Source organism: Thermobaculum sp. T2p (assembly GCF_059335935.1).
This window is the reverse complement of record NZ_JANZYQ010000010.1, coordinates 1-115,343: the sequence shown is the minus strand read 5'-3', so window position 1 is coordinate 115,343 and position 115,343 is coordinate 1. Positions and strand designations below refer to the sequence as shown.

Here is a 115,343-nt window from a genome sequence, read left to right as displayed (position 1 = left end):
AAGCCAAGGAAGATATTAGGGTAGCTATTCGTTGGGCAAGAGAGCTAGGCGCAAGTATTATACTTGTGCCTTTCTTCGGTAAAGGGGAAATTATAACTCAGGAAGACTTTGAGAGAGCAGTAGAAGCCTTTCGGGAACTATGTCCTAAGGCTGAAGCTTTCGGGATAAAGTTGTGCTATGAGGGTACGCTCCCAGCCCAGAGAATAAAGGAGATGGCTTCGGCCGTAGGTTCGCCCGCCGGCTTTGGTTGTTACTTTGATCTGGCCAACGTAGTCTGGAGAGGACTCGATACTGCTACTGAGATACGAACTCTGGGCTCCTTGGTAGCTCAGGTGCATATAAAGGACTGCCTTGCTGGTACTGGCGATTGCCATCTTGGACATGGTTTCGTAGATTTCGCAGAATCATCAAAGGCCTTGCGAGAGATAGGCTTCGACGGATGGCTAGTGCTTGAAACTCCAGCTTCACCTCCTCCAATAGTTCAGAGAGATGCGACTTTCGCTCGTAAGTGGTTTCCAGAGGTAGGGCTGCCTGAGTGGCCTCACTTTGGAGCCTTCACTTGGGACTATCAACCTGATGACTGGAATAAGTTGGTAGAGGACTTTGGCAATTACGGACTCAAATATGTACAGTTATCAGGGCCTTTACTTACAAACGCTTTAGCCAGCGACTCCGGTTATACTTCAGCTCTGAACTATTTGAAGAACTCGGGACTGTCGGTTGCTGCTATCGGGGCCTATCGCAACCTTGTAGCTCCAGATGATGTGAGAAGGAGAGATAACATCGATTTCCTAAAGAGGTGTATCGAAGCTGCTCCTGGTCTTGGTACTTATGTAGTTGCTACAGAGACCGGTAGTTGTAATCCAGAGAGCGATTGGTTGCCTACTCAATTCAATAGGACAGAACAAGCTTGGAGTATGCTGTTGAATGCTTTGGATGAGCTTGTGCCTGTGGCTAAAGAAAATAATGTAGTGTTGGCGCTCGAGGGCTATGTGAATAATGTGCTATATAACTTTTGCCAGATAGAGGCCCTAAACAGACATTACAATAGCGATAACCTTCAATTGGTGCTAGACCCTTACAACTATATCTCGAGCTATCTACTACCGGCACATGAAAGGCTTACGCAGGGATTCCTCTTCAGGTTCGAAAGTAGTTTTGTAATTGCTCACCTGAAGGATGTGTCGGCTGAGGGCGCTGAGGTAGAAACGCCCGAATTTGGTGCTGGAGTTTTCAGGCAGCAACCCTACTTAGAGTTCTTGAGAAGACAGAGGTTTGATCTTCCTCTGATACTTGAACATCTACCTATGGATCATATTCCAAGTGTCATAAAGCAAGTGCTTAGTATCAAAGATCAAAATTAGCTTAAAGGGTGGTTTATGGAGAAGGTCAAGAAAGTAGTACTGGCATATTCTGGTGGACTGGATACTTCCGTCATACTTGCGTGGATAAAAGAGAACTATGGGGCAGAAGTAATTGCTTTTACCGCTGATGTTGGGCAGGGAGAAGAGGTGGAGGAAGCCAAACATAAGGCTCTGGCCACCGGCGCTTCCAAGGCATATGCGCTAGATCTACGCGAAGAATTCGTCAGAGATTTTGTTTTCCCTGTTATAAGAGCTGCGGCTGTCTACGAGAACCAATATCTAATGGGTACATCGATAGCCAGACCCCTTATAGCTAGAGAACTAGTAAGAATTGCTCGAGAAGAAGGGGCCGATGCAATAGCCCATGGTGCAACTGGTAAGGGTAATGATCAGGTAAGGTTCGAGCTTACGGCATACGCCCTGCAGCCCGATATAAAAGTCATTGCTCCATGGAGGGAGTGGAGCTTTAAGGGTAGGACCGATCTAATCAATTACGCCAAGGAAAAGGGTATTCCGGTTCCGGTTACTCCAGAGAGGCCATACTCCATAGATGCTAATCTATTTCACATAAGCTATGAGGGTGGTGTACTGGAGGATCCATGGGTAGCACCGCCAAAGGGTATGTGGCGACTTACACGTGATCCAGAAGAAGCCCCAGATGTTTCCGAGGAGATAGAGATTGAATTTGAGGCAGGTAATCCCATAGCAGTGAATGGTCAGAGGATGGGGCCTCTAGAGTTACTACAATGTCTGAATCAGGTGGCTGGTAAGCATGGCGTGGGCAGGGTGGATATCGTCGAGAACAGATTCGTTGGTATGAAGTCTAGAGGATGTTATGAGACTCCTGGAGGTACATTGCTACATATAGCTCATCGAGCTGTCGAGTCTATAACTCTTGATAGGGAGGTAATGCACCTCAGGGATCAACTCATACCTCAGTACGCTGAGATGGTGTATAACGGCTTCTGGTATGCTCCGGAAAGGATCGCCCTGCAGAAGTTCATGGATGATATCCAGCAGCGAGTTAGTGGTGTTGCCAGACTTAAGCTATACAAGGGTAATGCTTACGTGACGGGCAGAAAGTCCGATACTTCTCTATATGATCACAAGACTGTTACTTTCGAAGAGGATGAGGTGTATAACCAAGCCGATGCTGGAGGCTTTATACGACTTCAGGCTTTGAGGCTGAGAACACACGCAGCTAAGAGACTAGGCCCAGGCGAATAACAGTATACTTATATAGATGCAGGACAACTTCTCTTAAGGATTAGCATTGGCTACTGGTATATATAAGCACTTAGTACTACCCTTGCTAGATAGACTGGACTCCGAAACTTGGCACGAAAGGGTAAGGCACGGTCTACATACCGTGGAACAAGTGCCTTTGGGTCCCGAGTTCCTTGAGATCTTGGCCTGGAAAGGTAGACGTGTAGTAGATCCAAGGCTAAAAGTTAGCCTGGCCGGTGTGCAACTCGAAAACCCCTTAATAGTGGGGGCAGGCTGGGATAAATCTGGCATATCAGTGAGAGCTCTGTATGCGCTCGGTTTCGCAAGCGTTGAGGTGGGTACCGTAACTCCTAGACCGCAGCCGGGCAATCCTAGGCCCAGGCAGTTCGTACTTAACTCTGGTGTGGTGATAAACAGACTAGGATTCAATAACCCTGGAGCTAATGCGGTTGCGGCTAACTTGGAGTCATATAAATCCGACAACATACCAGTGGGCATAAGTATAGGGAAGAATAAAGATGATCCCGAGGACAGGGCTCCATTAGCTTACGCTGAAGTTGTTAGAAAGCTGTATCCTTACGGCTCCTACTTCGTGATTAATGTCTCATCCCCTAATACTCCTGGTCTCCGGTCGCTCCAGCAAAAAGGAGCGCTGCTATCTATAGCTCAGGCAGTGCTAGATGTCATGGACAGTTATGGAGCTAGAAAGCCTTTATTTATCAAAATAGCGCCAGAACTCTCTTACCAAGAAGTGGATGAAATCCTGGATGTAGTATTGCAGTTAGGGCTCGCTGGGGTGGTAGCAACCAATACCGTGGCGTTGGGAGATGTCAAGGCTAGATATGGAGAGGGGTGGAGATTACAGCCAGGCGGGCTCAGTGGAGATGACGAAGTGTTCAGGCGTATGTCCACATCCAAGGTGGCATATATATATTCCCAGACTAAAGGGAGTATAGACATAATTGGCGTGGGGGGAGTCAAGGATGCTCACACTGCGTTAGAGAAGATCCTTGCCGGAGCCACGGCTGTGCAGGTAGTGACTGCTATTCGCAGTGAGGGTCTTGCAGTAGCGGCGAGGACTAACCTAGGGCTTCTAGAATGGTTGGATAAGAACGGTGTAAAGTCGATAAGTGACGCGGTTGGAGCTAGATACGCAGATTTTCTAGATACCAAGTAAGGTGGCTGTAGCCTTAGCATGATCATTGGTACCTATAGCAACCCTGGTCCTAGTGGCAAGGTACAACAAGTCGACTTTTAAGCCCGATTCTATTAGCTCTCTTAACACTTCCCCAAGGGCCCCTGGGCGATCCTCTATGTCTATCAGCAGTACATCTCTTTCCTCCTGAATCTTAAATCCGGCTTCTTTTATCACCCTCTTAAAACCTTCTATATCTTCTACAAGGGCATGAAATACACCTTGTCCCTCACAGAAGAAGCAGCATCCGCCTTCGAGATTTATACCTGCCCGCCCTGCCGCCTCACATATTTGGGTTAGCGCTTCTGAGCTGTCATCGATCGCTAGGACTATGTCCTTAGCCATAGTTCGACTCCTCCAATTACATGGGCTTAAAGAATACTGCTCCCAATGGTGGGAGTGTTATAGCTACGGAATAAGGGTGCCCATTGTGCATGACTACCTCTGAGCTTACTTCCCCCATATTCCCTATCCCACTACCACCGTAAATTTGGGCATCTGTATTCAGGACTTCTCGGTACTTGCCTAGATGAGGTGCTGGTATCCTGTAGTTATATCTAGGCACGGGTGTAAAGTTGAATGCGCACACTATGTGATCGTTACCATCTCCAGACCATCGTGCAAAAGATATCACCGAGTTCTCCCAATCAGAATAATCGAGCCATGTGAAGCCTTTGGGATCATGGTCGAGTCTGTATAAAGCTGGTTCGTGCAAATATAACCTGTTCAAGTCCTGCAGCAATCTTTGCACTCCCTGATGATAGCCGAACTGCAGTACCCACCAGTCCAGCTGCCAATCATGATTCCACTCAGATCTTTGTCCGAACTCATCTCCCATGAATATGAGCTTCTTCCCGGGATGAGCCCACTGGTAAGCGAAAAGTAGTCTAAGATTAGCGAACTGTTGCCACTCATCACCGGGCATCTTATTGACTAAGGACCCCTTGCCATGAACGACCTCGTCGTGACTAAGGGAGAGAATAAAGTTCTCGTTGTATGCGTACACCATAGAGAAAGTCAAATCGTTCTGATGATATTTACGATATATGGGATCCTTACGAAAGTACTCTAGAGTATCGTGCATCCATCCCATATTCCACTTGAAGCCAAAACCAAGTCCCCCGAGGTAAACAGGTCTAGACACACCTGGCCAAGCTGTGGATTCTTCTGCTATGGTGATGGCTCCTTCGCCTTCCGCATATACAAGAGAGTTCATTTCACGTAAGAAATCTATGGCTTCTAAATTCTCCCTACCGCCATACTTATTGGGTGCCCATTCCCCAGGGCCTCTGCTGTAATCAAGGTAAAGCATAGAGCTTACGCCATCAACTCGCAGGCCATCAACGTGAAATTCCTTGACCCAGAACAGAGCGCTAGCCGTTAGGAAGTTGCGAACTTCGTTTCTCCCGTAGTTGAAAGAAAAAGTTCCCCAGTCAGGCTGGAACCTCCGCCTGATATCTTCATGTTCGTATAGATAGGTCCCATCGAATCTACAAAGGCCATGTTCATCTACTGCAAAGTGCGCAGGCACCCAATCTATGATCACACCTATGCCTGCCTGATGGCATCTATCAATTAGATATCTGAGATCATCAGGTGTACCAAACCTGCTGGTTGCCGAATAGAATCCAGTTACCTGGTAACCCCATGAGCCATCGTAGGGATGTTCTAGTATGGGCATAAACTCCACGTAGTTGAATCCCATTCTTTTGACATAGGGTACTAGTTCGTCTGCAAGCTCTCTATAAGAGAGCCATGAGCCATCTGGATGACGCTTCCATGAACCAAGGTGAACCTCATAGATGTTCATGGGCTTTTGATAGGGGTTGTTTTCAAGGCGTCTTAGCATCCATTCTCTGTCTTTCCATTTGTAACCGCCCAAGTCATATATGATGGATGCTGTTCTCGGCCTTAACTCGCTGTAGAATGCCACTGGATCAGCCTTTTCCCTCTCTATGCCGTCTGCACCATTTACAGCGTACTTATATTTCTCGCCAACCCGGACTCCTGGGAGGAAGATCTCCCAGACGCCCGATGAACCAAGCACTCTCATCGGGTATCTGCGTTTGTCCCAACCGTTGAAATCCCCGATGACACTGACACCACGAGCGTTTGGTGCCCAAACTGTAAAAGAGACACCCTTGACTCCATCGATCTCTCTTGGATGTGCTCCCAGTACCTCGTACAGCTTTCTATGTGTACCTTCTCCTATGTAGTACAGATCGAGCTCTCCTATAGTCGGCAGAAAGCGGTATGGGTCCTCTTGCACCCAAGTATGATGTGCCGTTGAGATGCGTAGTCTATAGGGGAAGATCTCTGTCCTAGTAGGAAAAGCACCGATGAAGAAGCCAGCTTCATGTACCCTTTCAAGGGGTAGTATCTCTTCGTTTGTTTTGTAATCAAGGGCTGATACTTTTATTGCTCCCGGTACCCAGACTCTTAGCTCTATGCATCTCCTACCGTTCCTCTCGACCGGGTGCATTCCGAGTATGGAGTGTGGATCATAACATGTGCCATTTATGAGATCCTCTATCCTGCATGCGCCTTCTATTTGCATATTGCGCACCTCCGTTCTATCGAACCCTCACCTATGATTCTGTCCTCGGGGTTTGAATAGGATACTTAAAAATTGCCATCGACATGGGAGCCAACCTATAGCTCTTAGCAACTCTGCGATTTAGAGGCTCCTGATATCTAGGGTTGCTAGTATCCAAAATCAAGTGCCACCTAAGTCCTGATGGGGGTTGTGGTAGGTAAAAGGAGATATTCCTCTTGCTTGCGTTGAATATCACCAGGATGTTATCATCCACACATTCTATCACTGACGCTCCTGATAGGAGCATACCAAAGGCTCTTATCTCTTGGTTCAACCAGTCCTCTTCGGTCATTTCCTTGCCATCTGGTCTTAGCCATGTAAGGTCCTTGGTGTCATAGCCTTCTATCATCTCGCCTTTGTAGTATTCACCTCTGCGTAATACAGGGTGAGCTTTTCTAAACGCTATGACCTGTTTGGTCCATTCCAGAAGCTGCTCCTGCCATTCCTCTAGATCCCAAGGTTGCCAGGTGGTTTCATTATCCTGGCAGTAAGCATTGTTGTTTCCTCTCTGAGTTCTGCCAATCTCGTCCCCGTGGAGAATCATTGGTGTACCTTGAGACACAAGCAGGGTAGTCAGGAAATTACGAATCTGCCTTCTTCGAAGTGATAATACTGCCTGATTGTCTGTTTCTCCCTCGAATCCACAGTTCCAGCTTAGATTGTTATCGGTACCGTCCCTATTACCTTCACCGTTGGGCTCGTTATGTTTGGAGTTATAGCTGACCAGGTCCCGCATGGTGAAGCCGTCATGACAAGTAACATAGTTTATGCTGGCGTTAGGCCCCCTACCACCCGCAGCAAATACATCGCTACTTCCAGATAGTCGCCAGCCTAGCTCCCTGACCTGTCCAGGATCTCCTCTCCAGAAACGTCGAATGTTATCTCTGTATCTATCGTTCCACTCAGCCCATCCTTCTGGGAAATTGCCTAGCTGGTATCCTCCCTCTCCCAAGTCCCAAGGCTCCGCTATGAGCTTCACCTGAGATATTATGGGATCTTGGCTAATGATGTCGAAGAACGAACCGTATCTGTCGAAGTAGTGAGATTCTCTACCTAGAGTTGCTGCGAGGTCAAATCTGAAGCCATCGACATGCATCTCCTGAATCCAGTATCTAAGACTGTCCATTATCAGCCTTAGAACGTATGGTTCCATTGTATCTATGGTGTTACCTGTGCCAGTGTAGTCCATATAGAAGCGTGGAGAGTCATGCGATAACCTGTAGTAGTGGCCGTTAGCGATGCCCCTGAAGGACAGAGTGGGGCCTAGGTGATTACCCTCTCCAGTATGGTTGTAAACCACATCTAGTATCACCTCTATGCCTGCCTGATGGAGTTTCCGGACCATAGTTTTGAACTCATGCACTTGTTGCCCCATGAAGCCTGATGAGCTATATGCTGAATCTGGGGCGAAGAAACCGATTGTGTTGTAACCCCAGTAATTGGTTAGCCCTTTTTCAACAAGGTTCCTGTCGCGCACGAAGTGATGTACTGGAAGTAGCTCCACTGCGGTTACACCAAGATCTTTCAGGTACTTTATAACCTCGTGGTGAGCCAGCCCAGCATACGTACCTCTAAGATTTTCTGGCAGGCTAGGGTGTAGCTGTGTGAAGCCTTTCACGTGGAGCTCATAGATGATCGTATCTTTCCACGGAATGTTAGGCCTTTGATCATCCCCCCAAGTGAAGCTTGTATCTACAACTACTGACTTTGGTATGTAAGGTGAGCTATCTGTTTCGGAGGCTATCAAGTCCTGGTCGTCATGACCTGTAATTCTATATCCAAAGACTTCATCGGACCACTTTATATCTCCTGCTATAGCCTTGGCATAGGGATCTATGAGTAACTTGTTATGGTTGAATCTTAATCCTCTAGCAGGGTCGTAGGGCCCATAAACCCTGTAACCGTATAAAAGTCCAGGTTTTGCTTCTGGCAGATATATATGCCATGTATAGTTGGTTTTGTTGGTTACTGGTATCCTAGCGCTCTCTTTCTCCTCGAAAGGATTGTTGAAAATGCATAGGTCTACTTTCTCAGCGCCAGGAGAGAAGAGAGCAAAGTTCACCCCGCTTCCGTCCCATGTTGCTCCTAATGGATATGGCTTTCCAGGACAGAATGTAAACTTCACCTCAGACTATTCTCCAGCAAGTTCTTGATAGCTACTGCAGGTATGTCTACCCAGTCTGGTCTGTAGTCAAGTTCATACCTGAGCTCGTATAGAGCTTTACGGAGTTTGAATAAATCCAGTATTTGTTTGGTACTTTGTTCATCTTCTGGGAGGAACTTGGTGTCAGATGAGCCAGCAGCATCAATGTAAGATCTCAAAAATTGGTTGCTTACTAGATTCTCCCAGGCGGAAAGAAGTGCTTTTTTCTCAGGATATTGTTTGGACAACGACATAGCTACGTAGTTCCAGGATCTGAGCATGCCGGCCACATCCACAAGGGGGCTCTCAAGCGAATTCCTCTCAAATAGCGGCTTTGCTGGTTCACCTTCCAGATCTATGATCAGAAATCTGTCTTTACCGACTAGGATTTGTCCTAGGTGTAAATCTCCATGAATCCTTGTCTTTAATCCGAGTTGACTTGGAGGATCTGGCTGCAGAGAGGTTGCCTCTGTAACTAGGTTCTTGAGTGATTCGTCTGGGTATTGAACGCGGTTGAGCGCTTCCAGGGCATTGTTAGCCTCTTTGCGTATAGAATCTACCCAAGCTTCAAAATCCTGCTGAGATGCTTGTTCAGGTCTCATACCTTCAGTATCTGCCTTAGCAAGTAGAGAGTGGAACTCGGCTATGGTTCTTCCTATACTGCTGGCACCCTGAAGGGTTTCTGCTTCTTGCTCAAGCCATGGATAGACTTCAGAATCTTGATTTACGCTTTCTATAAAGCTTGTAGCTTTTTGTAGCGCCCAGGGCCAGCAGTCACCCTGGTTAGGGACATATTCATGAAGTACTATTCCATCTACATCGTAGCCATCGGGTGAGGATAATCTGAGAAACGCCAACAATGTAGGTGTCTTGTCGAATCGCACACTACTTGTAAGGTATTTACCAAGCTCTATCTCTGGATTTCTTCCCTGCTCTAATTTGCGGTACAGCTTCATTATGCAGGATTGGTTGACTATGACCGAGGTGTTGCTTTGTTCTCCCTGTAAGGTTCTGCTTTCGCCATCACATCTAGGTGAAGTTACAACTTCTACCACGGTATCTAACCTGAATCCCGAGAGTTCTTGGTTCCCAGCAAGCACCCTAAGCAGCGCCTGTCTTGAATCCTCGAACTGCAGAGCATCTGCTACCTCAGTCTGTTCTTCTTCTGGCTCAGCAGGCCGCAGGTACAGTAGATAATCGGTAAGGTTATTACTTGCATCTATTGCAGTGACAACGCACAGGCATGCTCCGCCTGAATTTGGTACCTCTACCCAACGCTCGAATCTAGCAGACTGAAGGTGCCTTGTATGGGCACCAAACCATCTATTGGATTCAAGATAGGCAGGTAGTTGCAAGTCGAGCGATGCTCTTTCAAGTGCATCATGTAAGGCTTCAACAAGATTACTGTACTTGTTGCTTATATATAGCTTGTTGTTCACGGTAACTGCTCCTGTGGTTTAAGCTCGAACCAGTAGAACACATGTGGTCCGAATGTAAGCAGGTATGGCAGCTCTCCGATCTGGGGAAATACCGTCTTGCCATACAGCTCAACGGGGTAAAGCCCTTTGAAGTCGCTTAGGTCAAGTTCTGCTGCCTGACAGAACCTTGAAAGGTTACAAGCACACAGTATAGTAGTATCCTGGTACTGCCTGATATAAGCTAGTACTGCTCTATTAGAAGGTTGCAGGAAGCGTATAGATCCTCTTCCAAATACAGGGTATTTCTTCCTTATCTGTATGGTTCTCTTCATCCAGTTCAGAAGTGATGTTGGCACTTGCTCCTGAGCTTCTACATTGACCGCTTCGTAAGTGAATACTGGGTCTCTTATAGGCGGTAGGTACAGTGCTTGTGGGTTAGCTCTTGAGAAGCCAGCGTTGCGATCCCCGCTCCACTGCATGGGAGTACGTACCCCATCCCTATCTCCTAGGTATACATTGTCTCCCATGCCTATCTCGTCACCATAGTAGATAATGGGTGTTCCAGGCAGGGTAAAGAGAAGCAGGTGCATCAGTTGTATTCTTCTCTCGCTGTTATCCAGCAGAGGTGCCAGCCTACGTCTTATCCCAAGGTTAAGACGCATTCTAGGATCTTTTGCATATTCGTGATACATGTAATCCCGTTCTTCATCGGTAACCATTTCAAGAGTCAACTCATCATGGTTACGCAAGAATAGTGCCCACTGGCATGTCTCGGGTATTGGGGGGGTACGTCGCAGGATCTCAGTGATAGGATGTCTATCCTCCCGACGCAATGCCATATACATTCTAGGCATTATGGGGAAGTGGTAGGCCATGTGGCATTCATCACCATTTCCGAAGTAGGCTACTACGTCCTCTGGCCATTGGTTGGCCTCAGCGAGGAGCATCCTGTTGGGCCAGTTATCATCTACGAATTTACGCAGTTTCTTGAGAAATTCATGTGTCTCTGGCAGATTCTCGCAGTTGGTGCCCTCTCTCTCGTACAGGTAGGGAACTGCGTCCAGTCTTAGTCCGTCTACCCCCATGTCGAGCCAATAGCCTACTACATCAAGGATCTCTTGCTGTACTTTTGGATTGTCGTAATTGAGGTCAGGCTGATGGCTGAAGAACCTATGCCAGTAGTATTTGCCTGCTTCCTGGTCCCAAGTCCAGTTAGATCGCTCGGTATCTATAAATATTATGCGAGCGTCTTTATATTTGTCGTCCGTATCGCTCCATACGTAGTAGTCCCTATAAGGGGAGTTGGGGTTACTACGGGCCTCCCTAAACCATTGGTGTTGGTCTGAGGTATGGTTCAGTACAAGCTCAGTAATCACTCTAATACCACGCCTATGGGCTTCGTCTAAGAAGACCTTAAAATCTTCGATCGTCCCGAAGTCTGGGTGAAGAGACCTGTAGTCGGAAATGTCATAGCCTCCATCCTTGAGGGGAGAGGCGTAAAAGGGAAGTAGCCATATAGCTGTAACCCCTAGAGACTCAATGTAGTCGAGCTTGGCAGTCAGTCCTGGTATATCTCCACTGCCATCGTTGTTTGAATCAAAAAAGCATCGGACACCTACTTCATAGATAATGGCATCTTTGTACCAGGTTGGATCATCATTCAAGTTGCTCATAGCTCATCACTCTATCCTAAAGAGATGTACTGGTTCATAGTTTGGATCTAGACGAACGTAATTAGCTGTACCGTGCCACTGGTAGTAGGCATCAGTGATTAGATCGTGCACAGTATAAGTATCCCAAGGTGCGATGTGAAGAGCTTCACCATTGAGATGTACTGTGCATTCATGCCAGTTAAACGGATCAAGGTTAGCTATCACCAGGATACGGTTGCTGCCGTCCTCGCTTATCTTGCTGTAGGCGATGATATTGGGGTTATCTGGATAGTGAAACGTTAGATTAGTGTATAGCTGTAGTGCTCGGTTCTGTTTTCTAGCCTGGTTTATCGTCTTTATGTAGGGGATTATATTCCCTGGAGCGTTCCAGTCCCTGACCCTGATCTCGTATTTCTCAGAGTTTAGGTACTCTTCACTGCCCGGATGTAAAGGCACGTTCTCTATAAGCTCGAAGCCGCTGTAGATACCATATGTAGGAGACAGCGTTGCAGCCAGTGCTAGTCTTATCTTGAATGCCGGTCTGCCTCCCTTCTGCAGGTATTCTGTAAGTATGTCAGGGGTGTTAGCAAAGAAGTTAGGCCTTAGGAACTCTACCTGTTCGGTATGTAGCAGCTCGTGCATGAACTGTTCTATCTCCCACCTGCTGTTGCGCCATGTGAAATAGGTGTATGACTGGGAGAACCCTACCTTAGCTAGTAGCTGAAGCTTTTTAGGTCTGGTAAATGCCTCCGAGAGGAATATCACTTCCGGATGTTCCCTCTTTATCTCAGATATAAGCCATTCCCAGAAGGCTACTGGCTTAGTATGGGGATTGTCTACCCTGAAGATGCGTATGCCATGCTCGATCCAGAAAAGTACTACACGCTTGAGCTCGTTCCATAGACTACGGAAATCTTCGCACCACATATCGAGAGCAACGATATCTTCGTACTTCTTGGGAGGGTTTTCGGCGTACTTTATGGTGCCATCCGGCCTCTTGCGAAACCATTCCGGATGCTCCCTCACGTAAGGATGATCTGGCGAACACTGTATAGCTAGATCAAGCGCTACCTCTATCCCTAGATTTTGGGCTTCTCTTACAAAAGCATCAAAGTCTTCGATTGTGCCGAGTTCGGGGTTTACAGCATCATGCCCCCCGTACTGATTTCCTATAGCCCAGGGGCTACCAGGGTCCCCTGGTTGGGCCACTAGAGCGTTATTACGCCCTTTACGGTTTGTGAAACCTATGGGATGTATGGGAGGAAGGTAGAGCACATCGAAGCCCATGTCTTTGATGGCTTCTAGCCTCTTCATGGCCGTTCTGAAGGTTCCATGCTTGTGGGGATCATCAGTTTGAGATCTGGGAAACATCTCGTACCATGCTCCGAACCTTGCCTTTTCTCTGTCGACTATAACCCTGAGCCACTTACTGTACAGAGTGAGATCTTCTCTAGCTTCGTGTGCTGATACAAGCTGGGCGAGCTCCGGCGTAAGAGCTATATCTACCTTCTCCCTCTGAGTTGAAGCTTCCTGCAACCTATTGATATATCCCGCCAGCAGTACCTTAGGTTCTCCTACAGCTCTAGCCTCTGCTTGGCGTATTAGCTCGAGTCCTTCAAGGAGCTCCGAGCTAACATCCCTACCGGCCGCAACTTTTCGGCTCAGCTCATGAGTCCAACTTATGAAGACTTCTGTCCATGCTGCCACCGTATATTCTAAAGTGCCTATGAACTCGATAGGGATATCCGCTGACCACTCATCATCATCGTAGGAGTACGACATGGGGGTGGACTCCCATTCTTCTGATCCTTGTCGCCGGTATCTAACTTCGGCTCCAAGCGTATCATGACCCTCTTTTATGATGTCAGCAGTTACCCTCAGTCTGTCGCCAACTATGCGTTTTATAGGGAATCTGCCGCAATCTATCTGTGGTCTTACAGATACTATGCTTATTCGATAGAAGGGATCTGGTTGTTGATCTGCCATGATGTCGGCGATCACCTCCTGTAGGCGGTGTGTACTAAGTTTCAGGATATCATAGCTTGAGTTGGCAGTAGCGCATATTCTAGAGCCACATTGGTTTCGCGTGCAAGTGGCTGGCCTTTAAACGTAAAAACAAAAAGCTTATAGCTAGCTTATATAAGCTACCTGACCATAAGTCTGAAGTATTTGCCCGGAGATATAATTACCCCATAGACTTATTATCTTAGCTCTCGAGCATGAGAGAAGCAGGGTCTTCTATTAGCTCCTTGATACGCACTAGGAAGCGCACCGCATCGCTTCCATCTACTATCCTGTGATCATAAGTAAGGGCTAGGTACATCATGGGGCGAACCACTACTTGTCCTTCCACTACAACCGGTCTTTCCTTGATTGCATGCATTCCCAGGATACCCACTTGTGGAGGATTTAGTATGGGGGTTGATAGCAAGGAACCGTAAACACCTCCGTTGGTTATGGTAAATGTTCCCCCACGCACTTCCTCCAAAGATATAGTGTTATTTCTTACCTTGGTAGCAAGCTCATCTATCTCTTTTTCTATCTCTGCGAAGCTCTTGCGGTCTGCGTTTCTGATAACAGGTACCACTAATCCTTCTTTGGCGCCAACAGCTATACCTATATCGTAGTGATATTTCAGGATTATGTCTTCGCCATCTATCTCAGCGTTGAGATAAGGGAACTCCTTGAGGGCAGCAACTACCGCTTTTGTGAAGAACGACATGAAGCCAAGCTTGATGCCATACTTTTCCTGAAACCTGGGTCCCAGCCTTCGGCGTATCTCGATAACGTTGCTCATATCACATTCGTTGAAGGTAGTGAGCATGGCGGCGGTATGCTGAGCTTCTACCAAGCGACGGGCTATAACTCTACGACGAGTAGACATACGCTCTCGTCTCTCCAGCTCTGATAGCTCCCTGATAGGTGCTTCTGAGGGAGCAGGGGTAGTTTCCCTGATGGGCTGAGCCTCTAATGTTTTACGTGATTCCGTCTGTTGAGCTCCAGGCGGGGCTTGCCTCGTAGCTAGCACATCTTCCCGTGTGATTCTACCGCCGGCTCCAGATCCCTCTATCTTTGAGATGTCTATACCTAACTCTTCAGCCAGTCTACGTACCGAAGGCGTTGCCTTGGGTTGCATCTCTGTATGATGTGCAGCCTGAGGTCTGACTTCTTCCCTCTCTTGAGGCTCCTCAGGTTGTGACGTTTCCCTAGCTTGTGAAGGGGTTTCCGTAATCGTTCCAAGCAGATCGCCTACGGAGGCAGATTCTCCTTCCTGTATAGAGATACTCTCCAGGAATCCGCTCGAAGGGGCCGGAACCTCTACGTTGGCCTTGTCTGTTTCAAGCTCAACGACTACATCCCCTTCTTCTACGCTGTCCCCTGGTTGTTTATGCCACTTTAGAACTGTAACATCGACTACGGATTCTCCAAGATCAGGCACTCTGATCTCAACTGCCATGTCTTACGGTCTCCCTTATTCCACTAATAGATATATCTGGAGCTTCTCCGAAAGCCGCTTTAATAATTCTGCTTTGCTGTACGTTGTGCAAAGTTACAGATCCCTCTGCAGGGCTAGCCCTGTCAGGTCTACCTATGTACCCCAAGTTGATGTCGGGATCAAGTATCTTTCTAAGTCTCAAGGCTATGTAGTTCCATGCGCCCATGTTGCGCGGTTCCTCTTGGACCCATACTACTTCCTTGGCTGCCGAGTATCTAGATACTACCTGCAAGATCTCCCTTGCAGGAAAAGGATATAGCTCCTCAACTCTTGCTATAGCTACGTGATTGGCCTCTCTGTATTCTTTGCTCGATACTAGATCGACGTAGATCTTTCCACTACATAGGATTATGCGATTAACCCTTGGTGCTATATCACTTGAACGCGGGTCATCTATAACTTTTTGGAACTTGCCCTCTACAAGATCCTCAACGGACGCCATAGCGAGTGGATGCCTAAGCAGGCTCTTGGGCGTGAATATCACGAGAGGCTTTGGGGATGACTTGAGGCTGGCTGCCTGGCGCCTCAGTAGATGAAAATACTGGGATGCGTTACTTGGATACACAATCCTAATGTTGTCGTTAGCTGCAAGCTGCAAGAACCTTTCGATCCTAGCACTAGAGTGCTCTGGACCTTGCCCTTCGTAACCATGTGGCAATAGCAACACTAGCCCGGATTTCTGCCTCCATTTGGCTTGCCCAGACACAATAAACTGATCGATCATCACTTGGGCACCGTTCACAAAGTCTCCGTATTGGGCTTCCCACAAAACTAAAGCTTCAGGTGCGTGTGTAGAGTATCCGTACTCAAAACCTAGTACAGCGTTTTCAGATAGAGGACTATTGTAGATGGCAAAAGATGCTCTAGCTTGAGGTATTGCTTGCAGCGGGATGTATCTTTGCCCGGTTTTTATGTCATGTAACACCATGTGTCGTTGGCTAAATGTACCCCTCTCTGTATCTTGTCCGCTGATACGAATTGGGGTACCGTTCATAAGTATCGTTGCGAATGCTAAGGTCTCTGCGTGTCCCCAGTCTATCTCACCTCTCTCAAGAGCATCTCTTCTTCTGGCGAGGGTGCGCCAGAGTTTGGGATGTACCTCAAAACCTTCGGGTAAGCTTAGCAGAGATTCATTTATCTCGGAGATCAATTCTCTAGATACTTTTGTCTCCTGCAGGAAATGGTCCTTCTCCGGCTCTAAGAGCTCCATCTCCGACTCAGGGCCCCTGCTACCTTCGATCTCAGCCTGCATGGCTCTACGTAGCTTTTCTTCGACCCTAGTCACGAAGGACTGTGCTTCCTCAGCAGATACTACTCCCCTCTGTATAAGCTTCTGTGCGAAGATCTCCCTAACTGTAGGGTGTTTCCGTATTTTCTCGTACATCAAGGGTTGAGTGAAACTGGGCTCATCACTTTCGTTGTGTCCGTAACGCCGGTATCCTATCAGGTCTATCATGAAGTCTTTGCGAAAGGTCTCCCTATATGTTTCTGCGAGCCTGGCAGTTAGGATGCAAGCATGAGGGTCATCTGCGTTGACGTGTACAGTAGGGATCTCAAACCCCTTGGCAAGGTCTCCCGCATAAGTTGTAGATCTACCTTCTGAAGGCTCTGTGGTAAAACCCAGCTGATTATTGGCTATGATGTGGATAGTGCCTCCAGTTCGATAGCCGGGAAGACGTGACAAATTGAGAGTTTCCGCAACTATGCCTTGTCCAGGAAAGGCCGCATCTCCGTGGATGAGTATAGCTAGCGATGCGCGCTCATCTTGACGAGGTGGTCCAGGCAGGCTCCTGTCTTCCTGGGCGGCGCGTGCCCTACCCTCGACCACCGGATTTACATGTTCTAGGTGGCTAGGGTTGGGAACCAAAGTTATAGGTATGGTACGACCCTTGTTGGTCTTCATATTGAATGTTGCGCCCAGATGATATTTCACGTCGCCCGTCCAGCTATCGACCCCTACATCCGTATTAGAAGTCCCCTTCGTATGTTCGAGGCCATGCTTGAACTCGGCGAGTATCTTTTCATAGGGCTGCTCCAGGATATGAGCCATGACGTTTAGCCTACCTCTGTGGGCTATTCCGATTACGACTTCTCTGACGCCCGATTCTGCCGCTCTGGATATGATCTCGTCCAACATCGGTATGAGCATATCCAGACCCTCTATGGAGAACCACTTCTGCCCTGGGAAATACCTGTGGAGGAACCTTTCGAAGGTTTCTACCTCTGATAATCTCTCCAATAGTTTGCGATCGAACTCCGGGTCGTCACCAACCGCAAACCTGCGGCTTTCAACCATATCACGCAGCCAGTCACGCTCTTTTGAGTCTTGTACCTGGTCGAAGTCATAACCTATGGATCCGCAGTATATATCCCTGAGCTTCCTATAAGCCTCGAGGGCATTCTTACTTATCTGAGCAAGCGGTCCCCCGACTACCGATGCTAGTAGCTTCTCTAGATCAGCCTCAGTCAAACCATGGGTCTCAAGTTCGAGTTCAGGGTCCCCTGGGGGTGGAGTGCCCAGCGGGTCCAAGTGTGCAGCCATGTGACCGTACTCTCTGGTTAGCCTAGCTAACCTGGCTGCGCCTACTATCTTGAGTATGTCTATCTCAGTGGGTAGCTCTGTTTGGAATACTAACTCCCCAAGCTCTTCTGGGAACGGATTACCTACCCTATCAAAGTATGCTCTAGTCGAAGGATCTACAGATGATGGATCGGCTAAGTATCTGAGATATAGCTCGGCTACTAACCCAGCATTCAAACCATACAGTTTATCGTTCTTCCCCCACATATCACCCTACCTAAGTGCAAGCCGGCTTGCAGGATAGCGCTATAGGCATTCTGTGTCAATACCTGATTACAGCAAAAAGCTAGCCATATAAGATATATTGCAAATCATACCCTTTACAGGACGTCAATGAGTGGTACTATAAGCCTAGAGATCTTCATATAATAGCAGCCTAATAAACATAATAAAATTATACAGGCTGTTGGTACGAGGGGAATATCAAGCGAGAGGGTGTGTCATGAGCCTGGCTGAAGACGTACAAGCTGTGTCTATAAATAATACGCCTGAGGTGATCAATGACTTCTCCATAGTGGCAGCGACGGTCAACGGATCCGGAAGTCAGACATCTAACCTAACACTGATCAGAGCCCTGTTTCGGATGGGTATTCCGGTCAATGGAAAGAATCTTTTTCCTTCAAATATATCCGGGTTACCTACCTGGTACACCATTCGGGTCAATAAAGATGGTTATATAGCTAGGAGGGAACGGGCAGAGATACTTGTAGCTTTTAATCCCCAGACCTTTGCAGAGGATATACAGACTCTGCCGCCAGGAGGGGTCTGTATATATCCTGCAGAGTCCAAGCTGCCTTTAGTTCGGGAGGACATAGTATATTACTCTATTCCGGTCAAGCCGTTCGTGGAAGCTACAGGAGCCGACCCGAAGCTGAGGGAGAAATTTGCAAGTATGGTGTATGTAGGGGCCTTAGCAGAGCTCCTAGGTATTGATAGGCAAGAGATTAGAGCAGCTCTCTCTCAGCAATTTCGTGGCAAAGAGAAAGTTGTTGATCAGAACTTTCAGGTGATAGTCTCCGCCGCTGATTGGGTCAAGGAGAACATAATCAAGAAAGACCCTTACAGAGTGGAGAGGATGGATGCTACACGGGGCAAGATACTTATAGATGGTAACAGTGCTGCTGCTCTAGGAGCTATATTCGGGGGAGTGACCGTAGCTGCTTGGTATCCTATAACTCCTTCTACTAGCTTGATAGAAGCACTACAGTCTTATCTCCCTAAGTTACGCACAGATAAAGATGGTAACCATACTTATGCTGTCGTACAGGCTGAAGATGAGATGGCGGCTCTGGGGATAGTTCTAGGAGCTGGTTGGGCCGGCGCCAGGGCTATGACATCTACCTCCGGACCTGGGATCTCGCTGATGACTGAGTTTGCGGGCTTGGGTTTCTTCGCTGAGATTCCAGGAGTAATCTGGGATATACAGAGAATAGGGCCTAGCACCGGCTTGCCGACGCGAGTTTCTCAGGGGGATGTGCTCAAAGTTTACTTCCTGGGGCATGGAGATACTAGACATGTCTGCCTGATCCCGGGAACTGTAGCCGAGTGCTTTGAGTTTGGCTACAAGGCTTTTGATTTGGCCGAACGTTTGCAGACGCCAGTGTTCGTGCTAAGTGATCTCGACCTTGGAATGAACCTTTGGATGAGTGATCCTTTTGAATATCCATCCGAACCTATGGATAGAGGTAAGGTGCTCTCTGCAGAGGACCTGCAACGCATAGGAGAATTCGCGCGCTACAGAGACGTAGATGGAGATGGTATTCCCTATAGAACTTTGCCAGGGACGGATCATCCACTTGCTGCCTACTTTACTAGAGGTTCTGGTCATAATGAATACGCCCAGTATAGCGAGAGACCAGATGACTGGCGAAAGAATATGGAGAGGTTGAGACGTAAACATGAGACGGCTCGCAAGTTAGTCCCTAAACCAGTAATAGAGTCATGGGCTGATTCGAGTGTGGGCATAGTCAGCTTTGGATCCGTACACCATCCTGTAATGGAGGCTATCGATCTGCTTGCAGAGAAAGGATTGAATACTGATTACCTGCGCATAAGAGCCTTGCCATTAGAGGAGACTCTTCGCGAATTCATAAAGAAACATGATAGAACATACGTTATCGAGCTTAACCACGATGGCCAGATGGCTAACCTCATACGTATGGAATTCCCAGAAGTCGCTGGTAAGGTAATCTCTATAGCTTACTGCGATGGTCTGCCTATGACTGCTAACTATATAGTGAATGCTCTATTGGAAAAGGAGTGCTAGAACATGGAAACCATAACTAAGCCTGGGAGCTCTCCTGGAAGAAAAGTAAACAGGATAGGCTTGGAAAGGACTGATTACAGGGGGGGAGTCTCTACGCTTTGCGCAGGCTGTGGGCATGATTCGATATCCAGCCAGATCATGACAGCAGCTTTTGAGCTCTCGCTGAAGCCTGAGCAGATAATCAAGTTGAGTGGTATAGGTTGCTCGAGCAAATCACCAGCCTACTTCTTAGGTAGATCTCATGGTTTCAATGCCATTCACGGGCGCATGCCCGCGGTGGCTACTGGCGCTACATTAGCTAACAGAAAGTTGCTAGCTATAGGAGTGAGCGGTGATGGTGATACCGGTAGCATAGGTATAGGGCATTTCAAGCACATGGTTCGTCGTAATATCCCTCTGGTCTACATAATAGAAAACAACGGCGTCTATGGTCTAACCAAGGGGCAGTTCTCGGCGACCGCGGATATGGGACAGAAACTAAAGCACGCAGGTATTAATGAGCTTCCACCTATGGATCTATGTATGGAGGCGATAATAGCTGGATGTGGCTTTGTGGCAAGATCCTTTGCCGGTGACGCTAAGCAGGTTCGTCAACTGTTAAAGGCTGCTATGAGCTTCAAGGGTACCGCTGTGATAGATATTATAAGCCCCTGCGTGACCTTTAACAACGCCGAGGATAGCACTAAGAGCTACCCATATGGTAAAGCCAATGAGGAGCCCCTGCATGAGATAGGGTTTGTGCCGAAGTATGAAGAGATAGTTGTGGACTATGACCCTGGCACGGTGAGAGAGGTCGAGTTGCATGACGGCTCTGTGATCCAGCTACGTAAGCTGGATAGAGATTATGATCCTACTAACAAAGTTGAAGCTTTGAGGCTATTGGAAGAAGCTCAGACAAACAGGGAATTTATAACGGGGCTGATATATCTCAACGAAGACAGACCTTCTTTCCCAGAAGTTATGCGCCTGCCCGAGAAGCCCTTAGCTGAGCTTCAAGAGGAAGATCTGCGCCCACCTAAGGAAGCGCTTGAGGCTATTATGTCAGGCTTGATGTAGTTGGCCTGTAATTGAGCTTGCTATTTCTCTGACTTTTTCTTGCAGCGGCCACTCATAGCCGACGTTTATAAACAGTCGGTCTATACCTATTTGTTTCCATCTAGCTATCTCTTGGGAGATATCTTGGGGCCATTTATCCCAATCAAGGTGGAGGTAGACGGAAAGACCTATTGGTTTGCTCGAGTCGGATATTATTCGCTTTGTATATTTCACAAGCTCTTGATCTGCATAGATATTGATTTCGTCTGCGTACTCCAAGGCTGAGTGTATCAGCTTCTTGGATTTACCAGCACCTACTATGATCTTGGGTGGCTTTGAGGGGGATGGGGTACAGGTAGCATCCTGCAGCTTCACTTTTTGTCCATTAAACGTAACTTGCTTACCCTTCCAAACCTCCTTTAGAGCAAGCATGTTCTCCTTTAGGAATGTAATGCGAGAATCTGCATCCGGATAAGGAAGATTCCAGGCAGCGTATTCCTCAGGGTAATCCCCTGCTCCTATACCAAGCTCGAACCTACCATTGCTAATCAAGGCTAACATAGAGGTCTCTTTGGCCATTACACCCAGTGCATAGTTGAGATTACAGATGACCATAGGTACCAGTTTGATCCTTTCGGTAGCACAGGCTAGGGCTCCATAGGAAGCCCATCCACAGACGTATCCCCATTCAGGTTTCAGGGAGTGATAATGGTCCCAGAAGCCCACTGAATCCAGCCCTAACTTGTCTGCTAAGAGCGCTGCCTGGAAGATCTCCTGCCAGTTACTGGCAGGACTAAATACTATTCCTAGCTTCATGATTTCCGCCTCACTAAATAAAACTAGCTATCCCGGTTCAAGCACTCGAGCTTGAAGCTTAGCCACTCGTCCACTAACTCTTGTGGAGGGAACCATTGATACTTCTGAAGATCAACTGTGAAGTCCTCTCTAACTTCTACACCATCGTTCTCCAGATCTCTCTTATGGCTATACACTCCTCCCCACCCGTAGCCTGATGCCAGTCCTCCGAATCTGTTGACCACCCGCTGGCAAGGGATTCTTAGCTCAGGGGGGGTATAGTGGAGTATCCATCCTACAACCTGAGCTGATCCTGGGTATCCTGCTAGCGTTGCTATCTGTCCATAGGTCATTACCTTACCTTTGGGAATCGAGGATACAATCCTCCAAACGATCTCCTTGAAAGACTTGGCTTCCTTGGGTGTGCTCATCTTTACCTGCTTATCCGTACTATCTGTTCTGCAAGGTCTATTAGCTCTTGCGCTGGTTGCAGCCTTTCTAGCCACCTTTGGGGTATGGATTCTATTCCATAGTGAGCGCCAGCAAGCGCTCCTGTAACGGCTGCTCTGGTATCCGCATCTCCTCCCAAATTGGCTGCCTTTATGATAGCAGCTTCTAAGCTGCTGGTATTTCCGAATGCCCAGATAGCGCTTTCGAGAGTTGCCAGCACGTCTCCGGAGTTGTCTAGATCGTCTTCGCCCTTCTTCTCTATACTGCGCAACATCTCACTGATCTCAGGCTGTGGAACTTTGTCAGCTATTCGAACAACTACTTGCTCAAATTTTCCTCTAAGTAATTCGGATATCATCATATTCAGCGCTATAGCTGACCATTGGCATACTAGGTTAGCGTGGGTAATGGAAGCTACGCTACGTGTTTGCTTTACGAGCGCTTGCTCTCGTTTGTAAAGGAGCAGAGCTATAGGCACACACGGTACAAGGCATCCGTTTCCTCTGCTGCCATTTGTAAAGCCCTCTCGTTCGATTACCAGCTTACTAGCTTCGTAGATAGGTGTGCCATCTCGGATTAAGTTGAGTGATTCAAAAACGGTGTTGTCAATATCTTTTGGATTGGAGTTCATCCATTCGACCAAGCGTGTTGCGATGTCCTGTGGGTCTACCCTTCCTAACGTGGCTATGCTGCGGGCAATCTCTATCATCATCTGGGTATCGTCGGTAACCTCTCCTGGGCTAAGCGAGAGCCACCCTCCACCTATGAAGTCTTTTACTTGCCCTAAGTTTCTACGGATCTCATTTTTACCCATTAACTCCAGCGGTCCCCCCAGAGCGTCCCCGCAGGCTGCGGCTATCAAAGTACCACGGGCCTTAGATAATAGCTTCAGATCTCCTTGGTCTGCTCTCATACTTTTTCCTCTTGGATCTGAAGTATCTCTATGCGATTTCCAAATGGATCTTCCGTATAGAAGCGAGTGAACCCAGGCAGTAGATGGTCATCTATAACCCTTACTCCGTACTGTAACAGTCTATGTTTGATGCCATCAAGGTCGTCTACCAAAAACGCCACATGTGCCTTCGTAGATGGTGAGAAGTTGGGATCTATTCCCAGATGCAGTTCTAGGTTTCCTGTGGAGAACCATGCTCCACCTCTGGATGCCAGCGTTGGAGGCTTAGGGACCTCTGTAAGAAGGAGAATCTGGCTGTAGAACTCTCTAGCTTTATCCTCACCCCCTTCTGGAATAGCTATCTGCACGTGATGGATGGCGATGCTCATGAATTCCCTCCTCCCCTGGAGTGAGAAAATACGGGCTTTCTGCTTACCTGAAGATTAGGACATAAATAAAAACTATAGATAGGATCCACACGATCCTATCTATAGTTTGCTGGTTGATGCTGAGGATTTACTTGCTAGCCTGCTCGAAGCGGCGGTTGATCTCGTCCCAATTGACGACGTTCCACCAAGCCTCCAGATACTCAGCTCTGCGGTTTTGATACTTGAGGTAGTAAGCGTGCTCCCAAACGTCGTTGCCCATTATGGGATAAAGACCTTCCATAAGTGGGCTATCCTGGTTGGCAGTGCTGATTACCTGTAGCTGACCGTCTGGAGTGCGTACTAGCCACACCCAACCGCTGCCAAATCTCTTTGCTCCAGCATCGTTGAACTGCCTCTTGAACTCCTCGAAGCTCCCAAATGTCTGCTTGATAGCATCTGCTATTGGGCCATAAGGCTCCCCGCCACCATTAGGCTTCATGATTACCCAGAACATGCTATGGTTGACGTGACCGCCACCATTATTGCGCACAGCTGTACGTATATCCTCGGGTACGCTATTTATATCTCTAAGCAAGTCCTCGGCACTCTTGTTCTGGAGCTCTGGATATTTCTCTAATGCTTGGTTGAGGTTATTCAGGTAGGTCCCATGGTGCTTATCATGGTGAAGCCTCATAGTCTGCTCGTCTATATAGGGTTCAAGGGCGTTGTAATCATATGGGAGTGGTGGTAACTCATGCATGGTGATAAGACCTCCTGAAAGTTTTTAGTTTTGGCAGTTGGGGCATTTATCCCAACGTGACCTACCCAGCAAAATATGTGCCCTTCAAGGGCAATGATAGCTTTAACCGCCTCTATTTTGCTAGGGATGGACTAATCCTTGAGAGTGCTGACAATGATTGGGTTAGACGTAGGTTGAGGACTACCCCCTTTGGGCTCGCGAGTTATCCCCATTGCTGAGTACTGACCAATTGGCTCCGGAGCTGAAAGCACGATAGCCAGCGTGCCGTTAGGGTGTACGACTGCTGCGCTCTGTTTATGCCCATCTTTTATCAACCATATCTGGTAATCCTTATCCTCAGGTATAGGAGGAAGTCCTTGTATAACCAAGTAGGCTTTATTATTATTAGGGTTCATGATCATCCTACCGTGGATGGAGTTTTGCTGCATCTCGGCTACCTGCGTGCTTGGAGAAGTCAGTAGGGCAACTATGGTTCTTTGTTCTTCTACGTCTGCCTTGAGTTGGTTTATTTGATCCCTTTGCAGAATAGCTATTACGCCTAGAGCCAAGATAACTACCGCTAGTGCTACTGGAGCTACGAACTTCAAAGTGTTGCTTCCTAGGAAGAATCTCGACCAGAAACTGCCAGTAGATGCTGTCCTTGGTACAATCACTTGTTCGTGAGATGTATGCTCTTCGCTACGGATACGATCTAGCAAGCGCTGTTTTACAGAAGGGGGGGGTGAATGTTGCTCGCTAGCCATACCAAGTATTGAAGCTACAGGTAGTAGCTCATCCAGCACAGACATGCAATCCATGCATGACTGCAGATGACACTCCATGAGCTTCATGTCCTCGGACTCAAGTGCTCCGAGCACATAAGCGGTGATTACCTCATATAACTGCTCGTGATTGTTATGCTCTATCTTCACGTCGTTCTATAGCTGTTCAGGTTTGATTCCCTTTTCTATTAGGTTTCTGCGAAGATGCTGCAAGGCCAAGCGCATTCTAGTCTTGATTGTGCCCAAGGGCTCACCTACTTTATCAGCTATCTCGGATTGAGTAAGCCCCCCGAAATATGACATCTCAAGCACTTTGCGCTGGTTTTCAGGAAGCTCTCTCAGAGCTTCTAAGACTATACTTCGCCTCACACCACCCATTATTATCTCATCTGGATCCTCTAAGCTGCTATCTGGCAGGTTCATTAGGTAGTTAGAGGAGTCTTCAGATCGAATTGATTTGGGACGGGCCTTGCGTCTCCTGATCTCATCTATGGCTATGTTATGAGCTATGCTCATTAACCAACTGACGCACTTGCCTCGGTCGTTACTGAAGCTTTTGGCTTGCTTCCAAGCTCTGAAAAAGGTCTCTTGCGTCAGCTCCTCAGCCACCTGTTGATCTTGAACGATTCTTAATATCATGGAGTAGACAGCTTTTGAGTAACAGTCATACAATGCCTCCATGGCGGATAAATCGCCACGAGATAGTCGCTCCATGATCACCTGGTCGTCTAGGGGCTGATTTGACATAGCCTATAGTTCCGTCATTTTCTGCCCGACAGCACCTCCTATAATCTTCTCTATAACTATACGTAAGGAAAGGCTGTCGGGATTAATTTGAGAGATCCGGAAGCAATTGTAGGGGCATATCTCCTGGTTTGCAATATGCGCAGCAGCATCTATCATATCGATGGACCTTTCGCTGGTGATCGAGCGAGCTTGTACAAGTTTTGTACATATTATGCTCAACTTGTGCCAAATTACCAGCAATTTTAGTTCCACCAAAGAAACGCTTGGAGGCCAAACCTTGCAAGAAAACACAGATTTGAATCAAGACCGAGAGCATCAGGAGCAAATAGAGCGAATACGAGATTGGTATAAGCAGGCCAAGAATATGGGAATAAGCAAGGAGGCATTCTATAGAGAGATGATACCGATTGTGGGTATAGAGGCCTTGGATAAGGCGCTGGAAGGCTACGATGAATAGTAGGCTATAATCTGTAGTTGTAAAAGCAAAACATTAGGTAGGAGTATTATGCCTGAAACAAAGGTTTTGTTGGTCCGTCATGCTGATGTGCATAACCCCGATCAAATAGTATATGGCAGACTTCCAAGGTTCAGGCTAAGCAAGTTAGGGGAGGCACAAGCTGAAGCTACTGCTGAATTTCTCTCCAAGGAAAACGTCAAGTACATATATACCAGCCCGATGCTAAGAGCCAGGCAGACAGCCAAAGCTATAGCTAAGTATCATCCTGATGCCAAATTGAGGATTTCAAAACTTCTTGCCGAGATCAATACTAGCTGGCAGGGGACACCTTGGTCACAGATAGGTGCGAATGCTAACCTATATGAGCCTATCAAAGACCCGGAAAACGAGACCATAGAAGATGTAGCCAAAAGGATGCTTAGGATCATTAGAACTCTGGTGCGAAGGCATCGGGGCGAAACGGTGATCTGTGTTAGCCACGCGGATCCTATAAAGATAGCCTGGGTGGCACTTGAAGGTAAAGAGCTTACTTTTGAGAACATTCGTAAGCCGCCTTATCCAGATAGAGCGTCAGTTACTACGATCATTTTCAAGGATGATCAGGTGGTTAGTATTAAATATGAGAATCCGGCTGTTGGCGTTAGAATAACCCCAGAGCAAGCGAGTAAGAAGAAATCCGATAGAAAAAAGGTGCCAGTGGGTGTGTAAGTAAGAGGGCAGATGCCCTCTTACTTACTATTATCTTTTATCTTTGCTCTGTTTTCTTGTCGAATCTTTAGTGTTACTTGAGCCTTTCTTTTGTTGGTTGTCTTTGGTTTCTGACTCTTTGTTCTTGGTCTCCTTCTTCGGTGGCTCCTTCTTCGGTGGTCCTACTCTGTATATATTGCCCCAGGGCTTATAGCGACTAAAGAATGAGTCTTGCAGTATGACCTTACCATTCTTAGTAACTGTTCTGGTTATGGTCACGTCCATGCCTTCATGTGCCCAGTCTACCTGCTCTTTGGTACCAGGGGGTAACGTCGGATCGTATATGGTCTTGTCAGGGAGAGGTGGAACTATGTTTGTTATTACTGGTTTCCCTCGTGTTACCTCGTACCCTGGGTCGGTGCCATATAGAGTTATAGTCAACTTTGTATCTGTCCATGTGGCTTCGATTAGTATATAGTGCCCTGTGTTGTTCTTCCACTTGAGGTCCTTATATGGGAAGTAGACTGCTGCATCAAATCCTGGAGGATCACCATCTAACTGATAGTAAGGTACTAGATAAGAATGCTGGTGCCTTTCAACTATCGGCAATCCAGCCCAGAAAGCTGCGCGGAACATGGTAGTGCTTACCTGGCATACACCACCACCTATCCCTGGCACGGTCTGATCTGCAACTATTGTTAGTCCTTCTTGGTAGCCTCTCTCGACACTAATTTCTCCTATAGCCTTCTCGAAGCTGAAGGTTTCTCCAGGGGCCACAACAGTATTGTTTAGATATCCCGCAGCTGTCTGTATGTTATGGATCCTTTCTGGAGGTGAACCCGTGAACTCACTGCTGCCCCAACCAATGGGTTCCTTAATGCCGAGGGCTGCCAAATTGTCCGTAGGTATTTTAGGCTTGGTTACTTTGACAGGTAGATCAATATCTCTGTCATCACTAAAGGCAGCCTGTGCTATTAGGTCTCTAGTCTTTTCCGTATCCAGATCCTGACCATCTTGACTCTCTCTTAGCACTACTAGCTTCCCGCGCCAGGTTAGTTCGCCATTTATGGGCTTCTGGTTAATTTCGCTTGCCAAGTTATCTACAAACTCGGTTACTTTGTTAGGATCTAGCTTCACAGAAGAAGTTCGATTTGCCTTATCGATATCTATAGATGCCCAATCAGCCAATGTGCTCGTTGGAATCTCCCAGCTCTGATCTTTAAAGTGAAGTTTTAGCGGTGATGCTAATAGTTTCTCTAGTTGTGACCTAGCGTTTTCTAGTACGCTCGTTGTAACTACCGGTTCTATTTCTTTTGTTACTAAGTTGGTCTCACGATTGGACTGTAAAGCTGCATATATAGCACTGAGGGTAGCGCTATAATTCACCCTCCTTCCTGGCTGCTCGGGTGTTAGTGCTACCTGATTGTCCTTTATCTCTAGTTTTGCTGGCACCGGAGGTAGGGCTATATCTTTGTTGATATCAGCCAATATGGGAGTCAGCTTGGAAGATTCAATTTTGCCTACAACGCCTCCAGTCCCTGACTCTGATACTATAGCTTGCTCTATTTCATCAGATGTTATGGTCCAGCTACGGTTCTCAAATCTTAGTGTTATAGGTTTGGACAGCTTTAGTACTAGGTTCTGACGATCTCGCCATGTTGATTGAGTGACTTTGGCTTTGACCGTTACTACTGGCAAGGCTATATCGTCCTGCCTCAGGCTTACTAAAGCGTTGTATATCTGCTGAATAGCCATGCCAGTATTGAGCCTTTGTCCATCGACTTCTTTAGAAGCTAAGATGGTACCATCGCTACTGATCGTTAGCTTGGAGTCAGTGGCTGGCTGGGCTATTTGTGGGGCCAGCTCGTTGTTTACATAGTTATCGATTTTGCTCTTGTCGAGCACATACTGGATCCTGACAGTACGTTTGCCTAGGGGGATTCTTTCAGCAAATTGATGGAAAATATTACCATCACGGCCGTACTTGTATGCCTGCTGTACTGCAGGGTCTACGTTTGGTTGCAAACCAAGCTCTGCAGGGGTGATCTTCCATGTGCGCTCCCCTTGGGTTAGGGTAAGTGGAGTTCTAACATACTCCATTGCCTTAGTGTTCAAAACATCTCGAGCCTGCTCAGGGGTCATACCACCAAGGTTTACGCCAAGAGAATATACGTTTGGGTAAATCTTGCTACGGTAGTAGTAGGAATACCCCACGGATACTGCTAGAAGCAGGAAAGCACACAGAAATAAGGATAGTCCTATTCCTGGTAGGTAGGTTTTCAGAAACGAGCCATTGCGAGGCTGTCGCCTTCGTGAGCTGGCCTTTGATTTTATAGTTGGTATAGTTTCGGTCGGTTGCGACCAAGGTTCTGTACTACTCATATCTCTCCATAATGCTAATGATTATTATGATCAGATACCAGTTAACCTCATCTTTATATAAATGTCTAATTTGAGTTCAAGGTTTCACCCGAACGTAATTGAATCTGGGCATATTTCATGCTCTTAATGCAGAAAATTATACAAAGGTTCTGCATTTTTCGTGGGGAGAATAGCGATGCGTCAGATAGATGATGAAAACGCTAGGAATTTGAATGAAGATAGGATATACGAGGAAAGATACGTTGAGGTGGATAGGAGAAACTTGTTAGCCGATCGATGGGCTAGGGTTGTGTACTTCGTCTTTGGGGTAATAGAGGGGTTGATAGCCATTAGGTTTGTACTAAGGTTGTTGGGTGCAAATTCCAATAGTCAATTTGCAGCTCTAATCTACAACCTAACATTTCCTCTATTAGCACCCTTCAGAGGATTGTTTTCTGAGCCTAGCTTTGGAACAGCTGTAATAGAGTGGCGCTCTCTTGTGGCTATAGTCGTATATATGCTATTGTCCTACGCTTTGGTAAGGCTAGGATACCTACTATTTTCGTAAATCTTGCTGTTAGCACCCTCTAATCACTCTTCAGGATGAATCCTTAGAGGTTGTATTTAGACGCCCTAAATGTCATAATATAATCAAGGTAAAAAACTATAGTAACTAGGAACAGTTCTAAATATGACCATACAGGACAAGCGGACATCCGAGCTGGTTGACTTGCTTAGAAATGCTGGTATGAGGGTTACTCCTCAGAGGCTGGAGATTGTGAGTGCTTTGGTGCATGGTAGTCATCCTAGCGCTGAAGAGATATACGAGCAGGTCAGCACTAAACTACCCACTACAAGCTTAGCAACGGTGTACAACACCTTGGAGGCTCTTAAGTCTTTGGGGCAGGTGTTGGAGGTAAGGCCTCCTCAGGGGGGTATTAGATACGACGTGCTTCGTCCATATGGACATTCACACCTGGTGTGTAAGCGCTGTGGCAGGGTGGAGGATGCTCCGCAGGAGATAGTAGAGAATGGTGAAGTGTCGCTCAAGGTGCCAGATATTGGCTGGTCAGATCTAGAAATCAGGCTTGACCTGGAGGGTATATGTCCATATTGCAGGGAGGTGGGCGCCGATGTCTAGTTCCCAAGCGACAGAAACAACTCATGTAACTGCCAGCATGGAACAATACCTCTTGGCTATGTACTGTCTCCGCAGGGAGAATCAACCACTCATCGGCGCTCGTCTTGCTGAATGGTTGGATGTGTCTCCAGCATCAGTGACCGGTATGATCCATAGGATGAGCCAGGAAGGTTTGGTACAGGTAGGCAGGGGAAAGCAGATTACCCTAACGACTAAAGGTTGGCAGATAGCACTCACAACTGCACGTAGGCACTATCTGGCCGAAAGGCTACTAACTGATATGCTGGGGGTAGATTGGTACAGAGCGCATGTGGAAGCCGAGAGGTGGCAGCATGCGATAACCGACGAGACAGAAGAGAAGCTCTGGATAGCACTTGGGAGACCAACTACGTGTCCCCATGGTAGTCCCATACCAGGTACGGGGGCATGCTTTTCTCCCCATTCCCGCAAATTAACGGATGTTGAAGTAGGTCGAGAGCTAATAGTTGAGCGTATTTCAGACAGTGCTACTGAAAACATCGACTTGCTCAAGTTTTTTCAGGATCATCTCATAATGCCTGGCAAGAAGCTGAGCGTGAGGGAGATTAACTCTATTACTCAGGCTGTAACGGTAGAAACAGAGAATGGTCCTGTTGCCTTGGGCATCGAGGCTGCTAGGCAAGTTATAGTCGTACCTGCCCATCTATTCCAGCAGCGAAGGCCACCTGAAAGACTGAGAAAGGACTCTACTTTTTAACCCCAGGTAGCTTATGACTTTCCATATAACAGAACCTGTCCCATATGCTCATGCCGCCTCCACCGGTAAGCGGTAGACCTTGGGGTACTAGGTTTCTGCTTGCTGCGGCCTCCACTTCCGGGGCCTCTTTATTTGCCGAAGTTTCGTTGATTTCTAATGTGGTGTTCTTATTGACTTCTACGATTCCCATATCTTGCAGGACTAATTGGGGATCTCCAGGTTCAGCACCAGTACCGGTTGTTTTTACTCCTGTACCGCGAACTATCTTTACTATCAGTAATGATTTACCTACAATCTCATCTGTAAACGTATAAATTAGGTCTCCATCTGGATCTGTAAGTCTGTGAGCTACTTGCGAGGAATTGGGTGGTCCATAAACTGCCCAGAAAGTATAGTTTTTGTTTGCCTCTTCCTTTGGTACTTTGAACTTGATGCTGAATTCAAAAAACTTTACTGTAGCTAGTACGCTGGGGTCATCACTGCCAAGATAGTTAAACTGGACTTCGTTTGATTGCTTGCCTGATACTGGTTCCACCGCAAAGATTTTAAGATTATTATCTTCTAGATTAGGAATCTTTTCTTGGGGAGGTATGAGTAAAGATAGGTGTATGTTGCCTTTGGGGTCAGACTCCCCCTTGCTGATGATTATTCCTTCCGGGTTGGCTGCAATTATTACCTGTACATTAGGCGTGAAGCCCTTACCATCTAAGGTAACTTTTGTACCAGTTTTGCCTTTGTTAGGGGAGATGCTGATAAAAGGTCTTGAGTTAGCGCTAGCATCCCCAATAAAACCTAGGCATAACAGAAGGGCTATAACGCACGCTATAAAGCTACCCCTCAAGAGTCTTATCCTCCAGTGTTTGTATACTGTTGTCCATAATACTAATAACTGTGACATTAGTATAAAAGTTACTGCTATGAAATTAAATCATTGACTTGATTTGGAGCCCGTTTTCCGCTCAGCACCGCTATCACATTGCGCGCTACTATCTCAGACATCAGGTCCCGTGTTTTCTGTGATGCACTACCTATATGAGGCACAACTATACAGTTAGGCATGTGAACTAATGGATGATTGCTTGGCAAAGGCTCGGGATCCGTGACATCTAGTCCAGCTCCAGCAATCTGCCCTTCTCGAAGTGCTTCTGTCAAGGCTTCTGTATCCACTAAAGGTCCTCTAGCAGTGTTGACCAAGATCGCTGTTGGCTTCATTTTCCTAAGGGTTGATTTATTGATCAGATGCATAGTCTCTTTAGTAAGAGGAGCGTGTAGACTTATGAAGTCGGATTGTGCTAATAGTTCGTCTAAGCTTACCTTTTGAGCATCTATGCCTGTTTTTTCGGATCTTGAGGTGTAAAGAACTTTCATCTGAAAACCTATTGCTCGTCTAGCTACAGCTTGCCCTATTCTCCCCATGCCCACTATTCCGAGGGTGGCTCCGTAGACGTCCTGTCCAAGCAGCAGCTGAGGTTCCCAGGTACGCCACTTGCCTTCTTTGACATAAGAGATTCCCTCTATAAGCCTACGGGCCACGGATAGCATCAATGCCCATGCAAGATCTGCTGTGGTCTCAGTCAGTACATCGGGTGTATTGGTGACTACGACCCCTGCTCTAGTTGCAGCTTCTAGGTCTATATTGTCGTACCCTACTGCATAGTTTGCTATTACCTTGAGGTTGCGTGCGTTAGATATTACTTCTTCATCTATCTTGTCGGTCAGCAGAGATATCATAGCATCAGCCTGAGAAATCCCTCTCTTCAACTCTTCTTTGCTCGGTGGCAGATCCCCTGACCATACGTCTAATTCGAATCCATGATCTTTAAGTAACCTCAGCCCTGTTTCGGGAATCTTCCTCGTAATGTATACTCTGTACAACTTTGACCTCCAATACATGCTTTGGAAACAGTTTACGCTGAGATATCATAAAGTGCATCATAGCATCAACGATTCTACGAGAATCTGCTTCTTATGTGTTCTAGATTTTGGGGGTAAGGAATGCGAGTTTACATTTCTGCAGACATGGAGGGCATCTCAGGAGTCGTACATCCCTCACAGATAGATCCAAATGGTAGCGACTATCTACGAGGTCGTCGTTTGCAAACAGGTGATGTGAACGCTGCTATAGAGGGGGCTTTACAGGCAGGAGCTTCTGAGGTGATAGTCAACGACTCTCATTGGGTTCAGCGTAATATTCTTCTGGAAGATTTACATCCATGCGCTAGACTGGTCTCTGGGAGCACTAAGAGATTAGGCATGGTACACGGGGTGGAGGGAGCAGACTTAGCATTGTTCGTCGGATATCATGCTAAGCACGGTACTCCGCATGCTATTGCAGACCATACCTGGAGCTCAAGCTGTGTCGATGACCTGAAGCTCAACGGCCGGTCCATAGGGGAGTTCGCTCTCAATGCTTATATTTGTGGCTACTTTGGCGTTCCTGTGGTTATGGCCAGCGGAGATCAGGCACTAGAGAATGAAGCTAGGAGCCTTATTCCGGAGATCCAAGTAGCGGTAGTCAAAGTAGCTACTGGTAGATGGGCGGCAGAGTGCTTACCTTTGTCGGAGTCACGCAAGCTTATAAGGAGCTGTGCCAAGAAGGCAGTATCCGAGCACAATGTACAGCCGCTGTCTCCCCCAAGCCCCTGTGAGATAGAGCTTGATCTCATGCTGACAGAGATGGCCGACAGGGCTGAGTACGTACCTGGTGTACATAGGATAGGCGGTAGAAGGATTGCCTTTGAGTGCGAAGATATCATAAAGGCTTTTGAGATGTTTCGTACTGTGGTGAACGCAGCGTCCTTGTTTACGCCTTTCTAGGAAGAAAAAGCATTTTATAGTCTATGGCCAGCTATTTGCTGTCGATTGTTGTACCATAAGCTAATAGATAACCTTCTTGGAGACGGAGAAATGACGGGGCATCTAACACGGGAGCTAAGTGCGGTAGTAGACAAGTATATCCAGCAGAGGCCTAGATCGGCAGAGATATACCAGCGTGCCGTAGAAGATCTTCCCGATGGTGTTACTCATGATAAGCGGTTTATGACCCCATTCCCAACATATATCCAAAGGGCTAAGGGTAGCAGAAAGTGGGATGTGGATGGTAATGAATACATAGACTATGTCATGGGACACGGGGCTCTACTGCTTGGCCATTGTCACCCTCAGGTAACTCGGGCCGTCGTGGAGCAGGTTCAAAAGTTCACCCATCCGGGAGGATCCCATGAGCTAGAGGTAGAGTGGGCAGAGTTAGTCAAATCACTGATTCCTTCTGCTGAGAAGGTAAGATTTACGAGCTCGGGGACGGAGGCAACTCATATGGCTATCCGTCTGGCCAGAGCCTACACAGGCAGGAAGAAGATCGTGAAGCTCGAAGGACACTTTCACGGCTGGCACGATGGTGTAGCCAAAGCCCAAACTCCTCCATACGATAAGAAGACCCCGGGCATTCCAGACGAGATATCTGATCTCACACTGGTATCGCCAGCCAAGCTGGAATCTATAGAAAAGATGTTTAGCTCGGATAAAGATATAGCGGCGATAATATTTGAACCCTCTGGAGCCAGCTATGGTGCCGTGCCTCTGCCCGATGGGTTTGTACAAGGTCTGAAAGACTTATGTGATCGCTACGGTGTGCTGCTTATATGTGACGAGGTAGTTACGGGCTTTAGATGGTCTCCTGGTGGAGTGCAGGCACTAGCAGGAATAAAGCCTGATCTTACTACACTGGCCAAAATCCTTGCGGGAGGTTTTCCTGGAGGGGCTGTCGCCGGCAGGGCCGATATTCTGGATCTGATCTCGCATGCCAGCGATCCTTCCAAGCGGATAGTACATCAGGGTACCTTTAATGCGAATCCCGTGTCTGCAGCTGCTGGCGTTGAGTGTTTGAAGATAGTGGGCTCAAGCGATGTTTGCCAACAGGCAGCAAACAAGGCAGCTGTGCTCCGCTCTAGACTCAACGAGAAGTTCGAGGATCTGCAAGTGCCGGGATGTGCATACGGAGAGAGCTCTATCTGTCACATCATAATTGGCGAAGATGTGCCTAATAGAGTTCGGGGGGACTTGCAAAGGCCTGATCTGCCCGAGGAGGTGCTCCGTACCAAGGGTACTAACCAGCAATTGATGTGGCTATTTGATCTTGCGATGATGAATGAAGGTGTAGATTTGTTCTCTGGCAGTGCTTTCGTCAGTAGTTATCATACGGATGAGGATATAGATCTAACAATAGACGCCTTTGTTAGAGTTGTTTCAGAGCTTAAGAAGGAAGGTTATCTATAGTTGAGGTGATGGTTTTGGGCAGGTTCGTGGTGGTTGCTAGTGCCAATGGAAGAGTTGGCATTGAAGAAGCTGCCAAGGTTTTGGCAAATGGGGGTAGTGCTCTCGATGCAGTAGAGGTTGGCTGCAGGTTAGTAGAGAGTAACCCCCAGGATCATTCCGTAGGGCTTGGGGGACTCCCCAACTTGATCGGCGAGGTGGAGCTTGATGCCTCAATAATGGATGGGACAACACTTCGGGCCGGGGCAGTAGCTGCAGTCAAGGGGTACGAACATCCTATATCTATAGCTCGCAAAGTCATGGAGCTCACGCCCCATGTCTGCTTGGTAGGTAGCGGTGCTGAAAGGTTTGCCAAAGAAATGGGGTTTGAGTCAAAAGAGCTGCTTACCCCAGAAGCCAAGTGGCTGTGGGAGGAGCGTATACGAGAGGGGGCTTCTGATGTAGACCCTGGAATGATCCGCTACCATGAGCAGATCGTACAGTGGCTATCGCTTATAACCGATCCAGAGAAGCCTGCAGGTGGCACAGTCAATTTCCTAGCACTTGATAGGGAAGGTAACCTTGCTTGTGGAGTAAGTACCAGCGGTTGGTATTGCAAATATCCAGGCAGAATAGGCGATTCACCCATTATAGGCGCAGGCAATTATGCAGATAGTCGTTTCGCTGCGGTGGGATGTACTGGTAGGGGCGAGCTTGCCATGAGGATTCCCGCAGCTTATACCGTGGTGGTCAGGGTACAAAGTGGGGAATCGCTAATCGACGCTTTATGTCAGACGATGCAGGATATAAACAAACTGGAAGATCCTTATGCAACTGGACTAAGTATAGTAGCCCTTGACAAAGATGGCAATCATGCAGCTGTATCTAATAGACCTGACACCACATACGTATGGGTCGAGGAGGGGATGGATAGCTATCGAGAGTCGCCCAGGATATATGTTGCACAGTAAAGAGCTAAGTACTTCCAATTCTTACGCCTTTTACAATATCATCAAACTAGAAATAACTTGTATTTTGGATAGAAATGATAGCTAGAGTAGTGGTTGTTGGCAGCAGCAATACTGATATGGTGGTGCCTGTTCCCCATATCCCTGGAGTAGGGGAGACGGTGCTAGGTGAGGATCTGATTATTGCGCCTGGCGGGAAAGGAGCCAACCAAGCTGTGGCTGCTGCTAGGCTGGGCGCAGAGGTGGTTTTTATTGGTGCTGTGGGGAGTGATGATTTTGGTCAAAAAGCCATCAAAGGGCTTAAAGCAGATGGTATAGATACTAGCTACATTAAGATCGTTGATGGAACTCCTAGTGGTGTTGCGCTGATAATGGTGGATCCTTCGGGGAATAACTCCATAGCGGTCTCCCCGGGGGCAAACTCTCGTCTGTTCCCAGAAGATATCGAGCTCAGCTCAACAGCTCTGCAAAATGCTAGGATTATGCTAACTCAGCTTGAGGTTCCCTTGGATACAGTAGCAACAGCCTTGGAATTAGGCAGGAAAATGGGTTGTGTAACTATGCTCAATCCAGCTCCGGCTCCAGCCACGGGTCTTCCAAGCGACATTATCTCCCAAGTAGATATGATTACCCCCAACGAAGTAGAGGCTAGAGCATTGGTAGGACGTGATATGCCAGCTGAAGATCTGGCCAAGGCGCTGTTGGATCTAGGGGTGAAAACAGTCATACTAACCTTGGGAGAGAGAGGGGCACTGGTGGCTCAGCAAGATAAGTTGGTAGCGATGGAACCTTTTGTGGTCAGTCCGGTGGATACCACGGCTGCTGGTGATGCTTTTAGTGGGGCATTGGCAGTGGCAATAGCTGAGGGGCTTGAGTTAATAGATGCAGTCCGCTTTGCTAACGCAGCAGCAGCTTTATCTGTTACTAAGATGGGTGCTCAGCCGTCCATGCCTACTAGAGCAGAGCTTGAAACCTTCCTCTCTAGATATCAAATTTCTGGGTAAGTGACGTTGAGTTCTTCAAATAAGATCTTCTTCGGAGATAATCTAAGGGTTCTCGAAAGCCTACCTTCTAGTTCTGTCAATCTTATATATATTGATCCCCCATTCAACACAGGCCGTCGTCAGGTACGCATATCCATGAGCGTTGATAGGGATGACCAAGGTGATAGGAAGGGCTTTGGTGGTTATAAGTACTTGACTAAGGTATTAGGTAGGTTGTCTTTTGACGACATCTACGATGACTATCTAGCTTTTTTAGAGCCTAGATTGAGAGAGGCCTATAGGGTGCTGGCCGCAAACGGTGCCTTATATTTTCATATAGATTATCGCGAGGTTCACTATTGCAAGATCCTTCTTGATTCTATCTTTGGGAGAGACAATTTCCTTAATGAGATAATATGGGCTTATGACTATGGTGGTAGGAGCAAGAGAAAGTGGCCTACCAAACACGACAACATTCTTTATTACGTCAAAGACAGAAACAACTACATATTCAACGCTGATGAGATAGATAGATTGCCCTATATGGCGCCCTCCTTAGTGGGCAGTGATAAGGCCAAACTGGGTAAGTTGCCAACCGACGTTTGGTGGCAGACCATAGTTAGCCCGACCGGGAGGGAGAAGACGGGATATCCAACCCAGAAGCCCTTGGCAATACTCGAGAGAATTATAAGAGCCTCTTCGCGTCCAGGTGACATAGTGCTGGATTTCTTTGCTGGTAGTGGTACAACTGGTATAGCGGCTCACAAGCTAGGCAGAAGGTTTATCCTCGTTGATAACAACCAGGAAGCCATAAGAGTAATGCGAGCAAGGTTCCAAGATGTACCTGTGGAGTTTATCACCCTTGAGGACTATAAATACCACGATGAGGCCGTCTAAGGTAGCTCCAGGTGAGAGGTGTCGTTCAGGCATAGCAGATGGTACCTACCATCGGTGATCTGGAGCTCGGTGATAGAACAGTTGCTGATTTTAGGATCTAGGTCGGTGTTCATATGTTTGTACATGATCTGCTTGATAAGAGCCCTCATTAATCCCGCATGAGATACAACCACAGCGATCCCGCTATCTTGTATGCTAAGTATTTTTTCTAAAGCTTTGTAAGCTCTTTGTTGTAGCTCTACTCTGGTTTCGCCCTGAGGCCATGATCCTGTAGGTCTGCCGATCTTGATATGCCAAGCGTTTTCTGGCCATAGTGAGCTGGCCTGTTCCCAGGTCATTCCGGTAGCCAAGCCCAAATCTCTCTCCTGAAGTTCTGATATTACTATTGGCTCAAGATTAAACTTTGTTGCAATTATATAGGCCGTCTCAAGTGCCCTGCTCAGAGGGCTGGAGAATACGTTGTCCGGGACTACCAGTCTTGAGAGTTTATCGGCCACGGCTTTGGCCTGCTTACGACCCTTGTCCGTAAGAGGGGAGTCCATTCTTCCCTGCATTATGCTCATGGCGTTAGCTTCAGATTCTCCATGCCTGACTAAAATAAGTCTTACTGTCAATATAACCTCCTATTTTTAGTTCTATTATGTACTAATTATGGGAAAAAAGTACCGTAGCTTTCTGCGTTGTGATAATAGTAAACTTATAAGTCAGTTGATAAGCTTTGCAATGTTACCTGGAGGTTAGTTTTGGTTCTATCCAGCAGTATCCGTAGACTGGTCGTTGTAGTCACGACTTCCCTTGCGTTGTTCTTCGTAATTATTTCCCAAAGCTCTGGTTATGCTTACTCTGCATCTCGTAATAGTGATCCTGAACCTAGGGTGCTAACCACTGGCAGGATTCTAGTGAAATTCAAATCAGGTGCAGATGCCTTCAAAGTTTTGAAGGCATCTTCGATTCAAAGTGGGATTATTGTGGATCGGGTCAATCCGCTTGGGGTGAAGGTTGTAAGGCCAAGAACAGTTTTTGCTCAGTCTCTGGGAGCTTTGGAGCGATTAGCCAATCATATAGAACAGAACCCTAGCGTGATATATGCTCAACCTGAAGTTCTGCTACAGCCGCAGGATGTAATCCCCAATGATCCTGATTATTCCAGGCAGTGGGGGTTGCAAAAGATCAGGGCTCCTAAGGCTTGGGAGATAAGCAAAGGTAGCTCCACGGTCAAGGTAGGTATAGTTGATTCAGGCATTGCCATGAATCACCCTGACTTGAAGGATAGATATGCTGGTGGTTACGATTTCGTACAACATGATACTTACCCGCAGGATACGGATGGTCATGGAACCCATGTGGCTGGTATAGCTGCAGCTACAGGTAACAATGGTATAGGGATAGCCGGCGTTGGTTGGCGTACTAAGTTGTTGATAGCCAGGGTCTTAACGGCTGAAGGTGCTACGGATACGGACGTTGCCAAGGGCATAATATGGGTAACTGATCATGGGGCTTCAGTGATCAATATAAGCCTTGGAACCTACTATAACTCCGACACTCTGCATCAGGCTATAGAATACGCCCAGGAGAAGGGGGCATTAGTAGTTGCTGCGGCGGGTAACGAATCAACTAATATACCGTTGTATCCGGCTGCGTATCCTGGAGTTATAGGTGTAGCAGCTACTGATCCAAACGACGGATATGCAAGCTTTTCTAACTATGGTTCATATGTGGACATCAGTGCTCCTGGAGTGGATATATACTCCACCTATCCAGGAGGTTATGCCTACATGAGTGGAACGTCTATGGCAGCTCCGTTCGTCGCTGGAGCAGCAGCGGTGATCAAAGCTGAGTTCCCAGAATACTCAGCTGGTCAGATATGGCAGAGACTAAGAGCTGGAGCGGATGATCTAGGGCCTAAGGGATTAGATGTTCATTACGGATATGGCAGATTAAATCTATACAGATCCTTGGCTGTTCCTGGGACCTTGATTGGAAGGGTTAGAAATGCTATGAACAGCAAAGTTCTCCCTGGAGTTAAGGTGCAACTATATGGAACTTCTAGGTATACCTATACTGATAGTCAGGGAAGATTTGTTTTTCAAAATATAAGATATGGGGCTGGTAAGCTAATATTCAGCAAGCAGGGCTATGCTCAAGGAGCAAGGAACATTTTTATAGAACCTGCCGCTACTGAATATACAGGTATCAGGTTAGCACCTCTGGCCAGACTTTCCGGATACGTTAAGTCTTCTAGTGGCACTCCTCTCTCCGGTGCAACAGTCAAGGTGACATCCCAGAGTGGCGACAGCCTGCAAGGAACTACCGATTCTTATGGCAGGTATTTCATCAAAAATGTACCGATAGGTGCCGTAAGGGTAACTGCTAGCTATGATAGTTATATGCCCGTGACCAAAGATGTATCGACTAAGATGGGCACTACCACGAGCGTTAGCTTCACTCTTAGTCCTTTAATTAATGGCAATAAATAACTAGCAGGGTAACTATATCGTAAAGACCAGAACGCAGGGGGCTCTGCTGGCTAAGCCCCATAATTTTTCCAGCATCGCTGTTTGCAAGTCTGTGTGCATAACACCTAACATTATCTCCAAGCTTGTGTAATTGCTCTATTTTAGCTTCGGGCTATTTTGCATCTATGCTAATAATGCTAGTCTCATGCCAGCCCGATAATTGCATAGAAGCGATAATAAAGGATTCTCCTCCGAATAGCCAACCCGTTATTGACAGATAATTCCTGAGTTTGTACAATATAGAGCGCAAAGTATTTTGCATTAATGCTAAAAGTCTGCGAATGCTAGATTAGCGTAGAGGCGACGAAGTCCGCTTGCCGAGATGGGCACCATGGGAGCGGATGGAGCCACTGGTGCAACCGGCTACTGAGGATCTTCTCAGTAGCCGGTTTGTTTTTAGGTCCATTCGTCAACGTAAAGGAGGGAAACATGACAATGAAAATAAGGCCATCATTCTTAGTAACCTACCTAATTGTTTCTGCATTGATCTTATCTGTGGTTGCTCCTACACTCTTTGGAGGTACCACTAGTGCTCATGGTAATAATCCACCAGGAAACAACGGTACGATCAAAGTTGATGGAAAGGAATTTGATGATCATCCGAACAACGAGCCGCATCCGGTTTGTGTGTTCCAGATAGACTTCTATGGCTTTGATAAAGGAGATTATTACGCTACAGTCACCTTCGAGACTCAGGCGCCTACGCAACCTAAAGATCAGGTAATACTTAAAAATAAAGTGTTCATAGGAGAAGATGATGCTTTGGGAGGGGGATCGGAGTCCGGTCTGGATGCTTCGGTTACATATGACCTCTCACAATACCTTTCAAAATATGAACCACATTCCAATCAGGGCTACCACATCAAGCTAACTATTCATGCTCCAGGATCTAAGGGTAGCGATGTAAAACATAAGGTTTTTTGGGTGAAGTGTGAGGTAACTACACCCCCAACTCCCACTCCTACGGAGACGCCTGTACCTTCACCATCGGAGAGTCCAACTCCAGTGCCTAGCCCTTCTATTAGTCCAAGTCCTTCGCCATCTATATCACCTTCGCCATCACCAAGTGAGAGTCCATCGCCGACTCCTTCTCCAACTCCATCTCCAAGTGTGAGCCCTACACCTTTACCTTCGGCTAGCCCGTCGCCTAGTCCATCGGTCTCTCCGGCACCAAGTCCATCCGAGACTCCTAGCCCGACGCCGGTACCAAGTCCGTCACCGAGTGAGTCTCCGATGCCAACACCAAATCCATCTGTATCTCCCACACCAAGTCCATCGGAGAGCCCAAAGCCTTCGCCTACGCCGTCGCCTAGTCCGTCGATCAGCCCAACACCATCACCTAGCGAATCGCCTGTACCAACACCCGTACCATCCGCGTCGCCTACGCCGTCACCATCTCCGAGTAATAGCCCGAGTCCGAGCCCATCGCCATCGGTGGTGCCAACACCTATACCCAGTCCATCTCCAAGCTCCAGTCCAATACCTTCTCCGTCGGTATCGCCAACACCCTCTGCTACGCCGATGCCAAGTCCGTCGGAGAGCCCACTGCCTAGTCCGGTACCTTCCGAATCACCCATGCCAACACCTGTTCCATCACCTAGCCCATCGGCTACACCTGTACCTACTCCGCAACCGAGTCCGAGTCCATCTGAGTTACCTGCTCCATCGGTATCGCCAACACCTATTCCATCTTCTATGCCTTCACCACTACCATCACCAAGCCCATCAGGTTCACCTACTCCAGTCCCGACGCCTGCTGCAAGCGTGAGTCCTTCGCCCAGTCCTAGCGGCGTACCTATCCCAGAGGCATCACCGAGTCCATCTCCAAGCCATATGCCCACTATGCCCCGGACCGGTGATGGGGGGATGGTGAGTACTGGCTCTGGTGCCTCGCTGCCGGTAGCAGGATACTATCTAGGCCTGGCAATAATGGCAACTTACATGCTACTAAGGCGCAAGTGGTAGTAAATAAGCTTTGAATAGGGGGAGATCGGAAGATCTCCCCCTAATTTTCTTTATCTCTTCTTCTATCTTTACTTGACGTAGGGATACTATCCCTGTATCTTGCTCTTGTTACCAGCTTGATTTGTGAGGGATCTTTGTTAATGGCAGAGATAGCAGGCAAAGAACTTGTTGAGAAGAAGGAGTGGAGCTCTCTAGCCATAAGAGCTATCCCATTTTTGCTAATAGTGGCTTCCTTTGCTTTTTACTTATACAGGCTTAGTGTGCCTCCTCAGTATATATATGACGAGGTATATCATGCCTACACTGCTGCCCAATATGCATCAGGTAATACGGATGCATATCTATGGTACAAGAGAGCTCCAAGAGAGGGTGTTGCCTACGAGTGGACTCATCCCCCACTAGGGAAGCTTCTAATTGCTGATTCTATACTCATCTTTGGTGACAATTCGTTTGGTTGGCGTTTTGCTTCTGCTGTTTTTGGTGCCATTGGTATTGGTGTAGCATATTGGTTGGGGTATGCTCTTACCGGCTACATGGTTGTTGGACTGCTCACCTCCTTCTTGCTGCTGTTTGATGGTATGTACTACGTTCAATCGCGTACGGGGATGGTAGATATTTTCCTTGTAGTATTTCTGATGCTTGCTCTTTTGATGGCTTATAAGTATTTAAGCGCTACTAACGGTAGAACTAAGTACCTGTTCCTGACTGGAGTATTTATAGGTCTGGCAGTATCTACCAAGTGGAATGCTGTCTATGTATATGCGTTCCTGGGATTATCGCTAGTGGTTTGTTCGGCATATAGTTTGTACAAAAGTAGAGCCCCTATAAGTAAGTGGCTGTTTGAAGCAGGGCTGCTGTTTGCTTTTATGTTGTTAGTGCCTGCTGTGTTATACTTGCTTTCCTACACTCAGTTCTTCCTTAGTGGGAACGGTATAAAGGACTTCTTTAAGCTCCAATATCAGATGTACTATTATCATTCGCACCTGAAAGCTACACATAACTATCAATCCAAGTGGTGGGAGTGGCCGCTGACCCTCAGACCTGTTTGGTACTATGTCAAATACTATCCAGATGGTCGTATAGCCAACATATATACTAACGGCAATCCTGTGATCTATCTTGCTCTTATCCCTGCTGTACTTTGGGCTGCTTCTGACTGGATTGATGAGAACTGGAAGGCTCTGCTTATAGTAGCTCTTGGTTTCTTTGGAGCCTGGCTGCCTTGGGCGCTTGTTCCAAGGATAGCTTTTGCGTATCACTTCCTGCCATCAGTACCCTTTGGATGTGTAGCTCTTGCTTATACTATTAGGCAATTCTTCTCAAGAGGGGGTACCTGGAGAACAGCGGCTATATGTTATTGTGTAGCTGTGGCGGCTATGTTTGTGTTCCTGTTTCCGATATATTCAGCTATCCCCCTGACTAGAGCACAATTCGATATGCGCATACTTATTCCTAGCTGGAGATAAGGATATTGCTGGGAGTACTCTTGCTGGTTTCTTGCTTGATCTTGGGAATACTAGTACTTTACCTGCTGGTTCCAGGTCTAACCGTTGAAGAACGGATATTTTATGGTTTCGATCTCGGTGTCATATTGACCTCTATAGCATGCTTTGTATCAGCAATAGTCTTCGGCTTCAATATGTTACAGGTTTGTCTAACCTCTCTATGTTTGTTGATGGTTTCTTTTGTATTGACTTTTGGGCTTAGATCCCGAGTTACTGCAAGGATCAAAAATGAGCTGCGGGATTTTAGATCTAGGTTGAAGCTTAGAGAGACTATATGGTTTGCCGAGATGATCCTGGTAGTAGGGGCTTTCTTCTTTCATCTGTATTACAATTCCTGGAGACTATATCCGGATGGATGGTATGCAGGTCACTCATTTATATGGGGTGATCTACCTATACACACAGGACTTATCGAGAGTTTCATCGAGATACGTAAGTTCCCCCCTCCAAACATATACTTTAGTGGTACCTTGCTTTCTTATCCCTTCATGGCCGATTTCTTTAGCTCGATCCTTATGATCCTAGGCTGGTCATTGGGACCCGCATTTGTAATCCCAGGGTTTCTGCTGGGAGTATGTACGGTTGCGGGTGTATATTTGCTAGCTTTGCGGATTTCGAGATCTGTTTTTGCCAGCGTGTTGACCGTGATTCTGGTCTTACTAAGCGGTGGTATGGGGTTCATAGTCTTCTTGATAGAGGCTAATAGATCAGGAAATCTCATCCGTACGTTTCTTAACCTGCCTTCATACTACACAGGTTTGCGTGATTACGCCATGACTTATCCTAACATAGTTCTAGGTTTTTTCCTTCCCCAGAGGCCATTCCTGTTGGCACTTCCTCTGGGTATGCTGATGTTGAGTCTGCTGTACAGGTTCAGGCTCTCTAGAAGGCCTTACGACATGTTGTTAGTAGGTTTGGCGTCAGCCCTTCTCCCGCTTGTGCATCCCCACACGCTTGTAACGATTGGTATAGTGTCGGGTTACCTTGTTGTGGAGTATCTTGTGCTCTCATTCTCGCGTAATGATAAACAAGGATGCTATAGGGCGTTGTTATCTGGAGTCTTATTCTCTCTTCCTGTCATGATAGGGATGTTGCAAGTTCTGTGGCAGCTTGGGAACATTGGGGCTACCGGCAATGGCGGTCTAAGCGTACAGATAACTACTAGAGCTATAGCAACTGAAAACTATATATGGTACTGGCTCAAAAATATAGGGCTTTTCCTGCCACTTGCAGGGTTGATCTTTGTGGTGCGGGGCGCTTTGCCAAATAGGGTAAGGAGTTTCTATGCTTCGTTTGTCCTTATATGGTTTATAGCTACTTTGGTAGTAATGCAGCCTTTCGACTGTTGCAATCGAAAGCTGTTGGTGTACTGGTACATAGTTTCTGCTGTGGTTATATCTCTGGTGCTAGTAAGGTTGATCCTTACAGGGGATATAATCTCCAAGGCTCTGGTTGGCTTTCTGATATTCTTACTTGTGTTCACAGGGGCTCTGGACCTATTCAGGGCGTCTATACCCTCTCAATCGCGCTATCTTGAATTCAGTAATGAGGACATAGCTTTTGCCGAGCAGGTTAAGGATAGGTTACCTGCTGATGCTGTGTACATCACTGCTACTCAAGTGCATCATCCAATAACTGATCTTGCTGGGAGGCAAGTGGTACTTGGTCCTCCTTATCTGGCAAATGACTGGGGGTTGCCCTGGAGACCCAGGATGCAGGATCTCCAGCTGATATATACAGGATCATCTCAAGCCCAAGACTTGATCAAAAAATACGGAGCCAGGTACCTAGTTATAGGTCCCACCGAGAGGCAACTTTTTAGAGTAAATGAACAGTACTACCAGGAAAGATTCCCGGTAGTACTGCGCTATGGACAGTATATGGTATTTGATGTCAGTTCTGTTTACGGTAGCAGGTAGCTACCTTATGTATCTATAGGCCATCAATTTGTATCCTGGATAAGCTCCAGAGTCGTCTCGTACTGACGCGAGCACACGATAGTTGTTATTATCGGCTCTTGGTTCAAAAACTATGCTCCACCTAATAGTCAGCTGGTTGCCGGATAGGCTAACTGTAGTGTACCCGGAGTTAATTTGTAGGAGATTTCCCCTTAGCACTACATCTTTGCCAGGCACTGCACTATATAGCACTCCGTTGGAAAGGTCCTTCATGTAGATCTTGTTCTTGTCTTGGTTGTACCAGATCTTGACGGATCTATTGTAATAGGAGCTCTCGAACTTGATGTAAGCCTTGTTGATATTCTTGGCTCCATCAGGGTCGTAGTACGTTGCCGTGAATAGGTAGCTTCTCCCCACATAACTCGTACCTGTTCCGGGGGTTAGAGAAGTTACACGAGGCAAGTAGTTAGTAGATTGGGCTGTGTATAGATACCTTGGGCTGGAAGAAGCCCAGATGCTAGGCTTGACCCCTATGTAGGTGGACCCATAAGGAACCCTGCCGCTAAGTACGTCTGAGAGGAAGACTTGTCCAGCCTCCTCTCGACTATAACCATAGTCTGAAGCTCGATCTATGTTGGGCATTCTATATCCTAGCTGTTCGTAGAAACCAGTTACCTGGTGAGTCCACTCGTGAAGAAATATCTGCTCTGGATAGCGACCAAGCCAGTCTCCGTGCTGTTGAGGAATGTTCACAGTTGTGTAGCCTGCTCCATTCGCCCAAGGGCCTGGTCTGACAGTCCATCCCCAACCCAGGCTAGGTACTCGCTTGCCGCTATCAGTGTCCAACCTCCATATGACGAAGATGCTGTCGTACTTACCAGGAGGAGCGTACTTGTTGATATCTGCCTTTATATTCAGGGGTGAAACCCAGAAACCGTTTGCACCAAGGGAGGTAACTGATGATATGGGGTGATCTGGATAGACTATGGTCTGGCTAAGGTATGTGTTGCCTCTAGACCAATTGTAAACCGTAGATGGCACTCTCCTTATAACATACAGTGCTTTCTGCAAGTCTGAAGAGGACATAGAAGTCCTCACTCTCTGTGTCTGTCCGTTCCAGGTGAAGGTAACATCTGTGCTGCGATATACCAAGAAAAGTGCCCTCCAAGTGGTGACAGCTGCCGAGGCTCGATTGATGGCAAGTAGCGGAGATAATGTTGTTACCATAAGGCACAAAATCAGGAATACTAGGAGCCTAGGTCTCAGTTTTGTCATATCTTGTTTGTCCTCCCATAGGGTGATTAGGGAGGCGCTTGTCAGCCTCCCAGGCAGCCCGGCTGACTCTTAGAGTCCCGCGGCTTTGCGTCCCCATCTCGCGATGGGTTTGCCCTTTTCTGGGTCATCGCTAGCCATCAGTATATTTGCTGCTGTGCAACTACAACAATAGCCAATTAGTACTAATGCAATTGGGAGTTAGGCTATTCCACTTTTCTGTACGGTGCTATAATGAGCCGCCTAAACCGGCTGATTTGGAGGTGAATATGGATTTTGGCCTAAGTGAAGAGCATGTAATGGTTCAGGATCTGGTAAGTGACTTTGCTCAACGAGAGATAGTTCCAAGAGCGAGAGAGAATGACGTAAATGAATATTGGGATAAGGACATAGTTAAGCGCATGGGCGAACTGGGGCTGCTTGGTGCTCCTATCCCTGAGGAGTACGGCGGGAGTGGGATGGACTATCACAGCCTGGCGATCATCTGTGAAGAACTCGAGAGAGCTGAGACGGCTTTCCGGGTAGTTATGAGTGTGCATGCTGCTCTGAACAGCTTGACCCTATTACAGTGGGGTAACGAAGACCAGAAGTATAGGTACTTAGTGCCTCAGGCAAAAGGTGAGAAGCTTGCTACTTTTGCATTGACTGAGCCAGGACATGGATCTGATGCAGCTAATATTGAAACTACTGCGAGGCGAGAAGGAGATTACTACGTACTTAATGGCCAGAAAACGTGGATAAGTCTTGCAGATAAGGCTGACCATTTCTTGCTCTTTGCAACCGTTGATCGTTCTAAGGGATATAGAGGAATCACGGCATTTATCTTAGAGAGAGGGTTTGAGGGGCTCTCGACCTCGACGATTCATGGCAAGCTCGGGGTCAGGGCTGGCAATACGGGACAGATATTCTTGGACAACGTTAAAGTACCCGTAGAAAACAGGCTGGGAGAGGAAGGTGAAGGCTTCAAGATAGCTATGAGCGCTATCGATCAGGGCAGGTTGACTGTAGCTGCTGGAGCTGTGGGGCTTGCAAGGGCCTGTCTGGAGGCGAGCCTAAAGTACTGTCACGAGAGGGAAGCCTTTGGGCAGGAGATAGGTAAGTTTCAGCTAGTGCAACAGATGATTGCCAATATGCAGCTTGGGATAGATACTGCTAGGTTGCTAGTGCATAGGGCAGCTTGGTTGAAGAATCATGGAGTTAGATCCACTCGTGAGACTTCGATGGCAAAGTGGTATGCATGTAATGTGGCTCTAAAGGCTGCTGAAGATGCAATAGAGATACATGGTGCTAACGGATACTCTAATGAGTTTCCAGTCGAGAGGTACTGGCGCAACGCTCGTGGAGCTGTGATATATGAAGGGACCAGAGAGATCCATACCATAATTCAGGCTGAATATGCGTTGGGCTATAGAAAAGATCACCCTCTAAGATGTCCACAGCCGCCAGCGAAGGGTTATGAACCCTCTTCTTTCCCTTCGAGGCATTTGTAATCTCGGAGATTTGCTATGGCTAGGACAGCGATACTAAGCGCAGTTAGAACTCCTATAGGTAAACTCGGCGGTGCCTTGGCTTCCCTAAGTGCCGTAGATCTAGGTGCTATCGTTATCAGATCTGCTATAGGGAGGGCGGGGATCCCCTCATCAGAAGTACAGCACGTGATCATGGGAAACGTGATAGGTGCAGGGCTTGGCATGACACCAGCCAGACAGGCAGCTTTTAGTGCTGGCCTAGGTAGAGAGGTTACTGCTGATACCATCAATAGAGTATGCGGCAGTGGAATGAGAGCTATAGCCTTGGCGGACGCTCTTATCAAGCTTGGTGAACACAGCGTAGTAGTTGCTGGGGGCATGGAGAGCATGAGTAATGCACCATATCTTATCCCGAATGCTCGGTGGGGCTACAGGATGGGCAATGGCGAGCTGCTGGATGCTATGATCCACGATGGTTTGTGGGATCCCATCTTGCACGTACACATGGGCAACCATGGTAGCTCTGTTGCTAGCAAGGAAGGAGTTACTAGGCAGCAGCAGGACGAATGGGCTCTTAGGAGCCACAAACGTGCTATCGCAGCGATGGATGCTGGTAGATTCGACGATGAAATAATCCCTGTAGAGGTTAGACCTACTAAGGGGGGCAAAAGCCTAGTAGATCAAGATGAAGCCCCAAGAAGAGATACCTCCATGGAGGCGCTTTCTAGGCTAAAGCCGGTATTTGACCCTAATGGCACCGTCACAGCTGGAAATGCTCCAGGTGTAAACGATGGAGCATCAGCACTCGTGCTTGCTAGCGAGGATTATGTGCGTGCGCACGGACTAAGGCCATTAGCGTTTATTTTGGCTCAAGGCGCAGCTGCATGGGATCCACCCTACTTGGCATATACCCCTGCTATGGCAGCTGAGCAGGCTCTAGATAAAGCGGCAATGTGCATAGGTGATGTGGATCTTATAGAGATAAATGAGGCTTTTGCTAGCGTGGCCATCATCTCCACCAGGAAGCTAAATGCAGATCCAGAGAAGGTCAATGTTAATGGGGGAGCTATAGCGTTGGGACACCCAATTGGGGCTAGTGGAGCCAGGATCGTAACCACCCTGCTTCATGAGTTACATAGGCGTGGTGGAGGGTATGGTCTGGCGGCCATCTGCAGTGGCACAGCTCAAGGTGATGCTTTGGTCTTACAAGTGGAGGGATAGATCGATGGGGCTTTCCAACTGTTTGGACCTACCTGAAGACTATCAAGTCCTTAGATCGATAGTAAGGAAGTTTGCTGAGGAGCGCATTAGGCCCCATGTGCTGCAAAACGACAGAGAGGCTAGATTTCCCACAGATATTATAGAAGAACTGGGACAATTAGGATTCATGGGGGCCCCCATATCCCCGCAGTATGGAGGGGCTGGGTCGGATTTTTTGTCCTATGCTATCCTGATTGAGGAGCTTTCCAGAGTAGATCCTTCCATAGGCACTATAGTATCCGCTCACACCTCTCTGACCGCGGTGCCACTTCAGCGCTGGGGAACAGAGGAGCAAAAGAGTAAGTATTTGGAGTTGCTTGCTTCCGGTAAGACCGTGGGGGCGTTTGCTTTAACCGAACCCGAATCTGGCACTGATGCAGCATCCATACGAACGAGAGCTTCAAGAGACGGAGATCATTACTTCTTGACGGGCACTAAGGTTTGGATAACTAATGCCAGCCACGCAGGGGTATTCATAGTATTTGCCCGTACCGGGAATAGAGGCGACTATAAAGATATATCTGCCTTCATAGTAAAGCGTGATTCCCCAGGGTTGGTCGTGGGACCCTCTGAGAGTAAGCTAGGTATCAGGGCTGCTCATTCGTGCACTGTGCATCTTGACGGTGTAAAGGTCTCTATGCATGACCTACTTGGAGAGGAGGGGCAGGGCTTCAAAATAGCCATGCAAGCTCTCGATGGTGGCAGGGTGGGGATAGCCGCCCAGGCAGTGGGGATAGGTCAGGCCTGTTTGGAAATGTCAATGCAATACGCTATTCAAAGGCACCAGTTTGGTAGGCCCATAGCGGAATTTCAGGCCATTCAGTGGAAGATGGCCGATATGGCCACTCAAGTTGAGGCTGCAAGGTTACTGACGTATAAGGCAGCTATACTTGAAGATAAAGGAAAAAATATAACTTTGGCAGCTTCGATGGCTAAGCTGTTTGCTTCTGAGATGTGCGTCAGCGCCGCCAGAGAAGCAATACAGATACATGGCTCCTTGGGATATAGCGCTGAATATCCTATGGAAAAGTTTTATAGAGATTCTAAGGTAACGGAGATTTACGAGGGCACCAGCGAAGCGCAGAGAATGGTTATAGCCAGCAGGCTACTGAAGGAATTACAGTAGGTAAGGAAAGATTATATAGGATATACCCTACTCAAATCCTTCGTAGTGTGCTATATTCAAAGTCAAAAGTTTGCTTTAACTATTTGCTGATAGCAAACTTTCTGCAAAAGCCAGGTGCGTGGAGGAGCCAGTGTTATCTGAGATCCATGATGTCCCCTTTCAAGACCCCCATTTTTCTCATCAATACGAAGATCTACCCGAGGAAGCAGAATACGATAAGCAGGAGGAGGTTCTTAGCGAAGACTTAGATGATTCCGTACGTATGTATCTTAGGGAGATAGGCCTTGTGCCTCTGCTCACCGCCGAACAGGAGGTAGAGCTAGCTAAAAAGATGGAAAGGGGCAAGAAGGCCCAGAGTGTTCTTGACAGTGGCAAATATGATCCTGAGCAACGCGATAAACTACTTGCGGAAGTGGACGAAGGTGAGAGGGCGAGAAGGCATCTTATAGAAGCAAACCTCAGACTAGTCGTAAGTGTTGCCAAAAAACACATGAATAGGGGCCTCAGTCTCCTCGATCTGATAGAGGAAGGTAATATAGGCCTCATGCGGGCTACGGACAAATTTGACTATCGTAAGGGATTCAAGTTCTCGACCTATGCTACTTGGTGGATACGGCAGGCCGTTACCAGGGCGATAGCTGATCAAGCCAGGACCATAAGGCTCCCAGTACATATTACGGAAACTATGAACCATCTATACAAGGCTTCACGTAAGCTATCACAAGAACTCGGTCGAGAGCCTACCTGTGAGGAGCTCGCCGAGTATATGGGGATGAACCCCGAGAAGGTAAGACTTATAATGCGAGCATCTCGCCATCCGCTCTCTCTTGAAGGCCCTGTGGGAACGGATGGCGATTCTTCTTTGGGGCAGTTTATCCCTGACTCAGCTACAGAGACCCCAGTAGATCTAGCTATAGGAGAGGTGCTTAAGCGGGAGTTATCCAAGGTTCTGAACTCCCTCACGGAGAAAGAGCGCAAAGTAATGGTGCTGAGATATGGACTAGAGGGCTCTTCACCACATACACTAGAAGAGGTTGGCCATAGGCTTGGCGTTACTCGCGAAAGGGTACGCCAGATAGAGGCGAAGGCTCTTGAGAAGCTTCGCAAGCCTGGAAAGCTCAACCATCTAAGGGATTTCCTCGACTAGATATTCGAGGGGAAAATACTTGTGGATGTGGGAGAGCCTATTGTGTCTGAGATAAGAGTAATTTCTTTCGGTCTTGGCCCCATAGGGTCCGAGGTGGCAAGAGTCGCCGCTTCCAAAGGCAATATGCGTCTGGTTGGTGCTGTGGATATAGACCCGTCTAAAGTCGGTCGTACAGTTGAGGAGGTAACTGGTGCTCCTTCTGACGTCATAGTTAGCTCCTCTCTGGAGGAAGCACTACAGAATACCGAAGCAGATCTTGTCCTTCACACGACTTCATCGTTCCTGGAAGTAGTCAAGCCTCAGATAGAGTCCGCCATAGAAAAAGGACTAAGCGTTGTTTCCACCTGCGAGGAACTTTCTTATCCTTGGCGTACCTACCCTGGTCTTGCAACTGAACTCGATATGAAGGCCAAGGAAGCAAACGCTAGGATATTGGGGACTGGAGTGAATCCTGGCTTCGTCATGGATGCATTCCCCCTAACAGTTACTACGGTTTGCCAGAAGGTGGATCGCATACATGTAGAGAGGGTTGTGGATGCCGGAGGTAGAAGGCTGCAGCTACAGCGCAAGGTGGGTGCGGGGCTGACAGTAGAGGAGTTTAGGCAGCTTGTGGCTACAGGAAATGTGAGACATGTAGGGTTGCCTGAGTCCGCCTGGATGATCATCGATGCTATGGGTTGGGAATGCAAAGATTTTGAGGAAAGCATAGAGCCCATAATAGCAGAGCGTGAGATCGTGGCAGCTATTGGGAATATACAGCCAGGTCAAGTGGCTGGAGTTAGGCAGACGATCAGGGTTTATGGTCGAGATATAGAGAAGTTAGTGCTGGACCTAAAGATGTACGTAGGAGCCGACGAACCAGTGGATCGTATCCAAGTATGGGGTGTCCCAGATCTAGACCTAAGGTTCGATGGTGGTGTGCATGGTGATCGTGCTACTGCCTCTATAGTAGTTAATTCTGCAAATGTCCTTATGAGTCTCCCCCCTGGATTACGAACAATGCTTGATGTGATGCCTTTAAGGTTCCGCAGCTAGCGATCATGAGGCACTTTCTATGTGGGCTGCTTGCCATATTGGCTGTTATATGCTGGGCATGCAGCCCACTTGGATTTCTGGCTCAGAAGGATAGATCCACAAATGTACAGCTACCCACTCCGACTAGCTTCGGTTCCCCTGCAGCTGTTATTACTCCTACAACAAATGGACCAGCTTTGACTCCTTTTGTTATCCCAGTTGCGACACCATCAAAGGTTATATCGTCTAGCACAGCTTTTGAATCTAAGATCTATAACTACACTCTAAAGCTACCTGTGAGTTGGTACGGAGTAAGTGGCGGAATAATCTCTGCCGGAGTAAGGGGTGATGTGTTTTATCCGAGAAAGCCTGGAGTTGAGGCTTATATTACGGTGTTTGCCGAAGACTTAAATCTCAGTGTTAACCTCGATAGCTACGTAGATGCTAGCGTGAACAATATTAGTAGGATAGCCGGAGTTAGAGTTCAAAAACTGGAAGATTATAGGGGTGGGCTTATATCAGGACAGTGGCTGGCATGGACCGATTTTAGTAAGTCACCAGAAGTGTTCTACATTAGACAACTTGTATGGATTTATGGCGGTAAGGCTTGGGTAATGACCCTGAGAAGTAAGCGTAAGAACCTATCGAGCTACGGTTCTGTGCTGGAATTTATGGCTGCCACGTGGAGGGCCGAGTGATTCCACGTGGCCAGGTGATTAAGTCAGACTACCAGTCAGCCACAGAATTAGTATGATCAAGATAATTAGAGCGACCGGACCAATGCTCACGTAAGGACCGTATCTACCGTACCCCCATCCACCAAATAGTATAGCTATGATAAGTAATATAATGAGCAACCACAGTAAAGACATTTACACCCCTCCCTACAATGATTACTCGGCCCCGACTGCAATCGGCGTACTAATAGCATCTATCGTGCCGCTGTAAAGACGAGAGCAGATCTGGTGTTCACCTAGAAACCCTCTCTTGTTAATTGCAAAATGTGGTAGTAAAATCACCACGCTTGATGTTGCTGGAGTTCTGTATGCAAGAAGATAAACCTGTTCGGATAGATTCTTTTACCTGGAGATACCGTGGCCGAAAAGAGCCAGCTATTCAATCTCTCAGCCTAGAGATTAGCCAAGGCGATTTTGTAGTAATAATGGGCCCATCTGGTGCTGGTAAGAGTACCCTTGCGATCTCTCTGAACGGTCTTATTCCACACTTCTATAGGGGAAAGATGGAGGGAAATATCTTCATATTTGGTAAGTCCACTCGTGACAGTCGGGTGGGCGAGCTGGCTCGTTATGTGGGGCTAGTTTTCCAGGATTTTGAAGCCCAGCTGTTCTCTACCAACGTAGCTCTTGAGGTGGCTTTTGGACCTGAGAATTTCTGCGTGCCTCCGGACGAAATAGGATTACGAGTAAGAGAGTCTTTGGCCAAAGTGGGTTTGCAGGGTTTTGAGGAGAGGCGTCCTGCTACCTTGTCCGGTGGGCAGAAACAGCGTTTAGCTATTGCTTCTGTCCTTGCTCTCCAGCCCAAGATTCTGTGCATGGATGAACCGACTACAGATCTTGATCCCATTGGCAAGGAAGGTGTATTCAAAATTGCGCGGAGCCTTGAGCAGGAAGAAGACGTGACTCTCATAGTTATTGAGCACGAAACCGAGGAAGCGCTCAATGCGGACAGAATAGTGCTCATGAGAGATGGGCAGGTAGTGGCTGATCATCCTGCTAAGGACATGCTGCGCAAGGTCGCTCTTATGGAGGAGTGCGGGGTTATGCCCCTGCAGGTGCCTCAGTTTTTCAGTGTGATGGGCGTACCAGAAATGGAGTTGCCTCTTACCCCTGAAGAGGGGGTGCAGGAGTTTCGACGCCGGGGATATAAAGTGGACGAAGTTTCCTATACAAAGCTTGTGGAAGAAGAAAAGTCCAGGATGGAATCTAACCATGAAGTTATTATCGAGGTTCGAAACCTGAGCCACATGTATCCGGGTAGAGTGCTGGCACTTGAGGATATAAGCCTAAATGTTCGTAAAGGAGAATTCTTGGCGATTCTTGGTCAGAACGGCTCTGGGAAGACGACTCTGGTCAAGCATTTCAACGGCCTGTTATATCCGACCTCCGGTAGTGTCAGGGTAAATGGTGAGGAGACACGTAAGCTAGGTATCAGGACGTTGGGACAGCATATAGGCTATGTCTTTCAGAACCCGGATCACCAGATATTTTCTGATAAGGTCTATGATGAGGTCGCTTTTGGGTTGAGGCTACGCCATACACCTGAAGGCGAGATCAAGCAGAGAGTTGCCGATGCCTTGAAGGCGGTCGACTTGGAAGGGTATGAAGATGCTGATCCATTCTCCCTTACCAAAGGTGAGCGGCAGAGAGTAGCTGTGGCATCTGTTCTTGCAGGCAATCCTGAGGTTCTGATCCTAGATGAGCCCACCACTGGCTTGGACTATTCCCAGCAGCGTAGCATGATGGAGCTAGTAAAGAGGTTGAACGAATCCGGCTCGACCATCATCGTGGTCACACATAGCATGTGGTTGGTTGCTGAATATGCGGACCGAGTTGTAGTTATGAAGGATGGTAGAGTTTACCTGTCTGGGACTGTGCGAGAGGTGTTCTCCAGGGAGGAGGAGCTGCGAGATGCCGCGCTAAAGCCACCTCAAATAGTGTCAATGAGCAATCTACTAGGCTATACTGTGCGTTCGGTTGAGGAGCTAGTACATGTCACTAAGGAGAATATATAGATGGATCCCTATTATCTGTATATAGATCGGGATTCAATATTCCATAGGCTTGATCCTCGTACCAAGATGCTACTGCTCCTGGTAACCTTTGTGTTAGTTTTCATCTCTCTGAACCCTCTTTATTTGTTAGCCATATTATTGTTGGTTTTACTAGCTGGTTATGTAGCTGGGGTGTTGGTCAACCTTCGGAGGATTAGGTTTGTGTTGTTCATGATAACTCTGGTGACCATAGTCCTTTGGTCTTTGTTCCAGCAGGGAACTACCCCGCTATTCTGGATCATAGAGCGCGAATCTGTTGTTTACGCTGTATCTGTGGCTATCAGAATAGACACCATGGTCATAGCTGGCCTGATCTTTTTGTCTATAACTCGTAACGAAGATATAGCCATGGCGCTGGTAAGGATAGGTGTACCATATAGGTTTGCTTTTGTGGTCTCCACAGCCTTGCGCCTAGTCCCGACGATAGCCTCCACTACTACCACTATTACCCAGGCACAAAGATCTAGAGGATTGGATCTTGATACAGGAGGCCCAATCCAAAGAATAAAAAACTACATCCCTTTGTTAATACCTGTTTTCATATCTACAATAAGATCCACCAATATATTCAGTATGGCGCTAGAGTCCAAGGGGTTTGGGGCGATGCCGAGTCGTACCTACTATCTACAGTTGAAGATGGTAGGAAGGGACTTTGTAGTTATATTCATTGCTCTGGGTTTATTGGTATTCATCATATCAGCTCGTATCTTGGGATATCTATAAGTAATTACATAATTCGGGGAGGGCTTATGCAATGAAGGAAGTCTTTACTATGTGGAAGTATACTCAGATGATTGTTCTCACAGCGTTGAGCGCGGCCATTTACGCAGCAGTTCTTATACCTTTCAAGGGATTTGTCATTATTCCTTCTCTTACTGAGGTTAGGCCTGCCAACGTGTTCCCGTTCGTATTTGGGCTTCTATTTGGTCCTGCCGGTGCATGGGGGGCAGCGATTGGAAACCTAATAGGAGACTTCTTCGGTACTCTAACCCTAGGTAGCATCGGAGGATTTGTTGGTAACTTCCTGCTAGGGTACATTCCCTACAAGCTATGGGGGGCAATATTTTACAATTCCAAGGACAAGGAGCCTTCTATCAACTCAGGTAAGAAGCTTGCGGCCTACATCGCAGTGGTAATAGTAAGCTCTGCCGCGTGTGCTCTTGTGATTAGCTGGTTTGCAGATTTGATCAAGCTTGCCCCATTCGCTGCTCTCTCAGTAATAATCACTATCAATAACGCCATTGCTGGGATAGTGCTTGGACCGTTTATTCTCTTGATAATCTATCCTCGCATCAAGCAGTGGGGCTTGCTTTGGACCGAGATTATGCGTCCTGAAGATGTATCGCCTTCGGTATCTCCTAGGTTGGGTCAGCTATTGGTATGGATAGGCGCCATAGGCGGAGTGATCGTAGGACTTATAATAGCTCTTGGGCTGTATAATCAGGCAATGGCGGCTGCTGGCTTTGGCAAGGGTACACAGGGTGGCGTGGCTTTGGCCATAATAATGATCCCATTTATAGCTCTAGTTTTCATTGGTGGTTGGATGCTCGGAGGTAAGGAACAAGTACTGGCCATGCAGGAGTAGCAGATAGCTCCTGCATGGCTTGGTCTATTTCTTGGTGCGCTGTGACATGTCTACTGGCGTCATATCCTTGCCCGAATGCCCTACGTGTTCACCCCGGGTGGACTCTAGCGGAGTGAGGGTGAACTCCTGAGGTTCGATATGCTCTTCTTTGGTTAGTAGTGGCATGGAAACTACAACAATGCCGTTTCCATAGGTGGCGTTGACCAATGTGGGGTTCACCCTCTCCGGCAACTCCACTTCTCGGTAGTATGGTCCCACCGACCACTCAGATATAATGAGATCCCTGAGGTGCTGCTTTGGTCCTCTCTCAGCCCCGCTCAAGACTACTTTGCCCATAGATACAGTTATTCTTATGTCCTGGGGTTCGAGTCCGGGCATGGGAGCAGCTATCACCAGATGTCCTTCACCTCGATAAAGCCTTATAGGTAAGTTCTGCTTTTTGTCCTGCACCTTTGTCTCCTCCCGTGTTTGCTGTACTTGTACAGCAAGAAAGATGCTAGCGGCATCACCCTTGCGGAACCAATCTTCAGGGCACAAAATATATCTTACTCAGCATATTATTTTCAACCTTATGAGGAACATGCGCGACATTCAGGACTACGAGTACTTTGATCATGATGCAGATGTTGGTATAGAAGGCAGGGGAAGCTCACTAGAGGCGGCCTTCGAATCCGCCGCAAAGGCTATGTTCGCGGTCATGCTGGATGTGGATGCAGTTAAGCCAGAAAAAGAAGTAGTTTTTGAATTCGAGGAGGAAGATCCGGAACTTGCCCTATTTACCTGGCTTAACAAGCTTCTAGTCTTAGCTCGAGAGCACGATCTGGCGCTAGGAAAGTTTCAATTGGTCAGGCAAGGTAATAGGTGGATAGGCAAGGCGTGGGGACAGCCCTGGAGCACGGACCTTGAACGTGGGACCGAAGTGAAAGGAGCTACTTTCACTATGCTTTCGGTCGAGCAGGAGGATGGTGTGTGGCAGGCTAGGTGTGTAGTAGATGTATAGGTCAGGGAGGGAAGGCAGATGGACCTGTCAAAGCTAGAAAAGATAGATAAGTATACTTGGACAGTGCCTCTTAAGCCTGGGGAGAAAAGAGCTCCTGTAGTTCTCTATGGAACCGAGGAACTGCTCAGGTCTATGGACGACAAGGTACTTGAGCAGATAACTAATGTGGCCAAGTTACCTGGAATAGTTGGTAAGGCTATGACTATGCCCGATGCACACTGGGGTTATGGATTCCCTATTGGCGGGGTAGCTGCATTTGACCCGGAAGAGGGAGGCATAATATCTGCCGGTGGCGTTGGCTTTGACATCTCTTGTGGTATACGCTGCCTACGCACGGACCTATCGCTAAGAGATCTCGAGCCTTATGCCGAGAGGCTGGCCGATGAGCTATATAAAACTATTCCTGCTGGTGTAGGAGAAGAGGGGGAGATCAAACTTTCCCCTAAAGAGTTGGACAGGGTGCTTGAAGGCGGCGCTGAGTGGGCAGTTAGGGAAGGGTACGGTGTGCCAGAGGATTTGGAGTATATAGAAGAGCATGGGCGGATGGAGGGCGCTGTCCCTGAGTTCGTTTCAAAAGAAGCGAAGAAGCGCCAGAAAGGCGAAATGGGCACCTTGGGGTCAGGCAATCACTATCTTGAAGTACAGGTTGTAGAGAAAGTATACGATCAGAAAGCTGCGGAAGCGTTCGGCCTATGGGAGGGGCAGATAGTTGTATCCATCCACTGCGGCTCTAGAGGTTTAGGACACCAGATAGGAACTGATTACTTGTTGTCACTGGCCAAGGCTGCTCAAAGACTCAAGATTGACTTACCAGATAGGGAGCTGGCATGTGCTCCTATTACCTCTCCAGAGGGACATGAGTACATAGGGGCGATGAATGCAGGTATAAACTGTGCCCTTGCAAATCGACAGATACTGACTCATCTTACCCGTCAGGCGTTCAGGAAGATCATACCTGGCACTAAGGTTGAGACCCTTTATGATGTTTCGCATAATACATGCAAGCGTGAGAAGCATGTCATAGATGGGCGTGAGAGGCACGTCTACATCCATCGGAAGGGGGCGACACGCGCCTATGGGCCCGGACACCCAGATATACCTCAGAGATACCGAAATATAGGACAACCAGTACTGATTGGCGGCAGTATGGGGACAGGTTCCTACATATTAGTAGGAGTGGATACGAGCGAGCAACGCGCTCTCTCCACGGCATCCCACGGAGCGGGAAGGGCGCTAAGTCGTAGGCAAGCCCTCAAGCAGTGGTCTGGTAAGGAGATCATCCAGCAACTGGCGGCGAGAGGCATAATAGTACGCGCACACTCATCTCGAGGTGTTGCAGAGGAAGCTCCTGACGCTTACAAAAACGTGGATCTTGTAGCGGAGGCTACAGAATATGCCGGCCTGGCCAACAGAGTTGCTCTATTGCGCCCTAAGATATGCGTGAAAGGCTAGCGAGATAATCTCTACCAGCACTAAACCAGTAAAATAATGAGGCAATTCTTACATACTTCCTCGAAGACTTTGAGGTGTCCATGAGCTATAACATCAGGTTGCTTATTGATTGTCCAGATCGGAAGGGGCTTATAGCAGCTATTTCTTCGTTTATAGCTATGCATAATGGCAATATCCTGAGCGCTGACCAATACGTTAGCGACTCAGGAAGGTTTTTCATGCGTCTTGTAATAGAGGGTGAAGGATTTGGCCTACGGAAGGAGGAGTTTGGTGCCGCCTTTACTCCGCTTGCTAGGCAGTACTCTATGAATTGGCAGATATATTACACTGATCAACCCAAGCGAGTGGCTATACTTGTATCCAAGCAGGATCATTGTCTGGTTGACTTGCTGTGGAGGTGGGATGCCGGAGAACTTCCAGCTGAGATACCTTTGGTGATCTCAAATCATACAAATGCTGCGAGTAGGGTGGAAGCCTATGGGATCCCCTTCTACCACCTGCCAGTGACGAAGGAAACTCGAGAAGAGCAGGAGGACAAGATCCTGGAGCTCCTAGATAAGTACTCGATAGACCTGGTAGTGCTTGCAAGGTATATGCAGATACTCACACCCAAGGTGGTAAACGTATATCGCCAGAGGATGATAAACATACATCATTCCTTCCTCCCGGCCTTTGTGGGGGCTAATCCTTATCATCAAGCACATGCGAGAGGGGTCAAGATCATAGGAGCTACTGCTCACTATGTGACAGAGGAGCTAGATGCAGGTCCTATAATCAATCAGGATATAGCTCACGTGTCTCACAGAGACACAGTCCAAGACATGATCAGGATAGGACGTGAAGTTGAGCGAAGAGTACTCGCTCGCGCAGTCAGATGGCATCTTGAGGACCGGGTATTGGTCGATGGTAACCGTACGGTTGTCTTCGAGTAGGTGGCTCAATGCCCCGATATTTTATAGGCTGTATAAGCTAGTGCCTCCCTGATAACATACCTGGTCTCCGCTGCGGGATCCTTATCTATAGGGCTGTTGGGAGTAGGGGATCCAGTTACATTGAAGCCAACCGATTTGGCCATCTCCAGGGATCGATACATATGGAATCTATCGCTTACGATGATCAAAGATCGAACATGTTTGGGTTGTAATATGTTTTTGGCTGCACGCAAGCTGCTGTAAGTGCTTCGGCCATGGGGTACTGCCATGAGTGAATTAGAAGGTATGCCTCTCTTTAGAAGATAGCGCACACCAGAATCCGCCTCGGTATAGGTGTCCCCTCTTGCTTTGCCCCCTACAACCACAACCCTTGGGGCAAGCCTCTTCTTATATAGAGCGAGCGCGTGTTCCAGTCTTGCTCTGAACACAGGGGAGGGTCTGCCATTGTACTGAGCAGCTCCAAGTACGAGTATGGCGTCCGACTTCACTGCATTGTCGGTGTTCCCTACCTTATGGATCTTTATTAGTACGTTTCCGAACCAGACAACTACTAATAGAAGTGCTATGGCCAATAACAGACGCTTTATAAGTTAGCTCCTTACTATCAGTAACTATTTGAAAGGGTTCTCGTATGATTAGATGCAAACTTGAGAGCCCTTCTAGGCTTCTTTTTCCATATTAGGGCTCTTAGTCATAACTACTATAGCTATCCCTAAGATTATAAGGGGCATAGATATGATTATCATGGGGCTTATATGTTCGTCTCCGATGAACGCGCCTAATATCACTGCTACTATCGGATTGACGTACGCGTAGCTGGTCGCCAAAGAAGGTCTGACGTTTTCTAGTAGAAAGCTGTAGGCAGTAAATCCAACTAGGGAGCCTATCACCGTGAGATAAGTTATCGCTACGGAAGCCTCGAATGTTATCGGAAGACTTATTCTTTCTCCAAGAACAAGGCCAATTAACAACATCATTGCTCCCCCCATAAGCATCTCACAGGCACTAGCCATAAGCCCTGAGGGAATAGAGAGCCTCTGGCTTATGACCGAGCCAAAGGACCAACAGATAGAGGAAGCAATTACTATAGCTGCCGATATAGGCTCTGATCTTAGTTGACCATCTAAATTGAGCAATGCTACTCCCAGGAAGCCGATTGTCAGACCTATCCACTCTAGCCTACCCGGTTTTCTTCCCATCAAGCTGAGGAATATCGCTGCCCACAAAGGCGTAGCCGCTATAACTAAGGCGACTAGGCTCGAGGCTACGTTCTGCTCAGCAAAGCCTACTCCACCATTTCCTATAAGCAGGAGGAGAGCACCTACCACGGTGCACGAGAGCCATTGCTCTCTTGTAGGTGTTGAATGGCCCTGAAACCGTAACCATGTATAGAGCACAGAGCCCGCTATCAGGAATCTTATTCCCCCTAGAAGCAATGGTGGGAAGCTGTTTAGGGCAAATTTTATGCCTAAGTAAGTGGATCCCCATATGAGGTACACTGCTAAGAGCGCAAATACGATATGTATGGTGGAAGGAGAGTCCTTCTTAACCAGGCTAGACCCTGTATCTAGCAGCTTATCTTCAATGTTCATATTCTGCAGATCGGAACTTAAGTTTTTGTTACTCTTCAGTAATATATAGGCCCAGTATATACCATTACCTTGATGCCGCTCTTGCTGACTTATTGGGGACAGATATTGTAGGGCATGTAGTACTTTGAAGATATATTGCAGGGTTTACTTGTCTATGCTTCTAAAAGGGCAAAATCTCTGGTGCCAGAGGAGAATTAGTCTTCCTCTGGCTCGTCCTCAGCTATGCTCTCACCTGTAAGCTCCTGGTATCTCATAGCATAGGCGACATCAGCTGTCATGCCCATGTCCCATAGATCCTCTCTGTCAGGATACATCTTTCTAGCGATACGCAGTGCCCAATAGTTACCTAGATAGTATTTCTTGATCAGCTCCTGCGGATCGTTTACTTCTCGCAGCTTCTCCAGCATTATATAGGTGAGTTCCTCGAACTCAGGTTTCAATCTACCCCTGCTCTTCCATCTCTCCCATCTACCTAAGGCTCTCCGCCACTGAGCGGGCATTTTATCGACAGCCATTCTCTTTTCCTACCTCCGGATCGGGATTAATCAGTTTGCTCCTTATGCTCAGTATCTTGCTTTGGAAATAGCTTTCGGGCTCTCTCCAGTGCGTCGGAGTAGAACTTCTTGAGCAGATCGTTGCTGGGCTGTAATCCTGTGGAGTAGTAATACTGAGCGCTTCTACCTACTACAAATGTGCCTGCATAGGCAATTATAGTTTTGGGTATGGCGCCCACACCAAAAGGCATTAAGTCTGCCAGCTCCCTGGCTACTGTTCTCCAGAAGAAGCCAGCCCCGACTACTGGTATTATCTCCGTCAGAATCTTTCTGCCGCTATGTATGTCCTGGCCATTGACGGCAGCCAGCTTAAAGACTAGCATAATCTGGTTCTTGGTGAGCACAAGCAGATCGGCACTAGCTGCTGCTATATTGCCGATAATAGGTATAACCAAGGGGATATTGGACATGAGCGCAAATTGAGCATTAGCTCTAGAAGCTTCGGATATAAGCTGGTTGGCAACTATTGGTCTAAATGGTGGAAGTTGCCTTGCAATAGCTATATCAAATGCATCCAACTCTTGCAATATCGCGCGCAATAGGGTCTCGATAGAATCCTGGATGCGTACTAGCTTGATCTTGGCGCGAGAGTCCCTGAGCATGCTGTTGAATCTGTCCAAAGTGTTTTGATCACCAACAAGCGCTGCAGCATTCAAGAGCAATACTATGATAGGTAATCCTATGCGAGCTATTCTCCCTAATAGTTCTAGGTCCGATTGTCTAACCTGTCCGTGGTCAAGTACATAGAGTACTAATGATGCTCGCTCAAATACTGGAGACCATCCAGTATCTGCATCATGCTCTGTCAAGGTTCCAGAAGTGTAGTGTGCGCCTCCTGATAGAAGGTTTATAGTCTTTTGGCGAAGCTCTCGAGATGGGCCGGTTATCACCAGCGCAAAAGGCAAGCTGGCTTTCTCCCGTACCTCATCTAAGCTAACTTCTTTCATGAGATTGATCAGGGTTCTGGTTCTGCGAATCATAAATCTCCTCTTTTTAGAAGGGATAAGCCCAGCTTACTAAAATTAGTATCATAGATAGGGTAAGCCAAGTTTACACGAAAGGCAAAGACAAGTGGAATTTCGTCACGAATGGGAAGTTGTGATCGATGCTCCTGAGGAGATCCCGGGACTTTGGGTTCGTTGTGTCTTCTGTAGAGCAATGGTGGAAGTGCTAATGGTTGAATCCCCTGAGGGGGAGGTATTTTTGCGTACCCATCTTATAGAAGAGGGTGCTCATCCCGTTTCTAATGAAGACCTAGATTATATAAGCAAAGCTATCTATCATCAGTTTGTACTACCCCAGCTGCATACAGATGCATCAGGAGAGGTTAATTAACGGCTTTGCCCTCTTACGAATGCTTTAGGTAGCATAGCTACTAGAATTATTTAGGAGGATGTGTACCTATATGGAACATTCTGCAACAATAGTTGTGTACAGTACTTCTTGGTGTGGTGACTGCAAGAGGACGAAGATGATTTTGGATAGTATGAAGATTAATTATAAGCTTATAGATCTGGAGCTTCATCCTCACGCCGAGGAGGAGATGCTAAAAGTAAATGGGGGTATTTGGAGAGTCCCCACAATAATCCTACCTACGGGGAAGGTATTGGTAGAGCCTTCTGTAAACGAGCTTTTGGCCGCCTTGGAAGGTCAAGCCGCGTAGATCATAGGTGCTTTTCGCAGGGGCTCGGGTAGCTGCCCGAGCCCCTTGTTTTATGCTCCAGCGACTAATCTCATTTTGATCATGAACTATAATACAAATTATGCTGTAATAAGCATTATTATCTATGTAAGAAGATTTGACAAATATAGTTATATTTTGTATATTGATTCTGGAGGTTGGGGGTATTAACTATGGAGTATAGAAAGGACAGGTCCTTTCCAAAGTATACGATCAGCGTTGTGTCCGAGATGACCGGTGTTCCTGTGCATACGATTAGACAATATGAGCAGCAGGGGCTGATAAGACCAGCCCGAACAACTGGCAAAACTCGCCGGTACTCGGACGAAGATGTCGAGATGATCATGCAGATAGCCGACTTGGCACGTAAGGGCATCAACTATCCAGGTATAAGGGAAGTACTTCGTATGCGTAAGGAACATACCTCCAACCCTCCGGATAAATCCAATAAGCAATCAGCTTAGAATGAGGAGGTGATGATCCATGGCACTGCAGAGATGGGATCCGTTCAGAGAGGTGTTGAGCCTGAGAGATGCTATCAACAGGCTGTTTGAGGAAAGCTGGGTAAGTCCAACCAGCATAGTTACTCGAACCACTGTAGGTATGCCTGTAGATATAGAGGAAAGAGACAGTGAGTATGTGATCAAGGCTTCTCTTCCTGGGTTCAAGCCCGAGGACGTTAACGTATCCGTCACTGGAGATACGGTGACTATATCTGCTGAGCAGAAGGGTGAGGAAGAGCGTAAGGGTGCTAACTACCTGGTGAGAGAGCGCAGATTTGGCTCTGTTTCGAGGTCGTTCACTCTTCCGACTAGGATAGACGCCAACAACGCGAAGGCTACTTTTGAGCACGGCGAGTTGGTGCTTACGCTGCCCAAGGCTGAAGAGGCTAAGCCTAAGCAGATACAGATCAATGTTGGTGGGCAGCTGCAGAGCGGTCAGGAGCAGGTACAGCAATAGACTAATTCCTGCAGTGCAAGAGAATTTATCTACTGGTAAGCTACTTACTAGCTTACCAGTAGATTTTGTAGCAAGGAGGTGAAGTGTCATGCTTGATGCTGCACTCCTTGTACTACGGGTTGTGGTCGGTCTATTGTTTATTGGTCATGGTGCTCAGAAGCTGTTTGGTTGGTTTGGCGGAGGAGGACTGAAAGGAACTGCGTATTTTATGGAATCTCTAGGGCTTACTCCTGGAAGGTATTGGGCCCTGTTGGCTGGTTTGTCCGAGTTTGTTGGGGGTCTGTTGGTGCTTATAGGATTGCTTAATCCTGTTGGCTCTCTTGCTATTCTTGGAGCGATGATTATGGCCACCGTGAAGGCTCACTGGGGTAAGCCTATATGGTCCTCTAGAGGTGGTGCAGAGTTGCCAATTGTCTATGGCGCCATTGCTGTTGCTCTTCTTTTGACTGGTTACGGTAGATACTCACTGGACAACCTGTTGAAGATCTCTCTCCCCGGTTGGGTAGCATTAGCCGGTTTATTGGTAATACTAATCTTGCTCGTTCTTGCTACCATCCCAGGAGTTAGCAGATCGACTAAGTACTCTACCAGCTAGTTTGATGCTGAAGGTGCCCGGAGCCTCTGCTGGGCACCTTTTTTATTTGCTGAAATTATATGCTTATCTACCTGTTTATATCTTCAGTTTATATCTTCATATGCTTTTATCAAACGTGTATATAATGCGTATAGCTGAAAGTCCTAGTGCTTATAGCAATATGCGGCTTTTCACGACTAGCTCACTTAACTAAGGGGAATAGCTGGTAAATGACCCTGTTCTTGGAAATACGCATTTGCAAGCGTTATTGGAACCTATCACCTGTCCAGAGGACTCCCTTGTCAGGAATGCCATAAGGGTTAGCCTATGCAGGCTTGAAAAAGAGGATGTGCTGCTTGCTGTAGTATCAGATGCAGCAGGTAGCGCTGTGAGGGGCGATGGGGGGATTGGAGTTTGCCTGCCAATTCTTTATTGAGAAGCTGCGGGATTTTGTTCTATCAGGCTTAGAGGTATGTACCCTAGATAGAGAGTTATACGTTAGCTGGATGCAAGACTATCTTTCTCAGCTAGAGCAGAGAGCTAATTCTTGTGAGGCTCAGGTATCAGATTATGCCTCTACTGCTTGATTTATGAGACTTTGCCTATTGGCATATCTGTGGCACCATAGTATCAGCTTCTTTATTTATTGAGAGGTGCTATGATGAGCGTTGATTGTACGTTGATACCTGTCCTGGATGGCCACAACGATGTTTTGCTAAGGGTAGCTTACAGGCAAGAAGCTGAGGATTACTCCTTCTTCTTGCAGAACCATGATGGTCATCTTGACCTTCCAAGGGCCAAGGCAGCTGGGTTCGCTGGTGGTTTCTTTGCCATATATATACCGCCAGTATCTGAGGATTCTCATGCTCCGTTAGACCGTTACTATGCTCTAGATCAAGCTATGCTTATATCATCCTGCCTGTTTCAGCTTGAGAGGCAGTCCGGTGAAGAACTAAAGGTGGTACACACTGTAGGTGAACTCGAGGATCAGGTGAAGTCGGGTAGGATAGGGGCGATAATGCATATGGAGGGTGCGGAGCCTATAGATGAAGACCTGCATGCCCTGGAAGTCTTCTATAAAGCTGGTTTGAGATCAATAGGGATCGTGTGGAGCAGACCAAACGCCTTTGGCTACGGTGTTCCTTTTGTTTTTCCTTCAACTCCTGATATAGGTCCAGGATTAACGGAGGCCGGTAAGAGTTTGGTTAAGGCCTGTAACGAACTAGGGATACTAGTGGACGTATCGCATCTTAATGAAGCCGGTTTTTGGGACGTTGTGAAGATCTCCAATGCCCCTGTTGTGGCAACCCATTCCAATGTCCATGCTATATGTCCTGTTAGTCGCAACCTCACTGATCGTCAACTTGATGCGATAAGAGATTCGGATGGAATGGTAGGGCTAAACTTCGCAGTTGCCTTTTTGAGGCCCGATGGCAAAAGGGTAGCTGATACACCTATAGATATCATGATACGTCATATAGACTATCTGGTCGAAAGAGTGGGAATCGACAGGGTTGGACTAGGCTCAGATTTTGATGGAGCTTTGATATCCTCCCATATATCTGACGTAACGGGGCTTCCAAAGCTACTAAATGCTCTAAGGGAGCATGGTTACAGCCAGGAAGAGTTAGAAAAGATAGCATTCAGAAACTGGCTGCGGGTGCTGAAATTAACTTGGAAGAGCTAGGGTGCTGCGGAATCAGGTATGATAATTACTTGATCGCCTTGTTTGATGCGGCCGGGCACTATAACTCTTGCATAAACCCTACTGTTTCCAGGATGTGTTTTCTGAGAAACTCTAGAGAACTTGCCGTCTTTGAAAAAGGCACCTATCTTATAGCAAGGATTTGTATAACCCGTGACCTCCACCAATAGGGTGTCTCCGATTAGAAGTTTAGCTCCGGGAATTATCTGATCCCAGTTCAAACCACTTATAGTCAGATTCTCTCCAAGATGCCCTGGAGCTATATTGTGCCCTTCCGATCGCAGCTGCTCAATTACCTCTAACGAAAATATACATAGCGCTTTGTCAGGCCCTCCATGATGTTCTCGATCGTTGTGATAGTCACCTATGATTCCAAGATAATCGACGGTAGCATCTTCTATTCTATGCTTAGGTACTCCACCGTTTGAGATGTTTATCTGGTACAACTTTGCCATGTAGGTAATGGACTCCTAAGAGATAATTCGTAGTGGGTAGTAAGACAAGACAGAATCCTATCTAACTGGTAGGATAACATTAGCTGGAGTACCATGTGAAGGAGGAGTTGTCTTCATGGATCAAGCTGTAAAGAAGCAGGTGTTGAGGAACTTTACGTACGGTCTTTATCTAATCACGGTCAAGGATGGTGAAGAAGCTAATTGCTTTACTGCAAATTGGGTATCCCAGGCTTCTTTTGAGCCTCCGATGGTAGTATTTTCGATGGAAAACGACTCCAGGTCTATTGGCATGATACAGAGATCTGGAGCTTTCGCGGTACATGTTATTCCAGAAGGCTATCGGGATTTTGCAGGCAGAATGGGCAGATCTTCCAAGCAGAATCCCAACAAGATATCAGAGGTGGAGTGGGGGCCTGGTGAAGTCACTGGCAGCCCTATCTTGAAAGAGTTGGCAGGATGGGTAGAATGCAGGCTAGTGGGAACTCTTCCTGCAGGTGATCATACCTTGATGTTGGGTGAAGTAGTAAACGCTGGAATCGGCAGGGACTTGAGACCTCTGACTTTGTCAGAGGCAGGTTTCAAGTACAGTGGTTAGATGGTTTCGTAACAGACAAGTCTCTAATGAGAGGTTAGTAGTAGCGCTGATCAAGCGCTACTACTTCGGGGCTAATCTAGAGGACTTTTTGTCTCTAGCTGGGTTCAAGCTGTTGCAGCCGACTTCTTCTGAGGAATTATTAGATTTACTATCCAGGTATAATCCAGCTCTTGTTGTGGTGGACCTGACCCAATGTGATGTTTCTGTATTATCCGATATAGTCGCCAGGTCAAACGGATCTAAGACTCTGGCTTTCGCTCCGGCGCATGAGCAGAAACTCCTGAGCAGTGCTGCAGATGCTGGGTTCGATGAGGTTGTACTCAATACCTATTATCACAGAGAGCTAAAGAGTATATTGACTAGGTTGCTTCCAGGATACATTCTCCCAGAAGTTGACAGGAAAGAGAAGCGCCGCTCTGATTATTTGGATATACCTGCTAACCGCAACCCAAGAGGAGAGAGTCAGTTTTGAGCGGAACTAGAAAACTCTGGTTCGCTGGGCTTCTCATGGTCTTGCCTTCCTTATATTTCGTCCTGCGCTATCCATTGATAGGGAATATCAAGCTTACAGATATGGGATGGATGTCAGGCCATAGCCAGCAAGGTCTTTGGGAATTTCTGTTGGCTATAACCTGTATGTTCCTCGTCTACTCCTATGCAATAGTTACCTGCGCGCATGTTGATAACTATAGCGCTAGATATCCTGTGTTCATTTGCGGCGTGGCATTGGTGATTACATTTGCCTTCATGTATCCAACCACTGCAATAGACGTTTTTGTGTATGCTGCCAGATCTAGAGTCTTTACTCACTACGGTGCGGATCCTATGACCACACCTGCCAATAAGTTCTTCTTTGACCACTTTGTGAGGTTTGCACAGCAGTATGGAGATAACATCTCGGTCTATGGCCCTCTTTGGAATCTGTTAGCTGCACCTATTACTGTATTATCCGGTGAGTCTATGGGGAGGGCCATAGCGGGGTTCAAGCTACTCGCTGTTCTAAGCACTATCGCTAGCGCCATCTTGATCTACCTAGTTCTTAGGGAGACTTCTCCCCGAGGTGCTTCTCTAGGGGTGCTACTGTTTCTATGGAACCCATTAGTTCTTTGGGAGATACCTGGTAATGGTCACAATGACCTAGTATTTTTGGTGTTTGTGTTACTGGCGATATTGGCCTGGCAGCGAGGTTTTGGTTTCGTATCTCCTGCCTTGTTGTTGGCTGGGGCAATGGTTAAATACGTCCCCTTTATTCTGCTGCCTATCTTCTTGGTTGCCATGGGATCACAGTCCTTACGTAAGTCATTAGATCTACGGAGGATCTTGTTTGGAGTTGTATTATGCTGTGTGGTTTTGCTTATATCCTTTTGGCCTTTCTATAATCCATGGGCAATCTACGAGAGTATTCGCGAGCAGGATAAGATAATGCTGGTATCTCCAGCTAGCGCACTTATAAACCTCCTCTCTGGAGACAGGGTGAACCAAGATATTGCTTCTTGGGTGAAGCTTACCGGTAGGGGTGTTTTCTTGATCGTGCTGCTTATTCTTCTATGGGTGGTATGGAAGTCCCCTGAATCCCTACCTTTTGCTGTGTTCGAGTGTCTTTTCATGTATCTTATTTTGGCTGCATGGAGTGTGCAGAACTGGTATGGCGTCTGGTTGGTAGCTATAGCAGCTTTGATTAATAGCTGGCACAGGGCCAGAGCTATATCTATGTCCATAGGTATGCTCTATGTATATGGGCTTTTTATATGGGTAAGGCACTTATGGATACAAGATGGCATCGAGCTGCTCTATTGGGGAGTCCTGATGATATTCCTGCTGCCAGTCTCATTCACTCTCATACAGTATGGGCTAAGAATCTTTTGGGATAAAAGGCTTTCGATTGCAGGAGAGGCCGTTACTAGTTTAGTATCTAGGTCTAGCTAAACCAGAACCTTGAATATCATCACGCCATATCCTTGGTACTCTAGCCTGTAAAGATTTGGATAGTCCAGAAATATGTCCGAGCTTATAGTTTCTTTGTAGGGCTCATCCAGATATTTTTCAAAACCATCGAATACCACTATGTACCTGACGTCATATTGCTGCAGGATCTGTATAGTTCGACCTGAATCCGGATGAGTGACCACCCATAAAGACAGGCTAACCTCCTGTTGCTGCTCCCCTGGTAGAACTGTTCGGGGGTCTCGTAGGTTATCTGCAGGGGCTGATTCCAGTTCGGAGTAACCTGCTATGGCCAATAGTGCGTTATTAGCTGCGTGGTGTATATATGGGGTGCTTATTATCCTCCCGCCGTCGTTGTGCTCCTTTAGCCATTCCGCTGCCGCTTCGATGCTACGATTCATAACTAGATAGCCAGATGGCAGTGATGAAAAGTAGAGGTTTCGCTGTATGTCCGTAAAGAGGGCAAAAATGATTAGTGTAAGTGCTGCTAGCTGTATGCCCCAAGCTCTACGTACTTTCCCAAACATCGCCACCAAGGCTACAGCTGACAAAATAGATAGAGGAATTGCGGTGTCTCGGTCAAACCGCCAGGGTGAAATACTGGTAGGTGTCCTGGCGGCTCCAAAAAATGCTATTCCCCATACCAACAACAGAGCGAGAGTAAGACGATATCTGGGAGGTAGAAAGACAAGTGATACTAGTAGTATTAGTAACCCGGTACACCCTATCCAAAAGCCTATTGGGGATAGATAGTTAGGTAATCTCGCTATGGTCAGTGGGATTTGGGTATGCAGGAGGCTAGATGCCAGTTGAGCTGCGCCTCTCTTGGCAGTCGATCCTAAGAAAGAAGCTATTACATGGGGAAGGTCATAGGTTTCCCATAGCACAGGCAGAGATAGAACTGCCATTAGCAGGAAGGAAGACGCTAATGCGACGGCAGTCCGCCTATCTTTCCACAGCAGATACGGAAGCAGTAGAACTATTACTGCTAGGCTTACGATAGCCAGATAAAGAGTGCTTACTGTATGGTAAAGCACTATGGTAAAGCCAAGCAGCGCTAACAAAAGTGCTTGCCTTTTGAGTTTCCGCAGCTTGTTACAGACAATAGTTGCAACCGTTGCCAGAAACATGGCAAGCAGGAATTGGCCTGTTATGACATCAACGTAGATGCCTACCACCAAGTACAGCCACGAGCTATCAAACACCAGGGAAGCAAATATGGCTGCTGGGAAGGCGTATCGAGGGCCGATCATTCGGCTTGCAAGTACATAACATCCAAGCGCTGGGAGGACCATAAGCGCAGGTGATAGTACGATATATATGTCCAGTGGTGAAAGGTGGCTAACGTGGCTGATGATGGCGGTAAGGGTATGAAAGCCTGGGGGATAGATCATATAATCTCTGCTGTATCCCCGACTAATCATAAGGTTGGTCATGATAGCATGAGCATACTGATCATGTCCCCGGATATAAGGCCAGTCCCTAAGCACCGGACCAGAGTAACCTCTAAATAGAGAGAGGAGAATTACTAACATTCCCTGCAGGTAGCTGAGAGCGCGTGATTTATATGAAGGCTCAAACTTAACCCACCACAGCTTTGCAGGCCTACCTTTAGCCAGGAACCATAGTACCCCGATCGCTGTGACCAATGGCACTACTCGAGGAGAGTATTTTTGTACGTCCAGTCTCCCTATGATCATTGCGTAGGCCACGATAGCAAGAGTAGATATACCGACCAGTGCGGGCACGCTAGGGGGTCTAATTTGCAGTGAGGGGAGCATTTCGGGCTTGGGAGATGGTCCTAGCAGCAGGTAGAGCATGGTACCTGCTACGATTGCAAGAATGACCGAAGTGTAAGCAATAGCAGGGGTTATTCCTGTATCAAACAGCCTGGCCAGTAACAGAGCAATAGCCGGAACTATTCCAATCGAAATGGCTATTGAGGCTGCTACCCTCTCGACCCAGTCTATACATGGGAAGAGGAGCTTGCTCCATATATATCCTGGTAAGCCTATGATGATTAGGGCTGCTAGATAAGCTAGTAATAACTTCTCAATCACTACTGATGATTATATGCAACAAAAATTACCTGGGGCAGGTGATATCCCCAGGTAATTATCTCAAAATAGCAGGATTTAGGATTGGAGCCTACTTACTAACAATGGCTTGAGGTTCTCCACGTAGCTGCCGAGATCACTTTGTATTCGGTTGAAGAGCTCAAGTAGCTCTTGGTCGTTCGCTTCCTCAGCATCTTCTTTATAGACCTCTATAGCTGACATAGCCTCTAGGAAGTTCTGTAGAACGGACATTAGGTCATAAGCTACGTTAGAAACTCCAGTTATTTGCTGTGCGTTCTGATTAACATCTTCCATGCTCATCTCTCCTACCCCCTTATAGACTAATATGATACTGCTCTTTCCCAGGTACAGATGTGAAAGCAATATCTGTACCAGCTCATAACCCCTACCAGGAGTAGGAGGTGCTTGATCTGGTTGATCAAGAGATCATTTATTTCCAAATTATTAGAAGATGAGCTTGGCTAGGCTAAGCGCACCTTGCTTCCAAGGTACCCTATGCGAGACGCCACTCTTGTTTTGGAATTTGTCTATGTTGTCGATATACCACTGGAAGTTTCTTATAAGTGCTTCCTTGTTGGAGTATTTTGGCTTGAATCCAAGCTGTTTCTCGGCCTTTTCGATGGAGACGTATGAGTCTTTGGGGGCTGTCTCGTAGACCCACTTGTAGAGCGGAGATATGCCTAGCTTTTCCAGCAGCCTAAGGATGAGAATTGCGGGAGCTGCAGGTATAGGGATGACTTTCTTCCCATGGCCAGCATAATCGAGAACCGCTTGGTAATCCTCTCTTACTGTTGAGAAGATCTTAGCGCCTATATTGAATGTGTCGTTGACCTTATTTTCGGGAAGTGTCAAGCATAGCTCTATCGCATCGCACAGATCTTCAACATCCAACAGCTGATAGCGATTACGACCGCTACCAAGCACAGGGAAGTTATGGCCTGTGTATGCCCAGTCATAGAGCAGCGCGAAGACTCCCAGGCGCTCTGGTCCTACAAATGATTTGGGTCTTATTATGGGCACTATCAAGCCTTTTGCTCTGTACTCCAGGCATATCATCTCAGCCTGTATCTTGGCCTGGCCATATGGACCTACACCCTCCAGCCTGTCCTCTTCTTTTATAGGGTGATGATCGGGGATTCCATAGACTGCAGTCGATGATATATGTACGACTCTCTTTATGCCATGGGTATAAGCACTTTCCAGCACGTTTCTTGTGCCTATGACATCTGTAGTATAGATATCTTTCGGAGAATATAAGGGTAGAGCGGCCGCAGTATGTACCACGTAGTCCACACCTACCATTACTTGGTCGAGTAGAGCTTTGTCGCGGATATCTCCCTTTATTACCTCTACCTGATTTCTCTCAGGATAATCGAATTCGGCGATGTCAAGAGATGCTACTGTAAATCCTTTGCGCAGAAGGTGACGAACAAGGTTAATCCCTAAAAATCCTGCTCCGCCGGTTATCAATACTTTCTCGCTGCTCATGACTGTCTGTCGTGCTCCTTGCTAATCTTGTACTGCGTGTCTGTTCTTAGGTTCCATGGATAACATACCATAACCGTTACACATACGATGCGTTATATAAGTGCATGCCTTGACAATACGGAGTTCACATGCTTACACTCCGTTGTATGTGTGTAAAAACAGGTAAAGGGGGAATGAAGTGGCCGATAAGAAAGTTAGAGTAGCGATCATAGGTGTAGGTAACTGTGCTTCTGCTTTCGTGCAGGGAGTGCATTACTATAAGGATGCTCCGGAGGATGAGTGGGTCCCCGGCCTTATGCATGTCAATCTTGGGGGCTATCACATAAGGGACATAGAGTTCAGCGCAGCCTTCGATGTGGCATCCACAAAGGTGGGTAAGGACCTGAGCGAGGCTATATGGGCAGCACCCAACAATACGCTAAAGTTTGCCGATGTACCTTACCTAGGTGTTCCAGTGTACCGGGGTATGACCCACGATGGTTTGGGCAAGTATCTAAGCAACATGATAGAGAAGGCACCAGGACCTACCTCCAACATAGTGCAGATACTGAGGGATACCGGTACTGATGTAGTGGTAAACTACCTGCCCGTAGGCAGTGAGATGGCTACTAAGTGGTATGTTGAGCAGGTATTGGAGGCAGGTTGTGCTTTTGTGAACTGCATACCTGTATTCATCGCACGGGAAGAATACTGGCAGCGCAGATTTTTGGAAAAGGGACTCCCCATAATTGGGGATGATATCAAGAGCCAGGTGGGTGCTACTATCACTCATAGGGTCCTTACGAGGCTGTTTGAGGAAAGGGGCGTTAAGCTAGAGCGCACCTATCAGTTGAACTTCGGTGGTAATACAGACTTCTACAACATGCTGGAGCGGGATCGCTTGGAGAGCAAGAAGATATCCAAGACTAACGCTGTAACTAGCCAGCTCGAACACAGCAAGCTGGATGAGAAGAATGTACATGTTGGTCCAAGCGATTACGTTCCCTGGCTTGAGGACCGCAAGTGGTGCCACATTCGCATGGAAGGCACCATCTTTGGTGGGGCACCCATCAGCCTGGAGCTCAAGCTGGAGGTTTGGGACAGCCCTAACAGCGCTGGCGTCGTAATAGATGCTGTGAGGTGTGCAAAGTTGGCGCTTGATAGAGGATTGGCTGGCACGATAGCTGGTCCATCCGCGTACTTCATGAAGAGCCCGCCAGTACAGTACCATGATGATGTAGCACGTCGAATGACCGAGGATTTCATAGAGGGTAAGGATGATACCTGCTTGCCCTTCAAAACTACTGTAGATACAGCTGAGAAGATATAGATCTCAGAGTTGAGGGAGTTGAAGCAGCTTCAACTCCCTCAACTCCTTTAGTTGCAAATTGACTACTATAAGTGTACTTTGTGCATAGTCAAAACTGGAGGATATTTTGAATGCGTGTAGCCGAAAGGTTGGATGCAGCCTCTTATGTGGGTTCACCTAAGGGTGTAGCTACTCTTAGCTTCCTGGACATTTGGGCGCTTCATAAAGCAGCTAACTTTGGGCAGATAGAAATAGTTCAAAACCTATTAGATTTATTTCCTTCCAAGATAGACAGCTTTGACCATGATGGGTGGACCCCGCTGCACTTGGCATCTTTCTCAGGCCATGTCCACGTAGTTGAACTTCTGATACAGAGGGGTGCAAATCTCAACCTGGAATCCCTGAACGAAAAGGGGTACATGCCTGTACATGCAGCTGCGCATGGGAGGAATGCTGCGGTAGTAGCTATGCTTATAAGAAAGGGGGCATACGTAGATGCCCAGGATGGTATGGGCCATACTGCGATGCACATAGCTGCTCAGAATGGGGATACGCGTATTATAGATATCCTGGTTCGGTATGGTGCTAGGATCGATGTAAGGGACAAACAAGGACAAACTCCTCTCGACATGGCATTGAATGCAAACAGACAGGCTGCGGCAGATCTCCTACAGATGTACCTGGATGTAGCATAGGCTAACTGCTTATTTTGAAAGGGAGACCTTGTAGGATGAAGGTTGGTGTTACTTTCCCTCAGATAGAGATTGGTAATGATCCCCAGTTGATAAAGGACTATGCGCAGGCAGCGGAAGATCTGGGGTATAATCACCTTCTTGTGTTCGACCATGTCTTGGGAGCAGATCCTACCAACAGACCTGATTGGAGGGGAAGCTATTCTATAGATGATCCGTTTCATGAACCGTTTGTGCTATTTGGGTACCTTGCTGCCGTCACGCAAAAGCTGGAGTTGGTAACTGGAGTCATAATCCTCCCTCAGAGGCAGACCGCCCTTGTTGCCAAGCAAGCTGCTGAAGTCGATGTTCTCAGCGGCGGACGTCTGAGGCTAGGTGTTGGTGTTGGCTGGAATTACGTAGAATATGAAGCTCTTGGAATGAATTTTCATAACAGGGGTAGGCGTATAGAAGAGCAGGTTGAGGTACTGCGCCTGCTCTGGACCCAGAAGGTTGTGACATTCCATGGTAAATATCACCATATAACAGAAGCTGGTATAAATCCGCTTCCTATACAGAGACCTATTCCACTATGGATGGGCGGGTCTGCGGACGTGCTCCTGCGAAGGGCTGCCAGGATGGCCGATGGCTGGTTTCCTCAGATGCCTCCTAACCAGATTGCTGAAGAAGCCCTTTCTAAGCTTCGAAGTTACCTACAAGATGAGGGCAGGAACCCAAGTGATTTTGGTATAGAGGCTCGCATCACTATTGCTGGCCTATCTGAAGATGATTGGGTAGCACAGTTCAGGGGTTGGGAGAAGCTAGGAGCTACTCACATATCTGTAAACACCATGAGGGCAGGCTTATCCTCACCACAGGACCATATAAATGCCATACGTCATTTCAAGGAAGTTGTAGGATTCTAGTTTCGCTAGCCTATGACATGCTCTTAAGCCATGATAGCTGATGGTAAGCTTTCCTTAGAGTTTTACCTCCCTGCCGTTTATCCAAAAGCCAGATGCTTTAGAAGTTCTGGTAATGAGAGTCCAGATCGTGAGAGGTCTGGTTTGATATCAATTAGCATGATCTCTGTGAGCTCTAAGCGCTTACCAGGTAAAGATTTGCACTGATTGTGTCTTCTAACCTAGAAGTTTTGTGCAGGGCATTTCGATCCGGCGATTCGAACAAGCGAAAAGGTTCGACACAGTAAAAACGGCTAGCGATGATTACTCTGCTAGAAACTACCTCCCCATCTGAATAATCACAAAAACTTAGGAGCTTTTCTTGGGAAAAGGATAGGATAGCGACATCTGCCTATAAAATTATATCTTTCACATATTTGAGTACTCATGGTACGGTATCTGCTGAGTAAAAAGAGCATGGGCTTTTGTTGAGGCCAAAAGGAGGTGATCTAAGGCTATCTGTAAGTCGGGCCGTAGTTGTTAACCCGACTGTGAAAAATCGGACGGATCTAGAAAGGAGTTGGATTATGAAACGTTCCGAGAAAAATGGTCAAAGGCTTAATCGTCGTGAGTTCATGCGATTACTTGCTATCGGAAGCGCATCTGTTGTAGGTGCAGATCTATTGGCAGCTTGTGGTGGAGGTGGTTCTGAGACTCCGACCACAGGTGTTGGACCTAGTCCCAGCCCATCCCAACCCTCGGCATCTATGGGGGTAACTTCTACACCTGCGGTGGGTGCAAGCCCAACCCCAGTGGTAGGACCTACTGAGACCGTTATATCAGGGGAGGCGACCCCTCCAGTAAGTCCTACAGGTACCGCCGGTCGAGGCTTATCCATCGATATAAGTAGTATTCCAACTTCTCCCAAAGAGGCACCGGATGTACCTAATGCTGAAGACGCTAAGAGGTACTCTGGACAGACAATCACTTATTACGGAGACTCTGTAGGCACAGGTCATGACTTTGACGTGGCCGCTGCCAACAAGTTCAAAGAACAGACCGGTATAAATGTGAAGGTCATTCCTAGACCCAAGGCAGCGGACCAGCAGTTCCAGACTTATAGCCGTCTATTCCAGGCCAAGTCACCTAATGGTGATGTGCTTTTGCTGGATGTGATATGGCCACCGCAGTTTGCGCCGTTCCTCCTGAACTTGAGCGATAGTCTGGGAGATAGGGCGCAGATGATGTATCCGGGCACTATACAAGCAAGTACAGTTAATAATGTTTTGGTTGCCATGCCTTGGTTCACTGACTTCGGACTGCTGTACTATCGTAAAGACCTGCTGCAGAAGTATGGAATAAATAACCCACCTGCTACTTGGGATGAGCTTGAGCAGTATGCCAAGCAGGTGATGGACGCCGAAAGGCAGGCTGGCAACAGAAACTTCTATGGCTTCGTGTGGCAGGGCCAAGCTTACGAGGGTTTGACTTGTAACGCATTGGAATGGCTAGTATCTACTGGTGGAGGGACATTCATAGACCAGAATGGTAAGGTAACGATAAACAATCCTAATGCCGTTGATATGCTGAACAGAGTAAGGGGATGGGTGGGGAGTATAGCTCCTAGAGGCGTTACTACATATCAAGAGGATGACTCTGCTAACGCCTTTGTGTCAGGCTCTGCGCTTTTCTGCAGGCAGTGGCCGTATGTGTATGCACTAGCTTCCGCTGAAGATTCCAAGGTGCGTGGTAAGTTCGATGTTACTGCTCTCCCAGCACGTTCGGGCCAACCCCATGCGGCCACGATAGGTGGGCAATCCTTGGGTATATCTAAATTCTCTCAGCATCAGGAAGCAGCCATCGAATTCGTCAGGTACTTGACCAGCCCCGAAGTATTGGCTTGGCGGGCGATAGCAGGTAGCTATGCTCCTCCTATGCCAGGGGTGTCAGAGATCCCTGAGATAGTGGAGCAGAGACCTTTCCTAAAGGTGCAAGCTACCAGAGTTGCGAGACCTTCCGCGCAGCTTGGAACAAAGTATAACCAAGGGTCCAACGCTATCTATCAAGGCGTACATAACATAGAAAATGGAGCTGATGCCAAGACTGTACTGCCTACGGTGGCTCAGCAGCTACAGAGCTTGGTAGGTAGCAGCTAGAAATAAACTTGCTAACGGTTTCCAAACACGAGGGCAGCCCTTTGGCTGCCCTCACGGAGGTTACATAATGGCACAACAAATAAGGTTGGCCAGGGCAAGACAGGAGAAAAGCAGCCAGGAAAACAGCGCACTGGCGCGTCGACAAGCCAGAGTAGCTTGGCTCTTTCTCATACCTACCCTTTTAGTGGTAGCTATAGTGGCTGCCTGGCCAATGATTCAGGTTATTTGGCTGAGCTTGACCAATGCACAGCTGCTCAGCCCAACGCCTCCAAAGTTTATAGGCCTGGATAACTACGTAAGGCTCATACATGACAGCATATGGTGGCACACGGTCTGGAACACAGTGCTCTTTACAGTTATCACCGTTACTTTCGAGTTCGTTTTGGGCATGATAATAGCCCTTGTAGTCAATTCCCAGTTCAAGGCTAGAGGTTTCATGAGGGCTGCTATGCTTGTGCCCTGGGCCATACCTACCGTGGTATCGGCCATGATGTGGAAATGGATGTACAACGATATATACGGCTTTATCAATGACCTTCTGGTTAACAAGCTGCACATCCTGGATCATAACGTGGCCTTCTTGGCCGTACCTAGCTTAGCTATCCCCTCTGTAGCCGCTATAGACATCTGGAAGACTACGCCTTTCGTGGCTTTGCTGTTACTAGCTGGGCTACAGGTTATCCCCAACGATATCTACGAGGCTGCCACTGTGGATGGTGCTACTGCTTGGCAACGCTTCTTCCAGATAACTTTGCCTCTACTTAGACCTGCAATAGCGGTTACTTTGATATTCCGTACGCTTGACGCATTGAGGGTATTTGATGTTTTCTACGTGATGTTCGGTAATGACCAGAGCAGGATGCCTATGGCGGTGTATGTGCAGAATTACCTAGTGCAGTTTCAGGATGTGGGGTACAGCTCAGCTATAAGCATGTTCATATTTATAATCATTGGCATATTTGTCGTGGCGTATGTTACTACGCTTGGTGTGGAGGTTGAGCAATGAGCCGTTCGAGATCTTGGAAGGTAATAACTAAGCTGTTATTCTATTTGCTCGTGGCAGTGATCATAGTCTACACGGTGTTCCCTTTTTACTGGGCTCTGCGCTCTGCCGTTACTCCCACCGGCGAGCTTTTCTCAACGCCAGTAAGCTACTGGCCAAGCAGGCCTACGCTGGAGCACTTCAGGGCTATATTCAGCAATGACTTGTTCCTGCGCGCTATTCTCAACTCTACGATCGTTGCAGGTTCGGTCACTATCATCTCATTGGCTATAGGGTCATTAGCAGCTTATGCCCTTGGTAGGTTTAATTTCAGGGGGCGCACACCGGTAATGTACATAATTTTATCCATGACGGTGTTCCCGCAGATAGCCGTACTTAGTGCTCTGTTCCAATTAGTAAACTTCTTGCACCTATTCGATACTTTGGGAGCTTTGATACTTACCTACCTAATATTCACCTTGCCGTTTACAGTGTGGGTGCTAATTACTTTCTTTAGGAGCATGCCTCAGGAATTAGAGCAGGCAGCCTACGTGGATGGCGCTACGCCTTTCCAGACCTTTAGACTAGTGCTGTTACCTCTAGCTGCGCCCGGCATAGTAACTTCTGGATTGTTAGCCTTTATCGCAGCCTGGAATGAATTCCTATACGCTCTCTCTTTCATACAGACCCCGCAAAAGAGAACCATAACCTTCGCTCTACAGGCTTTCACTCCCGAGAATGCTGCTACAAGTAACTTCGCAGTCCCCTGGGGACAGATAATGGCAGCAACACTGGTAGTCACCCTGCCGCTGATAGTACTCACTCTTATCTTCCAGAGGAGAATCATAGCGGGGCTAACAGCTGGTTCGATCAAGGGTTAGTTTGACGCCTGGTGTGTCTCTGCCATAACATAGTTAGGTATGTCAACAGATAAACTTGTTAGAGCTGAGCTACACTGCCACACCAGTTGGTCTCGTGATTGCTTGATGCGACCTGACAGGCTGGTTCAGGTGTGCATTGAAAAGGGAATAGAAGTCCTGGCGATAACTGACCATAACGAGATAGGCGGTGCCTTTGAAGTAGCCTCTATAGCTCCTTTTATGGTTATTGTAGGAGAGGAGATCAAGACTCATGAGGGAGAGTTAATAGGCTATTTCCTAAAACGCCATATACCCAAGGGATTGTCAGCCGAAGAGACCGCAATAGAGATCAAATCGCAAGGGGGGATAGTAAGTGTTCCGCACCCCTTTGATAGCCTGCGCAATAGCAGACTCAAAACAGAGGCTTTGGAAAGGCTAATAAGAAAAAATCTGGTGGATGTCATAGAAGCTTTCAATTCCAGGACTACTAAGCCTGAGGATAATACCAGGGCAGAGATCTATGCCGCCTCCCAAGGTATTCCGATCGTAGCTGGATCGGATGCGCATACTTATCCTGAGGTGGGGACGGGTATCACTTTATTGAGTCATTTCTCGAACGCAGATGAGTTCCTTATGTCTGTAAGACTGGCTGTGCTTACTGAGGCTAGGCTAAGTCCTTGGCCTGTTCATCTAGCTAGTACGTGGGCGAAGATAGCCAGGAAGGTGAAGAGGCTGTGATTCACGGTGGAGAAGTGGCGAGAGTACAGCCCAACAGTATAGCAGACGATCTGGGACTTCAGCCCGGGGATGTGTTGCTGCAGATCAATGGCCGACCTCTGCGAGATATCATCGATTATAGGTTCTACGGTGCAGCTGACTATGTGGAACTGCTGGTCAAGCGGGGACAAGAGTATATCATCTTCGAGATTGAGAAGGATCCCGATGAGTCTTTAGGCGTTGAATTCGCAAGACCAACTTTTAATCCCATAAGGCAGTGTGCCAACGCATGTCCTTTCTGCTTTGTGGATCAAAATCGTGAAGGTATGAGGGATAGTCTCTACATAAGAGACGACGATTATAGGTATAGTTTCCTGTTTGGTAACTTCGTTACACTTACTAATTTGACCCCATCTGATTGGCGGAGATTAGAGGAGCAAAGGCTTAGCCCTCTCTATGTCTCCGTGCATGCGACAGATCCAGATCTTCGTCGCAGGTTGTTGGGCTATCCTAAAGCTCCGGATATTCTGGAGCAGCTTGCGCGGTTGCGTGAGATTGGTATTCAGGTCCATACACAGCTAGTTCTATGTCCTGGGCTCAATGATGGCCCACAGCTTGAGAGGACCATAGATGACCTCGCAGCGCTCTATCCTACGGTACTCTCTATAGCTGTTGTCCCTGTAGGGCTTACCCAGTTCAGAGGAGGAAGCGTGCGAGCTGGTGGAAGGCACAACAGGATCATAGCATCGCAGGCGAGCACTCCAGTCAGAAGTTATACGCCGGAGGAAGCGAGGCAGGTAGTAAAGCAGGTTGATAGGCGCAGAGCACAGTTTCGCAAGGAGCTCGGCACAAACCTAGTCTTTGCCTCGGATGAGTTCTACCTAATGGCAGGTAGGAGGGTTCCTGCTGCTAGGCATTATGAGGGCTTTCCGCAGCTCGAGAACGGCATAGGGATGGTAAGGTACATGCTCGAGGGCTTCAAGGAATCTAGGAAAAAGCTTCCCGAACGCCTGAAGTCAACCAGAAAAGTGACCATACTTTGTGGAACGCTTCCCGCCAAGGTGCTAAAGCAGGTGGCCGACAAGATGCAAGGCGCTTGCTCGGGACTGAGTGTGGATGTGATTCCAGTCGAAAACAGGTTTTACGGTCCCAGCACTAACGTCTCAGGACTGCTGGTGGGTGAAGATTTGGTGCCGATAATAGAATCTATCGAAGGGACAGATCTGATACTCATCCCCAGGGTAGCATTAGATAACGACGGCAGAAGACTTCTGGATGGCGTGACACTGCAGGACCTGCGGGATGTGGCCAAATATCCGCTTGAGCCTGCTGTGGATATGAAGGAGACGGTGGATCTTATATTACGGCTGGATGCGGGCGAGGAGCTGGGCAAGTCTGTACCAACGCCACGGATAGGTGGGTTTGAATTCTCCCCAGTTCCTAATTCCGATACTTTTGGTCAATATATAACTTATTCATAGTAAAAGGTTGGCCAAAATGGCCAACCTTTTACTATGAGCAAAGAGTGTCACTTTATCAACATGTTATCCACAGGAAAGCGTGTTTTTTGTGGATAACTACCTGGATTTTTCCACAAACTGGTTAGTGTAAACTTTGGAGAGGTCTACATCATGCTTGATAAGCCCTATACTCTTGAGGAAATCCAGTGTAGTTTTCCACATGTTGGGGTCTGTGTAACCGAGACCGTGCTCTTTTGTGGCCTGGCTTTGCCAAAGCTCTATTGAGGATTTGAGCACTTCCATCTGGATCTCTCTATCCTGAGCTGCTTCTGGCACATATTTAAGGCTTATCTGGAAGGCTTCTTCTGGATGATCGATAGTGTATTGAAGTCCTTTCATCGTTGCTCTTACGACTGCTGCTGCCTCCTGAGGGTCTGAGTCAAGCCTTTCCTGGTTCGTTATCAGGCCATTCGAAACTAGATTCAAATGCTCCCAGACTGGTATGGTGTTTACCTTTACTCCAAGATGTCTTAGCTGTATAGGTTCGTTGTTGGCATAACCCATCACTGCATCTACCTGTTTGCGCTCCAGGGCTTGTACTTGGGTAAAGCCTATGGATCTTATTTTGACATCTTTTTCGTTCATGTTGGCCGAGTGAAGCAGTGCAAGTAGCCCTGTGTAGGTAGCGCCGAACTGTCCGGGCACTCCGATTACCTTCCCCTTGAGCTGCTTTATATCCGTGATATGATCTTCGCTCCGGGTTATAAGGACTACGGGATACTTTTGGAAATAGGCACCAAGATATACCACGGGTACCCCCTGAGATCTAGCGACGAGTACCTCATCGCCGCTTGCGACGCCATAGGGGATCTTCCCGGTGCCAACCATCTTTATAAGGTCGCTTACTATGCCATGGTTGAATTTTACGTTCAGCCCTTCCTCTTTGTAGAAACCCTTCTCCTGTGCTACATAGTAGGGGGCGAACTGAACAGTTGGTATGTACCCCAAAGCTAGAGTGACCTGCTTTAGGTTGCTGCTCATATTTTGGGAATTCTGGTTGCTCGTCGAGGAAGTAGTAGGTGTGACATTATCCGACATACTACCAATTGTTGGTGTGCTGTTACTAGCCCCACAACCGACAGCTACAAGTTGCAACAACAGTATAAGAACCCATACTTTAGATGATTTTATAAACATCAATACCCTCCATGAACAAATTTACTCATAATGCCAAGCTAGTAGAATTTTTTCTAGTAATAGGGCCATGCAGTAAAAGGCTGCCGCCATCAGCGCTAGCGTTATGAGGGCTACGAACATGAGAGGTGTATCAAACATGCCCTTTGAGATATTTAGAAGTACTCCCAGCCCCACATCTGCCCCCACGAACTCGCCTACAACAGCTCCTGTTATGGATAATGTCAGTCCAAGGCGTACACCTCCAAGCAGTACTGGGAGAGATAATGGCAGCTCCACCATCCGAAATGTTTGCCACCAATTCGCGCCATACACCTGTGCTACCTCTATCAGGTCCCTTGGCACGTTCCTGATTCCCACGATGGTGTTGACCAGGATGGGAAAGAACACTACCAGCGCGCATACTATTACTTTTCCTAGGAGGCCATATCCAAACCACAGGGTTATCAGGGGAGCTATAGCTACCACAGGGAGGGCTTGGCTAGCTGCTATGTGAGGGCTGAGGAGCCGTTCCACAGCTCGCCAACGAGCTAGTATGTATCCGAACACAGCTGCCACGCCGAATCCTAGAGCAAAACCCAATACGCTCTCCAAAAGAGTAACCCTCGTGTGGGTCCACCAAGTGCCGTCTGCAAGGCTCTGTAGAAACCTTTGCCAGACCTCCAGTGGGGTAGGCAGTATGTAAGTAGGATACTTGCCTACAAGCACTACTGCTTCCCATAGCAGAACGGCAAGTATAAGCGAGGCTATTACCCAGCCCCATAGCGAAAGCTTGCCCTTTAGCTCTCCTGTAGAGATTTTGTATGCTGGTAGACCATAGCTCTCCTGGTGCATAATAATTTGCTCCCAAATAATCCTTAGAGGCCTTGGGGAGGTGGACCCAGGAGGGTAATGTACAAATCAAGAGCCTCGAAGGTTCACGTGAACCTTCGAGGCTCCAATCCGCTACCTATCAGGAGTATCGGCTTGGGCGATGCTCCTAGTTATAGCGGCCTTCTCCCATCCGGACTCTTACCGTCGGCCCTGGAATCTCACCAGGTCCACCCCTGTTGCAGGGGGTCGCGGGCTCTACCGCCGGTCGGGAATTGCACCCTGCCCCGAAGGCCTTATTTATTTCCACTAAGATTATATCATTATCTGGATGGTGAACGCCCAGTGGTAATCAGGAAATATATCAATCGCCATCCAAGCAGCAGCACGCCTGTTACAGCAAGAGTGACCAACATGAACGTAACGATGAAACCTTCCCTGAGAACTAGACCTCTTATCAGGAGACCTAGCAATATTCCCCCTATCCAAGTTAGCGCCGATCTCTTCATGAACTCTCCAAGAACGGCAGTAGGCCTATATGCGCCCGTGAACACTGAGACGATAAACCAGCCTGTAACCAAGGGTGTTGCCACCCTTATCAGGTTTGCCAAATAGTGAACCTGTATGTGATGGCTTCTAAAGCCAAGTACTACGAAAAGTATGATAGCTAGTACATCGCCAGCCACGAGCAAGTATGTGGTTCTTCTTCCCAGTGGTCTTTCTCTTTCGGCAACACTCATTGCAAACTCCTGGCGGATTCTAGGCTAAGATAATCTCTAACAATAGTGTACCAGTAAGCAGCTCCCCAGACCCTTATGAATTTCCATGTTGGTTGATTGGAAAAGCTTTGGTATTGAGTCTTGTGGCCGGGACACGAATATGTACGGAGGCTCTTATTCGATCTGCTTTATACTCTACTTAATGTTTGTCTTTGAACATCGAGTGGGTGTTCAAAAATAGTGTTTGGGAGGAGCTAGATGGAACTTCGTGAGCTTAGAGAGAGTGATCTGCTTGATCTCTTGGACCTATGTAGCAGGACGCTGCCTCTGGATAAGTTCTCTATAAACTTGCTAAAGCATCGTATATTTCAGGAGCCAGAACATAGACCGGAATACCAACTGTCCTTATGGGATGGAGATAAGCTAGTGAGTGTTATGCTAGGAGGTGTCCGTACGTCAGAAGAAGGTCCTGCCCCCGCCATAAGGCTATTTGCTACTGATCCTGCTTATCAGAGGAGAGGTTATGCTACTCAGTTGCTGAAAGAGCTGATAAACAGGATTCAAACTGACGGTATGAAAACCCTGAGGGTTGGGGGAAGCGCCCCCATCTACTTCTGGCCGGGAGTGGACGTAAGGTATACCCCGGCCATCTGCTTCTTGATCAATCATGGTTTTCAGATTGCGGACGTTAGGTGTTTCAACATGGAAGTAGATTTGCTCTCTCGAGACTGGGATACATCTGGCGACGAAGACAGGCTTGCTAGGGAGGGCCTTGTGTTTCGAAGGTTATCGGTGGATGATAGAGAGGAGTTTAGTAAATGGCTTCTAGATGTTTGGGGACCTACGTGGCAATGTGAAGCCCTGGCTACATACCAAAATGAACCAATATCGACACATATAGCTCTGCGTGATGGTAGGATATGTGCCTTTGCCTCTTATGGAGGCACGGCTTTTGAGAATGGGTTTGGCCCCACTGGTACTGAAGAGCAGCTAAGGGGTAAGGGAATTGGTCGGATTCTTTTCTATAGATGCATGCGTGATCTCAGGATGCTGGGTCACGAGAAGTGTGAGGTAATATGGGTGGGGCCTATACCGTTTTATGCGAAGGTAGCGGATGCCCAGATAAATAGAGTATTCTGGGTGCTAGGTAAACAGATCTAACTAAGTCTTAGGGGAGTAGTATGCCTGTAAGAGTAGCTATATTAGGATGCGGTCTTATAGCTCAAAGAGAGCATATACCTGCATACGTAAGGTCCGAGGATGCGCAGATAACAGTATTCGCTAGCAGAGACTTATCTAAGGCTGAGAGATTAAAGAATGAGTATGGGGCCAACGCGGCCACTGATGATTGGAAAGAAGCGATTCTAAGGGACGATGTAGATGTGGTAGATATTTGCTTGCCTAACTACCTACACGCCCCAGCCGCGATAGCAGCTGCTGAGGCAGGCAAGCACATCATAGTTGAGAAACCCATAGCTAGGACTATTGCTGAAGCTGATACTATGATCGAGGCTGCTAACAAGAACGGGGTCAAGCTGATGGTGGCCCACAGCTTGAGGTTTGCTCCGCCAGCCGAGGAGGCTCAAAGATTGGTCAGCGAAGGGTTTATAGGAGAGGTGAAGGCAGTAAGAGCTCTTCTCAATCATGCTGGCCCTATAGAGTACTGGGGAGCTACTGATACCTGGTTCTTCGAACTCACGAAATCAGGTGGAGGGGCCTTATTGGACCTAGGTATTCATGTTGCCGATCTGGTCCAATGGGTTGTGGGTGCTCCTGCGTCCTCAGTTTCGGCCATGTTGGTTAATAGCGGCCGTTTTGGTGAAGTTGAAGATATGGGCATGGCTACGATCCGGTTCAGCAATGACGTGCTCGGTTTCATACAGGCTTCATGGAATTACAGGCCGAAGAATGAGGCTAACCTAGTCGTCTATGGTGATAAGGGTACGTTGTATGCTTGGGCATATCCTGGAAAACCGCTTGTCGCGAATCTTATGTCTGATGATTCTCCAGATGGCAAGCTGGTAGAGTTGGAAGTTCCTCAGAGTAGCCGCAGGAAAAATCCGTTTGATTACTTCGTGCGCTGGGTATTGGATGAGGCTGAGCCGTTCTCCACAGGCGAGGAAGCTAGGGCGGCACTACAGATAATTACGGGAGCTTATGCATCAGCCAAGAGCCGTTGTGAGGTTGAGCTCCCTAGGTTTTAGCTTTGTTCGCCCTTCTTTGCCTTATTATGTAGCTACCGCCCTGAGTGGCGGTAGCCGCGATCACCACCCACAATAGGCCGGCTATATAACCGCCAATTACGTCTGTGAAGTAATGGTAGCCGAAATATATCCTGCTAGCTCCTATGAACAATGCTAGGAAGATAGCTATTATAAAGCTTACTGTACCGTACAACTTGCCGAATAACACCCAGATAATACTGGCGAGGGCTATGTAGAATACTATGGAGTTCATAGCATGTCCACTGGGAAAGCTGTAATCGCCTATCTGGTGGACGCCTGGCCAGCTGGGACGAGGACGTGTTACGTAGTCCTTAAAGACCTTGTTTACTAATATGCCTCCAACTACAGACACCACAAGGAATGTTGGAATACTTCTATAACCCTTTGCAAAAAGCAGAGCACAGGTAGCGGCTGTTAACGGGCCAATTACTATAAATGATCCAAGGTATGTTCCTAAAGCGAACATTGGTCCAGGGAAACTTGATGCATGGTTCCTGAGATATAAGTATATAGTTCGGTCTATGCTAATCGATTGTTCCAGGAATACATCGCGGGCGATTATAGCCATTAAGAGAATGAGCATCAAGGATCCCACGAATCCTAAGAGGAGTATTGAGATCCTGGCAGGGGATGTCCCGATCCTTTCCTCCAGCTCGGACAGATGCTCATCACCTACAGCTAGAGGTTGCTCCTCTCTTGTGAGGTCTCTATCAACTCTATCTTGCAAATATCCAGCTCCTTTATAAATCTAGCTTGTGCTTTGATACATTGTGGTCAATATTGCACCTAGCAAGAAGACTACTATACCAGTTACAAGGATCAACCAAGGTACAGGAATAGTGCCCCTCCATCTGGCAAGCACGCCTTCTTGGTAAGGGTTGTACTGTGCCTTGCGTCTATTACGTCTTAGCGAGCCAGCTAGGAAGAACATCCATATAGCCAGCGCTACTTTAAGTACGAGAACGGATGCATAGGCGGTTCCCAGACGCGTGTTGGAAAGTCTATCGAAAGTGAGGATACCTCCACTGGCAAGCAGCAACCACATGGCTATGGATACTATGTTTTGAAACTTCCTGGCTATATTTATCCTCAGCTTATCGTCAATAGTTACCCCTTTGAGGCTGGGGATCAGTACAAAAGCGTAGAATATGCTACCGCCTAGCCAAGCAGCGGCAGATACTATGTGTATAGTTCTGAAGATAATGACTATGGTCTCAAGCAAATCGATCCTCGAAGTGGTTTCTAGGGCTCTGTCTAATTGTAATTGATTACTCTGCTATACTCAGCCTGTAGGTAATCTTAGGAGTAATGACTTTGATTAAGGAGAGCGTGCTCGAGGAATTAAGGTCTATACTTGGTCCTTCAGGACTGCTTGTAGATCAGGGGGATTTGTTAGCCTACTCTATAGATGGCACCTGGTTGGAAGCCATGCCAGACTGTGTGGTTTTGCCCACAACCACACAACAGGTTGCCCAGGTAATGTCCATAGCTAATAGAGAGCTCATTCCCGTAGTGCCTCGCGGAGGCTCTTCCAACCTCTCCGGCGGTACTATCCCCATTAATGGGGGCATAGTTATGAGCCTCACCAGAATGAATAAGATACTCGAGATAGATCCGGACAACCTAATCGCTGTAGTGCAACCAGGAGTAATAACTTATGATCTACAGAGTGAAGTCCGTAAATATGGCCTTTATTATCCACCTGATCCTTCCAGCGTGCAACATAGCACTATAGGGGGCAATGTAGCCGAGAACGCTGGTGGATTAAGATGCCTGAAGTATGGTGTAACCAGCAAGTACGTATTGGGCATGGAGTATGTCACTCCTACAGGCGAGATAGGTAGGGCTGGCGGAAGAGTAATCAAGAACGTGACGGGGTATCAGCTTGAGCAGTTGCTCGTTGGTAGTGAAGGAACGCTAGCTATCATTACCGAAATAACGCTTAGATTGATTCCTTATCCAAAATATAGACGCACCCTGATGGCGGTATTTGGCAGACTGGAGGATGCTGGTAGGGCGGTGTCGGAGATCACTCGTGCAGGGATAATACCAGCTGCTATGGAGTTGATGGACAAGTCATGCATCCAGGTGGTAGAGGATTACCTGCACGTAGGTTTGCCGATCGAAGCAGATGCCATGCTGCTTGTAGAGTCGGATGGATACTATGAGTCTGCGGTGGAAGCTGAGATAAGACTTATAAACGGCATATTATCGGAACTAGCTACTGAAGTGACTTTGGCCGAGGATGAGTTCCAAGCTGAGGAGCTGTGGCGAGCTAGAAGATCTGTTAGCCCTGCTGTAGCTAAGATAAAACCGAACAAGCTTGGCGAGGATGTATGTGTCCCTCGTAGTGCTGTTCCAGAGATGATACGCAGGTGCCAGGAGATAGCCGAAAAATACGACTTGAAGTTGGTTATCTATGGACATGCCGGCGATGGCAATATTCATCCTAACATACTCTTTGATAAGAGGGATCTTGATGAGCTGAGTAGGGTGCAGAAGGCTGCTGCTGAGATCTTTCAGTCAGCTGTGGAGTTGGGTGGTACGCTCACAGGGGAGCATGGAATTGGACTGCTCAAGAAGGGTTTTCTTGGTTTGGCTCTTGACAATACCACTATAGGAGTAATGCGGATCATTAAGCGAGCGCTCGACCCAAACAATATACTCAATCCTGGCAAGATATTTCCCGATGAGGAATCGTACTTGCAGGTGCCTTTTGAAGTGGGTAGGACTTAATCTGGAGTTGAGAGGAGTAAGCTATGGCTAATTTGGAAGAGTTTCAGGATCAGGATTATATAAGCGTGGATCATTTGGCGCTCAAATCCTGGGTGACAGAAGTCTTCTGTAGGCTAGGCGTACCCAGGGAGGATGCTGATGTTACTGCGGATGTACTGGTTGCGGCCGATCTTAGAGGCATAGAGAGTCATGGGGTGGCTCGTCTTGGTCGCTATACGGGTAGATTGATGAAGGGGCTTATCTCTCCTATGGCGAATCCTGTAATAGTGAGGGAAACACCTTCTACTGCTCTTGTGGACGGAAACAATGGGCTGGGTCAGCCTGTAGCCAAGTGGGCCATGCAGTTGGCTATAGATAAAGCAAGAGAAGTTGGAAGCGGCATAGTTGCTGTAAGAAACAGTAATCACTATGGCATAGCTGGCTACTACGCGATGATGGCACTCGAGCATGACATGATAGGGATGAGCCTGACTAACTCAAGCCCGCTGGTGGTACCTACTGGGGGTAGAAAAGCTGTGATAGGTACTAATCCGATTGCTGTGGCCATCCCAGCGGGTAAAGAGAGGCCATGGGTGCTTGACATGGCGACAAGTGTGGTTCCTAGAGGTAAGCTTGAGGTGTACGCAAGGAAGAACAAGCCTATGCCTCTAGGTTGGGCAGTAGACGAGACTGGTCAGCCCACAACAGATGCACAGAGGGTCCTGGATGCGCTGACTGCACGTATAGGTGGAGGCATATTACCTCTCGGAGGTACGGCTCTATTTAGTGGTTATAAAGGCTATAACCTATCTGTGATGGTGGATCTGTTATGTGGAGTACTGCCTGGTTCAAATTGGGGGCCTAAGGTAGATGAGCCCGTGGATGGCCAGTTAGTACCATCCAGGGTGGGACACTTTTTCTGGGCGTTGAGGGTAGATGCCTTCAGATCCATCGACGAGTTCAAGCAAGATATGGATGATTACATCAGAATGCTCAAGGAGTCCCCGAAGGCTGAGGGGGAGGATAGGATATGGGTAGCAGGTGAGAAAGAGTGGGAGCTTCAAGAGGAATATTCTCGTGAAGGAGTTCCCCTCTATTACAAAGTCGTCGAGACCCTGCGGGGCATAGGGCAAGATGTGGGGCTCCCATTCGATGCTATGGTGTTGGGGGATGGGCATAATACATAGCGATGGGCTGGAGATGTTCCTCCAGCCCATCGCGCTTCTACACTTCTATATTGAAGCTAGCTCTGATAGTTGATGCATAGCGTCTTTAGTGTTCGGGTAAAGGCTCTTATAGACTTCGTAGTAGCGCGCATAGAGGGTGGATCTTGATTGGTCTGGGTATGTTATTTCGTCCCTGAGAGCTATAAGAGAACATGCGTCTTCGACGTCTTTGTATATACCGGAAGCAACCCCAGCCAATAGCGCCGCGCCGTAGGCTGGCCCTTCTTCAGCTACTGTGCGTTTTATAGGTAGACGATATATATCAGCCTGGATCTGCCTCCAGAGCGGACTGCGTGCACCACCACCTATGGCTCTGACCTCATTTACCTCCACGTCTAATTCTCTGATGATCTGGAGAGAATCCAGCATGCTGAACACGACGCCTTCCATGACTGCACGAGTCATGTGAGACTTATCGTGTCTGGCTGTTAACCCGAAGAACGATCCCCGTGCGTGAGGGTCCAAGTGAGGCGTACGCTCGCCGGTTAGGTATGGTAGGAAAAGTAATCCTTCAGATCCTGGTGGGGCTGTGCTGGCAAGCTCAGAGAGCTGATCATAGTTCAGACCCCCAAGGAGGTCTCTCCACCATCGGAGTGAGCCTCCAGCCGAGAGCGTCACACCCATCAGGTGATATTTACCAGGGACGGCATGACAGAAAGCGTGTATCCTACCAGAGGGGTCGGGACGAAACTCTTCGGAATGTACGAAGAGAACCCCACTGGTACCTATAGAGGAGCTCATAAGCCCTTCTTTGATGATGCCTGTACCCACGGCGGCTGCTGCATTATCGCCACCGCCTGCGGCCACCGGTATCTTGGAACCCAAGCCTAGGCTCTCGGTCAGGTCCTGGGATATATAGCCTGTTACTTCAGGACCTTCGAATACCTTTGGGAGCCATTCTAGTGGGATTTCAAGTGCTTCCAGAATCTCCGTGGACCAGTCTCTCGCTTTTACATCCAAGAGGAGAGTTCCGGCAGCATCCGATGCGTCGGTTGCGAATTCACCCGTCAGTTTGTAACGAACGTAGTCTTTCGGAAGAAGGACGTGCCTAACTTTGGAGTAGTTCTCTGGTTCGTTTTCTCTAAGCCATAGGATCTTCGGCGCCTGGAAGCCTGTTAGTGCTGGGTTGCCAGCTATAGCTATCAGCCTATCGTAACCAACGATCTCGGTCATCTCTTCGCACTGCTTGGCAGTTCTTTGATCGTTCCACAGCAGTGCAGGACGGATTACTTCGCCTCTCTCGTCCAGAAAGACGGATCCATGCATCTGGCCGGTAAGTCCTAGTCCCAGGATCTCATCCTTAACCTGTTGGACAACTTTATGTAGGGATTCCTGGGTCGCTGTCCACCAGTCCTCTGGGTTCTGCTCGGTCCATCCTGGCCTTGGGGTGTAGAGCGGATATTCCGAGGTTGATTCAGCCACTAACTTTCCTGATTGATCTACAGCTAGAACCCTGACACCGGTAGTACCTACATCGATACCTATTACTACAGGCATAGTTGCTCCCCGTAATTCTATAGTTTCCTAAGAAGGCAGAAATAGTGTATACGAACTGGGGGAAATTGCCAATTCCAGCCTAACTACTGTGTGCCTGAGAGTAGACTAGCTGCTGCTCGGTCTACGACCCACATCAGCACGCCGCTAGCTGGGTTTACCAGCTGAGCAGGGTACTTGACTGGATCGTGTTCGCCCTCCAGAACCGATTTGAGAGCTTTGGCCTTACCCTCTCCAGATACCAAAAAGACTACATTGGCTGCCGCGTTGATAAGGTTAGAAGTAAAAGTGATCCTGTAGGTGTTCAGCTTGGGTACGTAGTTATGTACCACCAATCTGTCAGTGACATGCAGGGCATCGGTTTCAGGGAACAATGAGGCTGTATGTGCATCATCTCCCAATCCGAGAAATATAAGGTCGAATCTTGGGGGATCTCCAGGCACAGTCTTCTTTACAATCTCTTCGTATTCTCTGGCAGCTTCTTCGGGTGGCAGCTCACCCTTCATTCTGAAGATCCTGTCTTCGGATATGCCGAGTGGCTGCAGGAGATATTGGTGTGCCGATCCGTAATTGCTGTCCGGGTGATCCGGAGGCACACATCTCTCGTCGCTCCAGAAGAAGAGAACTTTGCTCCAGTCGACTTTGCCTCTGTACTCATCCGAAGCTAGCAGCTTGTACATTGCCACAGGCGTTGAGCCCCCTGATAGCGCCACGAAGAATGAGCCGTGGTCATCTATTGATTCTTTAGCTTTGGATATGAACTGCTCAGCTCCAGCTCGAGCTACCTCAGAAGAATTCTCTACAATCGACAACTTTCCTGCCATCTACTAACAACCTCTGTCCAGATAATTGATCACTATAGCCAGCGCCACTCCCTACCGTCTCGGTAGAGCAGGCGGTCAGCGTCCCTCGGGCCCCAGCTCCCGCTTTCGTAGTTAGGGAACTGAGGTGGAGGCAGCTGTTTCCAGGCATCCAGTATGTCGGTTATGAATGCCCAGGAGGCTTCCACCTCGTCGTGGCGGGTGAATAGGGTTGAGTCACCTATCATGGCGTCGAGCAGCAATCTCTCATAGGCCTCGGGAGGCTCGATGCCAAAGCCTGTTCCGTACAGGAACTCCATTTTTACCGGCCGTATATTGAGCCTGGTGCCCGGGGTCTTGACAGATACAGTCAATGATATACCTTCGTCTGGCTGTATCCGTAGCGCCAGTACATTAGGCTCGATAATGCCGTCCGTCTGCTGTCCAAAGAGGAGCAATGGGGGCTGCTTGAACTGGATTGCGATCTCGGTGACTCTCTTCTTCAGCCGTTTACCAGTACGCATGTAGATGGGTACGCCTTGCCAGCGCCAGTTGTCTATAAACAGCTTGATCGCTACGTAGGTCTCGGTGATTGATTCAGGATCTACGTTTGGCTCCTGTCTGTAACCAGGCACTTCTTTCCCATCTATAACGCCGGGTCCATACTGGCCTCTGACCACTTGATCTGCCACAGCGTTACCTCGAATCGGGCGGATGGCTCTGAGAACCTTGACCTTTTCATCGCGCACTGAGTTGGCATCGAACGCCACGGGCGGCTCCATTGCTACTAGGTTGAGGAGCTGCAATAGGTGACTCTGCATCATGTCTCTTAGGGCGCCTGATTCCTCATAGTATTTCCCGCGCCCTTCGATACCTATAGATTCAGCTGCTGTTATTTGTACGTGGTCTATGTAGTTGCGATTCCATATGGGCTCAAATATGGAGTTTGCGAATCTGAATACCAGTATGTTTTGTACGGTTTCCTTGCCTAAGTAGTGGTCTATACGGAATATCTGGTCCTCAGAGAAGAACTGATGCAGCAGGTCATTGAGCTCTCTTGCTGACTGCAAATCGTGTCCGAAAGGCTTCTCTATGATGATACGGGTGTATCCTTGCTCAGCTTTGCGAGATCTTCCGCTTAGCCCTACATCGCCTAGTCTTTCGACTATAGTTTCATAATATGATGGAGAGGCTGACAGGTAGTATAGTCTGTTCCCACCGATTCCTTTTTCGCTGTCGAGCCTATCCAAAAAATCCTTTAGCTTTTGATAGCCTTCTGTGTTGTCGAACTCTGATTGTACGTAGTATAGATTTTGTGCGAAACTTTCCCAAATCTTTGGATCAGGCTTCCTACGAGAGAACTCCTGTACCCCTTTGAGCATCTCTTCCCTGAAATAATCATCGCTCCAGGGGCGACGAGCAAAACCTATTATTGCGAAGTTAGGTGGTAAAAGCTTATCAACTGCAAGGTTGTATAAGGCAGGAATCAGCTTGCGATGTGTTAGATCGCCAGTAGCGCCAAACACCACTATCGCACAGGGCTGTGGAGTACGCTCTATGTGTGTACCTGCCCTAAGTGGGTTCTCGATTACAGTCGTCATATACGCCTCACAGCTATTTATTACGTTTACCTTCATGAAAACTAAGAGGGTGGAACGTTAGATTTTATCGTTCCACCCTCTATGATACCACCCTAGCTTCTAACCTTTATAGCATCCTGTACAACGGATTGTAGCTGTGTGAGGGCTTGGTATAACTCTCCTTGCAAGTGCACCCTGAGCACTCTTCTCCCTCTTCCCTTCAAGGCTTCAAAATCTCCCAGAGCTTGAGCCCTCTTGAGAACGTTGAAGCTGTAAGGAACTCCTGGTATTGGTATGTCTTGAGGCTCATCGTAAGTTACCTGCAAGAATATGCCGTTATCCGCTCCGCCCTTATGTAATTGCCCTGTGGAATGCAGGAATCGCGGTCCATAGCCAAAGGTAGTAGCTATCCTTAGCGCATCTCTTAGCTGGATTCTAGCTTCCTGTAAGGGCTTTTTGACCTCTGGATCATAAGGCACATAAGCCATAAGAGCCAGGTAGTCCCCCGCCTTTGCGCTGGATAGGAAAGCTTCTAACGCTCCTGCAAGAGTATGTCCTTGATATCCATACAGAGAGATCGATCCTTCGGTTATATCAGGCTCAGGCTCTGGTAGCTTGCCTGTGTTTTCATACTCTCGCAGGAGGCGATTGGTATTATCTTTGCTCTCCTGTACGTTGGGCTCATCAAATGGATTGATCCCGAGTATAGCCCCAGCTATGGCTGTAGCAATCTCCCATCTCAGGAACTCTCCACCCATATCTGTTGGGCCTGCTAATTGAAGTGTAACGACTGGGTGCCCGGACTGTGCCAATCTCTCAAGCTTCTGCCCCATCTCTTTGTCCTCAGGGGAGCCCATGTCTAAGTGGACGAAGAGCCTATCGTCTCCGTAGGAGCTGGGCTCACCTAAGGTCTCGCCCTCGACGGGTAGTATGCCTTTGCCTTCTTTACCCGTGCTTTCGGCTATAAGTTGCTCTACCCAATAGCCAAAGGTGCCTATCCCAGGCGAGATCACCAGAGTAAGCTTGTCTCTGCCAGCTAGCGCCATCTCACCCATGATAGTGCCGAGCCACACGCCGGGGTTGTCCTGAGGATCTACATCAGGACCGCATTCCTTTGACATGTCCTGAGCTCTGTCCAAAAGCTTATCTATTGGGGCGCCAATTATAGCCCCAGGCACTAGTCCAAAGTAGGACAATGCGGAGTATCTTCCACCTATGTCCTCTCTGTTCTCGAACACGGCCCTGAAACCTTTGGATCTGCCCTCCTCGGCAAGCTTTGTCCCTGGATCTGTGATCGCTATGAAGTGCTTGCCAGGGTTGCTTGCACCCAGAGAGCTAACCTTATCCCAGAAGTACTTGAACTGCGAGACCGTTTCGATAGTTGTGCCGGACTTGCTGGCAACTATGAACAAGGTCTTTGACAGATCTATCTTGTCCTCTACAGACTTGATAGTTGTACTATCTGTGGTATCAAGCACGTGGAGTTCTGGATATCCCTGTGCTGAGCCAAAGGTATGGCGCAGCACATCGGGAGCAAGGCTGCTACCTCCCATGCCAAGAAGCACTGCGTGTGTAAAACCTTCGGCCCTAAGCTCATCTGCAAAAGTTTGCAGATTGGGGACTTCTTTGATCATCTCTTGGATGACGTCCAGCCAACCTAGCCTGTTGCGAATCTTCTGCTGGACGGCTGGGTCATCCTTCCAGATGCTGGCATCGTGTTGCCATAACCGCCTGCCGACCGACTCCTGCTGGAATCGGTGGAGGCGGTCAGTTATTTTCCCTCGTAGGAGCCCAAATTAGCGAACTGCCTGTCTTTGAGTTCCGCCATCAGAGTCTCCCTCTTCTCGTTGATCACCTTGTCCAGGCTGTCGAAGGAATCCGCAAAGAGCTTGACTCCATCTGCCTGGAGCTTGTCAGTTACATCTTTCATGCTTATTCCAAGGCTCTCGAGTTTCTCGATCACGGCATATGCCTGGTCGAGGTCCTTGTCAATGGTCCTGGCCACTTTGCCATGGTCCAGGAACGCCTCTATGGTCTGTGGAGGCATAGTGTTGACCGTATCGGGTCCGATGAGCTCTTCCACATACATGACGTCTCTGTATGCGGGGTTCTTGGTGCTCGTGCTGGCCCACAGAGGCCTTTGTACCCGTGCGCCCTTGGATTTCAGGCTCTCCCACCTCTCGCCTTGGAACTTCTTGAGGAAGTGTTGATAGGCTATGCGTGCATTGGCTATTGCTGCTTTTCCAAGAAGGCTCTCGAGCTCACTCTTCTTCTGGCTGTCCTGCTCAGATTCGATGAGCTTCTGCAGTCTCTTGTCCACCTCTGTGTCGACTCGGCTTACGAAGAAGCTGGCTACGGAAGCGATCTTATCTATGGGCTTGCCCTCAGACACTCTCTGCTCCAGCCCTTCGAAGTAGGCATCCATAACGCGCTCGTAGTAATCGATGGAGAATATGAGGGTAATATTGACGTTTATGCCCTCACTGATTAACTGCCTAATGGCAGGGATGCCCTGGTCGGTAGCGGGCACCTTTATGAAGATGTTCGGACGATCGATGGTCTGGAAGAACTTTCGGGCCTCAGCGATTGTGCCCTCAGTATCGTAGGCCAGCTTGGGGTTGACCTCTATACTGACGTAGCCATCAAGCCCCCCTGTTTCATCATACACAGGCCGGAGGACATCAGCAGCCATGCGTATGTCCTCCACAATCAGTCCTTCGTAGATCTCAGACTGGGAAGCTCCCTTCTGTACCAGCTGCCTGAAGGCTTCATCGTACTCCTTTGAGCTGGAGATAGCCTTTTCGAATATGGTTGGGTTAGATGTCAGACCCCTTATGCCTTTATCTATCAGGGATTGGAGCTCCCCGGACTTGATTATATCTCTGGTGATGTAGTCTATCCATGGGCTCTGCCCTTGTTCGATAAGCTCGTGTAGTCTAGTGCGCATTTTTGTTTACCTCCCGATAGCGCTATTTGGATAGCTCACGTACTGCGTTGGCTATATGCTTGGCGCTGATGCCTGCTGCATCCAACAGCTCCTGCGGTTTACCAGAGCCAGGCATATCGCGGACCGCCAGGTGCTTGACCTTGATATCAGAAAGCGATACTTGCCCTGAATCGGCCAGAGCAGAGAGTACTGCCTCGCCCAGACCACCCTCTGCCCAGTGATCCTCTGCAATCACCAGTTTGCCACCTGTAGCCCGCAGGGATTCGATCAGGGTAGATACATCGATCGGCTTGACAGAGTAGGCATCTACTACCCTAATAGATACCCCCTCTTTTTGCAGCTCCTCGTAGGCCTTAATCGCCTCGTGTACCGTTATGCCGGCGGCAACGACCGTGGCCACATCGTTGTCTGACTGCTTGACGACCTTGCTGCCGCCTATCTTGAATTCCTCGTCAGAGGAATAAATGACAGGTGTCTTCTCTCTAGTAGTCCGCAGGAAGCTGATGCCGCTCTGGTCTGCCATGGCGGCTACCAGCTGGGCGGTCTGATTGGCATCGCAAGGGTACAGCACCGTGCTGCCATGTACCGCGCGCATCATCGCTATGTCTTCCAGACCCATCTGCGAAGGGCCATCCTCTCCGATGGATACGCCTGCATGAGAACCGCAGAGCCTGATGTTAGCGCGAGATATGGCGCCCATGCGTATAAAGTCATAAGCCCTTGTTAGGAACGCAGCGAACGTGGACGCGAAGGGTACCCACTTGCGCACTCCAAGGCCTATAGCTGCGGCAACCATCTGTTGCTCTGCTATGTACATCTCAAAGAACCTGTCTGGATAGGCCTTGGCGAATTTTTCAGAATAAGTAGAATTGCTTACCTCTCCATCAAGGGCTACTACATCTCCTCTGGCTGCGCCAAGCGCCTTGAGGGCATCCCCGTAGGCTCCTCTAGTGGCCACGGAATCACCTACCTCGTACTTGGGAAGCTCCACGGGCTTGTTCTCTCCTCTGCTTGGAGCCTCTACCGGATCTGGCTTGGGAACCTCTATGGTTATGTTCCTCTCACCGCCCAGTTCCTCAATCGCCTTGGGGAGGCTATCCTTATCTATGGGCTTACCATGCCATCCCTCCTTATCCTCAAGGAAGCTCACCCCTCTACCCTTATGGGTGCGTGCGAGGATAACGGTAGGTTGGCCTGTGACCTGTATGGCCTCCTCGTATGCTCGATCTATCTCCTCAAGGTTATGACCATCTATCTCTATGACGTGCCAGCCGAAGGCCTTAGCGCGCTCTGCGTAACCGTCCAGATTCCATCCAAGCATCGTCTCGCCACGTTGGCCAAGCCTGTTGACGTCTACTATCGCTATCAGGTTGTCGAGCTTGTAATAGCCAGCATGTTGGAAGGCCTCCCACATCGAGCCTTCAGCCATCTCGCTATCGCCACAGAGCACCCAGACTCTGTAGGGAAGTTTCTCAAGATACTTGCCAGATAGCGCTATGCCTACAGCTATTGGTAGCCCCTGCCCAAGGGAACCAGTGGCAACATCCACCCATGGTATAGCGGGTGTGGGGTGTCCCTGGAGCCGGCTACCAAACTTTCTAAAGGTCATCAATTCCTCATCGGTGATGGCTCCTGCTGCCTTGAACATGGAGTATAGCAGAGGAGAGGCATGCCCCTTTGAGAATACAAGGTGATCGTTTGCGGGATTCTCTGGATTGTTGAAATCGTATCGCAGATATTTGCTCATTAGGACTGCCATGAGGTCCGCAGCAGACATAGAAGAGGTGGGATGACCGGATCCTGCCTCAGTGCTGCACCTGAGGCTATCTACTCTCAACTGTTGAGCTAGTTCGTGCCACTGCTCGATCTGGGTCTTCTGGTCGGTTGTTACAGCCATTTAACTTAGCCTCCTTACTAATATAAGCGACAGATCAAGATTCGTGCCGCCATGGTTCCAAATTCCACATTCCCCTGAATATAGATTATATACCTAGGTGCTATCCTAGGCGAAACCTACGGAGCTTCTAGCCTTGCGGGGGAGTCCTTTAAATCGCTAATCGCCCCTATAGCTTCCAGAACTAGTAGAGCAGCTCCTCTCGCTGAAGGTTCTTCTTCCAGACAAATCATTGTTGGGCGTCTCAAGACATCGCTGAGAGCCTTTCTCAAAGCCTGAGATTTTGTGATAGCACCACCGCTCAAGATCGTGACTCTATCATCACTACCTAATGAGTTATCCAGCATATCGTGTACCTTGGCGAACTCATACAGCACTCCCAGCATGCCGGCTTTGAATATGTCCTCGGGTTTTGTGTCCAACCTCAGTCCTTTGATAGTGCCAGTAGCATCAGGGCGCCACCTAGGGCTTCTTTCTCCTGCCAGATAGGGTTCGAATACCAAGCCGGGTTTGACATCCTGAATGGTCAGTAGGCACCACTCGGCTTGCTCGTGCGAGATGCGTAGTGTCTCGGTGAGCCATTCATACATATTACCGGCGTTGCTTAGGGCGCCTCCAAATAGTAATCTGTCCTCATCTATCCTGTACAGCCACAGACCGTGGGGTGGCTCTAAATACTGATCAACCACGATTCGAATGGCTCCGCTGGTGCCAAAATTTATTGCAACTTTACTGCTATCGGAGGCTCCACTACCTATATTGGAGCAGGCCCCATCCCCTACTGCAGGGTACCACGGGATACTAGCGAGGTCCTTCCATGGAAAATCTGAGACGCGCAGGTACCCCAAGGGCTCTCTTAGAGAAGTGAGCCTCGGGAGAGAATTTTCTCTCAGATCGAGGAGATCGATCCAGAAGGGATCCCACGACATCTCACGCTGCAGGTAGATGCCCGTACCTGATGCCATGCCATGAGCACATCCTAACTCTCCCGTGAGCCTCAGCTGTACATATTCGGCAAACGATAGCCATTTGTTTACTTGAGAGTACAGCTGAGGTTGTGAGTCTCTTAGCCAGACCAGTTTTGATGGCCAGTAGGAGGAATGAAGCGGACAGCCATTCTTTTTGTATATCTCGTCCACGCTTGCTTTATGCCTTAGTTGCTCTACGTATGGAGCTGAGCGTGTGTCTGCCCACAGGTAAACAGGAGTGATAGCCTTTCCTCTGGAATCGATACCCATGAGGCTATGCCAGAAAGACGTCATAGCTATTGCAGCTGGCATAATGCCATACTCCCGAGCAGCTGATAGCGATTTATCTATGACAGCACAGACTTTAGTGAAAGCCTCTTCGGGATCTAGCTCAGATCCACCATCTGGGGTGGTTGTCGGTGAGTGCTCGATGGCATATAGGGTTCCACCAACTATAGATCCGGTGGCGTCTATCATGCAGGAACGTATAGACGATGTGCCTACATCTATACTCAGAACACAGGGCTTTGACAGTTTATGGGACATGGGAAACTCTGGTAGTGTATTTTCTAGAATCTTCGCATAACTTGAACTCTAGGGCAAGGTGTGTAAGGGGTATTGGAATAATGAGAGAAATCGAGGTAAAGCTTAGGGTTGAGAACCTGGAAGAAGTTGAGGATAGACTCAGGGGGGCAGGAGCTACGCTCAGGGAAGCGCATGTAGAAGAGGTTGACCGGATATTCAGAGATGTTAACGGCGATCGTCTTGAGGGGCAGCTTTTACGCCTGCGCACCTCTGCAGGTAAAAACACCCTCACATGGAAGGGTGTGCCTAAATTTAAGGGAGGAGTGAAAGAGAGAGATGAAGAACAGACAGGCGTAGAATCAGCAGAGGCCATGATCGAGATATTAAGGCGTTTGGGCTTCGAAGTCGACCTTGAGTTTTCCAAGGTGCGCAACTACTGGGAGCTAGGGGGTTGTGTGGTGAGCCTGGACAGGCTGCCTTTTGGGACCTACGTCGAGATAGAGGGAGAGGAGTTGTCAATAAAGAAAGTAAGACGGCTACTGGGGCTGGAGTCTATAGAGGAGGTGAGGCTCAGCTATCCTGAGATGGCCAGAAGATACCTTAGAAAATGATGACTTGACAAAATGTGTGACAGTAATGCATTATCCTTGTCGTGGGAAGATAGCCAGATATACAAAGTACCATATATTGGCGACCATACTTAGGTCAAATTAGTTGTTATATTTTTCCGGTCCCGGGGTTATAATAACCATCATGTAGAGCCCTGTTAGTGCGGAAGTACAAGACGAGGGGTAAGAAGGGATCTGTAAGCAAGGTAAGGGGGTGATGATACCGAAGCTAGTCCTTAAGCTATATGTCAGGTAAGTCAATTGCGTTTTTCTTTATGTAGGGCAAATCAAATCTCTTAAGATTACAAAGGAGGTACAATGGACAGCCACAAGCGCTCTTTCAAGATGCTGCTTGCCACAGGTGTTATGAGCCTGTTTCTGGCTGCGTGTGGTGGCGGAGGAGGTGGCCAGACTCCTACTCCGAGTGCTGCCAGTCCGTCGCCCTCACCAGCAGCTAGTCCAACGCCTGCGGCCTCACCGATGGGCAGTCCGACACCAGCTGCTTCAGCTACACCTGCAGTATCTCAAACTCCGACGGTCTCGGAGACCCCTACTACTGGTGGGCAGACCGGTGGCGGACAGGCTTACAAACTCGGTCCTGCTCTTATGGGAGGTGGGGCTGAGAATCCGGATGCAGATCCCAACGCCACTCTAACTATAGACTACGCCAAGGGGGCTCAGACCTTCGACCCGCAGGTTGAGTCCTTTGTCAACGAGATCCAGGTAAGCTCTCAGGTGTTCGCACCACTTCTGGCTCTCGACAAGGATAACAACCTGGTCGCGAATGCCGCGGAGAGCATGACCGTTTCTCCTGATGGCAAGACCTACACGTTCAAGATTCGTTCGGGCATGACCTACTCTGATGGCAAGCCTACCACCGCTAAGGATTACGCTTACGCCATCAAGAGAGCCTGCGATCCCAACGTGAACGGTAAGTACTCTTCGATACTTTACGCCATCCAGGGCTGCCAGGCTTGGCGCGAAGCCGATCTAGAGAAGGACAAGGCCAAGCTTCCACAGTTGAAGGCTGTTGTTGATCAGGCCATAACTGCTCCAGATGACCAGACACTAGTCATCAAGCTGACACAGCCCGCCGGTTACTTCCCATATGTTATGGATACATGGGTTACTTATCCGTCTCGCCAGGACCTGGTGGAGGCCGGTGGTACTAACTGGTGGAAGGACCCCAAGTACTTCATCGGTAATGGCCCCTTCAAGATGGTCAGCTACAACCCGCAGCAGGGTGTAGTATTCGAGCGCAACGATAACTACTTCCGTGGCAAGCCGGGCGTTGCCAAGCTTGTCTTCAAGGTCATCAACGATCCTCAGGTTGGCTTCCTGGCCTACCAGAGGGGTGAGCTTGATGCTGTAGGTATATCTGCTGACCAGCTACCTCAGATCAAGGGCGATCTGCAGAATCAGCTGGTGAGGCAAGTTGATGCTGCTACCTTCTACATTGGTTTCAACCTCGAGAAGAAGCCGTTTGATAACCAGAAGGTTCGCCAGGCTATAGCTTACGCTCTCAACCGCGAGCAGTACATTAGGCAGATCAACCAAGGGGTTGGTAAGCCTGCTGGTACTTTCATCCCGCCTGGAGTGCCCGGTCATCAAGATGAAGTGCAGCAGACATATGATCCGCAGAAGGCCAGGCAGCTGCTTGCTGAGGCTGGTTATCCCAACGGCAAGGGCTTCCCGCCGCAGAAGCTGTACTACGATGCTGAGGATAGCGCTGCCAAGAAGAGGGCTATCTTCATCCAGCAGAACCTGAAGCAGGTTCTCAACATAGACATCGTAGCTACGCCGCTGGAGTCCACAACCCTGCAGTCCATGCTGAACGATAGGTCCAAGAACCCACCAATCTACAGGTTGGGTTGGATTCAGGACTATCCGCATCCGCAGGACTGGGATTCGCTGGTGTTCGGCAACAACAGCCCACTATCGCCCAACGGCTGGAACGATCCTGAGTTCAACGCATTGGTGAACAAGGCTGACAAGCTACCTCTGGATCAGGCCTTGCCGCTTTACCAGCAGGCGGAGAAGATCCTGGTCGAGAAGGCTCCGGTGGCCTTCCAGTTCCACTCTGAGTCGCTGGTACTGATCAAGCCTAATGTCAAGGGCGTGTCCCACCACATAAGTGATCCGCTTGGTCTGATCTACGAGTCTGACAAGATATATAAGACCAAGTAATCGCTGTGAGGTCTATAAAGGGGTTACCACTTTGGTGGTAACCCCAATTTTATTTGTTTTGCTCCTGGACATAAGCGGTAAAATGATGTAAAACCTTCAAGCAGATAAAGTTCTTATAGTAGAGGGGATAAGGTGCTTAGGTTCATAGTCAACAGACTTTTGTGGATGATTCCAGTACTGTGGCTTGTTGGGACTGTAACCTTCTTCCTGATGCATGCTGCTCCTGGTAGTCCTTGGGATGCCAGGGTTGGGGGAAAGAACATCAGCCCCGAGCTCGAGAAGTCCTTCAACAGGAAGTACGGTCTTGACAAGCCCTTAGTAGTACAGTACCTGATCTATTGGCGCAACGTGCTCAAGCTCGACTTTGGGCAGTCTTATTCCAACGAGTCACAGACTGTGGTACAGCGCATAATGGCCGGGTTTCCCTACTCCGCAAGGATAGGACTCTACGCATGGGCCATGGCGCTGGTGTTGGGGATATCACTAGGCATCATAGCTGCCCTCAAACAAAACACTTGGATCGATTACGTGAGCCTGTTCTTCGCTACGGTGGGCTACACTATTCCCAGCTTTGTATTAGGTATATTTCTGCTAATTATCTTTGCTGTGAAGCTGGGGTGGGTGCCAGTACTGTTTGCAGGCTGGAAGAGCTATATACTTCCAAGTGTAGCTTTGGGGCTAAGTACAGCAGCTTTTATAGCTAGACTAACACGTGCTAGTGTATTGGAGATAATTCGGCAGGACTATATTCGTACAGCCAGAGCCAAAGGACTGCCGCCACGTATAATCAACCTCAGGCATATAGTCCGTAATGCCCTCATTCCAGTAGTTACTATCTCTGGTCCTGCTCTAGCTTCTCTTATAACGGGCACCATCATCATAGAAAATGTCTTCAATGTCCCTGGAATGGGATATCTCTTTATCCAAAGCATCTCTGCGCGGGATTATCCAGTGATCATGGGCACCACGCTGTTCTACACCTTCTTCATAGTGATAGGCAACCTGCTGGTAGACCTGACCTATGGCCTAGTGGATCCGCGCATCAAGACTAGCTAAGAAGGAGGCAAGAGTAATCCAATGGCAGAAGCAGCAGATCAACTTACAGCACTGAGAGAGGCCAGCGCTGTACGCCCTAGAGGTCTCTGGGTGGATGCCTGGAGAAGGCTCAAGCGCAACAAGATGGCAATAGCAGGTGCTGTCTATATAATTATCATGGCTCTGATAGCCATATTTGCTGATGTATTAGCTCCTCACAATCCTAATGCTATAGATCCTAATGCGGTACCTAACACCCCACCGTTTTGGGTGTCGGGGCACAATCCTCAGTATATTTTGGGTACTGACTCTCTGGCCAGAGATGAGCTTAGTAGGCTGATCTACGGCGCTCGAGTCAGCCTGATAGTAGGGTTCGTGCCTGTGTTTATAGTGGCAGCTATTGGGATCACTGTAGGTATGACCTCCGGGTGGCTGGGTGGTCGCGCGGATAACATTATCATGAGAATAGTGGACGTTGTGTACGCATTCCCTGCGCTCCTATTCTACATAGTAGTGCAGTCTGCCTTCAGGGATTCCAAGATCGGAGATATATTTGGTGGGTTGCTGCTCCTGTTCATAGCCTTTGCCATTACGGACTGGGTGAGCATGGCAAGGCTGGTCAGAGGAGAAGTCCTGAGGTTGAAGAACAGGGAGTTTGTGGAGGCAGCCAAAGCGCTGGGGGTACCCACGCGAAGGATACTCATAAGACATATACTGCCCAATAGCTTGGCGCCGATCATTGTTTCGATCGCCTTTGGAGTGCCTTCGTACATCCTTGCAGAGTCTTCCCTTAGCTACTTGGGATTGGGCGTCAAGCCGCAGACACCTACCTGGGGTAGCATGGTGTACGATAGCTTCCCGCAGGTGACCTATGCTCCCGAGTTCGTGCTGATGCCGGCTATCCTGATAGCGCTCATAATGCTTGCCTTTACCTTCTTGGGTGATGGTCTGAGGGATGCCCTTGACCCCTACATGGGCAAGTAGTTAGCCATACAAGCCTTGCAGGCTTTATCATAGATATAAGCGCAGCCGAGGGTTCAGAAGGCCCTCGGCTGCATCTTGTGAGTCAGGGTCTCTGACCATATGCTCTCTTAATCTCACTTTCGGAGGGGATGGGGTGTCGGAGGGGGTAGTGGCTGGTACGTCCTATAAGGTGGGCGAGCTGGAACGTGAGAGGTTCACGAAGCTTAACTTCAGGCACAACTTCCTGATAATGCTCGCCGATTCCATATCCTTTCAGCTGGCTACAAGCTTGATGTCTCAGGTCACGATATTACCTCTGTTCGTGCGGGAGATAACTGATTCCACCTTGGCAGTGGGCCTGATAACTGCTATAGCGAGCCTGGGCACGCTGCTGCCCGCGATATTTGTTGCTGGCTACATCGAGCAGAAGGCGATTCAGAAGTGGTACCTGTTTATCGTTGCCCTGGTGGAGAGGTTCCCCATACTGGTGCTGTCCATACTCACTCCGCTGCTGGGCCGGAGCAACCCTGACCTTCTTCTGTGGGTGTTCTTTGGGGCATGGACCATGCACAACCTAGCAATGGGCTTGAACATGCCCTCGTACTTCAACCTCTTCTCGAAGGTCATACCACCTAATAGGAGGGGCATTACCTGGGGGCTTGGAGGTACCATAGGTGGGCTGCTGGCGATACTGGGCAGCTCTCTGTCGGGGGTTCTCCTGGAGAGGTACGGTTTTCCGGATGCTTTTGCTATGATATTCTTCCTAGCGTTCGTGATACTCTTTGTGGGCATCCTGGGCTTTCCGTTTACTAGGGAGCTGCCTTCGGAGACGCTCACCAGCCATAGATCCGTCCTGGAGTATCTGAGGAGAGCTCCTAAGGTGTTGGTGGAGGACAGGGAATTTGGTGTGTTTGTGGGAGCCCAGGCCATCTACACGCTAGCGTTCATGGCTCCGGCGTTCTACACCGCCTATGCCATAGATCGGTTTAGAGCTTCTCCTCAGCAGGTGGCACTTTTTACGACCATACTCATGGTATCGAACACGGTTGCCAACCTGCTCTATGGCACACTGGCCGACAGGCGCGGCAACAAGATAGTCCTCCAGATAGCTATGGCTTCCGGAGTGCTCGCACCGCTGCTTGCTGCTATAGCGCCATCTATAGAGTGGTTCTACTTAGTGTTCGCTCTCAACGGCCTGATGATAGTAGGGTCCAATATGGGCAGCTCCAACATGCCACTGGAGTTTGCACCTCCGGGGCAGGTGCCGACCTACAGCTCGATCAACATGGCCATCACGGCCCCCCTAAGGAGCTTAGTGCCGATTCTAGGCGGTGTTATAGCGGGTTATGGCTACGTGAGCATCTTCATGATTGCGGTCATGGCAGCGCTGCTGGCGCTCCTGGTCACGTCTATGCTGGTTAGAGACCCAAGGTTTACCAGGAGTATGAAACTGTAGGAACAGGAGGACAAATATGACGGATGGTCGGTTCAGGATAGAAAAAGACTCCATGGGCGAGGTCAGGGTTCCAGCTGATGCTTACTATGGTGCGCAGACCCAAAGAGCTGTGGAGAACTTCCCGATCAGCGACTTGCGATTCCCGAGGAGATTCATCAAAGCCCTTGGACAGATCAAGATGGCTGCTGCCGAGGTGAACGCTGAGCTGGGGCTGCTTGATCCCCGTATAGCAGACGCGATAGTGAGGGCGGCCCGGGAGGTTATCGATGGGAAGATGGACTCCCAGTTCGTTATCGATATCTTCCAGACTGGATCCGGCACCTCGACCAACATGAACGCCAACGAGGTGATAGCCAACAGGGCCATCGAGATATTGGGTGGCGAGATCGGGTCCAAGTCCCCAGTCCACCCTAACGACCACGTGAATCTGGGGCAGAGCTCCAATGATGTTATCCCTACAGCCATTCATGTTTCTACGTTGTCGGCCATACAGGAGGCCCTGGAACCTGCGCTGAGCGAGTTGTTAGCAGCTCTACGCGAGAAATCTGTAGAGTTCATGCCTATTATCAAGACCGGCAGGACCCACCTGCAGGATGCTACCCCCATCCGTCTAGGCCAGGAATTTGAGGGATACGTTGGTCAGGTGGAGAGGGCGTTGCAGCGCCTGTCCTATGCTAAGGCCGAGCTCTCGGAGGTGGCGCTCGGGGGCACGGCCGTGGGCACCGGGATAAACACGCATCCGGAGTTCGCCCACAGGGTGTGTGAGAAGCTCTCGCAGCTGAACGGCTTTGAGATCAGGGAGACGACGAACCACTTTCAGGCGCAGAGCTCGCTGGATGCCTGTGTGCTCACCAGCGGCGTACTCAAGACGATAGCCGTGAGCCTCATGAAGATCGCCAACGACATCAGGTGGTTGGGGTCGGGCCCTAGGGCCGGGATCGGAGAGCTGGAGCTACCCGAAGTTCAGCCTGGCAGCTCTATAATGCCGGGGAAGGTGAATCCGGTGATAGCCGAGAGCCTGCTGATGGTGTGCGCGCAGGTGATCGGCAACGATACTGTCGTAACCACAGGCGGCCAGTGGGGGAACTTCGAGCTGAACACCATGATGCCTGTGGTGGCCTACAACCTGCTGCAATCTGTAGAGATAATGGCATCTGCCTCCGGCAACTTTGCGGCAAAGTGTGTCAGGGGGCTGAGAGCGACGGAGAGAGGCCCTCAGCTGGTGGAGCAGGGTTTGGCGATATGCACAGCCCTTGCTCCTGAGATAGGTTACGATGCTGCTGCTAAGATAGCACAGGAGGCGCACCGGACAGGCAGGACTATACGTGAGGTGGCTCGGGAGAGGACGCAGCTTTCAGACGAAGAGCTAGATCGGATACTCAACCCGGAGGTCATGACCGAGCCTGGAAGGAACATAGGTCCAGCCGGTGGCTAGTGGCGAGGTGGAGCTGGACCCCTGCCATTACGGCCGGTAGATATACATTAGTCTTGGGGTGATGTCGTAACCGGCGGATCTGAGGATCTTCATAGCGTCGGGCTCGGTCGACATCTGTAGCCTGCTGCTGAGCAGCGAGAACAGAGACACAGAGTGACGATACCTGACCACCTGAGCGTTCTTTATACCTGCGAGCTGTTCCGCTACCTGTACAGCCTTATCCAGGTTGCCCAACTCATCCACCAACCCTAGCTGTTTGGCCTGTTGTCCGGAGTATACTCGGCCGTCGGCCAGCTGCCTGACTCTGGAGGCTGACATCTTGCGACCTTTGGAGATCACGCTGACGAACTGGTTGTAGGCCTCGTCGACCAACTGCTGCAGGATCTGCCTCTCCTCCTTGGTCGGCTCCCGGAAGGGGTTACCCATGTCTTTGAACTCTCCGCTGCGGATAACCACCTGGCTTATGCCTACTTTGTCCGCAGCCTTGGAGAGGTTCATGTACTCCATGATCACACCCAGAGAGCCGGTGAGGGTCATGGGGTTGGCAACTATCTTATCCGCAGCCATCGAGATGTAGTATCCTCCCGAGGCGGCTGTGCTGACCATACGCACCACCACAGGCTTGTGTGTTCTCTGCTTGAAGTCCAGGATCTCCCTGTACATCTCATCGCTGGCCACGACCTCTCCACCGGGAGAGTCCACTTCGAGGATGACGGCCTTGACCTTGGAGTCGTTTTCGGCCTGGTCGAGCATGGCCTTCAGGGCTTCGGGCGTAGCGGCGGAGGTGGTAAACCCTCCTGCGCTTTCTTGTATCGTCCCTGTCACGGGGATGATGGCGACCTTCCACTCGCCGTTGCCCTGCACTGCCTCCTCACGTATGGACTGGGCGGTGCTTTCTACCGATCGGCCCATCAGAGCCACCAGGGCCACACACGCTACACATGCTACCGCCAGTGCAGACAGGAACACAACTATAGGTATCCATGATCTCTTCTTGGTTTGAGGTTGCGGTTGTGGTTGTGCGGGTGTCTCCAATAGGGTCTCCTCTTATGAGCTTACTCTTGTAGTTATAACCAGACTTAGTATTATAGCTGCTACGAACATGAGTATAAAAAACACGCCTAGACACCCAAGGCAAGATAGTCCGCAGGATGCCACGCTCTTCCTGGGATCCAGCTGGTGTACGTGTCTGATGCCCGTTACTGCCAGCCAGGCCATCCACATGAATTGCCCTATCAGCAGACTGAAGGACAGTGAACCCAGGAAGGCCGCTGCTGGGCTATCTGGGGATGTGGTGGAGGCGGCTGCCGCCAGAACTGAGCCTGCCACCAACCCCACGATGAGAGGAAGCTGGGATACGCCCGAGACCACTAGCATGGATGACAACCTGCCCGTGCCACCGAACGCTCTGCCAATAAGGTACATGAGGACACCGAGCACCAGCCAGATGATGAATGGGTAAGTGGCGGCTGCTATAGGCGTTAGCACTTTCATTGCTTGCTGGGTGGCCTGGAGAACGTCACGTGGCACGTCGGGGAAGTATTGTTGCTCCAGCTGCAGGACGCCGCTGTTGAGATTGATCAGGGTGGTGATGAGGTTCAGGAAGGCCAGCAGCGACACGGTACCAATTGCCCATCGTGTGCCGCCAGCTTTCAGCAGTCGTGGGAACTCTTCATTTGGGGCCCAAAGGATTCGTAGAGTCTCCATTAGCTGCCTCCGGGGTCCTGCTCCACCAATGCCTGTATGATCTTGGGCAGGGATACATCGTACCTGTAGCTGGTGTTGGAGTGGTTGTCGTCGAACTCTTCGTACTCATAGGGCACTCCAAGCTCTTCCAGCTTGGAGGTGAGGATCCTGGCCCCGAAGTGGAGGTTGTACTGATCTCTGAAGCCGCAGTCCAGGAAGAGCAGCTTGAGCGATCTGAGCGAGTCAGCGTAGCGGTCTACCATGTGGACAGGGTCGTTCTCCAGCCATCTCTGCCAGACGTCATCTCTTATCTGGCAGGTTCTCAGGTCAAAGGGGAAATCTATCCCCAGAGGTTTGTTGGGATCAGGCGAGTAGGCGGCAGCCATGGCCAGTATGTTCACGGCCTCGAAGTCGCTGCTGGACTTCTTGGGCTTGTCGTTGAATTGTTGCCACCAGGCCTCGAGTCCTCCTGCCCGCTCGATAGCGCTCACGAACTTCGGGAAATCCGGCTTGTAACACAGCTCGAAGTACATGTCCCCGCTGTGGCAGGCGACCGCTGAGAAGACATCCGGATGCCTCATGCCCAGCACCAATGCTCCGTAGCCTCCGCTACTCTTACCCATGATACCCCTATGGTCGCGACCTGGCAGGGTATTGTAGCTGTTATCTACCAAAGGCACGATCTCGGTTGTGATGTGGTCCTCGTACATGCCGGTTGCGGTGGAGTTTATGTACTGACTACCCCCGAAGGACGTGAAGCAGTCGGGCATAACAAGTATGGCGGGGGGTACTCCCTGGGATATAAGCTTGTCCATACGCTCGGCGATGTTAGGCTGCCAGGGCTGAAAGTTCAGGAAGGACCTGCCGGTGCCTGAGAATCCCGCGAGCATATATACCACAGGGTAGCCTTGAGAGGACTCGCTGTAGTCAGGTGGCAAGTACACCAGCAGCTCACGCTCCCAAGGATCACCCAGGGGATTGGTCTTCAGCACCTTGCTCTGTACGGTGATCGACTCAACTCTTCCTCTCTTCATCCTCAGCTCCTATGAGTCCAATATCTACAGGCATTTTCTCAGAAGCAGGATACCATACCAAGAGCGTAAACCTTTGGGGGGCATGCAGAGAGTGTGAGGAAATTGGCACCCAGGTAGACACACATGATGCATATCCGCTGCTATCAGTCATGCGCTAACCCTTCATCGGAGGCGCTATTGCTCCTTGTCTTGCCCTCTTGTAGAGAGTCATAGATCACCCGCTCCTGGCATCTTACGCCGAGGGTGCTTTCGCGAGCGATCAGCCTAAAGTCCACCTGTTCTTCTCTGGGAGGAGTTGTATTGCCTTCTTCCATGCGAGATATCAGCATGGAGATCGCGATGCGTGCGATCTGTGCCTTGTTGGGAGATATGCTGGTGAGTGTAGGGTTGCTGTAGCTGGCCTCCTCTATGTCGTCGAAGCCCACTACTGCGACGTCCTCTGGTACCCTCAGCCCAAAGTTTATAAGGGTCCTTATGGCCCCCAGTGCAAGCAGATCGTTGAAGCAGAACACTGCGTCCGGCGGGTCCTTGAGTTCCAGCAGCTTCCTCATGGCCTCGGCGCCCTCGTGCCTGTGATAGGCTGGTGCTCTGGCTATAAGATCCTGGTCGATCCCTATTCCTGCCTCTTGCAGGGCTTCACAGTATCCTCTGAGGCGTAGGTGCCCGGTCTGTACGACGACCCCGGGCTGCGCTCCGATCGCTGCGATACGCCTTCGGCCGAGATCCAACAGGTGCCGTACGGCCACGTGCGCGGCCTTGACGTTGTCTATGCCTACGTGGTCCAATATACCGTCGGTGGCCCCCTCGCCGAGCAGGACGAGAGGGGTATCATCCTTCCGCTCCAGCAGGTCTCCCTTCCCTGTCTCTATGGGGCTAAAGATAATGCCGTCCACCATCTGAGGGCGTATGCCTGCCAGTACGAGCTTTTCTCTGTCCCTTACGCCACCTGTTTGATCGATAAGTACTGTGTATCCTCGCTCCTCGGCAACCCTGATGACCAGGCGGGCTAGCTCTGAAAAGTAGGGGAAGTCGATCTCCGGTACGGCAAGAGCGATAAGCCCCGACTTGCCATTACGCAGGTTCCTGGCAGATAGGTTGGGCCTGTAGTTCAGCTCCTCGAGTGCGCGCTGCACACGCATCCTGGTCTCCTCGGTCACATGAGGGTAGTTATTGACCACGTTGGAGACGGTCTTGACCGACACTCCAGCAAGCTTGGCCACATCCCTCAGGCTTGCACCCTGGAACCTCCTGGCCTTCCCGAGCTTATTCTGCTTATCGTCTGTCTGATCTGATTGAGGCATCAAGCAAATCTCCCAGGCAACATTATATAGGTCGCAGATTTCAAGAGGAATAGTCCCACTCTCAGCACCCCCGGGAACGGGAACCTTTGCGCTCCAAGCTCCCAGGATGCCCAAATTCCTGAATTCCCGATTTCCCGGTCTCTTAAGAATCGGGAAATCGGGAATTTCACATAAGCACTGTCCTCACAGGTACACCTGGGGAGAGTGGTGGCTGCCGGCTCACGAGGGCGCACCTGACTCCCTGGTGCCACCGCAGGCTTGAAGGGGTTATCGGAGGGTGATGTGGGCAGGGAGAGGATGCGGGGAGTGGACAGGGGACTGACCTCATTGCGACAGATGCTCCCCCGTCAGGAGTGCGTTTGGGATGGGCTGAGCGGAGGCTCTGGCTGTGGGCAGGAGCGGGGTAATGGTCCATGAGATGTGCTCCCTGTGGAGTCTTGCTGTGAGCGCGCAAGGTACACTCTGAGGGGAAGTGACGGAGCTGGAGTTTTTCCCGATTTCCCGGTCTCTTAAGTAATCGGGAAATCGGGAAAAAGGTCTTGGAGGTAAGCTCTAAGGTAGGGGTTGTTCCTCCCTGTGGGCAGCCTTTGGCTCCTGCAAGACTGCCACTTCCTCTGTGGCACAAGAGGTAGGCGGCTGCCTCTGACCTCACTTCCGACTTATGGGAGGCCTGTTGGTGGTGAAGCGGTGGGGGGTCTGCGGGCGGTGTGAGGGCGGCAT

The 115,343-nt window shown here is 48.6% G+C and carries 103 protein-coding genes and 3 riboswitches (1 of these 106 running past the window's edge); of the genes, 56 read left to right on the top strand and 47 right to left on the bottom strand.

The features are described 5' to 3' along the window. The 3 genes in view from N2245_RS05750 to N2245_RS05740 are tightly spaced (at most 46 nt apart) and all read left to right on the top strand, a layout consistent with a single transcriptional unit that may run on beyond the window. On the top strand, positions 1-1,364 hold the 3' portion of the coding sequence (locus N2245_RS05750; protein WP_494535774.1) for a sugar phosphate isomerase/epimerase family protein. Its footprint begins 247 nt before the window's first position; only the last 1,364 of its 1,611 coding nucleotides appear in the window; its start codon lies off the left edge, out of view; the stop codon is at positions 1,362-1,364. A 15-nt stretch (positions 1,365-1,379) separates the two neighbouring features. Then, the gene (locus N2245_RS05745) at positions 1,380-2,591 is read left to right on the top strand and encodes an argininosuccinate synthase (protein ID WP_494535773.1); all 1,212 of its coding nucleotides are present in this window, start codon (positions 1,380-1,382) and stop codon (positions 2,589-2,591) included. A 46-nt stretch (positions 2,592-2,637) separates the two neighbouring features. Continuing rightward, a complete protein-coding gene (locus N2245_RS05740; protein WP_494535772.1) occupies positions 2,638-3,768 on the top strand; it encodes a quinone-dependent dihydroorotate dehydrogenase in 1,131 nt (376 codons plus the stop codon). On the opposite strand, the gene N2245_RS05735 is transcribed toward N2245_RS05740, so the two are convergent. The 8 genes from N2245_RS05735 to N2245_RS05700 form a co-directional block, all read right to left on the bottom strand. Beyond that, positions 3,754-4,131 carry a hypothetical protein gene (locus tag N2245_RS05735; protein ID WP_494535771.1) on the bottom strand — a complete coding sequence of 126 codons (378 nt, stop codon included), beginning with the start codon at positions 4,129-4,131 and terminating at the stop codon, positions 3,754-3,756. The genes N2245_RS05740 and N2245_RS05735 overlap by 15 nt on opposite strands. Positions 4,132-4,147: 16 nt before the next feature. Further along, on the bottom strand, positions 4,148-6,343 hold the full coding sequence (gene glgB, locus N2245_RS05730; RefSeq protein ID WP_494535770.1) for a 1,4-alpha-glucan branching protein GlgB: 2,196 nt from the start codon (positions 6,341-6,343) through the stop codon (positions 4,148-4,150). Positions 6,344-6,374: 31 nt separating this feature from the next. After that, on the bottom strand, positions 6,375-8,507 hold the full coding sequence (gene glgX, locus N2245_RS05725; RefSeq protein ID WP_494535769.1) for a glycogen debranching protein GlgX: 2,133 nt from the start codon (positions 8,505-8,507) through the stop codon (positions 6,375-6,377). Continuing rightward, positions 8,504-9,964, bottom strand: a complete 1,461-nt coding sequence (locus N2245_RS05720; RefSeq protein WP_494535768.1) for a phosphotransferase — start codon at positions 9,962-9,964, stop codon at positions 8,504-8,506. The genes glgX and N2245_RS05720 overlap by 4 nt, the downstream gene beginning before the upstream one ends. Next, positions 9,961-11,616 (bottom strand): maltose alpha-D-glucosyltransferase, encoded by a 1,656-nt coding sequence (gene treS, locus N2245_RS05715; RefSeq protein WP_494535767.1) that lies wholly within the window; start codon positions 11,614-11,616, stop codon positions 9,961-9,963. The genes N2245_RS05720 and treS overlap by 4 nt, the downstream gene beginning before the upstream one ends. A gap of 6 nt (positions 11,617-11,622) precedes the next feature. Continuing rightward, positions 11,623-13,581 (bottom strand): alpha-1,4-glucan--maltose-1-phosphate maltosyltransferase, encoded by a 1,959-nt coding sequence (locus N2245_RS05710; RefSeq protein WP_494535766.1) that lies wholly within the window; start codon positions 13,579-13,581, stop codon positions 11,623-11,625. Positions 13,582-13,801: 220 nt separating this feature from the next. Then, positions 13,802-15,052 (bottom strand): 2-oxoglutarate dehydrogenase complex dihydrolipoyllysine-residue succinyltransferase, encoded by a 1,251-nt coding sequence (odhB, locus tag N2245_RS05705; RefSeq protein WP_494535765.1) that lies wholly within the window; start codon positions 15,050-15,052, stop codon positions 13,802-13,804. Then, the gene (locus tag N2245_RS05700) at positions 15,042-17,879 is read right to left on the bottom strand and encodes a 2-oxoglutarate dehydrogenase E1 component (RefSeq protein ID WP_494535764.1); all 2,838 of its coding nucleotides are present in this window, start codon (positions 17,877-17,879) and stop codon (positions 15,042-15,044) included. Before N2245_RS05700 ends, odhB begins: the two co-directional genes overlap by 11 nt. Before the next feature lie 235 nt (positions 17,880-18,114). Between N2245_RS05700 and N2245_RS05695 the strand changes: the two genes are divergently transcribed. Next, positions 18,115-19,938, top strand: coding sequence for a 2-oxoacid:acceptor oxidoreductase subunit alpha (locus N2245_RS05695; RefSeq protein WP_494535763.1), 1,824 nt, complete (start codon positions 18,115-18,117; stop codon positions 19,936-19,938). A gap of 3 nt (positions 19,939-19,941) precedes the next feature. Continuing rightward, complete coding sequence (locus tag N2245_RS05690) at positions 19,942-20,994, top strand: 2-oxoacid:ferredoxin oxidoreductase subunit beta (protein WP_494535762.1); 1,053 nt, start codon at positions 19,942-19,944, stop codon at positions 20,992-20,994. Here N2245_RS05690 and N2245_RS05685 read toward each other — a convergent pair. The 7 genes from N2245_RS05685 to N2245_RS05655 all read right to left on the bottom strand — a co-directional run bounded on the left by N2245_RS05685 (position 20,980) and on the right by N2245_RS05655 (position 25,746). Beyond that, the gene (locus tag N2245_RS05685) at positions 20,980-21,789 is read right to left on the bottom strand and encodes an LLM class flavin-dependent oxidoreductase (RefSeq protein ID WP_494535761.1); all 810 of its coding nucleotides are present in this window, start codon (positions 21,787-21,789) and stop codon (positions 20,980-20,982) included. The genes N2245_RS05690 and N2245_RS05685 overlap by 15 nt on opposite strands. Positions 21,790-21,812: 23 nt before the next feature. Continuing rightward, on the bottom strand, positions 21,813-22,199 hold the full coding sequence (locus tag N2245_RS05680) for an MGMT family protein (RefSeq protein ID WP_494535760.1): 387 nt from the start codon (positions 22,197-22,199) through the stop codon (positions 21,813-21,815). A gap of 2 nt (positions 22,200-22,201) precedes the next feature. Then, the gene (locus N2245_RS05675) at positions 22,202-23,131 is read right to left on the bottom strand and encodes an ADP-ribosylglycohydrolase family protein (protein WP_494535759.1); all 930 of its coding nucleotides are present in this window, start codon (positions 23,129-23,131) and stop codon (positions 22,202-22,204) included. Continuing rightward, complete coding sequence (locus N2245_RS05670) at positions 23,128-23,499, bottom strand: VOC family protein (RefSeq protein WP_494535758.1); 372 nt, start codon at positions 23,497-23,499, stop codon at positions 23,128-23,130. The genes N2245_RS05675 and N2245_RS05670 overlap by 4 nt, the downstream gene beginning before the upstream one ends. Positions 23,500-23,626: 127 nt before the next feature. Next, positions 23,627-24,238, bottom strand: coding sequence for a superoxide dismutase (locus tag N2245_RS05665; protein ID WP_494535757.1), 612 nt, complete (start codon positions 24,236-24,238; stop codon positions 23,627-23,629). 131 nt (positions 24,239-24,369) lie between these two features. After that, positions 24,370-25,149, bottom strand: coding sequence for an anti-sigma factor (locus N2245_RS05660; protein WP_494535756.1), 780 nt, complete (start codon positions 25,147-25,149; stop codon positions 24,370-24,372). Between the two features lie 6 nt (positions 25,150-25,155). Then, positions 25,156-25,746, bottom strand: coding sequence for an RNA polymerase sigma factor (locus tag N2245_RS05655; protein WP_494535755.1), 591 nt, complete (start codon positions 25,744-25,746; stop codon positions 25,156-25,158). A 277-nt stretch (positions 25,747-26,023) separates the two neighbouring features. Between N2245_RS05655 and N2245_RS05650 the strand changes: the two genes are divergently transcribed. Together N2245_RS05650 and N2245_RS05645 are read left to right on the top strand one after the other, a co-directional pair. Then, positions 26,024-26,203, top strand: a complete 180-nt coding sequence (locus tag N2245_RS05650; protein ID WP_494535754.1) for a hypothetical protein — start codon at positions 26,024-26,026, stop codon at positions 26,201-26,203. A 48-nt stretch (positions 26,204-26,251) separates the two neighbouring features. Beyond that, the gene (locus N2245_RS05645; protein WP_494535753.1) at positions 26,252-26,911 is read left to right on the top strand and encodes a histidine phosphatase family protein; all 660 of its coding nucleotides are present in this window, start codon (positions 26,252-26,254) and stop codon (positions 26,909-26,911) included. Positions 26,912-26,941: 30 nt separating this feature from the next. On the opposite strand, the gene N2245_RS05640 is transcribed toward N2245_RS05645, so the two are convergent. Further along, positions 26,942-29,272, bottom strand: coding sequence for a VanW family protein (locus N2245_RS05640; protein WP_494535752.1), 2,331 nt, complete (start codon positions 29,270-29,272; stop codon positions 26,942-26,944). 175 nt (positions 29,273-29,447) lie between these two features. Between N2245_RS05640 and N2245_RS05635 the strand changes: the two genes are divergently transcribed. The 3 genes from N2245_RS05635 to N2245_RS05625 all read left to right on the top strand — a co-directional run bounded on the left by N2245_RS05635 (position 29,448) and on the right by N2245_RS05625 (position 31,128). Further along, positions 29,448-29,819, top strand: a complete 372-nt coding sequence (locus N2245_RS05635) for a YggT family protein (RefSeq protein WP_494535751.1) — start codon at positions 29,448-29,450, stop codon at positions 29,817-29,819. Positions 29,820-29,942: 123 nt separating this feature from the next. Next, complete coding sequence (locus N2245_RS05630; RefSeq protein ID WP_494535750.1) at positions 29,943-30,392, top strand: Fur family transcriptional regulator; 450 nt, start codon at positions 29,943-29,945, stop codon at positions 30,390-30,392. Further along, positions 30,385-31,128, top strand: a complete 744-nt coding sequence (locus N2245_RS05625; protein ID WP_494535749.1) for a metal-dependent transcriptional regulator — start codon at positions 30,385-30,387, stop codon at positions 31,126-31,128. Before N2245_RS05630 ends, N2245_RS05625 begins: the two co-directional genes overlap by 8 nt. Here the strand turns inward: N2245_RS05625 and N2245_RS05620 are convergent. After that, positions 31,118-31,969, bottom strand: coding sequence for a hypothetical protein (locus N2245_RS05620; RefSeq protein WP_494535748.1), 852 nt, complete (start codon positions 31,967-31,969; stop codon positions 31,118-31,120). The two genes, N2245_RS05625 and N2245_RS05620, sit on opposite strands and share 11 nt — an antisense overlap. A gap of 74 nt (positions 31,970-32,043) precedes the next feature. Continuing rightward, positions 32,044-33,003, bottom strand: a complete 960-nt coding sequence (locus N2245_RS05615; protein ID WP_494535747.1) for a 2-hydroxyacid dehydrogenase — start codon at positions 33,001-33,003, stop codon at positions 32,044-32,046. A 120-nt stretch (positions 33,004-33,123) separates the two neighbouring features. Here N2245_RS05615 and N2245_RS05610 point away from each other — a divergent pair, with 120 nt between their 5' ends. From N2245_RS05610 to N2245_RS05590, 5 genes are all read left to right on the top strand, one after another. Beyond that, positions 33,124-33,945: a M55 family metallopeptidase gene (locus tag N2245_RS05610; RefSeq protein ID WP_494535746.1), complete on the top strand. Its 822-nt coding sequence runs from the start codon at positions 33,124-33,126 to the stop codon at positions 33,943-33,945. Between the two features lie 90 nt (positions 33,946-34,035). Next, complete coding sequence (locus tag N2245_RS05605; RefSeq protein WP_494535745.1) at positions 34,036-35,403, top strand: aspartate aminotransferase family protein; 1,368 nt, start codon at positions 34,036-34,038, stop codon at positions 35,401-35,403. Positions 35,404-35,417: 14 nt separating this feature from the next. After that, positions 35,418-36,350 (top strand): glycosylasparaginase, encoded by a 933-nt coding sequence (locus N2245_RS05600; RefSeq protein WP_494535744.1) that lies wholly within the window; start codon positions 35,418-35,420, stop codon positions 36,348-36,350. A 74-nt stretch (positions 36,351-36,424) separates the two neighbouring features. Then, positions 36,425-37,351 carry a ribokinase gene (rbsK, locus tag N2245_RS05595; protein WP_494535743.1) on the top strand — a complete coding sequence of 309 codons (927 nt, stop codon included), beginning with the start codon at positions 36,425-36,427 and terminating at the stop codon, positions 37,349-37,351. A gap of 6 nt (positions 37,352-37,357) precedes the next feature. Then, positions 37,358-38,227: a DNA-methyltransferase gene (locus N2245_RS05590; RefSeq protein ID WP_494535742.1), complete on the top strand. Its 870-nt coding sequence runs from the start codon at positions 37,358-37,360 to the stop codon at positions 38,225-38,227. Here N2245_RS05590 and N2245_RS05585 read toward each other — a convergent pair. Beyond that, entirely contained in the window at positions 38,224-38,841 is a 618-nt protein-coding gene (locus N2245_RS05585; protein WP_494535741.1) for a histidine phosphatase family protein, read from the bottom strand. The genes N2245_RS05590 and N2245_RS05585 overlap by 4 nt on opposite strands. A gap of 129 nt (positions 38,842-38,970) precedes the next feature. On the opposite strand from N2245_RS05585, the gene N2245_RS05580 reads away from it, so the two are divergent. Continuing rightward, complete coding sequence (locus N2245_RS05580; protein WP_494535740.1) at positions 38,971-40,704, top strand: S8 family serine peptidase; 1,734 nt, start codon at positions 38,971-38,973, stop codon at positions 40,702-40,704. Between the two features lie 326 nt (positions 40,705-41,030). After that, positions 41,031-41,117: riboswitch (cyclic di-GMP riboswitch) on the top strand. Positions 41,118-41,618: 501 nt separating this feature from the next. Here N2245_RS05580 and N2245_RS05575 read toward each other — a convergent pair. Next, a complete protein-coding gene (locus N2245_RS05575; RefSeq protein ID WP_494535739.1) occupies positions 41,619-42,584 on the bottom strand; it encodes a hypothetical protein in 966 nt (321 codons plus the stop codon). 264 nt (positions 42,585-42,848) lie between these two features. On the opposite strand from N2245_RS05575, the gene N2245_RS05570 reads away from it, so the two are divergent. Beyond that, complete coding sequence (locus tag N2245_RS05570) at positions 42,849-44,174, top strand: phospholipid carrier-dependent glycosyltransferase (protein ID WP_494535738.1); 1,326 nt, start codon at positions 42,849-42,851, stop codon at positions 44,172-44,174. Between the two features lie 5 nt (positions 44,175-44,179). Beyond that, the gene (locus N2245_RS05565) at positions 44,180-46,132 is read left to right on the top strand and encodes a putative glycosyltransferase family protein (protein ID WP_494535737.1); all 1,953 of its coding nucleotides are present in this window, start codon (positions 44,180-44,182) and stop codon (positions 46,130-46,132) included. Here N2245_RS05565 and N2245_RS05560 read toward each other — a convergent pair whose 3' ends face one another. Next, positions 46,133-47,386 carry a hypothetical protein gene (locus N2245_RS05560; protein ID WP_494535736.1) on the bottom strand — a complete coding sequence of 418 codons (1,254 nt, stop codon included), beginning with the start codon at positions 47,384-47,386 and terminating at the stop codon, positions 46,133-46,135. A gap of 49 nt (positions 47,387-47,435) precedes the next feature. Continuing rightward, positions 47,436-47,510, bottom strand: a riboswitch (cyclic di-GMP riboswitch). Positions 47,511-47,652: 142 nt separating this feature from the next. Here N2245_RS05560 and N2245_RS05555 point away from each other — a divergent pair. From N2245_RS05555 to N2245_RS05530, 6 genes are all read left to right on the top strand, one after another. Further along, complete coding sequence (locus tag N2245_RS05555; RefSeq protein ID WP_494535735.1) at positions 47,653-48,873, top strand: acyl-CoA dehydrogenase family protein; 1,221 nt, start codon at positions 47,653-47,655, stop codon at positions 48,871-48,873. 15 nt (positions 48,874-48,888) lie between these two features. After that, complete coding sequence (locus N2245_RS05550; RefSeq protein WP_494535734.1) at positions 48,889-50,073, top strand: acetyl-CoA C-acetyltransferase; 1,185 nt, start codon at positions 48,889-48,891, stop codon at positions 50,071-50,073. 4 nt (positions 50,074-50,077) lie between these two features. After that, positions 50,078-51,238 carry an acyl-CoA dehydrogenase family protein gene (locus N2245_RS05545; protein WP_494535733.1) on the top strand — a complete coding sequence of 387 codons (1,161 nt, stop codon included), beginning with the start codon at positions 50,078-50,080 and terminating at the stop codon, positions 51,236-51,238. A gap of 130 nt (positions 51,239-51,368) precedes the next feature. Then, complete coding sequence (gene rpoD / locus N2245_RS05540) at positions 51,369-52,385, top strand: RNA polymerase sigma factor RpoD (protein ID WP_494535732.1); 1,017 nt, start codon at positions 51,369-51,371, stop codon at positions 52,383-52,385. Between the two features lie 42 nt (positions 52,386-52,427). Continuing rightward, positions 52,428-53,420: an NAD(P)H-dependent amine dehydrogenase family protein gene (locus tag N2245_RS05535; RefSeq protein WP_494535731.1), complete on the top strand. Its 993-nt coding sequence runs from the start codon at positions 52,428-52,430 to the stop codon at positions 53,418-53,420. Between the two features lie 5 nt (positions 53,421-53,425). Beyond that, entirely contained in the window at positions 53,426-54,097 is a 672-nt protein-coding gene (locus N2245_RS05530; RefSeq protein WP_494535730.1) for a hypothetical protein, read from the top strand. Positions 54,098-54,115: 18 nt separating this feature from the next. On the opposite strand, the gene N2245_RS05525 is transcribed toward N2245_RS05530, so the two are convergent. Continuing rightward, positions 54,116-54,271 (bottom strand): hypothetical protein, encoded by a 156-nt coding sequence (locus N2245_RS05525; protein WP_012874325.1) that lies wholly within the window; start codon positions 54,269-54,271, stop codon positions 54,116-54,118. Positions 54,272-54,444: 173 nt separating this feature from the next. Between N2245_RS05525 and N2245_RS05520 the strand changes: the two genes are divergently transcribed. Genes N2245_RS05520 through N2245_RS05510 form a run of 3 tightly spaced genes read left to right on the top strand, consistent with a single transcriptional unit; the run spans position 54,445 to position 57,775 of the window. Next, positions 54,445-56,151, top strand: a complete 1,707-nt coding sequence (locus N2245_RS05520; RefSeq protein ID WP_494535729.1) for an ABC transporter ATP-binding protein — start codon at positions 54,445-54,447, stop codon at positions 56,149-56,151. Then, positions 56,152-56,913: an energy-coupling factor transporter transmembrane component T family protein gene (locus tag N2245_RS05515; RefSeq protein ID WP_494535728.1), complete on the top strand. Its 762-nt coding sequence runs from the start codon at positions 56,152-56,154 to the stop codon at positions 56,911-56,913. A gap of 31 nt (positions 56,914-56,944) precedes the next feature. Then, entirely contained in the window at positions 56,945-57,775 is an 831-nt protein-coding gene (locus N2245_RS05510; protein ID WP_494535727.1) for a QueT transporter family protein, read from the top strand. A 24-nt stretch (positions 57,776-57,799) separates the two neighbouring features. Here the strand turns inward: N2245_RS05510 and N2245_RS05505 are convergent, their stop codons facing one another. Further along, complete coding sequence (locus N2245_RS05505; protein WP_494535726.1) at positions 57,800-58,225, bottom strand: Hsp20/alpha crystallin family protein; 426 nt, start codon at positions 58,223-58,225, stop codon at positions 57,800-57,802. Positions 58,226-58,346: 121 nt separating this feature from the next. Here N2245_RS05505 and N2245_RS05500 point away from each other — a divergent pair, with 121 nt between their 5' ends. The 3 genes from N2245_RS05500 to purU all read left to right on the top strand — a co-directional run bounded on the left by N2245_RS05500 (position 58,347) and on the right by purU (position 61,159). Next, on the top strand, positions 58,347-58,775 hold the full coding sequence (locus tag N2245_RS05500) for an archease (protein WP_494535725.1): 429 nt from the start codon (positions 58,347-58,349) through the stop codon (positions 58,773-58,775). Positions 58,776-58,793: 18 nt separating this feature from the next. Next, on the top strand, positions 58,794-60,227 hold the full coding sequence (locus N2245_RS05495; protein ID WP_494535724.1) for an RtcB family protein: 1,434 nt from the start codon (positions 58,794-58,796) through the stop codon (positions 60,225-60,227). Positions 60,228-60,307: 80 nt separating this feature from the next. After that, positions 60,308-61,159, top strand: coding sequence for a formyltetrahydrofolate deformylase (gene purU, locus N2245_RS05490; RefSeq protein WP_494535723.1), 852 nt, complete (start codon positions 60,308-60,310; stop codon positions 61,157-61,159). Positions 61,160-61,164: 5 nt separating this feature from the next. Here purU and N2245_RS05485 read toward each other — a convergent pair whose 3' ends face one another. The 4 genes from N2245_RS05485 to N2245_RS05470 all read right to left on the bottom strand — a co-directional run bounded on the left by N2245_RS05485 (position 61,165) and on the right by N2245_RS05470 (position 64,285). Then, a complete protein-coding gene (locus N2245_RS05485; protein WP_494535722.1) occupies positions 61,165-61,731 on the bottom strand; it encodes a YdcF family protein in 567 nt (188 codons plus the stop codon). A gap of 87 nt (positions 61,732-61,818) precedes the next feature. Beyond that, positions 61,819-62,751 carry a drug/metabolite exporter YedA gene (gene yedA / locus N2245_RS05480; RefSeq protein WP_494535721.1) on the bottom strand — a complete coding sequence of 311 codons (933 nt, stop codon included), beginning with the start codon at positions 62,749-62,751 and terminating at the stop codon, positions 61,819-61,821. A gap of 194 nt (positions 62,752-62,945) precedes the next feature. Beyond that, positions 62,946-63,266 (bottom strand): hypothetical protein, encoded by a 321-nt coding sequence (locus tag N2245_RS05475; RefSeq protein WP_494535720.1) that lies wholly within the window; start codon positions 63,264-63,266, stop codon positions 62,946-62,948. Between the two features lie 26 nt (positions 63,267-63,292). After that, positions 63,293-64,285 carry a hypothetical protein gene (locus N2245_RS05470; RefSeq protein ID WP_494535719.1) on the bottom strand — a complete coding sequence of 331 codons (993 nt, stop codon included), beginning with the start codon at positions 64,283-64,285 and terminating at the stop codon, positions 63,293-63,295. Between the two features lie 413 nt (positions 64,286-64,698). On the opposite strand from N2245_RS05470, the gene N2245_RS05465 reads away from it, so the two are divergent. From N2245_RS05465 to N2245_RS05445, 5 genes are all read left to right on the top strand, one after another. Continuing rightward, the gene (locus N2245_RS05465) at positions 64,699-64,968 is read left to right on the top strand and encodes a glutaredoxin family protein (RefSeq protein ID WP_494535718.1); all 270 of its coding nucleotides are present in this window, start codon (positions 64,699-64,701) and stop codon (positions 64,966-64,968) included. A gap of 191 nt (positions 64,969-65,159) precedes the next feature. Continuing rightward, complete coding sequence (locus N2245_RS05460) at positions 65,160-65,450, top strand: MerR family transcriptional regulator (RefSeq protein ID WP_494535717.1); 291 nt, start codon at positions 65,160-65,162, stop codon at positions 65,448-65,450. Between the two features lie 19 nt (positions 65,451-65,469). Continuing rightward, positions 65,470-65,946, top strand: coding sequence for an Hsp20/alpha crystallin family protein (locus N2245_RS05455; protein WP_494535716.1), 477 nt, complete (start codon positions 65,470-65,472; stop codon positions 65,944-65,946). Positions 65,947-66,034: 88 nt separating this feature from the next. Further along, positions 66,035-66,541 carry a DoxX family protein gene (locus tag N2245_RS05450; RefSeq protein WP_494535715.1) on the top strand — a complete coding sequence of 169 codons (507 nt, stop codon included), beginning with the start codon at positions 66,035-66,037 and terminating at the stop codon, positions 66,539-66,541. A gap of 637 nt (positions 66,542-67,178) precedes the next feature. Then, positions 67,179-68,207, top strand: a complete 1,029-nt coding sequence (locus tag N2245_RS05445) for a dipeptidase (protein WP_494535714.1) — start codon at positions 67,179-67,181, stop codon at positions 68,205-68,207. On the opposite strand, the gene N2245_RS05440 is transcribed toward N2245_RS05445, so the two are convergent. Beyond that, entirely contained in the window at positions 68,204-68,680 is a 477-nt protein-coding gene (locus N2245_RS05440) for an MOSC domain-containing protein (protein ID WP_494535713.1), read from the bottom strand. The two genes, N2245_RS05445 and N2245_RS05440, sit on opposite strands and share 4 nt — an antisense overlap. Positions 68,681-68,795: 115 nt before the next feature. Between N2245_RS05440 and N2245_RS05435 the strand changes: the two genes are divergently transcribed. From N2245_RS05435 to N2245_RS05425, 3 genes are read left to right on the top strand one after another with little or no spacing between them, the layout of a single operon-like run. Beyond that, on the top strand, positions 68,796-69,275 hold the full coding sequence (locus N2245_RS05435) for a flavin reductase family protein (protein ID WP_494535712.1): 480 nt from the start codon (positions 68,796-68,798) through the stop codon (positions 69,273-69,275). Next, on the top strand, positions 69,268-69,747 hold the full coding sequence (locus N2245_RS05430; RefSeq protein ID WP_494535711.1) for a hypothetical protein: 480 nt from the start codon (positions 69,268-69,270) through the stop codon (positions 69,745-69,747). Before N2245_RS05435 ends, N2245_RS05430 begins: the two co-directional genes overlap by 8 nt. Further along, entirely contained in the window at positions 69,744-71,201 is a 1,458-nt protein-coding gene (locus N2245_RS05425) for an MptA/MptB family glycosyltransferase (RefSeq protein ID WP_494535710.1), read from the top strand. The genes N2245_RS05430 and N2245_RS05425 overlap by 4 nt, the downstream gene beginning before the upstream one ends. Here the strand turns inward: N2245_RS05425 and N2245_RS05420 are convergent. The 3 genes from N2245_RS05420 to N2245_RS05410 form a co-directional block, all read right to left on the bottom strand. Beyond that, positions 71,198-73,279 carry a hypothetical protein gene (locus N2245_RS05420; protein ID WP_494535709.1) on the bottom strand — a complete coding sequence of 694 codons (2,082 nt, stop codon included), beginning with the start codon at positions 73,277-73,279 and terminating at the stop codon, positions 71,198-71,200. The two genes, N2245_RS05425 and N2245_RS05420, sit on opposite strands and share 4 nt — an antisense overlap. 75 nt (positions 73,280-73,354) lie before the next feature. Next, complete coding sequence (locus tag N2245_RS05415) at positions 73,355-73,591, bottom strand: hypothetical protein (RefSeq protein WP_494535708.1); 237 nt, start codon at positions 73,589-73,591, stop codon at positions 73,355-73,357. 150 nt (positions 73,592-73,741) lie between these two features. Beyond that, positions 73,742-74,785, bottom strand: a complete 1,044-nt coding sequence (locus tag N2245_RS05410; RefSeq protein ID WP_494535707.1) for an NAD-dependent epimerase/dehydratase family protein — start codon at positions 74,783-74,785, stop codon at positions 73,742-73,744. Positions 74,786-74,963: 178 nt separating this feature from the next. Here N2245_RS05410 and N2245_RS05405 point away from each other — a divergent pair, with 178 nt between their 5' ends. From N2245_RS05405 to N2245_RS05370, 8 genes are all read left to right on the top strand, one after another. Next, positions 74,964-76,094: an inositol-3-phosphate synthase gene (locus tag N2245_RS05405; protein WP_494535706.1), complete on the top strand. Its 1,131-nt coding sequence runs from the start codon at positions 74,964-74,966 to the stop codon at positions 76,092-76,094. Positions 76,095-76,204: 110 nt separating this feature from the next. Beyond that, positions 76,205-76,768 (top strand): ankyrin repeat domain-containing protein, encoded by a 564-nt coding sequence (locus N2245_RS05400; RefSeq protein ID WP_494535705.1) that lies wholly within the window; start codon positions 76,205-76,207, stop codon positions 76,766-76,768. Positions 76,769-76,803: 35 nt separating this feature from the next. Next, entirely contained in the window at positions 76,804-77,670 is an 867-nt protein-coding gene (locus N2245_RS05395) for an LLM class F420-dependent oxidoreductase (protein ID WP_494535704.1), read from the top strand. Between the two features lie 563 nt (positions 77,671-78,233). Beyond that, complete coding sequence (locus N2245_RS05390; protein WP_494535703.1) at positions 78,234-79,802, top strand: ABC transporter substrate-binding protein; 1,569 nt, start codon at positions 78,234-78,236, stop codon at positions 79,800-79,802. A gap of 67 nt (positions 79,803-79,869) precedes the next feature. After that, complete coding sequence (locus N2245_RS05385; RefSeq protein WP_494535702.1) at positions 79,870-80,808, top strand: carbohydrate ABC transporter permease; 939 nt, start codon at positions 79,870-79,872, stop codon at positions 80,806-80,808. Further along, on the top strand, positions 80,805-81,665 hold the full coding sequence (locus N2245_RS05380; RefSeq protein WP_494535701.1) for a carbohydrate ABC transporter permease: 861 nt from the start codon (positions 80,805-80,807) through the stop codon (positions 81,663-81,665). Before N2245_RS05385 ends, N2245_RS05380 begins: the two co-directional genes overlap by 4 nt. A 39-nt stretch (positions 81,666-81,704) precedes the next feature. Then, positions 81,705-82,382 (top strand): PHP-associated domain-containing protein, encoded by a 678-nt coding sequence (locus N2245_RS05375; RefSeq protein WP_494535700.1) that lies wholly within the window; start codon positions 81,705-81,707, stop codon positions 82,380-82,382. 14 nt (positions 82,383-82,396) lie between these two features. Next, positions 82,397-83,842 carry a DUF512 domain-containing protein gene (locus tag N2245_RS05370; protein WP_494535699.1) on the top strand — a complete coding sequence of 482 codons (1,446 nt, stop codon included), beginning with the start codon at positions 82,397-82,399 and terminating at the stop codon, positions 83,840-83,842. Positions 83,843-83,938: 96 nt separating this feature from the next. Here the strand turns inward: N2245_RS05370 and N2245_RS05365 are convergent, their stop codons facing one another. The 3 genes from N2245_RS05365 to N2245_RS05355 all read right to left on the bottom strand — a co-directional run bounded on the left by N2245_RS05365 (position 83,939) and on the right by N2245_RS05355 (position 86,565). Further along, positions 83,939-85,018 carry an ABC transporter substrate-binding protein gene (locus N2245_RS05365; protein WP_494535698.1) on the bottom strand — a complete coding sequence of 360 codons (1,080 nt, stop codon included), beginning with the start codon at positions 85,016-85,018 and terminating at the stop codon, positions 83,939-83,941. Between the two features lie 21 nt (positions 85,019-85,039). Next, the gene (locus N2245_RS05360) at positions 85,040-85,849 is read right to left on the bottom strand and encodes an ABC transporter permease (protein WP_494535697.1); all 810 of its coding nucleotides are present in this window, start codon (positions 85,847-85,849) and stop codon (positions 85,040-85,042) included. A gap of 153 nt (positions 85,850-86,002) precedes the next feature. Continuing rightward, positions 86,003-86,124: riboswitch (FMN riboswitch) on the bottom strand. Between the two features lie 24 nt (positions 86,125-86,148). Next, a complete protein-coding gene (locus N2245_RS05355; protein ID WP_494535696.1) occupies positions 86,149-86,565 on the bottom strand; it encodes a DUF3054 domain-containing protein in 417 nt (138 codons plus the stop codon). A 237-nt stretch (positions 86,566-86,802) separates the two neighbouring features. On the opposite strand from N2245_RS05355, the gene N2245_RS05350 reads away from it, so the two are divergent. Both N2245_RS05350 and N2245_RS05345 read left to right on the top strand, forming a co-directional pair. Further along, positions 86,803-87,705, top strand: a complete 903-nt coding sequence (locus N2245_RS05350) for a GNAT family N-acetyltransferase (RefSeq protein ID WP_494535695.1) — start codon at positions 86,803-86,805, stop codon at positions 87,703-87,705. Between the two features lie 20 nt (positions 87,706-87,725). Further along, complete coding sequence (locus N2245_RS05345; protein ID WP_494535694.1) at positions 87,726-88,748, top strand: Gfo/Idh/MocA family protein; 1,023 nt, start codon at positions 87,726-87,728, stop codon at positions 88,746-88,748. On the opposite strand, the gene N2245_RS05340 is transcribed toward N2245_RS05345, so the two are convergent. Together N2245_RS05340 and N2245_RS05335 are read right to left on the bottom strand one after the other, a co-directional pair. Continuing rightward, the gene (locus N2245_RS05340; protein ID WP_494535693.1) at positions 88,738-89,496 is read right to left on the bottom strand and encodes a phosphatase PAP2 family protein; all 759 of its coding nucleotides are present in this window, start codon (positions 89,494-89,496) and stop codon (positions 88,738-88,740) included. The two genes, N2245_RS05345 and N2245_RS05340, sit on opposite strands and share 11 nt — an antisense overlap. Before the next feature lie 21 nt (positions 89,497-89,517). Further along, entirely contained in the window at positions 89,518-89,991 is a 474-nt protein-coding gene (locus tag N2245_RS05335) for a hypothetical protein (protein WP_494535692.1), read from the bottom strand. Between the two features lie 86 nt (positions 89,992-90,077). Here N2245_RS05335 and N2245_RS05330 point away from each other — a divergent pair, with 86 nt between their 5' ends. Both N2245_RS05330 and N2245_RS05325 read left to right on the top strand, forming a co-directional pair. Next, a complete protein-coding gene (locus N2245_RS05330; protein WP_494535691.1) occupies positions 90,078-91,505 on the top strand; it encodes an FAD-binding oxidoreductase in 1,428 nt (475 codons plus the stop codon). Between the two features lie 23 nt (positions 91,506-91,528). Continuing rightward, positions 91,529-92,671, top strand: a complete 1,143-nt coding sequence (locus N2245_RS05325) for an Ldh family oxidoreductase (protein WP_494535690.1) — start codon at positions 91,529-91,531, stop codon at positions 92,669-92,671. A gap of 45 nt (positions 92,672-92,716) precedes the next feature. On the opposite strand, the gene xylB is transcribed toward N2245_RS05325, so the two are convergent. The 7 genes from xylB to N2245_RS05290 all read right to left on the bottom strand — a co-directional run bounded on the left by xylB (position 92,717) and on the right by N2245_RS05290 (position 102,939). Beyond that, positions 92,717-94,207 carry a xylulokinase gene (xylB, locus tag N2245_RS05320; protein WP_494535689.1) on the bottom strand — a complete coding sequence of 497 codons (1,491 nt, stop codon included), beginning with the start codon at positions 94,205-94,207 and terminating at the stop codon, positions 92,717-92,719. An 83-nt stretch (positions 94,208-94,290) separates the two neighbouring features. Continuing rightward, entirely contained in the window at positions 94,291-95,028 is a 738-nt protein-coding gene (pgl, locus tag N2245_RS05315) for a 6-phosphogluconolactonase (RefSeq protein ID WP_494535688.1), read from the bottom strand. 32 nt (positions 95,029-95,060) lie between these two features. Next, a complete protein-coding gene (gene zwf, locus N2245_RS05310) occupies positions 95,061-96,605 on the bottom strand; it encodes a glucose-6-phosphate dehydrogenase (protein ID WP_494535687.1) in 1,545 nt (514 codons plus the stop codon). Between the two features lie 92 nt (positions 96,606-96,697). Continuing rightward, a complete protein-coding gene (locus N2245_RS05305; RefSeq protein ID WP_494535864.1) occupies positions 96,698-98,359 on the bottom strand; it encodes a bifunctional transaldolase/phosoglucose isomerase in 1,662 nt (553 codons plus the stop codon). After that, positions 98,356-99,531 (bottom strand): transaldolase, encoded by a 1,176-nt coding sequence (gene tal / locus N2245_RS05300; protein ID WP_494535686.1) that lies wholly within the window; start codon positions 99,529-99,531, stop codon positions 98,356-98,358. The genes N2245_RS05305 and tal overlap by 4 nt, the downstream gene beginning before the upstream one ends. A gap of 22 nt (positions 99,532-99,553) precedes the next feature. After that, positions 99,554-101,428, bottom strand: coding sequence for a transketolase (locus N2245_RS05295; protein WP_494535685.1), 1,875 nt, complete (start codon positions 101,426-101,428; stop codon positions 99,554-99,556). A gap of 116 nt (positions 101,429-101,544) precedes the next feature. Beyond that, a complete protein-coding gene (locus N2245_RS05290) occupies positions 101,545-102,939 on the bottom strand; it encodes a gluconokinase (protein ID WP_494535684.1) in 1,395 nt (464 codons plus the stop codon). Between the two features lie 80 nt (positions 102,940-103,019). On the opposite strand from N2245_RS05290, the gene N2245_RS05285 reads away from it, so the two are divergent. The 6 genes from N2245_RS05285 (at position 103,020) to N2245_RS05260 (ending at position 110,602) form a co-directional block, all read left to right on the top strand. Beyond that, entirely contained in the window at positions 103,020-103,529 is a 510-nt protein-coding gene (locus N2245_RS05285) for a class IV adenylate cyclase (RefSeq protein WP_494535683.1), read from the top strand. 315 nt (positions 103,530-103,844) lie between these two features. Continuing rightward, positions 103,845-105,713, top strand: a complete 1,869-nt coding sequence (locus N2245_RS05280) for a peptide ABC transporter substrate-binding protein (protein WP_494535682.1) — start codon at positions 103,845-103,847, stop codon at positions 105,711-105,713. 132 nt (positions 105,714-105,845) lie between these two features. After that, a complete protein-coding gene (locus N2245_RS05275; RefSeq protein ID WP_494535681.1) occupies positions 105,846-106,769 on the top strand; it encodes an ABC transporter permease in 924 nt (307 codons plus the stop codon). Between the two features lie 21 nt (positions 106,770-106,790). Further along, positions 106,791-107,732: an ABC transporter permease gene (locus N2245_RS05270; protein WP_494535680.1), complete on the top strand. Its 942-nt coding sequence runs from the start codon at positions 106,791-106,793 to the stop codon at positions 107,730-107,732. 133 nt (positions 107,733-107,865) lie between these two features. Then, positions 107,866-109,167: an MFS transporter gene (locus tag N2245_RS05265; RefSeq protein ID WP_494535679.1), complete on the top strand. Its 1,302-nt coding sequence runs from the start codon at positions 107,866-107,868 to the stop codon at positions 109,165-109,167. Positions 109,168-109,183: 16 nt separating this feature from the next. Next, positions 109,184-110,602 carry a class II fumarate hydratase gene (locus tag N2245_RS05260; protein ID WP_494535678.1) on the top strand — a complete coding sequence of 473 codons (1,419 nt, stop codon included), beginning with the start codon at positions 109,184-109,186 and terminating at the stop codon, positions 110,600-110,602. 27 nt (positions 110,603-110,629) lie between these two features. Here N2245_RS05260 and sppA read toward each other — a convergent pair whose 3' ends face one another. The 4 genes from sppA to N2245_RS05240 form a co-directional block, all read right to left on the bottom strand. Next, positions 110,630-111,637, bottom strand: a complete 1,008-nt coding sequence (gene sppA, locus N2245_RS05255; protein ID WP_494535677.1) for a signal peptide peptidase SppA — start codon at positions 111,635-111,637, stop codon at positions 110,630-110,632. Positions 111,638-111,649: 12 nt separating this feature from the next. Then, the gene (locus N2245_RS05250) at positions 111,650-112,309 is read right to left on the bottom strand and encodes a Yip1 family protein (RefSeq protein ID WP_494535676.1); all 660 of its coding nucleotides are present in this window, start codon (positions 112,307-112,309) and stop codon (positions 111,650-111,652) included. Next, positions 112,309-113,322 (bottom strand): alpha/beta hydrolase, encoded by a 1,014-nt coding sequence (locus N2245_RS05245; RefSeq protein ID WP_494535675.1) that lies wholly within the window; start codon positions 113,320-113,322, stop codon positions 112,309-112,311. The genes N2245_RS05250 and N2245_RS05245 overlap by 1 nt, the downstream gene beginning before the upstream one ends. Positions 113,323-113,465: 143 nt before the next feature. Further along, positions 113,466-114,623: a LacI family DNA-binding transcriptional regulator gene (locus tag N2245_RS05240; protein ID WP_494535674.1), complete on the bottom strand. Its 1,158-nt coding sequence runs from the start codon at positions 114,621-114,623 to the stop codon at positions 113,466-113,468. Positions 114,624-115,343 lie beyond the last annotated feature (720 nt).

Bases quoted from the DNA above. Each gene is read 5' to 3' on its own strand.
- xylB (WP_494535689.1), bottom strand. From the start codon at position 94,207: ATGCCTGTAGTAATAGGTATCGATGTAGGTACTACCGGTGTCAGGGTT.
- N2245_RS05375 (WP_494535700.1), top strand. From the start codon at position 81,705: ATGTCAACAGATAAACTTGTTAGAGCTGAGCTACACTGCCACACCAGT.
- N2245_RS05500 (WP_494535725.1), top strand. From the start codon at position 58,347: ATGAGGAACATGCGCGACATTCAGGACTACGAGTACTTTGATCATGAT.
- N2245_RS05435 (WP_494535712.1), top strand. From the start codon at position 68,796: ATGGATCAAGCTGTAAAGAAGCAGGTGTTGAGGAACTTTACGTACGGT.
- N2245_RS05245 (WP_494535675.1), bottom strand. From the start codon at position 113,322: ATGAAGAGAGGAAGAGTTGAGTCGATCACCGTACAGAGCAAGGTGCTG.
- N2245_RS05655 (WP_494535755.1), bottom strand. From the start codon at position 25,746: ATGTCAAATCAGCCCCTAGACGACCAGGTGATCATGGAGCGACTATCT.
- N2245_RS05390 (WP_494535703.1), top strand. From the start codon at position 78,234: ATGAAACGTTCCGAGAAAAATGGTCAAAGGCTTAATCGTCGTGAGTTC.
- N2245_RS05365 (WP_494535698.1), bottom strand. From the start codon at position 85,018: ATGTTTATAAAATCATCTAAAGTATGGGTTCTTATACTGTTGTTGCAA.
- N2245_RS05385 (WP_494535702.1), top strand. From the start codon at position 79,870: ATGGCACAACAAATAAGGTTGGCCAGGGCAAGACAGGAGAAAAGCAGC.
- N2245_RS05560 (WP_494535736.1), bottom strand. From the start codon at position 47,386: ATGACAAAACTGAGACCTAGGCTCCTAGTATTCCTGATTTTGTGCCTT.
- yedA (WP_494535721.1), bottom strand. From the start codon at position 62,751: ATGAACATTGAAGATAAGCTGCTAGATACAGGGTCTAGCCTGGTTAAG.
- N2245_RS05710 (WP_494535766.1), bottom strand. From the start codon at position 13,581: ATGGCAGATCAACAACCAGATCCCTTCTATCGAATAAGCATAGTATCT.
- N2245_RS05330 (WP_494535691.1), top strand. From the start codon at position 90,078: ATGACTTTGATTAAGGAGAGCGTGCTCGAGGAATTAAGGTCTATACTT.
- N2245_RS05440 (WP_494535713.1), bottom strand. From the start codon at position 68,680: ATGGCAAAGTTGTACCAGATAAACATCTCAAACGGTGGAGTACCTAAG.
- N2245_RS05350 (WP_494535695.1), top strand. From the start codon at position 86,803: ATGGAACTTCGTGAGCTTAGAGAGAGTGATCTGCTTGATCTCTTGGAC.
- N2245_RS05645 (WP_494535753.1), top strand. From the start codon at position 26,252: ATGCCTGAAACAAAGGTTTTGTTGGTCCGTCATGCTGATGTGCATAAC.
- pgl (WP_494535688.1), bottom strand. From the start codon at position 95,028: ATGGCAGGAAAGTTGTCGATTGTAGAGAATTCTTCTGAGGTAGCTCGA.
- zwf (WP_494535687.1), bottom strand. From the start codon at position 96,605: ATGACGACTGTAATCGAGAACCCACTTAGGGCAGGTACACACATAGAG.
- N2245_RS05285 (WP_494535683.1), top strand. From the start codon at position 103,020: ATGAGAGAAATCGAGGTAAAGCTTAGGGTTGAGAACCTGGAAGAAGTT.
- N2245_RS05290 (WP_494535684.1), bottom strand. From the start codon at position 102,939: ATGTCCCATAAACTGTCAAAGCCCTGTGTTCTGAGTATAGATGTAGGC.
- N2245_RS05520 (WP_494535729.1), top strand. From the start codon at position 54,445: ATGCAAGAAGATAAACCTGTTCGGATAGATTCTTTTACCTGGAGATAC.
- N2245_RS05670 (WP_494535758.1), bottom strand. From the start codon at position 23,499: ATGAGCATCGCCATCCATCACGTGCAGATAGCTATTCCAGAAGGGGGT.
- N2245_RS05745 (WP_494535773.1), top strand. From the start codon at position 1,380: ATGGAGAAGGTCAAGAAAGTAGTACTGGCATATTCTGGTGGACTGGAT.
- tal (WP_494535686.1), bottom strand. From the start codon at position 99,531: ATGCGCACTAGACTACACGAGCTTATCGAACAAGGGCAGAGCCCATGG.
- N2245_RS05685 (WP_494535761.1), bottom strand. From the start codon at position 21,789: ATGAAGCTAGGAATAGTATTTAGTCCTGCCAGTAACTGGCAGGAGATC.
- N2245_RS05525 (WP_012874325.1), bottom strand. From the start codon at position 54,271: ATGTCTTTACTGTGGTTGCTCATTATATTACTTATCATAGCTATACTA.
- N2245_RS05515 (WP_494535728.1), top strand. From the start codon at position 56,152: ATGGATCCCTATTATCTGTATATAGATCGGGATTCAATATTCCATAGG.
- N2245_RS05690 (WP_494535762.1), top strand. From the start codon at position 19,942: ATGGAAACCATAACTAAGCCTGGGAGCTCTCCTGGAAGAAAAGTAAAC.
- N2245_RS05355 (WP_494535696.1), bottom strand. From the start codon at position 86,565: ATGAGTGTTGCCGAAAGAGAAAGACCACTGGGAAGAAGAACCACATAC.
- N2245_RS05360 (WP_494535697.1), bottom strand. From the start codon at position 85,849: ATGCACCAGGAGAGCTATGGTCTACCAGCATACAAAATCTCTACAGGA.
- N2245_RS05695 (WP_494535763.1), top strand. From the start codon at position 18,115: ATGAGCCTGGCTGAAGACGTACAAGCTGTGTCTATAAATAATACGCCT.
- treS (WP_494535767.1), bottom strand. From the start codon at position 11,616: ATGAGCAACTTGAATGATGATCCAACCTGGTACAAAGATGCCATTATC.
- N2245_RS05610 (WP_494535746.1), top strand. From the start codon at position 33,124: ATGCGAGTTTACATTTCTGCAGACATGGAGGGCATCTCAGGAGTCGTA.
- N2245_RS05700 (WP_494535764.1), bottom strand. From the start codon at position 17,879: ATGTGGGGGAAGAACGATAAACTGTATGGTTTGAATGCTGGGTTAGTA.
- N2245_RS05465 (WP_494535718.1), top strand. From the start codon at position 64,699: ATGTGTACCTATATGGAACATTCTGCAACAATAGTTGTGTACAGTACT.
- N2245_RS05295 (WP_494535685.1), bottom strand. From the start codon at position 101,428: ATGGCTGTAACAACCGACCAGAAGACCCAGATCGAGCAGTGGCACGAA.
- N2245_RS05625 (WP_494535749.1), top strand. From the start codon at position 30,385: ATGTCTAGTTCCCAAGCGACAGAAACAACTCATGTAACTGCCAGCATG.
- N2245_RS05460 (WP_494535717.1), top strand. From the start codon at position 65,160: ATGGAGTATAGAAAGGACAGGTCCTTTCCAAAGTATACGATCAGCGTT.
- N2245_RS05635 (WP_494535751.1), top strand. From the start codon at position 29,448: ATGCGTCAGATAGATGATGAAAACGCTAGGAATTTGAATGAAGATAGG.
- N2245_RS05260 (WP_494535678.1), top strand. From the start codon at position 109,184: ATGACGGATGGTCGGTTCAGGATAGAAAAAGACTCCATGGGCGAGGTC.
- N2245_RS05570 (WP_494535738.1), top strand. From the start codon at position 42,849: ATGGCAGAGATAGCAGGCAAAGAACTTGTTGAGAAGAAGGAGTGGAGC.
- N2245_RS05280 (WP_494535682.1), top strand. From the start codon at position 103,845: ATGGACAGCCACAAGCGCTCTTTCAAGATGCTGCTTGCCACAGGTGTT.
- N2245_RS05410 (WP_494535707.1), bottom strand. From the start codon at position 74,785: ATGAGCAGCGAGAAAGTATTGATAACCGGCGGAGCAGGATTTTTAGGG.
- N2245_RS05510 (WP_494535727.1), top strand. From the start codon at position 56,945: ATGAAGGAAGTCTTTACTATGTGGAAGTATACTCAGATGATTGTTCTC.
- N2245_RS05530 (WP_494535730.1), top strand. From the start codon at position 53,426: ATGAGGCACTTTCTATGTGGGCTGCTTGCCATATTGGCTGTTATATGC.
- N2245_RS05735 (WP_494535771.1), bottom strand. From the start codon at position 4,131: ATGGCTAAGGACATAGTCCTAGCGATCGATGACAGCTCAGAAGCGCTA.
- N2245_RS05450 (WP_494535715.1), top strand. From the start codon at position 66,035: ATGCTTGATGCTGCACTCCTTGTACTACGGGTTGTGGTCGGTCTATTG.
- N2245_RS05345 (WP_494535694.1), top strand. From the start codon at position 87,726: ATGCCTGTAAGAGTAGCTATATTAGGATGCGGTCTTATAGCTCAAAGA.
- N2245_RS05400 (WP_494535705.1), top strand. From the start codon at position 76,205: ATGCGTGTAGCCGAAAGGTTGGATGCAGCCTCTTATGTGGGTTCACCT.
- N2245_RS05325 (WP_494535690.1), top strand. From the start codon at position 91,529: ATGGCTAATTTGGAAGAGTTTCAGGATCAGGATTATATAAGCGTGGAT.
- N2245_RS05605 (WP_494535745.1), top strand. From the start codon at position 34,036: ATGACGGGGCATCTAACACGGGAGCTAAGTGCGGTAGTAGACAAGTAT.
- N2245_RS05270 (WP_494535680.1), top strand. From the start codon at position 106,791: ATGGCAGAAGCAGCAGATCAACTTACAGCACTGAGAGAGGCCAGCGCT.
- N2245_RS05415 (WP_494535708.1), bottom strand. From the start codon at position 73,591: ATGGAAGATGTTAATCAGAACGCACAGCAAATAACTGGAGTTTCTAAC.
- N2245_RS05680 (WP_494535760.1), bottom strand. From the start codon at position 22,199: ATGAGCACACCCAAGGAAGCCAAGTCTTTCAAGGAGATCGTTTGGAGG.
- N2245_RS05550 (WP_494535734.1), top strand. From the start codon at position 48,889: ATGGCTAGGACAGCGATACTAAGCGCAGTTAGAACTCCTATAGGTAAA.
- N2245_RS05555 (WP_494535735.1), top strand. From the start codon at position 47,653: ATGGATTTTGGCCTAAGTGAAGAGCATGTAATGGTTCAGGATCTGGTA.
- N2245_RS05380 (WP_494535701.1), top strand. From the start codon at position 80,805: ATGAGCCGTTCGAGATCTTGGAAGGTAATAACTAAGCTGTTATTCTAT.
- N2245_RS05665 (WP_494535757.1), bottom strand. From the start codon at position 24,238: ATGCATGAGTTACCACCACTCCCATATGATTACAACGCCCTTGAACCC.
- N2245_RS05250 (WP_494535676.1), bottom strand. From the start codon at position 112,309: ATGGAGACTCTACGAATCCTTTGGGCCCCAAATGAAGAGTTCCCACGA.
- N2245_RS05240 (WP_494535674.1), bottom strand. From the start codon at position 114,623: ATGCCTCAATCAGATCAGACAGACGATAAGCAGAATAAGCTCGGGAAG.
- N2245_RS05675 (WP_494535759.1), bottom strand. From the start codon at position 23,131: ATGAGAGCAGACCAAGGAGATCTGAAGCTATTATCTAAGGCCCGTGGT.
- odhB (WP_494535765.1), bottom strand. From the start codon at position 15,052: ATGGCAGTTGAGATCAGAGTGCCTGATCTTGGAGAATCCGTAGTCGAT.
- N2245_RS05545 (WP_494535733.1), top strand. From the start codon at position 50,078: ATGGGGCTTTCCAACTGTTTGGACCTACCTGAAGACTATCAAGTCCTT.
- N2245_RS05475 (WP_494535720.1), bottom strand. From the start codon at position 63,266: ATGGCTGTCGATAAAATGCCCGCTCAGTGGCGGAGAGCCTTAGGTAGA.
- N2245_RS05395 (WP_494535704.1), top strand. From the start codon at position 76,804: ATGAAGGTTGGTGTTACTTTCCCTCAGATAGAGATTGGTAATGATCCC.
- N2245_RS05640 (WP_494535752.1), bottom strand. From the start codon at position 29,272: ATGAGTAGTACAGAACCTTGGTCGCAACCGACCGAAACTATACCAACT.
- rbsK (WP_494535743.1), top strand. From the start codon at position 36,425: ATGATAGCTAGAGTAGTGGTTGTTGGCAGCAGCAATACTGATATGGTG.
- purU (WP_494535723.1), top strand. From the start codon at position 60,308: ATGAGCTATAACATCAGGTTGCTTATTGATTGTCCAGATCGGAAGGGG.
- N2245_RS05445 (WP_494535714.1), top strand. From the start codon at position 67,179: ATGATGAGCGTTGATTGTACGTTGATACCTGTCCTGGATGGCCACAAC.
- glgB (WP_494535770.1), bottom strand. From the start codon at position 6,343: ATGCAAATAGAAGGCGCATGCAGGATAGAGGATCTCATAAATGGCACA.
- N2245_RS05455 (WP_494535716.1), top strand. From the start codon at position 65,470: ATGGCACTGCAGAGATGGGATCCGTTCAGAGAGGTGTTGAGCCTGAGA.
- N2245_RS05630 (WP_494535750.1), top strand. From the start codon at position 29,943: ATGACCATACAGGACAAGCGGACATCCGAGCTGGTTGACTTGCTTAGA.
- N2245_RS05470 (WP_494535719.1), bottom strand. From the start codon at position 64,285: ATGATTCGCAGAACCAGAACCCTGATCAATCTCATGAAAGAAGTTAGC.
- N2245_RS05495 (WP_494535724.1), top strand. From the start codon at position 58,794: ATGGACCTGTCAAAGCTAGAAAAGATAGATAAGTATACTTGGACAGTG.